Annotated in this window: 102 protein-coding genes and 1 pseudogene (2 of these 103 running past the window's edge); 49 read left to right on the plus strand and 54 right to left on the minus strand. The window is 72.5% G+C overall.

Annotated elements, in window-relative coordinates:
- On the minus strand, positions 1-391 hold the 5' portion of the coding sequence (locus ACVHNB_RS23895) for a glycoside hydrolase family 75 protein (protein ID WP_456225830.1). Its footprint begins 326 nt before the window's first position; only the first 391 of its 717 coding nucleotides appear in the window; it begins with the start codon at positions 389-391; the stop codon falls past the left edge of the window.
- 203 nt (positions 392-594) lie between these two features.
- Here ACVHNB_RS23895 and ACVHNB_RS23900 point away from each other — a divergent pair, with 203 nt between their 5' ends.
- From ACVHNB_RS23900 to ACVHNB_RS23910, 3 genes are all read left to right on the plus strand, one after another.
- A complete protein-coding gene (locus ACVHNB_RS23900; protein ID WP_456225831.1) occupies positions 595-1,590 on the plus strand; it encodes a fibronectin type III domain-containing protein in 996 nt (331 codons plus the stop codon).
- A 161-nt stretch (positions 1,591-1,751) separates the two neighbouring features.
- Positions 1,752-2,249 (plus strand): hypothetical protein, encoded by a 498-nt coding sequence (locus ACVHNB_RS23905; RefSeq protein WP_428956641.1) that lies wholly within the window; start codon positions 1,752-1,754, stop codon positions 2,247-2,249.
- Between the two features lie 144 nt (positions 2,250-2,393).
- Positions 2,394-3,494, plus strand: coding sequence for a Gfo/Idh/MocA family protein (locus tag ACVHNB_RS23910; RefSeq protein WP_456225832.1), 1,101 nt, complete (start codon positions 2,394-2,396; stop codon positions 3,492-3,494).
- A gap of 13 nt (positions 3,495-3,507) precedes the next feature.
- On the opposite strand, the gene ACVHNB_RS23915 is transcribed toward ACVHNB_RS23910, so the two are convergent.
- The 3 genes from ACVHNB_RS23915 to ACVHNB_RS23925 form a co-directional block, all read right to left on the minus strand.
- Positions 3,508-4,053, minus strand: a complete 546-nt coding sequence (locus ACVHNB_RS23915; RefSeq protein ID WP_456225833.1) for a PadR family transcriptional regulator — start codon at positions 4,051-4,053, stop codon at positions 3,508-3,510.
- Between the two features lie 62 nt (positions 4,054-4,115).
- Positions 4,116-6,131, minus strand: coding sequence for an oxidoreductase (locus tag ACVHNB_RS23920; RefSeq protein ID WP_456225834.1), 2,016 nt, complete (start codon positions 6,129-6,131; stop codon positions 4,116-4,118).
- Between the two features lie 113 nt (positions 6,132-6,244).
- Positions 6,245-6,514 carry a hypothetical protein gene (locus ACVHNB_RS23925; protein WP_428956635.1) on the minus strand — a complete coding sequence of 90 codons (270 nt, stop codon included), beginning with the start codon at positions 6,512-6,514 and terminating at the stop codon, positions 6,245-6,247.
- 92 nt (positions 6,515-6,606) lie between these two features.
- On the opposite strand from ACVHNB_RS23925, the gene ACVHNB_RS23930 reads away from it, so the two are divergent.
- Positions 6,607-7,056, plus strand: a complete 450-nt coding sequence (locus ACVHNB_RS23930; protein WP_428956634.1) for a MarR family winged helix-turn-helix transcriptional regulator — start codon at positions 6,607-6,609, stop codon at positions 7,054-7,056.
- A 3-nt stretch (positions 7,057-7,059) separates the two neighbouring features.
- Here the strand turns inward: ACVHNB_RS23930 and ACVHNB_RS23935 are convergent, their stop codons facing one another.
- Positions 7,060-7,806 carry a GNAT family N-acetyltransferase gene (locus ACVHNB_RS23935; protein WP_428956633.1) on the minus strand — a complete coding sequence of 249 codons (747 nt, stop codon included), beginning with the start codon at positions 7,804-7,806 and terminating at the stop codon, positions 7,060-7,062.
- Between the two features lie 211 nt (positions 7,807-8,017).
- On the opposite strand from ACVHNB_RS23935, the gene def reads away from it, so the two are divergent.
- Entirely contained in the window at positions 8,018-8,665 is a 648-nt protein-coding gene (def, locus tag ACVHNB_RS23940) for a peptide deformylase (RefSeq protein WP_456225835.1), read from the plus strand.
- 3 nt (positions 8,666-8,668) lie between these two features.
- Here def and ACVHNB_RS23945 read toward each other — a convergent pair whose 3' ends face one another.
- Positions 8,669-9,463: a VOC family protein gene (locus ACVHNB_RS23945; RefSeq protein WP_428956631.1), complete on the minus strand. Its 795-nt coding sequence runs from the start codon at positions 9,461-9,463 to the stop codon at positions 8,669-8,671.
- 205 nt (positions 9,464-9,668) lie between these two features.
- Here ACVHNB_RS23945 and ACVHNB_RS23950 point away from each other — a divergent pair, with 205 nt between their 5' ends.
- From ACVHNB_RS23950 to ACVHNB_RS23975, 6 genes are all read left to right on the plus strand, one after another.
- Positions 9,669-10,769, plus strand: a complete 1,101-nt coding sequence (locus tag ACVHNB_RS23950; RefSeq protein WP_456225836.1) for a LacI family DNA-binding transcriptional regulator — start codon at positions 9,669-9,671, stop codon at positions 10,767-10,769.
- Positions 10,770-10,831: 62 nt separating this feature from the next.
- Positions 10,832-12,430 (plus strand): FAD-dependent oxidoreductase, encoded by a 1,599-nt coding sequence (locus ACVHNB_RS23955; protein WP_456225837.1) that lies wholly within the window; start codon positions 10,832-10,834, stop codon positions 12,428-12,430.
- An 82-nt stretch (positions 12,431-12,512) separates the two neighbouring features.
- On the plus strand, positions 12,513-14,645 hold the full coding sequence (locus tag ACVHNB_RS23960) for a hydantoinase/oxoprolinase family protein (protein ID WP_456225838.1): 2,133 nt from the start codon (positions 12,513-12,515) through the stop codon (positions 14,643-14,645).
- Positions 14,642-15,193 carry a hypothetical protein gene (locus tag ACVHNB_RS23965; RefSeq protein WP_456225839.1) on the plus strand — a complete coding sequence of 184 codons (552 nt, stop codon included), beginning with the start codon at positions 14,642-14,644 and terminating at the stop codon, positions 15,191-15,193. Before ACVHNB_RS23960 ends, ACVHNB_RS23965 begins: the two co-directional genes overlap by 4 nt.
- A gap of 2 nt (positions 15,194-15,195) precedes the next feature.
- The gene (locus ACVHNB_RS23970) at positions 15,196-16,482 is read left to right on the plus strand and encodes a TRAP transporter large permease (RefSeq protein ID WP_428956627.1); all 1,287 of its coding nucleotides are present in this window, start codon (positions 15,196-15,198) and stop codon (positions 16,480-16,482) included.
- Between the two features lie 36 nt (positions 16,483-16,518).
- Complete coding sequence (locus ACVHNB_RS23975) at positions 16,519-17,523, plus strand: twin-arginine translocation signal domain-containing protein (protein ID WP_428956626.1); 1,005 nt, start codon at positions 16,519-16,521, stop codon at positions 17,521-17,523.
- Here the strand turns inward: ACVHNB_RS23975 and ACVHNB_RS23980 are convergent, their stop codons facing one another.
- Positions 17,524-18,138, minus strand: a complete 615-nt coding sequence (locus ACVHNB_RS23980; RefSeq protein WP_456225840.1) for a TetR family transcriptional regulator — start codon at positions 18,136-18,138, stop codon at positions 17,524-17,526. It abuts the gene before it with no gap.
- A gap of 81 nt (positions 18,139-18,219) precedes the next feature.
- Here ACVHNB_RS23980 and ACVHNB_RS23985 point away from each other — a divergent pair, with 81 nt between their 5' ends.
- Complete coding sequence (locus ACVHNB_RS23985; protein ID WP_428956624.1) at positions 18,220-19,161, plus strand: oxidoreductase; 942 nt, start codon at positions 18,220-18,222, stop codon at positions 19,159-19,161.
- A gap of 36 nt (positions 19,162-19,197) precedes the next feature.
- Here the strand turns inward: ACVHNB_RS23985 and ACVHNB_RS23990 are convergent, their stop codons facing one another.
- A complete protein-coding gene (locus ACVHNB_RS23990) occupies positions 19,198-20,940 on the minus strand; it encodes a phosphatidylglycerol lysyltransferase domain-containing protein (protein ID WP_428956623.1) in 1,743 nt (580 codons plus the stop codon).
- 160 nt (positions 20,941-21,100) lie between these two features.
- On the opposite strand from ACVHNB_RS23990, the gene ACVHNB_RS23995 reads away from it, so the two are divergent.
- Complete coding sequence (locus ACVHNB_RS23995) at positions 21,101-22,330, plus strand: alpha/beta hydrolase (RefSeq protein WP_456225841.1); 1,230 nt, start codon at positions 21,101-21,103, stop codon at positions 22,328-22,330.
- Positions 22,331-22,340: 10 nt separating this feature from the next.
- On the opposite strand, the gene ACVHNB_RS24000 is transcribed toward ACVHNB_RS23995, so the two are convergent.
- Positions 22,341-23,054 carry a class I SAM-dependent methyltransferase gene (locus tag ACVHNB_RS24000; protein ID WP_428956621.1) on the minus strand — a complete coding sequence of 238 codons (714 nt, stop codon included), beginning with the start codon at positions 23,052-23,054 and terminating at the stop codon, positions 22,341-22,343.
- A gap of 356 nt (positions 23,055-23,410) precedes the next feature.
- On the opposite strand from ACVHNB_RS24000, the gene rho reads away from it, so the two are divergent.
- The 7 genes from rho to ACVHNB_RS24035 all read left to right on the plus strand — a co-directional run bounded on the left by rho (position 23,411) and on the right by ACVHNB_RS24035 (position 31,150).
- Positions 23,411-24,577 carry a transcription termination factor Rho gene (gene rho, locus ACVHNB_RS24005; RefSeq protein WP_456225842.1) on the plus strand — a complete coding sequence of 389 codons (1,167 nt, stop codon included), beginning with the start codon at positions 23,411-23,413 and terminating at the stop codon, positions 24,575-24,577.
- A 30-nt stretch (positions 24,578-24,607) separates the two neighbouring features.
- Positions 24,608-25,099, plus strand: a complete 492-nt coding sequence (locus ACVHNB_RS24010; RefSeq protein WP_428956619.1) for a GNAT family N-acetyltransferase — start codon at positions 24,608-24,610, stop codon at positions 25,097-25,099.
- 153 nt (positions 25,100-25,252) lie between these two features.
- Positions 25,253-25,705 carry an inorganic diphosphatase gene (locus tag ACVHNB_RS24015; RefSeq protein WP_456228938.1) on the plus strand — a complete coding sequence of 151 codons (453 nt, stop codon included), beginning with the start codon at positions 25,253-25,255 and terminating at the stop codon, positions 25,703-25,705.
- Between the two features lie 89 nt (positions 25,706-25,794).
- Entirely contained in the window at positions 25,795-26,985 is a 1,191-nt protein-coding gene (locus ACVHNB_RS24020) for a CaiB/BaiF CoA transferase family protein (RefSeq protein WP_456225843.1), read from the plus strand.
- Between the two features lie 630 nt (positions 26,986-27,615).
- Positions 27,616-28,593 (plus strand): hypothetical protein, encoded by a 978-nt coding sequence (locus tag ACVHNB_RS24025; protein ID WP_456228939.1) that lies wholly within the window; start codon positions 27,616-27,618, stop codon positions 28,591-28,593.
- Between the two features lie 209 nt (positions 28,594-28,802).
- Positions 28,803-30,302 (plus strand): MFS transporter, encoded by a 1,500-nt coding sequence (locus tag ACVHNB_RS24030; RefSeq protein WP_456225844.1) that lies wholly within the window; start codon positions 28,803-28,805, stop codon positions 30,300-30,302.
- 122 nt (positions 30,303-30,424) lie between these two features.
- A complete protein-coding gene (locus tag ACVHNB_RS24035; RefSeq protein WP_456225845.1) occupies positions 30,425-31,150 on the plus strand; it encodes a dienelactone hydrolase family protein in 726 nt (241 codons plus the stop codon).
- Positions 31,151-31,214: 64 nt separating this feature from the next.
- On the opposite strand, the gene ACVHNB_RS24040 is transcribed toward ACVHNB_RS24035, so the two are convergent.
- The 12 genes from ACVHNB_RS24040 to ACVHNB_RS24095 all read right to left on the minus strand — a co-directional run bounded on the left by ACVHNB_RS24040 (position 31,215) and on the right by ACVHNB_RS24095 (position 46,902).
- A complete protein-coding gene (locus ACVHNB_RS24040; protein ID WP_428956613.1) occupies positions 31,215-33,179 on the minus strand; it encodes a M13 family metallopeptidase in 1,965 nt (654 codons plus the stop codon).
- A gap of 108 nt (positions 33,180-33,287) precedes the next feature.
- On the minus strand, positions 33,288-35,510 hold the full coding sequence (locus ACVHNB_RS24045) for an NADP-dependent isocitrate dehydrogenase (protein WP_456225846.1): 2,223 nt from the start codon (positions 35,508-35,510) through the stop codon (positions 33,288-33,290).
- Positions 35,511-35,651: 141 nt separating this feature from the next.
- Entirely contained in the window at positions 35,652-37,196 is a 1,545-nt protein-coding gene (locus ACVHNB_RS24050; protein WP_456225847.1) for an ABC transporter ATP-binding protein, read from the minus strand.
- Positions 37,193-38,005 carry an ABC transporter permease subunit gene (locus ACVHNB_RS24055; protein ID WP_456225848.1) on the minus strand — a complete coding sequence of 271 codons (813 nt, stop codon included), beginning with the start codon at positions 38,003-38,005 and terminating at the stop codon, positions 37,193-37,195. The genes ACVHNB_RS24050 and ACVHNB_RS24055 overlap by 4 nt, the downstream gene beginning before the upstream one ends.
- On the minus strand, positions 38,002-38,955 hold the full coding sequence (locus ACVHNB_RS24060) for an ABC transporter permease (protein WP_428956609.1): 954 nt from the start codon (positions 38,953-38,955) through the stop codon (positions 38,002-38,004). Before ACVHNB_RS24060 ends, ACVHNB_RS24055 begins: the two co-directional genes overlap by 4 nt.
- Complete coding sequence (locus ACVHNB_RS24065; RefSeq protein ID WP_456225849.1) at positions 38,952-40,526, minus strand: ABC transporter substrate-binding protein; 1,575 nt, start codon at positions 40,524-40,526, stop codon at positions 38,952-38,954. Before ACVHNB_RS24065 ends, ACVHNB_RS24060 begins: the two co-directional genes overlap by 4 nt.
- A 37-nt stretch (positions 40,527-40,563) precedes the next feature.
- Positions 40,564-41,373, minus strand: a complete 810-nt coding sequence (locus tag ACVHNB_RS24070; RefSeq protein WP_456225850.1) for a class I SAM-dependent methyltransferase — start codon at positions 41,371-41,373, stop codon at positions 40,564-40,566.
- A gap of 17 nt (positions 41,374-41,390) precedes the next feature.
- The gene (locus ACVHNB_RS24075; RefSeq protein WP_428956606.1) at positions 41,391-42,626 is read right to left on the minus strand and encodes an MFS transporter; all 1,236 of its coding nucleotides are present in this window, start codon (positions 42,624-42,626) and stop codon (positions 41,391-41,393) included.
- Complete coding sequence (locus ACVHNB_RS24080; RefSeq protein ID WP_428956605.1) at positions 42,610-43,689, minus strand: dipeptide epimerase; 1,080 nt, start codon at positions 43,687-43,689, stop codon at positions 42,610-42,612. The genes ACVHNB_RS24075 and ACVHNB_RS24080 overlap by 17 nt, the downstream gene beginning before the upstream one ends.
- A complete protein-coding gene (locus ACVHNB_RS24085) occupies positions 43,686-44,780 on the minus strand; it encodes a PLP-dependent cysteine synthase family protein (protein ID WP_428956604.1) in 1,095 nt (364 codons plus the stop codon). Before ACVHNB_RS24085 ends, ACVHNB_RS24080 begins: the two co-directional genes overlap by 4 nt.
- A complete protein-coding gene (locus ACVHNB_RS24090; RefSeq protein ID WP_456225851.1) occupies positions 44,777-45,634 on the minus strand; it encodes a Rossmann-like domain-containing protein in 858 nt (285 codons plus the stop codon). Before ACVHNB_RS24090 ends, ACVHNB_RS24085 begins: the two co-directional genes overlap by 4 nt.
- Complete coding sequence (locus ACVHNB_RS24095; RefSeq protein WP_456225852.1) at positions 45,631-46,902, minus strand: ATP-grasp domain-containing protein; 1,272 nt, start codon at positions 46,900-46,902, stop codon at positions 45,631-45,633. Before ACVHNB_RS24095 ends, ACVHNB_RS24090 begins: the two co-directional genes overlap by 4 nt.
- A 216-nt stretch (positions 46,903-47,118) precedes the next feature.
- Here ACVHNB_RS24095 and ACVHNB_RS24100 point away from each other — a divergent pair, with 216 nt between their 5' ends.
- Entirely contained in the window at positions 47,119-48,636 is a 1,518-nt protein-coding gene (locus tag ACVHNB_RS24100) for an alpha/beta fold hydrolase (protein ID WP_456225853.1), read from the plus strand.
- Positions 48,637-48,740: 104 nt separating this feature from the next.
- On the opposite strand, the gene ACVHNB_RS24105 is transcribed toward ACVHNB_RS24100, so the two are convergent.
- From ACVHNB_RS24105 to ACVHNB_RS24135, 7 genes are all read right to left on the minus strand, one after another.
- Positions 48,741-49,514: an enoyl-CoA hydratase/isomerase family protein gene (locus ACVHNB_RS24105; RefSeq protein ID WP_428956600.1), complete on the minus strand. Its 774-nt coding sequence runs from the start codon at positions 49,512-49,514 to the stop codon at positions 48,741-48,743.
- Positions 49,511-50,758 carry a cytochrome P450 gene (locus ACVHNB_RS24110; RefSeq protein ID WP_456225854.1) on the minus strand — a complete coding sequence of 416 codons (1,248 nt, stop codon included), beginning with the start codon at positions 50,756-50,758 and terminating at the stop codon, positions 49,511-49,513. The genes ACVHNB_RS24105 and ACVHNB_RS24110 overlap by 4 nt, the downstream gene beginning before the upstream one ends.
- 93 nt (positions 50,759-50,851) lie before the next feature.
- Positions 50,852-52,240, minus strand: coding sequence for a cytochrome P450 family protein (locus ACVHNB_RS24115; protein ID WP_428956598.1), 1,389 nt, complete (start codon positions 52,238-52,240; stop codon positions 50,852-50,854).
- Between the two features lie 254 nt (positions 52,241-52,494).
- Positions 52,495-53,055 (minus strand): GTP-binding protein, encoded by a 561-nt coding sequence (locus ACVHNB_RS24120; protein WP_428956597.1) that lies wholly within the window; start codon positions 53,053-53,055, stop codon positions 52,495-52,497.
- Positions 53,056-53,058: 3 nt separating this feature from the next.
- A complete protein-coding gene (locus ACVHNB_RS24125; RefSeq protein WP_428956596.1) occupies positions 53,059-53,442 on the minus strand; it encodes a DUF742 domain-containing protein in 384 nt (127 codons plus the stop codon).
- Positions 53,435-54,280 carry a roadblock/LC7 domain-containing protein gene (locus ACVHNB_RS24130; protein ID WP_428956595.1) on the minus strand — a complete coding sequence of 282 codons (846 nt, stop codon included), beginning with the start codon at positions 54,278-54,280 and terminating at the stop codon, positions 53,435-53,437. Before ACVHNB_RS24130 ends, ACVHNB_RS24125 begins: the two co-directional genes overlap by 8 nt.
- Entirely contained in the window at positions 54,277-55,419 is a 1,143-nt protein-coding gene (locus tag ACVHNB_RS24135) for an ATP-binding protein (protein ID WP_428956594.1), read from the minus strand. Before ACVHNB_RS24135 ends, ACVHNB_RS24130 begins: the two co-directional genes overlap by 4 nt.
- Before the next feature lie 746 nt (positions 55,420-56,165).
- On the opposite strand from ACVHNB_RS24135, the gene ACVHNB_RS24140 reads away from it, so the two are divergent.
- Complete coding sequence (locus ACVHNB_RS24140) at positions 56,166-57,554, plus strand: MFS transporter (protein ID WP_428956593.1); 1,389 nt, start codon at positions 56,166-56,168, stop codon at positions 57,552-57,554.
- A gap of 42 nt (positions 57,555-57,596) precedes the next feature.
- On the opposite strand, the gene ACVHNB_RS24145 is transcribed toward ACVHNB_RS24140, so the two are convergent.
- From ACVHNB_RS24145 to lnt, 4 genes are all read right to left on the minus strand, one after another.
- Entirely contained in the window at positions 57,597-59,534 is a 1,938-nt protein-coding gene (locus tag ACVHNB_RS24145; RefSeq protein ID WP_456225855.1) for a helix-turn-helix domain-containing protein, read from the minus strand.
- Between the two features lie 136 nt (positions 59,535-59,670).
- Positions 59,671-60,459 carry a 3-hydroxybutyrate dehydrogenase gene (locus tag ACVHNB_RS24150; RefSeq protein WP_456225856.1) on the minus strand — a complete coding sequence of 263 codons (789 nt, stop codon included), beginning with the start codon at positions 60,457-60,459 and terminating at the stop codon, positions 59,671-59,673.
- Between the two features lie 55 nt (positions 60,460-60,514).
- Positions 60,515-60,994, minus strand: a complete 480-nt coding sequence (locus tag ACVHNB_RS24155; protein ID WP_428956590.1) for an NUDIX hydrolase — start codon at positions 60,992-60,994, stop codon at positions 60,515-60,517.
- 35 nt (positions 60,995-61,029) lie between these two features.
- Complete coding sequence (gene lnt, locus ACVHNB_RS24160; RefSeq protein ID WP_428956589.1) at positions 61,030-62,634, minus strand: apolipoprotein N-acyltransferase; 1,605 nt, start codon at positions 62,632-62,634, stop codon at positions 61,030-61,032.
- Between the two features lie 233 nt (positions 62,635-62,867).
- Between lnt and ACVHNB_RS24165 the strand changes: the two genes are divergently transcribed.
- A complete protein-coding gene (locus ACVHNB_RS24165) occupies positions 62,868-63,944 on the plus strand; it encodes an O-antigen ligase family protein (RefSeq protein WP_428956588.1) in 1,077 nt (358 codons plus the stop codon).
- A 12-nt stretch (positions 63,945-63,956) separates the two neighbouring features.
- On the opposite strand, the gene ACVHNB_RS24170 is transcribed toward ACVHNB_RS24165, so the two are convergent.
- The gene (locus ACVHNB_RS24170; RefSeq protein ID WP_428956587.1) at positions 63,957-64,520 is read right to left on the minus strand and encodes a hypothetical protein; all 564 of its coding nucleotides are present in this window, start codon (positions 64,518-64,520) and stop codon (positions 63,957-63,959) included.
- Between the two features lie 76 nt (positions 64,521-64,596).
- The gene (locus tag ACVHNB_RS24175) at positions 64,597-65,382 is read right to left on the minus strand and encodes a glutamate racemase (protein ID WP_456225857.1); all 786 of its coding nucleotides are present in this window, start codon (positions 65,380-65,382) and stop codon (positions 64,597-64,599) included.
- Positions 65,383-65,440: 58 nt separating this feature from the next.
- On the opposite strand from ACVHNB_RS24175, the gene ACVHNB_RS24180 reads away from it, so the two are divergent.
- Positions 65,441-66,616, plus strand: coding sequence for a glycosyltransferase (locus ACVHNB_RS24180; protein ID WP_456225858.1), 1,176 nt, complete (start codon positions 65,441-65,443; stop codon positions 66,614-66,616).
- Positions 66,617-66,634: 18 nt separating this feature from the next.
- Here the strand turns inward: ACVHNB_RS24180 and ACVHNB_RS24185 are convergent, their stop codons facing one another.
- Positions 66,635-67,897, minus strand: coding sequence for a TerD family protein (locus ACVHNB_RS24185; RefSeq protein ID WP_456228940.1), 1,263 nt, complete (start codon positions 67,895-67,897; stop codon positions 66,635-66,637).
- 267 nt (positions 67,898-68,164) lie between these two features.
- On the opposite strand from ACVHNB_RS24185, the gene ACVHNB_RS24190 reads away from it, so the two are divergent.
- The 4 genes from ACVHNB_RS24190 (at position 68,165) to ACVHNB_RS24205 (ending at position 72,786) form a co-directional block, all read left to right on the plus strand.
- Positions 68,165-68,587, plus strand: a complete 423-nt coding sequence (locus ACVHNB_RS24190) for a DUF6643 family protein (protein WP_428956584.1) — start codon at positions 68,165-68,167, stop codon at positions 68,585-68,587.
- 61 nt (positions 68,588-68,648) lie between these two features.
- Complete coding sequence (locus ACVHNB_RS24195) at positions 68,649-69,473, plus strand: MOSC domain-containing protein (protein ID WP_456225859.1); 825 nt, start codon at positions 68,649-68,651, stop codon at positions 69,471-69,473.
- 172 nt (positions 69,474-69,645) lie between these two features.
- Positions 69,646-70,251 carry an Rv1733c family protein gene (locus ACVHNB_RS24200; RefSeq protein WP_456225860.1) on the plus strand — a complete coding sequence of 202 codons (606 nt, stop codon included), beginning with the start codon at positions 69,646-69,648 and terminating at the stop codon, positions 70,249-70,251.
- A 126-nt stretch (positions 70,252-70,377) separates the two neighbouring features.
- A complete protein-coding gene (locus tag ACVHNB_RS24205; protein WP_456225861.1) occupies positions 70,378-72,786 on the plus strand; it encodes a right-handed parallel beta-helix repeat-containing protein in 2,409 nt (802 codons plus the stop codon).
- On the opposite strand, the gene ACVHNB_RS24210 is transcribed toward ACVHNB_RS24205, so the two are convergent.
- Positions 72,756-75,200 carry a hypothetical protein gene (locus tag ACVHNB_RS24210; protein ID WP_456225862.1) on the minus strand — a complete coding sequence of 815 codons (2,445 nt, stop codon included), beginning with the start codon at positions 75,198-75,200 and terminating at the stop codon, positions 72,756-72,758. The genes ACVHNB_RS24205 and ACVHNB_RS24210 overlap by 31 nt on opposite strands.
- A gap of 210 nt (positions 75,201-75,410) precedes the next feature.
- Here ACVHNB_RS24210 and ACVHNB_RS24215 point away from each other — a divergent pair, with 210 nt between their 5' ends.
- Positions 75,411-76,238 carry a DeoR/GlpR family DNA-binding transcription regulator gene (locus tag ACVHNB_RS24215; protein ID WP_428956579.1) on the plus strand — a complete coding sequence of 276 codons (828 nt, stop codon included), beginning with the start codon at positions 75,411-75,413 and terminating at the stop codon, positions 76,236-76,238.
- 86 nt (positions 76,239-76,324) lie between these two features.
- The gene (locus ACVHNB_RS24220; RefSeq protein ID WP_428956578.1) at positions 76,325-76,819 is read left to right on the plus strand and encodes an SRPBCC family protein; all 495 of its coding nucleotides are present in this window, start codon (positions 76,325-76,327) and stop codon (positions 76,817-76,819) included.
- Positions 76,820-76,886: 67 nt separating this feature from the next.
- Here the strand turns inward: ACVHNB_RS24220 and cds1 are convergent, their stop codons facing one another.
- Entirely contained in the window at positions 76,887-78,029 is a 1,143-nt protein-coding gene (gene cds1 / locus ACVHNB_RS24225) for an L-cysteine desulfhydrase Cds1 (protein ID WP_428957746.1), read from the minus strand.
- Between the two features lie 327 nt (positions 78,030-78,356).
- Here cds1 and ACVHNB_RS24230 point away from each other — a divergent pair, with 327 nt between their 5' ends.
- Positions 78,357-78,671 (plus strand): hypothetical protein, encoded by a 315-nt coding sequence (locus ACVHNB_RS24230; RefSeq protein ID WP_428956577.1) that lies wholly within the window; start codon positions 78,357-78,359, stop codon positions 78,669-78,671.
- Between the two features lie 203 nt (positions 78,672-78,874).
- Positions 78,875-79,387: an ATP-binding protein gene (locus tag ACVHNB_RS24235; protein WP_428956576.1), complete on the plus strand. Its 513-nt coding sequence runs from the start codon at positions 78,875-78,877 to the stop codon at positions 79,385-79,387.
- A 27-nt stretch (positions 79,388-79,414) separates the two neighbouring features.
- On the opposite strand, the gene ACVHNB_RS24240 is transcribed toward ACVHNB_RS24235, so the two are convergent.
- From ACVHNB_RS24240 to ACVHNB_RS24250, 3 genes are read right to left on the minus strand one after another with little or no spacing between them, the layout of a single operon-like run.
- Positions 79,415-81,976, minus strand: coding sequence for an ABC transporter permease (locus ACVHNB_RS24240; RefSeq protein WP_456225863.1), 2,562 nt, complete (start codon positions 81,974-81,976; stop codon positions 79,415-79,417).
- On the minus strand, positions 81,973-82,743 hold the full coding sequence (locus tag ACVHNB_RS24245; RefSeq protein ID WP_428956574.1) for an ABC transporter ATP-binding protein: 771 nt from the start codon (positions 82,741-82,743) through the stop codon (positions 81,973-81,975). The genes ACVHNB_RS24240 and ACVHNB_RS24245 overlap by 4 nt, the downstream gene beginning before the upstream one ends.
- Positions 82,740-83,045: an SHOCT domain-containing protein gene (locus ACVHNB_RS24250; RefSeq protein ID WP_428957745.1), complete on the minus strand. Its 306-nt coding sequence runs from the start codon at positions 83,043-83,045 to the stop codon at positions 82,740-82,742. Before ACVHNB_RS24250 ends, ACVHNB_RS24245 begins: the two co-directional genes overlap by 4 nt.
- Positions 83,046-83,225: 180 nt before the next feature.
- Here ACVHNB_RS24250 and ACVHNB_RS24255 point away from each other — a divergent pair, with 180 nt between their 5' ends.
- The 5 genes and pseudogenes from ACVHNB_RS24255 (at position 83,226) to ACVHNB_RS24275 (ending at position 86,212) form a co-directional block, all read left to right on the plus strand.
- On the plus strand, positions 83,226-83,855 hold the full coding sequence (locus ACVHNB_RS24255) for a TetR/AcrR family transcriptional regulator (RefSeq protein ID WP_456225864.1): 630 nt from the start codon (positions 83,226-83,228) through the stop codon (positions 83,853-83,855).
- Between the two features lie 10 nt (positions 83,856-83,865).
- A complete protein-coding gene (locus tag ACVHNB_RS24260; protein WP_428956572.1) occupies positions 83,866-84,267 on the plus strand; it encodes a (R)-mandelonitrile lyase in 402 nt (133 codons plus the stop codon).
- A 14-nt stretch (positions 84,268-84,281) separates the two neighbouring features.
- A pseudogene (locus ACVHNB_RS24265) lies at positions 84,282-84,865 on the plus strand (DUF4865 family protein).
- Entirely contained in the window at positions 84,859-85,773 is a 915-nt protein-coding gene (locus ACVHNB_RS24270) for a phosphotriesterase family protein (protein ID WP_456225865.1), read from the plus strand. Before ACVHNB_RS24265 ends, ACVHNB_RS24270 begins: the two are co-directional and overlap by 7 nt.
- Positions 85,774-85,921: 148 nt before the next feature.
- Positions 85,922-86,212, plus strand: coding sequence for a hypothetical protein (locus ACVHNB_RS24275; protein ID WP_456225866.1), 291 nt, complete (start codon positions 85,922-85,924; stop codon positions 86,210-86,212).
- A 4-nt stretch (positions 86,213-86,216) separates the two neighbouring features.
- On the opposite strand, the gene ACVHNB_RS24280 is transcribed toward ACVHNB_RS24275, so the two are convergent.
- A complete protein-coding gene (locus ACVHNB_RS24280; protein ID WP_428956568.1) occupies positions 86,217-87,326 on the minus strand; it encodes an acetamidase/formamidase family protein in 1,110 nt (369 codons plus the stop codon).
- A gap of 146 nt (positions 87,327-87,472) precedes the next feature.
- Between ACVHNB_RS24280 and ACVHNB_RS24285 the strand changes: the two genes are divergently transcribed.
- From ACVHNB_RS24285 to ACVHNB_RS24300, 4 genes are all read left to right on the plus strand, one after another.
- Entirely contained in the window at positions 87,473-88,723 is a 1,251-nt protein-coding gene (locus ACVHNB_RS24285; RefSeq protein ID WP_456225867.1) for an amidohydrolase family protein, read from the plus strand.
- A gap of 50 nt (positions 88,724-88,773) precedes the next feature.
- A complete protein-coding gene (locus ACVHNB_RS24290; protein WP_428956566.1) occupies positions 88,774-89,346 on the plus strand; it encodes a DUF1097 domain-containing protein in 573 nt (190 codons plus the stop codon).
- Positions 89,347-89,373: 27 nt separating this feature from the next.
- The gene (locus ACVHNB_RS24295; RefSeq protein WP_428956565.1) at positions 89,374-89,970 is read left to right on the plus strand and encodes a TetR/AcrR family transcriptional regulator; all 597 of its coding nucleotides are present in this window, start codon (positions 89,374-89,376) and stop codon (positions 89,968-89,970) included.
- Positions 89,971-90,092: 122 nt separating this feature from the next.
- Positions 90,093-91,274: an MFS transporter gene (locus tag ACVHNB_RS24300; protein WP_456225868.1), complete on the plus strand. Its 1,182-nt coding sequence runs from the start codon at positions 90,093-90,095 to the stop codon at positions 91,272-91,274.
- A 7-nt stretch (positions 91,275-91,281) separates the two neighbouring features.
- Here ACVHNB_RS24300 and ACVHNB_RS24305 read toward each other — a convergent pair whose 3' ends face one another.
- The 6 genes from ACVHNB_RS24305 to ACVHNB_RS24330 all read right to left on the minus strand — a co-directional run bounded on the left by ACVHNB_RS24305 (position 91,282) and on the right by ACVHNB_RS24330 (position 98,570).
- Positions 91,282-92,535 carry an ROK family protein gene (locus ACVHNB_RS24305; protein ID WP_456225869.1) on the minus strand — a complete coding sequence of 418 codons (1,254 nt, stop codon included), beginning with the start codon at positions 92,533-92,535 and terminating at the stop codon, positions 91,282-91,284.
- Between the two features lie 80 nt (positions 92,536-92,615).
- The gene (locus ACVHNB_RS24310) at positions 92,616-93,260 is read right to left on the minus strand and encodes an alpha-ketoglutarate-dependent dioxygenase AlkB family protein (protein ID WP_428956562.1); all 645 of its coding nucleotides are present in this window, start codon (positions 93,258-93,260) and stop codon (positions 92,616-92,618) included.
- Positions 93,261-93,283: 23 nt separating this feature from the next.
- Positions 93,284-94,627, minus strand: a complete 1,344-nt coding sequence (locus ACVHNB_RS24315; protein WP_456225870.1) for an MFS transporter — start codon at positions 94,625-94,627, stop codon at positions 93,284-93,286.
- Positions 94,628-94,730: 103 nt separating this feature from the next.
- Positions 94,731-96,494 (minus strand): sulfatase, encoded by a 1,764-nt coding sequence (locus tag ACVHNB_RS24320; RefSeq protein WP_456225871.1) that lies wholly within the window; start codon positions 96,492-96,494, stop codon positions 94,731-94,733.
- Positions 96,491-97,066 (minus strand): helix-turn-helix transcriptional regulator, encoded by a 576-nt coding sequence (locus ACVHNB_RS24325; RefSeq protein WP_428956559.1) that lies wholly within the window; start codon positions 97,064-97,066, stop codon positions 96,491-96,493. The genes ACVHNB_RS24320 and ACVHNB_RS24325 overlap by 4 nt, the downstream gene beginning before the upstream one ends.
- 181 nt (positions 97,067-97,247) lie before the next feature.
- Positions 97,248-98,570, minus strand: coding sequence for a hypothetical protein (locus tag ACVHNB_RS24330; RefSeq protein WP_428956558.1), 1,323 nt, complete (start codon positions 98,568-98,570; stop codon positions 97,248-97,250).
- 606 nt (positions 98,571-99,176) lie between these two features.
- Between ACVHNB_RS24330 and ACVHNB_RS24335 the strand changes: the two genes are divergently transcribed.
- A complete protein-coding gene (locus ACVHNB_RS24335) occupies positions 99,177-99,677 on the plus strand; it encodes a hypothetical protein (RefSeq protein ID WP_456225872.1) in 501 nt (166 codons plus the stop codon).
- 73 nt (positions 99,678-99,750) lie between these two features.
- Positions 99,751-100,440, plus strand: a complete 690-nt coding sequence (locus ACVHNB_RS24340; RefSeq protein WP_428956556.1) for a hypothetical protein — start codon at positions 99,751-99,753, stop codon at positions 100,438-100,440.
- 64 nt (positions 100,441-100,504) lie between these two features.
- Here the strand turns inward: ACVHNB_RS24340 and ACVHNB_RS24345 are convergent, their stop codons facing one another.
- From ACVHNB_RS24345 to ACVHNB_RS24355, 3 genes are all read right to left on the minus strand, one after another.
- On the minus strand, positions 100,505-101,695 hold the full coding sequence (locus ACVHNB_RS24345; RefSeq protein WP_456225873.1) for a cytochrome P450 family protein: 1,191 nt from the start codon (positions 101,693-101,695) through the stop codon (positions 100,505-100,507).
- A 440-nt stretch (positions 101,696-102,135) separates the two neighbouring features.
- Positions 102,136-102,987 (minus strand): class II fructose-bisphosphate aldolase, encoded by an 852-nt coding sequence (locus ACVHNB_RS24350; protein WP_428956554.1) that lies wholly within the window; start codon positions 102,985-102,987, stop codon positions 102,136-102,138.
- Positions 102,988-103,018: 31 nt separating this feature from the next.
- Entirely contained in the window at positions 103,019-103,903 is an 885-nt protein-coding gene (locus tag ACVHNB_RS24355; protein WP_456225874.1) for an SIS domain-containing protein, read from the minus strand.
- Positions 103,904-104,058: 155 nt separating this feature from the next.
- Between ACVHNB_RS24355 and ACVHNB_RS24360 the strand changes: the two genes are divergently transcribed.
- From ACVHNB_RS24360 to ACVHNB_RS24370, 3 genes are all read left to right on the plus strand, one after another.
- Positions 104,059-104,838: a DeoR/GlpR family DNA-binding transcription regulator gene (locus ACVHNB_RS24360; protein ID WP_428956552.1), complete on the plus strand. Its 780-nt coding sequence runs from the start codon at positions 104,059-104,061 to the stop codon at positions 104,836-104,838.
- A 127-nt stretch (positions 104,839-104,965) separates the two neighbouring features.
- Positions 104,966-106,165: an MFS transporter gene (locus tag ACVHNB_RS24365; RefSeq protein ID WP_456225875.1), complete on the plus strand. Its 1,200-nt coding sequence runs from the start codon at positions 104,966-104,968 to the stop codon at positions 106,163-106,165.
- Between the two features lie 50 nt (positions 106,166-106,215).
- The gene (locus ACVHNB_RS24370) at positions 106,216-106,947 is read left to right on the plus strand and encodes a maleylpyruvate isomerase family mycothiol-dependent enzyme (RefSeq protein ID WP_456225876.1); all 732 of its coding nucleotides are present in this window, start codon (positions 106,216-106,218) and stop codon (positions 106,945-106,947) included.
- Between the two features lie 26 nt (positions 106,948-106,973).
- Here ACVHNB_RS24370 and ACVHNB_RS24375 read toward each other — a convergent pair whose 3' ends face one another.
- On the minus strand, positions 106,974-107,384 hold the full coding sequence (locus ACVHNB_RS24375) for a MarR family winged helix-turn-helix transcriptional regulator (RefSeq protein WP_428956549.1): 411 nt from the start codon (positions 107,382-107,384) through the stop codon (positions 106,974-106,976).
- 87 nt (positions 107,385-107,471) lie between these two features.
- Between ACVHNB_RS24375 and ACVHNB_RS24380 the strand changes: the two genes are divergently transcribed.
- Positions 107,472-108,968: an MFS transporter gene (locus ACVHNB_RS24380; protein ID WP_428956548.1), complete on the plus strand. Its 1,497-nt coding sequence runs from the start codon at positions 107,472-107,474 to the stop codon at positions 108,966-108,968.
- A 149-nt stretch (positions 108,969-109,117) separates the two neighbouring features.
- Positions 109,118-109,693, plus strand: a complete 576-nt coding sequence (locus tag ACVHNB_RS24385; protein ID WP_428956547.1) for a hypothetical protein — start codon at positions 109,118-109,120, stop codon at positions 109,691-109,693.
- On the opposite strand, the gene ACVHNB_RS24390 is transcribed toward ACVHNB_RS24385, so the two are convergent.
- The 3 genes from ACVHNB_RS24390 to ACVHNB_RS24400 form a co-directional block, all read right to left on the minus strand.
- Positions 109,654-110,316 (minus strand): response regulator, encoded by a 663-nt coding sequence (locus ACVHNB_RS24390; RefSeq protein WP_428956546.1) that lies wholly within the window; start codon positions 110,314-110,316, stop codon positions 109,654-109,656. The two genes, ACVHNB_RS24385 and ACVHNB_RS24390, sit on opposite strands and share 40 nt — an antisense overlap.
- A complete protein-coding gene (locus ACVHNB_RS24395) occupies positions 110,313-111,617 on the minus strand; it encodes a sensor histidine kinase (RefSeq protein WP_456225877.1) in 1,305 nt (434 codons plus the stop codon). The genes ACVHNB_RS24390 and ACVHNB_RS24395 overlap by 4 nt, the downstream gene beginning before the upstream one ends.
- Positions 111,618-111,732: 115 nt before the next feature.
- On the minus strand, positions 111,733-112,458 hold the full coding sequence (locus ACVHNB_RS24400; protein WP_456225878.1) for a TetR/AcrR family transcriptional regulator: 726 nt from the start codon (positions 112,456-112,458) through the stop codon (positions 111,733-111,735).
- Between the two features lie 150 nt (positions 112,459-112,608).
- On the opposite strand from ACVHNB_RS24400, the gene ACVHNB_RS24405 reads away from it, so the two are divergent.
- Positions 112,609-112,621: the 5' end (the start) of a nitroreductase family deazaflavin-dependent oxidoreductase gene (locus tag ACVHNB_RS24405; protein ID WP_428956543.1), read on the plus strand. It continues 443 nt past the right edge of the window; only the first 13 of its 456 coding nucleotides appear in the window; its start codon is at positions 112,609-112,611; the stop codon falls past the right edge of the window.

Consider the following 112,621-nt stretch of genomic DNA (forward strand, 5'->3'; position numbering starts at 1 on the left):
GTCGCTCGGCGCTCAACTGCCGTCCGTCGGACTGCTGGTAGGCCGTCTTGTTGTAGAAGAGCGGGTCGGTGCGGCGGTTGCAGTGCCGGCCCGCGCGGCCGTCGCAGTCGACGTCGAGGTCGGCCTTCCAGTGGACGGCGCCGTGCTTGCCGCAGACCGGGATGTTCGCGCGGGCACCGTCGTCGCTGCGGTAGCGGCCGTGGGAGATCTGCCGGCAGCCGCGCACGGCGGCGAGCAGGTCGGCGGCGCGGACCCCGCCCTCCCGGGCGGCGGGCGCGCTGCCCGGATCCGCGGGGGCGGCCAGCCGGGCGGCCGTCGCGGGCAGGGTCGCGGGGGCGAGGAGGGCCGCGGCGCCGCAGACGGCGGCGAGCGTCAGGAAGCGAGGGTGCACAGGGAGATGCCTTCGGTCGGGGACATGGACGAGCGGGGACAGCGAACGGACGTGGACCACCAATCTGTGCCCCGCCGACGAGGGCGGCCACCGGTCGGGGGCCGGATGGGCCCGTACGCCCCCTTGTTGAGGACCCGTCACTCGTGCCATACAGGTGCCATACAGGTCTGTACCAATCCGGTCCGAGCGGAAGGCACCCGCCCGTGCGACGCGTCCCCTCACGCACCCTGCTCCCCCGCGCGGCCTGCGCCGCCGCGCTGCTGACGACGCTGACCGGCTGCGGTCTGCTGACGGACACAGACGGCGGGTCCGACGGACCGGCGCTGTCCGAACCGGTCGGCGTCACGGCCCAGGCCGGCAGCGCGACGTCCGTGCACGTCATGTGGAACCGCCCGGTGAGCACCGCGGACATCACCACGTACGAGGTGTACCGGGGTGCGGTGCGGGTCAGGAAGCTGCCCGCCGAGCAGCACATGGTGGACGTCACCGGCCTGCGCGCGAAGTCCCGTTACGTGTTCACGGTCCGGGCCCGCGGCAAGGACGGCACCCTCGGCCCCGCGAGCCGCCGCGTGACCGTCACCACCCCGGCCGCCGTCAGGGCGGACCGGTCCGCGCCGAGCCGGCCGGGCGGACTGCGCGGGGAGGCGGACGGCGCGCGGGCCGTGTCGCTGACCTGGCGGCGGGCGACGGACGACAAGGGCGTCGTCTCGTACGACGTCTACCAGGGCACCACGAAGATCCACAGCGTCGGCGGTACGCAGACGCGGGCGCTGCTGACCGGGCTGCGGCCCGGCACCGCCTACGCGTTCAGCGTGCGGGCACGCGACGCGGCCGACAACGTCTCCCCCGCGAGCGACACCGTGCGGCTGACCACGGCGCAGGGCAAGGACGAGGGACCCGGGACCGCGCCGGACGACTTCCGCGCGACGACACGGCGAGCGGACGGCGCCTACTACATCGATCTGGCGTGGACGCCGCCGGACACCGGGGGCGAGGTCCCGGCGTACCAGGTGTTCCTGGACGGGCGGCAGGCGACGACCGTGATGTGGGGCGAGAGCGCCCCGTCGGACGCGGCGAAGTACAGCTTCTACATCGGCGAGGACGCGGGAGCCCGGCACCGGGTGAAGCTCCGGGCGCAGCTGCCGGACGGGACGTGGGGCGCGTTCTCGCCGGAGCGCACGGTGACGACGGGGCGATAGGTCCCGGTGGGCCGGACGATGGAACGCGTCACCTGCCCGGCTGCGGTCGGCATGCGGGGGCTGCCGTACGCACCTTGAGTGAGCGTCAGGCAGCACGGGCTTTGCCGACTCGGGCGGGGCAATGGACGTACCGCCTCCCGTGCCGCCGGAGGGCAGACATCATGCGCACCACTTCGCTTCTCGCTCGCTGCGGTCTCACGCTCGCGGCCGCGGCCGCCGTGCCATGGGCTGCGGCCCCGGCGCACGCCGCCGGGATCGACGTCAGGTCCAGCGGTTCCACGGTGACCGCCACCACGACCGCGTGCCAGAACGGCGGCAACGCCTCGCTCCTGGCACCCGGTCAGGGCAGCTTCGCCCAGGGCAAGCAGACGCCTCTCAGTTCGGGCACCGCCTCGTGGCAGGGCCTCAGCTCGGGCACGTACCAGGTGGTGATCGCCTGCGCCGACGGCTCCACGGTGGGTCCCGCGTCGGTGACCGTCACGGCGAGCCCGACCATCTCCGCGACGTCCAGCCCCATCGGCGGTGTCCGGGGCGGGCTCGGCGGGGCGGTGCAGGACTACGGGACGCTCACCTTCGCCGCGGGCGGGACGCTGGTCGCCGCCGCGGCCGTGGGCGGCGTCTGGTACCTGCGGCGCCGCGGCACGGGGCAGCGCACCTGACCGCTCCCCCGCGACCGACGACGGCCGCCGCCCGCACTCCGGGTGGCGGCCGTCGCCCGTGCCCGGCCCTCTTGTGGGCGCGGCACGCCCCGGCTTACCGTCCCCGGAGCCGTGTGATCGTCCGCGAACGTCCTTGGGGGCAGCGTGAGTTCAGGTCCGGTGGGGGTCGCCGTCGTCGGGGCGGGCGTGATCAGCGAGCAGTACCTGCGGACGCTGTCCGCGTTCGCCGACGTCACCGTCCTCGCCGTCGCCGATCTCGACACACGCCGCGCGGAGGCCGCCGCGCGCGCCCACGGCGTCCCGGTCGCCGGGGACGTGGACACCGTGCTGGCCGTCCCCGAGGTCGAGCTCGTCGTGAATCTGACGGTGCCGGCGGCCCATGTCGAGGTGGCCGAGGCCGCGGTGCGGGCGGGCAAGCACGTGTACGGCGAGAAGCCGATCGCGCTGCTGCCGGGCGAGGCCGAGAAGCTGCTCGCGGAGGCGGCCGAGCGGCGGCTGCTGGTGGGCAGCGCGCCGGACACCTTCCTCGGGGCGGGGCTGCAGTCCGCGCTGCGGGCCGTCGCGGCGGGGCACATCGGGGCGCCGGTCGCCGCGTCGACGGCGCTGCGCAGCCTGGGTCCCGAGGGGTGGCATCCGGACCCGGCGTTCTTCTACCAGCCGGGCGCGGGGCCGCTGTTCGACCTCGGCCCGTACTACCTGACGGCCCTGGTGGCGCTCTTCGGCGGGGTGGAGCGGGTCGCGGCGTCGACGCGGCGGGCCCGCGCACAGCGGTCGGCCGGGTCGGGCCCGGCGGCCGGGCGGTCGTTCCCGGTGGCCGTCCCCACGCACGTCTCGGCGCTGCTCGACTTCGCCGCGGGGCCGACGGCGACGTCCGTCTTCAGCTGGGACTCGGCGCGCCCGCACATCCACTTCGAGGTCGTCGGCACGGAGGGCACGCTGTCGGTCCCCGACCCCAACACGTTCGGCGGCCCGCTGCGGCTGCGCCCCAACGGCGCGTCCGACTGGACCGAGCTGCCCGTACGGGGCCGCACGGACGGCCGCGGTCTCGGCGTCGTGGACCTGGCGCGGTCGATCCGCACGGGTTCCGCTCCGCGGGCGTCGGGGGCGCTGGCGCTGCATGTGCTGCAGACGATGACGGCGGTGACGGACTCGGCGGAACGCGGGGCGTTCGCGGTGCTCCCTTCGCAGGTGACGCGCCCCGAGCCGCTCCCGGCGGACTGGGACCCGGCCGGGGCGCAGCTGTGAGCACTGCCGCTCCTCAGTCGTCGGCGTGGCCCGTGCGCAGTTCCGCCACGGTCCTCTCCAGCCACTCCACCCAGAAGGTCTCCAGGTCGATCCCGGCCCGCAGCACCGCGTGCTGCAACCGGTCCGCCGTCGTGTCCTTCTCCGGCGGGAAGTCCCGCTTCTCGATGTCCCGGTAGGTCTCCAGCTGCTGCCGGTGCAGGTCCAGATGACGGCTCAGCTCGCTGTCGATGCCGTCCGTGCCGACCACCGCGGCGGAGCGCAGCCGCAGGAACAGCGGGTCGCGCAGCGTCTTGGGGTCCTGGGGGGCGGCTGTCCAGCGAGCGAGTTCGGCGCGGCCCTCGGGCAGCACCTCGTACTCCTTCTTCTGACCGCGCGCGGGGACCGGGGAGGGCAGCGCGCGGATCAGCCCGTCGCGCTCCAGTTTGCCGAGTTCCCGGTAGATCTGCTGGTGCGTGGCCGACCAGAAGTAGCCGATCGACCTGTCGAAGCGGCGGGTCAGTTCGAGCCCCGACGACGGCTTCTCGAGGAGGGCCGTCAGGATCGCGTGCGGCAGTGACATGTCGACAGAGTAGGTGAGGGCGGTCACGTGGCCGGCGGGCCCGGCCGCGTGACCGCCCGGTCTCAGAGGGCCGCCGCGACCTCGGTGCCCTGCTTGATGGCACGCTTGGCGTCCAGTTCGGCCGCGACGTCGGCGCCGCCGATCAGGTGGGGCGTGCGTCCGGCGGCGACCAGGTCGTCGTAGAGCGTGCGGTGCGGTTCCTGGCCCGCGCACAGGACGACCGTGTCGACGGGGATCAGCGCCGGCTCGCCGTCGACGGTGATGTGCAGGCCCGCGTCGTCGATCCGGTCGTACGTGGCGCCCGCGACCATCGTGACGCCGCGGTGGCGCAGCTCGGTGCGGTGGATCCAGCCGGTCGTCTTGCCGAGGCCCGCGCCGACCTTGGACGTCTTGCGCTGGACGAGGTGCACCTGGCGCGGCGGCGCGGGCCGCTCGGCGCGCTTGAGGCCGCCGCGGTCGGCGTAGTCCATGTCGACGCCCCACAGGCGGAAGTACGTCGCCGCGTCCTGGCTCGCCTTCTCGCCGCCGTCGGTGAGGTACTCGGCGACGTCGAAGCCGATGCCGCCCGCGCCGATGACGGCGACGCGGTCGCCGACGGGCGCGCCGTCGCGCAGCACGTCGAGGTAGCTGACGACGCTGGGGTGGTCGACGCCGTCGATGACGGGGGTGCGGGGGGTGACGCCGGTGGCGACGACGACCTCGTCGTACGCGGCGAGCTCGTCGGCGTTCACGTAGGAGTTCAGCTCGACGGTGACGCCGTGGAGTTCGAGCTGCGTACGGAAGTAGCGCAGCGTCTCGTCGAACTCCTCCTTGCCGGGCACCTTGCGGGCGACGTTCAGCTGTCCGCCGATCTGCCCGGCGCCGTCGAAGAGGGTGACGTCGTGGCCGCGTTCGGCGGCGGAGACGGCGCAGGCGAGGCCGGCCGGTCCGGCGCCGACGACGGCGACGCGCTTGCGCGTCCTGGTGGGCGACAGGACGAGCTCGGTCTCGTGGCAGGCGCGCGGGTTGACCAGGCAGGAGGTGATCTTGCCGCTGAAGGTGTGGTCGAGGCAGGCCTGGTTGCAGCCGATGCAGGTGTTGATCGCCTCGGAGCGGTCGGCGGCGGCCTTGTTCACGAAGTCCGGGTCGGCGAGCATCGGCCGTGCGAGGGACACCATGTCGGCGGCGCCGTCGGCGAGCAGTTCCTCGGCGAGTTCCGGGGTGTTGATGCGGTTGGTGGTGACGAGGGGGACGGACACCTCGCCCATGACCTTCTTGGTGACCCAGGTGTACGCGCCGCGCGGCACCGACGTCGCGATGGTCGGGATACGGGCCTCGTGCCAGCCGATGCCGGTGTTGATGAGGGTCGCGCCGGCCGCCTCGATCTCCTTGGCGAGGTGCACGACCTCCTCCAGCGTGGAGCCGCCGGGCACCAGGTCCAGCATGGACAGGCGGTAGATGAGGATGAAGTCGGGGCCGACGCGCTCGCGGACGCGCCGCACGATCTCCACGGGGAAGCGGATGCGGTTCTCGTACGAGCCGCCCCAGCGGTCGGTGCGCCGGTTGGTGTGGGCGACGATGAACTCGTTGATGAGGTAGCCCTCGGAGCCCATGACCTCGACGCCGTCGTAGCCCGCCGACTTGGCGAGTTCGGCGGCGCGGGCGAAGTCCTCGATGGTCTGCTCGACGTCGGCGTCGCTCAGCTCGTTCGGGACGAACGGGCTGATGGGCGCCTGGATCGGGCTCGGCGCGACCAGGTCCTCGTGGTAGGCGTAGCGGCCGAAGTGCAGGATCTGCATGGCGATCTTGCCGCCCGCCGCGTGCACCGCGTCGGTGACCTCGCGGTGCTGCTCGGCCTCCGCCTCGGTGGTCAGCTTGGCGCCGCCGCCCCAGGGGCGCCCGGCCTCGTTCGGGGCGATGCCGCCGGTGACCATGAGGCCGACGCCGCCGCGGGCGCGGGTCGCGTAGAACTCGGCCATCCGCGCGAAGCCGTTCTCCGCCTCCTCCAGGCCCACGTGCATCGAGCCCATCAGGACGCGGTTGGGCAGGGTCGTGAACCCCAGGTCGAGCGGGGCGAGCAGGTGCGGGTAACGGCTCATGGGGCCCTCCGTGCGCGGCGAACGTCGTCACTGTTGTAGACGACCCCGAACCCCTTTTGCAACAAGTTGCAAAAGAGAGCTGCGCCACGCAAGGCAAGCCTTACCGGGCCCTTCTAACCCTCGTCGGCGACCTCGGCCACCCACCCGTACGGCAGCTCCTCGCCGTCGACGGTCAGCGCCTCGACGGTGCGGGTGCGCGGGTCGATGTCGGCCTGCACCCCCTCGCCCTCGTAGCGGGGATAGCCGGACTCCCCCGTGCCGCCGGTGGCGGTCACCGGCACGGACCGCAGGGGGTTGCCGTGATCGGTGCGGCCCTCGGCGTCGGTCAGCCGGGGTTTGAGGACGACGGTGTAGCGGTCGGGCACTTCCGGCGAATGACTCATGCTCCGGAGGCTAGTGCGCGGCGCACGCCCCCGCCCGCCGTACCGCTTCTCGGTTGTAGAGTGCAACGAGCGCTTCGGAAAGGAACCCGCACGTGGCAGACCCCGACCGTCCGGCCGACCGCGAGGCGGCCGTGGAGACCATCCAGCGCGAGCTGACGTCCTTCGCCCGCCGCGCCAGGGCGACGGCGGCCCGGATGCACCCCGAGCTGTCGCTCGTCTCGTTCACCCTGCTCAGCCATCTCGACGAGCAGGGCGGCTGCCGTGCCACCGACCTCGCCGCGCACTACGCCCTGGACAAGTCCACGGTCAGCCGGCAGGTCGGCGCCCTGGAGCGGGCCGGTCTCGTGACGCGGCGCGTCGATCCGGACGACCACCGCGTCCAGGTCCTGCTCCCCACCCCGGCGGGAGCGGAGATTCTCGCGCAGGTGACCGTCAGCCGCCGGCAGATCTTCGGGGAGCGGCTCGCGGACTGGTCCGCACAGGACCTGGCCCGCTTCGCCGCATACCTGGAGCGCTACAACGAGGCGGCGCACGAGGGCTGACTCCTAGGCGTTCAGCAGGAGTTCGGGCGCTCTGGCCGCGCGGAAGCGGGTCGTGCGGCGCAGCCGGAAGCCGAGGGACTCGTACAGCCGGATCGCGTTCGCGTTGCCCGCGCCGGTGTGCAGGAACGGGGTCTCGCCGCGCTCCCGGATCCCGGCCGCGACGGCCCGCACGAGCCGCCCGGCGAGGCCCTGGCCGCGGTGGCCGGCATCGGTGCACACGGCGCTGATCTCGGTCCAGCCCGGCGGGTGCAGCCGCTCCCCCGCCATCGCGACGAGGACGCCCCCGCGCCGGATGCCGAGGTACGTGCCGAGCTCGATGGTGCGCGGCAGGAACGGGCCGGGCCGGGTGCGGGCCACGAGGTCGAGCATCTCCGGCACGTCGGCCGGGGTCAGCAGGGCCGCCTCGGGGTCGTGCGCCGCGGCCACGCTCTCGTCGACCAACTGCACGCCCGCGATGTCCTGCGTCAGCTCCCAGCCGTCCGGCAGGGCGCGGGTCGTGCCCGGCAGCGGCACCTCGGCGCCGGGCCCGGCCAGCGCGGCGAGGTCGGCCCAGTCCTGCGGGCCCGGGTCGTCGGGCAGCGCCAGCCAGGGCGAGACGTCGCGGGGGTAGCGCAGCACCCGGCCGCGCCGCTCGGCGAGGGGGGCGTGCGGTCCGGTCAGCGCGGCGTACGCCGGGTTGTCGAGCGGATGCGCGGTCCCGCCGGGGGCGGGCACCGACGCATGCCCTTCGTACGTCTCCGTCTGCGTCATCCGGACCCTTCTCTCGTGGCTCGGCTCGTGGGCTGCGCTGCCCGGCGCACCATGCCGACCATGGCCGCCACACCATCGAACCCCCAGGTCAGGGCCTCGCATTCCCCAGCACACGGAGTGTTCACGAGGTCGCAACGTGTTCATGCGAACGCAATGCGCCCGTACGGTTCCCGCGTTGCCGAGCGGTGATCGCAGTTGGCATGCTGGCGCGATGCCGTCCACGCCATTGAGTGAACACGTCGAGGCGCTGCTCGCCGACGCGACCGTGCTGCCGATCGTCGCCGCGGGCGATCCCGTCCTGCGCCGGCCCGCCGAGCCGTGGGACGGGCAGCTCTCCGACGCCCTGCTGGCACGGCTCGTCGAGGCGATGCGCGCCACGATGCACGCGGCGCCCGGCGTGGGCCTGGCCGCGCCGCAGATCGGGCTGCCGCTGCGGCTGGCGGTCATCGAGGACCCGGCGACCGTGCCGGAGGAGGTGGCCACCGCGCGCGGCCGCGTCCCGCAGCCGTTCCGGGTGCTGGTCAATCCGTCATACGAGGCCGTGGGCGAGCGCCGCGCGGCCTTCTACGAGGGCTGCCTGAGCGTGCCGGGCTACCAGGCCGTGGTCGCCCGGCACGAGCGGGTGCGCCTGCGCGCCCTCGACGAACGGGGGCGCGCGGTGGACGAGGAGTTCAGCGGCTGGCCCGCGCGGATCGTCCAGCACGAGACGGACCACCTCGACGGCACGCTGTATCTGGACCGCGCCGAACTGCGCTCCCTGGCGTCCACCGGGACGCAGGCGGCGGTGGAGCGCTGGGCCCAGCCCACACCTCGGGCCGCCGCCCGGCAGCTGGGGTTCACGCTCCCCGGATCCGACTGACCGTCAGTCCAGCTGCGGCATCTCGCCCTTGGTCGAGCCGAGGTCGATGACGGAGAACGCGGCGCCCTGCGGGTCACCGACCGCCGCGAACCGGCCGAAGGGGCTGTCCATCGGGCCGAAGTGCAGCTTCCCGCCGAGGCGTTGGACGGTGGCGACAGCCGCGTCGCAGTCCTCGACGGCGAAGTACACGTTCACGTACGACGGCACGTGCTCCGGGAAGTCGTCCGTCATCTGCATGCGGCCCAAGGACGGCTGGCCGCCGAGCTGCCAGACGTTGAAGTCGACGTGCTCGTCCGCCATCTTCTTCACTTCGTACGGGAAGACGGACGTGAAGAAGGCGTCGGTCTTCGCCGCGTCACGGGAGTTGACCTCGGCCCAGCAGAACGCGCCGGGCTCGTTGACCTTCTCGAAGCCCTCGTGCGAGCCGGGCTGCCAGAGGCTGAACCAGCAGCCGGCGGGGTCCTGGGCGGTGACCATCGTGCCGAAGTCGCCGACCTGCATCGGCTCCATCGCCAGGGTGCCGCCCGCGCTCTTGACCTTCTCGGCGGCGGCCGCGATGTCCGACGTGGCGAAGTACAGGTTCCAGGCGGCCGGAATCCCCTCCATGCCCGGCATCTGCGGCGACAGCGCGGCGACGTGCTTGCCGTCCGCGGTCTTCGCCTGCGTGTAGTTGCCGAACTCCTCGGCCCCCGGGTCGTAGGACCAGCCGAACAGTTCGGTGTAGAAGGCCTTCGCGGCCTCCAGGTCCGGGAACATGGCGTCGGCCCAGACGGGCGCGCCTTCGGGCTGTGCGGGCATGACGCGAGACCCTTCCGTCGGGGCCGCCGGGCATGGCGGCACCGGCGGCGGCACTTCCACGCTAGGCCGACGGCGCGCGCCGCGCCATCCGGACGGAAATTCCTGACGCGACCCTTGACGCGGCTCCGGGGCCGCCCCCACAGTGCTCGTTAATGCGCATTAGTAATGCGCATTAACGATGAGTGCGAGCGAGGGAGCGGCAGGCGTGGAGCAACCGAGGAAGCGGGCGAAGCCCGGGCGGACGGCGGCCCCCGCGGGCCGTACGTCGCGGCCGAGGCAGGCCGAGGTGGCCCGGCTCGCCGGGGTGTCCCAGGCGACCGTGTCCCTGGTCCTTTCGGCGCGCGGCGACGGCAAGGGGCCCACGATCTCCGACGAGACCCGGCAGCGGGTCCTCGACGCGGCCCGCAGCCTCGGCTACGTCCCGGACCCGGCCGCCCGGCGGCTGGCCGCCGCCCGCAACAACCTGCTCGGCGTCTTCAGCTTCACCGCGACCTTCCCGACCGACGTGCAGCACTCCTATTACCCGTTCCTGGTGGGCGTGGAGCAGGAGGCAGCCGCGCGCGGCTACGACCTGGTGCTGTTCACCGGATCCAGCAGGGGCGGCGCGGGGGCCGCGGGCCCGGACGCACTGAGCCGCGTGCGGCTCGCCGACGGCTGCCTCTTCCTCGGACGGCACGTGCCGCGCGCCGATCTGAAGCGGCTCGTCGCCGACGGGTTCCCGGTCGTCCACCTGGGCCGCCGCGAGGAGCTGGAGGGGCTCGCCTGGGTCGGCGCCGACTACGTGAGCGCGAGCCGTGAAGTCGTCGCGCATCTGGCCGGCGCGGGGCATCGCCGGATCGTCCTCGTCCGTGAGGACGACGACGCACCCGCGTCGTCGGACCGTCAGCGGGGTTTCCTCGACGGGCTCGCGGCGGCGGGCGTCGCGGGCGGGCCGGGCGCGGTGCTGCGCTGCGCCGATCCGGCGCGCGAGATCACGGCGGAGCGGGTGCGTGCGCTCGTCGCCGACGGGGTGACGGCGTTCGTGGCTGAGGAGACCGACACCGGGGCCGCGTGGCGGGCACTGGGGACGGCCGTCCGGGAGGCCGGGCTCTCCTGCCCGCGGGACGTCTCCCTCGGGCTGCTGGGCAGTCCGCCCGCGGATCTGGCCGGGGAGCCGGTGCCGATGGGCTTCGACATCCCGCGGCACCGCCTCGGCGCCGCGGCCGTGCGGCTGCTCGCCGCGCTGGTGGCCGGTGAGGAGGCCCACGAGCCGCTGGTGGCCTGCGAGTTCCGGGCCGGGCAGACCGCGGGAGCCGCCCGCGCCTGACCCCGCGCATCGCCGACTCATCGCCTACGCAAGCCAGTTCAAGCACGATCACAAGGAGCGCAGTGATACCCCAACCGGACATCCTGATCGTCGGTGGCGGCCTCGGCGGAGTCGCCGCCGCGTTCGCCGCCTGCCGTGCGGGACGGCGTGTGGTGATGACCGAGGAGACCGACTGGATCGGCGGTCAGCTCACGGCGCAGGCCGTGCCGCCGGACGAGCATCCCTGGGTGGAGGAGTTCGGCACGACGGCGACGTACCGGGCGCTGCGCGAGGGCATCCGCTCGTACTACCGGCAGTGGTACCCGATGCGGAGCGAGGCGCTCGGGCTCACGTACCTCAACCCCGGCGCGGGGCGCGTCAGCAAGCTGTGCCACGAGCCGCGCGTCGCCCTCGCCGTGCTGGAGGGCATGCTGGCGCCGCACCGGGCGTCCGGGCTGCTGACGGTCCTGACCGAGCACCGGGCCGTGTCCGCCGAGGCGGACAACGATGTCATCACGGCGGTGACGGTACGCGATCTGCGGACGGGCACGCTGCGGACGTTCGCCGCGCCGTATGTCGTCGACGCCACGGAGACCGGTGAACTCCTCGAGCTCGCGGCCGTGGAACACGCCAACGGCGCCGAGGCGCAGAGCGAGTTCGGGGAGCCGCACGCGCCCGCCGAGGCGCAGCCGGACAACCAGCAGGGCATCACGGTGTGCTTCGCGCTCTCGCACCACGAGGGCGAGGACCACACGGTCGACCGGCCCGAGACGTACGACTTCTGGCGCTCCTACCGGCCCGGCTTCTGGCCCGGTCCGCTGCTGGGGTTCCAGGCGCCGGACCCGCGGACCCTGGAGCCGGTGCCCCGCACGTTCGTGCCGAACCCGGACCTCGACCCGCTCGCGGTCAGCGCCGACCAGAGCGCGGACGCCGGGGACAAGGAACTGTGGGGGTTCCGCCGGATCCTGGCCCGGGGGATGCACCGGCCCGGCGCCTTCGAATCGGACATCACGCTCGTCAACTGGCCTTTGAACGACTACTGGTTGAAGCCGTACATCGGCCAGGAGGCGGAAGCGCTGCGCGAGGCACGGCAGTTGTCGCTGTGCGTTCTGTACTGGCTGCAGACCGAGGCCCCGCGCGCCGACGGCGGCACCGGCTTCCCCGGACTGCGCATCCGGCCCGATGTCACCGGCACCGCGGACGGTCTCGCCAAGTCGGCGTACGTGCGCGAGTCGCGGCGGATCAAGGCGGTGACGACCGTCGTCGAGCAGGACGTCGCCATCGACGTCGTCGGCCCGTACGGCACGAAGCACTACCGCGACTCGGTCGGTGTCGGCGGCTACCGGATCGATCTGCACCCCTCGACCGGGGGCGACACGTACATCGACATCGGTTCGGTGCCGTTCGAGATCCCGCTGGGCGCGCTCGTGCCGCGGCGGGTGCGCAATCTGCTGCCGGCCGGCAAGAACATCGGCACCACCCACATCACCAACGGCTGCTACCGGCTGCACCCCGTCGAGTGGAACATCGGCGAGGTCGCCGGCGCCCTCGCGGCGCACTGTCTCGCCGAGGGCCTGGAGCCGCAGCAGGTGCAGGCCGAGGACAAGCACGTCGAGGAGTTCGGGCGGGTCCTGGACCGGGCGGGCGTGCAGCGGCACTGGCCCGACGTCCGCGGCTACTGACACCGCCCGCTCCCCCTCACTCCCCTCCCCCCCCACGCCTTCAGCAACGTACGCACGTCAACGCACAAGGAGGTGCCCTGACATGACCCCTGACCGTCGCATCCGCGTCGGCATCGACGTGGGCGGCACGTTCACGGACGCCGTGGCGGTGGACGCCACGACGCTCGCCCTGGTGGGCCAGGTGAAAGTACCCACGAGCCATCACCACGAGGACGGTGTCGCGCACGGCATCGTCGCGGCGCTCGAACGGCTCCTGGAGCAGGTCGGCCGGACCCCGGCCGACGTCACGTTCCTGGCGCACGGCACGACCCAGGCCACCAACGCCCTGCTGGAGGGCGACGTGGCCAAGGTCGGGCTGATCGGCGTCGGCGGCGGGGCGGGGGCGGTGTTCACCCGCCGGCTCGCCGCGCTCGGCAGGCTCGAACTCACCCCGGGAAAGCGCCTCCCGCTGGCGTACGAGCATGTGGCCGACCCGTTCGACGCCGACGGCGTGCGGGCCGCCGTCGCCCGCGTCCGGGCGGAGGGGGCTCAAGTCGTCGTCGCCACCGAGCCGTTCGGAGTGGACCGGCCCGAGGGCGAGCAGGCCGTGCTGGACGCGGCGCGGCCCACGGGGCTGCCCCTGGCGGCGGCGCACGAGATCACCTCGCTCTACGGGCTGCACAAGCGGACCCGGACGGCCGTGGTGAACGCGGCGATCCTGCCGCGGATGCTGGCGACGGCCGACCTCGTCGACGCGTCGATCACCAAGGCCGGGGTGACGGCGCCCCTGATGGTGATGCGCTGCGACGGCGGCGTGATGTCGCTGGACGAGATGCGCCGCCGGCCCCTTCTCACGGTCCTCTCCGGTCCGGCGGCGGGGGTCGCCGGGGCGCTGATGCAGGAGCGGATCAGCGAGGGGGTGTTCCTGGAGACGGGCGGCACGTCCACGGACATCAGCGTGGTGCGGCGCGGCAAGGTGGCCGTGCGGCACGCGACGATCCTCGGCAAGGAGTCCTACCTCAACGCCCTGGATGTGCGCACCGTCGGTGTCGGCGGCGGGTCGATGGTGCGGGTCGCCGGGGGCCGGGTGGTCGGTGTCGGGCCGCGCAGCGCGCACATCGCGGGTCTGCCGTACGCCTGTTTCGCCGCGCTCGACGACCTGCGGGACGCGACGGTCGCCACGGTGCGGCCGATGGACGGGGATCCGGACGACTATCTGGTCCTCGACGCCGCGGGCGGCCGGTTCGCGGTGACGATGACCTGTGCGGCCAACGCACTGGGCCGGGTCCCGGAAGGCGACTTCGCGCGCTGCGACCAGGAGGTGGCGCGGGCCGCGCTCGCCCCGGTGGCGGCCGCTCTCGGCTCGGATGTGGCCGGTGCGGCGCGGGCCGTCCTGGACGCGGGGACCGCGCAGGTGAAGACGGTCGTGGACGCGATGATCCGGGACTACCGGCTCGACCGGGACACCGCCGTGCTGGTGGGCGGGGGCGGTGGCGCGGCCTCCGTGACCCCGCACCTGGCGGCGGACGCCGGTCTCGAAGGGCGGATCGCCCGGCACAGCGAGGTGATCAGCCCGGTCGGCGTGGCCCTCGCGCTGGTCCGGGAGCAGGTCGAGCGGATCGTGCCCGGGGCCACCCAGGAGCAGATCCTGGCGGTGCGCGCCGAGGCCGAGCGGGCCGTCGTCGCACAGGGCGCCGCCGCCGACGGGGTCGAGGTGGAGGTGACGGTCGACCCGCAGACCAGCACGGTGCGGGCCGTCGCCACCGGCGCGACGGAACTGCGCACCCAGGACCGGGCGCACCGCGCCGACGACGCGGAGCGGCTGCGGGCGGCCGCCGCGAGCCTGAAGGCGCAGGAGGCGCGGGTGCGGGTGCTGGCCGGCACCGGCGCGTACACCGTGTACGGCACGGAGGTGCGGCGCAGGCTGCGCGCCGACCGGCAGCCGGTCCGGGTCGTGGACGCCGACGGCGTGGTGCGGCTCGGTGTGTCCGACGCGCGGGTCGAGGCGACGACGGTGGGCGCGGCCGGGGAGACGCTCGCGTCGCTGGTGCGGGACGCCACGTCGTACGGCGACGGCGGTGTGCGGGCGCCCGCGGTGCGGCTGCTGGTGGGCGGACGGATCGCGGATCTGTCCGGCGTGCTGGATCCGGAGGCGCTGCTGGCCCTCGCGCGCAGTGAGCTGCGCTCGCGCGGCGGCGACGAGCCGGTGGTCGCGGTCGTGGAGTCCCGCACATGAGCGGCGACCACGACCTGGACCTCGCGGTGCGGCTGCTCGCGGGCACGCCCACGCACGAGGGCCGCGATCTTCTGACGCTACGTCAATGGGCAGTGGCTGCGGCGGAGTTCGGTGCCGTCATGACGCCCGATCCGGTGACCGTGCGGGTCGTCGAGCGGGACGACGGGCTCGCCGTCGGGCTGCTGGCGCGGTACCGGTCGAGGCCGGCGGTCGTCGAGGTGTACGTCGACACGGTCGCCCGCGCCGAACGGCTCGTCGACGAGCGGGGCTGGCGGCACTGGTTCCCCGCGGGGTCGGTGCGGGCGGCGGCGCTCGCGCACGAGCAGGCGCACGCCTGGCTCCATCACGCGCACGTCCGGGCCGATTTCAAACGGGCCCTCGGTCACACGGCGCTGCGTGTCGGGCGGCGCCGCGTGTACGCGCACGTCGCGGGCGCCGACGAACTCGCGGCGCACGCCTACGCCCGCGCCGCCTGCGGCCTGGGCCGCAGTCCCCTGCTGCTCACGGAGGCGCTGGCCGCCGCCGCGTATCCCGAAAGCGAGAAGTGACCATGGGTGTCGTCATTCTGCTCGTCATGGCGGCGGGAGTCGCCGCCATGCTCAGCCGCAAGCTGCCCACCGCGTTCGCGCTGGTGCTGCTGGCCGTGGTCATCGCGTTCGTCTCGGGTGCGCCGCTGACCGGCAAGAACAGTGTGCTGGACACGGTGCTGCAGGAGGGCGCGCCCGCGCTGGCCGCGACGATGATCGCGATCCTGCTCGGGTCGTGGCTCGGCAAGCTCCTGGAGGAGACCGGCATCGCGGGCACGCTGGTCCGCAAGATCGTGGAGTTCGGCGGCGACCGGCCGGTGTTCGTCGCGCTCGGCGTGCTCGCGGTGTCCGCGCTGGTCGGCACGGTGACGGGTTCGGCGCCGGCGGCGATGCTGGCCGGGCTCATCGGCATCCCGGCGATGATCGCGGTGGGTATTCCGAAGGTGACGGCGGCGGGCACGATCCTGATGGGCATCGCGGTGGGCATCCCGTTCGAGCTGCCGGTGTGGCAGTTCTTCTCCACGGCGCTGGAACTGCCGGTGGACACGGTGCGCGGCTTCATGGTCAAGCTGTTCCCGTTCGCGCTGGTCGCCGCGGTCGCGTATGTGCTGGTGGAGTCGCGGCGCCGGGGCGTGGAGCACACGTGGTCGCTCAAGTCGCTCCAGGACAGACCGACTTCGCGCGACCGCCGCCGGCTCCTCGGTGACGCCCCGTGGTACGCGCTGCTGACGCCGGTGGTGCCGCTGGTCCTGGCCCTGGGGTTCGAACTGGCCATCATCCCCTCGCTGTTGGCGGGTGTGCTGTACGCGCTGGTGACGACGACGCGGCCGCGCGACATGAACCGCCGGCTGCTGCGCACGCTGTACGGGGGCTTCGAGGTCGCGGCGCCGCCCATCACGTTGTTCGTGGCGATCGGGATCCTGCTCGCCGCGGTGAAGCTGCCCGGCGCGGTCGACGCGCTGGAGCCGCTCGTCAAGGCGGTCAGTCCGCAGAACGCCGTGCTGTTCGTGCTGGTCTTCACGCTGCTGGTGCCCTTGTGCCTGTACCGCGGGCCGCTGAACGTCTTCGGTCTCGGCGCCGGCATCGCGGGCGTCCTGATCGCCACCGGCATCTACCCGGCCGTCGCCGTCCTCGGCATGGCCACCTCGTACAACCAGGTCTTCGGCGTCGCCGACCCGACCAGCACCCAGACGGTGTGGAGCGCCCAGTACGCGGGTGTCTCACCCCAGCAGGTGATGGTCAGGACGCTGCCCTACGTGTGGGCGGTGGCGCTCGGCGGCCTGTGTGTCACCGCGGCCACCTACCTGTGAACCAGCCCCGAAAACAACCGACTTCAGGAGCCGATCATGCATGAGCCGCAGTCCGGCCCGGACCGTCGTACGTTCCTGCGCACCACCGCCGTCACCGGCGCCGCGCTCGCCCTGGGCGGTCTGTCGACGCGGTCCGCGTCGGCCGCGCCCGGCGGTTTCCCCGACTACACCTACGTCCGCACACTGCTGACCCCGTCCCAGCTCACGTACAACCCGACCGGCGAGATCATCTTCCCGACCGTGCGCGGCGTGTACGACAAGCTGGCCTCCCCACTGGGCCGTTACTACCTCTACTACGCGCCGCACGACGCTCCGGGCGGCATCTGCCTCGCGTACGGCGACTCTCTGGAAGGCCCGTTCACGGAGTATCCGGCGAACCCGATCGTGTCGAACAAGTGGGACCCGCACTACTCGGTCAGCCATGTGTCGTCGCCGCACGTGCTGTGGAACGCGGACGCGAAGGAGTTCTGGCTGTACTTCCACGGCGAGAACACCACGACCCGGCTGGCCCGTTCGAAGGACGGTGTCCACTTCACCTACGACAAGGTCGTCCTGTCGACGTCGATGATGCCGTCGGGCACGACGGAGACGTCGTACGCCCGGGTCTTCCGGCACGATCTGCCGGCCCGCGGCGCGCACTACGTGATGCTGTTCATGCTGAACAACACCACCAACCACCGTGACATCTGCTGGGGCTGGTCGCCCGACGGCCGGACCTGGACCTTCGACCAGACGCCGCTGGTGCGCCACTCCGACGTCGGTGCGGTGAACGTCGGCGGCCCGCATCTGCTCACCCGCGACGGGTCCGCGTACGTGGTCTACAACAAGGACAAGGAGAGCGGCGGCGACCTCATGATCACCGAGGTGGGCGCGGACTTCTCGCTCCGCAAGCACCTGGGCGTCTTCTACGACTCGCGCTCCGGAGCCCCCGAGAACGGCCGGTCGGCGGCGCCGTCCTTCGGTACGCAGGGCGGGGTGCCGTACATGGTGTACGAGGCGGGCGAGCGGCTCGCGGGGGCGATCGCGGTGGCCCGGGGCTAATCAGATCCCTTCTCGGACCTCCAGAGCGCGGGCGACGACGGCGAAGGCCCGGTCGAGCAGGGCGACCGGGTCCTGGGCCGCGTCGCTCGCGCTCCAGCGTTGCAGCACGACATGGAAGGCGGTCAGCGCGGCGCCCGCGGCGATGCGCGGGTAGAGGTCGGCCTCGGCGTCCAGGCCGACGCGGGACGCGAGTTCCTCGGCGAGGTCGTCACGCCACTGGACCTGGCGCTCCAGGAAACGGGCGTGCAGGGCCGGGGTGCGCAGGATCAACTGGACCACGCGCAGCGCCCGTTCGGAATCGGCGGCGCAGGTGGTGACGGGCACCCGGACCGCGTGCAACAGGGCCACGGCCGGCGCCTCGTCGGCCGGGCGGCCCGCGAGAGCGGCGCGCATGTCCGCGCCCATGTCGGCCAGGAACTGGACGACGACGTCCTCCTTGGACGCGAAGTAGCGGAAGAACGTCCGCTTCGAGACTCCGGCGGCCGCGACGATCTCGTCGACGGTCACCGCGTCGAAGCCCTTGAGGGCGAGCAACTGCAGCGCCGCCTCGGTCAGTTCGTCGGAGACGAGCTGCCGCTTGCGCTGGGCCAGGCTCAGGTCGGATCGCGTACTCACACTCCCAGCCTACACGCCATGCCCTCGATGACACTTGGGCGCACCTTGACACCAAGTGCCATTGCGGTCAGCCTGTGCCACATGACACAGCGACAGCCTTGGAATGCCGATCGGATTCCCGACCAGTCGCAGCGCGTGGTCGTCGTGACGGGGGCAGGCAGCGGTCTCGGGCTCGTGACCGCCCGCGCCCTCGCCCGCCGGGGCGCGCACGTCGTCCTGGCCGTGCGTGATCCGGACAAGGGCCGTGCGGCCGCCTCGTCGATCACCGCCGGGCAGCCGGACGCGCGGCTGGAGGTGCGCCGGCTCGACCTCGCCGATCTCGACTCGGTCCACGCCTTCGCCGACGGGCTGCGCGCCGGTCATCCGCGCGTCGACGTACTCGTCAACAACGCAGGAGTGATGGCGCCGCCCCGCACTCTCAGCCCGCAGGGGCACGAGCTGCAGTTCGCGACGAACCATCTCGGGCACTTCGCGCTCACCGGGCTGCTGCTCGACTTGCTGGCGCAGGCGCCGGATCCACGGGTGGTGACGGTCAGCTCGCTCGAACACCGCAAGGGGCGGATCGACTTCGACGACCTGACGGGTGAACGCGGCTACGTGCCGATGGAGTTCTACCGCCGGTCGAAGCTGGCCAATGCCTTGTTCGGCCTGGAGCTGCACCGGCGCCTCACCGCGGCCGGCGCTCCTGTGCGCAGCGTGCTCGCGCATCCCGGCTACAGCGCGACCGGTTTGCAGACGAACGGCACGGTCCGCGTGCCGCGGCTGGTCTTCGGACATCTGGCCAGGCCGCTGGCCCAGTCGGCGGACCGCGGCGCCCTGCCGCAGCTGTACGCGGCGACCGAACCCGGCGTCCGGGGCGGGGAGTTCATCGGTCCCGACGGCCGGGGCGAGATGCGGGGTGCGCCGACCCGGGTGGAGCCGGCGCCTGGGGCCGCCGACGCCGCGGCGGGGCGGCGACTGTGGGAGGTGTCGCAGGCGCTGACCGGGGTGAGCTTCCCGCTGCGGGAGGCCGCCGCATCGTGAGGGGCAAGCGGCCCTTGGAGCCCCGTCCGCGCGGGCTCACGGTCCGGTGAGGTTCACCGGGCGGCCCGCCGGGACGTCGCCGCGGCGGGTCCGCGCCCATTGCCGCAGCCGCTCGGCGGGCCGGGGCAGCACGACGAACGCCTCGGCCTGCAGGCAGGCCCAGCTGATCCGCGGCAGATCGCGGGCCGTCGGGTAGACGACGAAGCGCGGCTGCCAGTCGGGGCGGAACTTGGCGTTGAAGCGGTACAGCGACTCGATCTGGAACCAGCGGGACAGGAAGACGAGCAGAGCCCGCCACACGCGCAGGACCGGGCCCGCGCCGAGGCGCTCTCCGCGCGCCAACGCCGCGCGGAACACGGCGAAGTTGAGGGAGACGCGGGCGATGCCGAGGCCGGGTGCGGCGCGCAGGGCGGCGACGATGAGGAGCTCGTTCAGGCCGGGCTCGGCGGTGCGGTCGCGGCGCATCAGGTCGAGGGAGAGCCCGTCGTCGCCCCACGGTACGAAGTGCAGCAGCGCCCGGACCTGTCGACTGCCGTCGGGGGCCTGCTGGTGGGCGGTGACGACGACGCAGTCCCCGTCGTCGGGGTCGCCGAACCGGCCGAGCGCCATGGAGAACCCGCGCTCGGTGGCGCTCCCCCGCCAGGCTCCCGCGGCCTCGCGCAGCTGCTTCTTCTCGTCGTCGGGCAGCTCGCGTACGCGCCGCACCTGACAGGAGTAGCCGCCGCGCTCGATGCGGTGGACCATCTGGCGTACGTTGCGCATGGTGCGGCCCGAGAGGCTGAAGGCGGTGCAGTCGACGATGGCCTCGTCGCCCAACTCCAGCGCTTTCAGGTTGCCTTCGCGGATCCAGACCTGTCCGCCGAGTTCGCTGCAGCCCATGACGGCCGGGGTCCAGGCGTGCCGGGCGCACCGGTCGAGGAACTCCTTGATGGCGCCCGGCCAGGCCTCCGGGTCGCCGATCGGGTCGCCGCCCACGAGAGCGACGCCGGACACCACGCGATAGGCGACGGCGGCTTTGCCCGTCGGTGAGAACAGGACGGCCTTGTCGCGGCGCAGCGCGAAGTAGCCGAGCGAGTCGCGCCGCCCCTCGCGGTCCAGCAGGGCCCGCAGCCGCGCGCCGCCGTCGACCGGTGCGAGGCGCACCGGCCGCAGCGCCAGGTACGCGGTGGTGGACGCGGTGACCAGGCCGAGGGTGAGCAGCGAGAGCTGGACGATGTCGGCGACGCGGTCGCTGTCGTAGGTGAGCGGGCCCGCCGACCCGACCATCCCGTAGGCCACTTGCCGCAGCCGGTCGGCGAAGGAGATGCCGTGGCCGGCTTCGTGGTCGGCCCGCAGACCGACGATCAGCAGGCCGAGGCCGATGCTGACCGTGCCGAGGACGAGCAGGTTGCCCAGGGCGCGGGTTCTGCCGCGCGGGTCGCTCAGCGCGTGGAACTCGCCCCGGAACCCGACGAGTCCGGCGCACAGCAGCGCCGACACCGCGGCGGCCACGAACGCGTGGTGGCGCAGCCCCTGTACGAGCGCGCTCACCGCGAGCAGGGCCACGGCCGCCTCCCAGGCCCGGCGCTTGCGGCGGCGCAGGCCGCGGGCCAGGAGCGCGAGGAGCAGGCCCGCGGCGAGCGCGGCGGCGCGCGCGAGGTCGTCGGCGAGCCCGGGGACGTAGGGCGCGAGGCCTTCGACGCGGCTGGCGCGCACGTGCGGGGAGACGGCCGTGGCGATGTCGAGGAGTCCGATGAGCAGGCAGGTGTGGCCGGCCACGGCGGCGGGGCGGGGGTTCACGGGCGTGAGCGTATGGGCGCAGGTCAGCGGCGGGGTAAGAGCCGGGGAGGAGAACGGTAAGAACGCGCGGACCGGCAAACCCGCCTGCCGGTCGCGGCCTCTTGTCCGGTGCAGGCTGCCCCTGGGCGGTCGACCGTTGCCGGCGAGAGGTGGAGCGAACATGGGCCTGACGAGTCGGGCGCTGGAATGTGCGACGGCGCTGGCCGCACTGGTGTGCGTGGGGCTGACGGTGTGGGTCTGGCCACGCCTCGCGCGCCGCGGCCCGGGGGCCGTGCTCGGCAGACTGGGTGTCATCGCCGCGACGCAGTGCGCGATCCTGACCGCGTGCGCGGTGGCGGTGAACGCCGACTTCGAGTTCTACGGCTCCTGGGACGAGCTGCTCGGCCGTGTATCGACAGCGCCCGCGCATCTCGCGGACCCCGGCGGTACCGGCGTCTACGCGGCGCGGGGCGGCCTGGTCGAGCCCGCCGGGCCGCAGGGCCTGGACCGGGTGCGGGGCCTGCCCGCCGGGCCGCCCGCGAAGGTGGGACGGGTGGAGTCGGTGCGCATCATCGGGCGGCGCACGCGGGCGATCGACCCGGCGTTCGTGTATCTGCCGCCGCAGTATTTCCAACGGCAGTACCACCGGCAGCGGTTCCCGGTGATCGTGGCGATCAGCGGCTATCCCGGCGGCATCATGAACCTCGCACAGTTCCTCCATGTCCCGCAGACGGCCGACAGGTTGGAGCGCTCCGGCGGGCTCCAGCCGACCGTCGTGGTGATGGTGCGGCCGACGATCGCGCCGCCGCGTGACACCGAGTGCGTGGACGTGCCCGGCGGCCCCCGGGCGGAGACGTTCTTCACCAAGGACCTGCCGGAGGCACTGAAGTCGGCCTACCGGGTGGGGCACGACCCGAGCGCGTGGGGTGCGCTCGGCTACTCGTCGGGGGGCTCCTGCGCGCTCCAACTCGCCCTGCGCGACCCGAAGGTGTACACGTCGGCCGCGTCCCTGTCCGGCGACTACCGCATCGACGACGACCTCACCACGGGCAGCCTGTTCGGCGGCGGCCCGGACGCCGGGCGGCTCCAGGAGCGGCACGACCTGGTGTGGCGGCTCGGTCATCTCCCCGTGCCGCGGGTGTCGGTGCTCGTGGCGAGCAGCCGGCAGGGCGAGAAGGACTACGGGGCGACGCTGCGGTTCCTCAAGGCCGTGCGGCCGCCGATGACGTCGGCGCGGATCATCCTGCCGCGCGGCAGCCACCACTTCACGACGTGGCTGCGGGAGATCGGGCCCGCCATGCGGTGGATGGGCCGCCAGTTGACGTTCCCTCAGGACACCACGCCGCCACCGAAGCCGCGCCGCACCGCGCGGGCGGCCTCCCCCGGTGCCGGCCGCGTCGTCGCACGGTGAGCCGCGACGCCTACGCGCGGCGCGTGGCCACCACGAGTCGGCAGCGCGGGCTGCCGTCGGACCGCTCGCCGAGCTCGGGCAGCGCCCGCAGCGCGACGTCGAAGCCGGCCCGCTCCAGCTCGCGGCGCACATCGCCGAGCCGGAACGGCCGGTAGTACATGACGAACGGCGGGCGCCACAGCGCATTGCGCACCCGCATGACTGCGTCGAAGCCGAGCATCGCCCAGTAGCCGCGCGATCCCGGCCGCGGGGGCGCCGGCAGCGGGAACGCGAACTGCCCGCCGGGGCGCAGCACTTGGCGCACCTGGGCGAACAGCTCCGGGTACTGGCCGGGCAGGAAGTGGCCGAACGCCCCGAAGCTCACCACCAGGTCGAAGACCGGCCCGAAGGGCAGCGCGAGCGCGTCCCCGCGGACGTACGAGGCCGTCGGCTCTCCGCCGCGGGCGACCTGGAGCATCCCCGCGCTGAAGTCGACGCCCACGACCGGCCCCGCGCAGACCTCACCAAGGACGCCGAGGCCCGCCCCCGTGCCGCAGCACAGGTCGAGTCCGGCCCCGAAGGGACCGCGTTCGCGCAGCGCACGGGCGACCGGGTCGAGCACGATGCCGGGGGTGCGGAACGGTGTGTGGTCGAACTTCGGGGCGAGCAGGTCGTAGCCGCGCTCGACCGAGGAAAGGGCCTGCACGGCCAGCTCGCGCAGGGTGGGGCCCTGGGGTGTGAACATGGCGGATCAGCATAGGGCGGCCGGCCCGTCGGCATCCGCTCTTGCCCAGGACCGGGGGTGGCGTGTTACCTTGCGAGTGGCACGTGTGTACGCCCACTCTGCGGCGCCGGTGCCGGTTCCACTTCTTCAGCGCTTCAGCGCATACGTGATCAATTCCGCGTCGTAGCGCGCATCATCCCTGGTCAACAGGTTCTCGGCGGGTTCTTCCCCGCCCCTGCACTGCCAGGTTCTCTCCCGGCCACGGGCTGTCCTGCCCGTTCCACGGGGCGTGATGTTCCCGCCCCGTCCCGGTCGCCGGATCCCCGTCCCTCCCTGCCCGCGTACCCACAGCGTTCGCGAAAGGACCCTGATCGACCATGACCAGCACCACACTCGAAAAGCCCAGCACCACCGCGGAACGGCCCCGTGCCGCGACCGCGCCCAAGGCCCCCGTCCGGGTCGCCGGTGTCCTCGACATCGGCGCGAACGGGCAGGGTTTCCTGCGCGCCGGCGACCTGCTGCCGACGTCCCGCGACGTCCAGGTCCCCGCCTCCCTCATCCGTCAGCTCGGCCTGCGCAAGGGCGACGCCGTGGCGGGCCTGTGCGAGCGGCAGCACACGCTCACCCATGTCGAGACCGTCGGCGGCGCGCCCGGGGTCGCCCGCACCCGCCCCCGCTTCACCGACCTCACCCCGCTGCATCCCGCCGAACGGCTCCGCCTGGAAGGCCCGGCGAGCGGCCTCGGGGGCCGCGTCGTCGACCTGTTCGCCCCGGTCGGCAAGGGCCAGCGCGGCCTGATCGTCGCGCCGCCGAAGACCGGCAAGACCGTCCTGCTGCAACAGCTCGCCGCGTCGGTCGCCACCAACCACCCCGAGGCCCATCTGATGGTGGTGCTCCTCGACGAACGTCCCGAGGAGGTCACCGACATGCGGCGCTCCGTGCGCGGCGAGGTGTACGCCTCGACGTTCGACCGGCCCGCCAAGGCCCACATCGCCCTGGCCGAGCTCGCCGTGGAGCGCGCCAAGCGCCTCGTCGAGCAGGGCCGCGACGTGGTGATCCTGCTCGACTCGCTGACCCGGCTGTGCCGCGCGCACAACAACGCCGCGTCCTCCGGCGGCCGCACCCTGTCCGGCGGTGTCGACGCGGCCGCGCTGCTCGGCCCGAAGCGCCTGTTCGGCGCGGCCCGGAACACGGAGGAGGCCGGCTCCCTGACGATCATCGCCACGGCCCTGGTCGAGACCGGGTCCCGGGCCGACGACTACTTCTTCGAGGAGCTCAAGAGCACCGGCAACATGGAGCTGCGTCTCGACCGCTCCCTCGCCGACCGCCGCGTCCACCCCGCCGTCGACATCACCCCTTCCGGCACCCGCCGCGAGGAACTCCTGCTGCCCGCAAGCGAGTTGGCGGCCGTACGCGGTCTGCGCCGGGTCCTCCAGAACCGGGACGCCCCGTCCTCGTACGAGACGCTGCTCGACAAGCTGCGCCACACCCCGGACAACGCGACCTTCCTGCGCCAGGTGCACCCGACGGTACCCACCGGCTGACCCCGCCCCCACGGATGTAATACTCACTGTATGACTCCGCGCATTACGCGCCCCGGCGGCGATCCGGCCGTCACCGTACGGCGGGCCACCGCGCGCGACGCCAAACGGCTCACCCGGCTCGTGCGCGGCTCGCGCGCCTACGAAGGCCCGTACGCGGCGATGGTCGCGGACTACCGGGTGGGCCCCGACTACATCGAGGCGCACCGGGTGTTCGTCGCGGCCGGCCGGGCCGACGAGCGGGTCCTCGGCTTCTACTCGCTGGTCCTCGCGCCGCCGGAGCTGGACCTGATGTTCGTCGCGGACGACGCGCAGGGCCTGGGTGTCGGGCGCCTGCTCGTCGCGCACATGCGGGACGAGGCCCGGGCCGCCGGGCTCGACCACGTGCGGGTCGTCTCCCATCCGCCGGCGGAGGGCTTCTACCGCACCATGGGGGCCCTGCGCACCGGGACGGCGCCCGCGCGTCCCCCGGTCGTCGCCTGGGACCGCCCCGAACTCGTATTCCCCATCGCCCCCACGGTCTGAGGGGTTCCGCCCTCGCCCCGTACGGCGCACACTCGGTGGCATCGAAGCGGGCGGCAATGGGGCAAGGAGGCCACATTGGGCGGCAGCGAGGCGCACGACGACGCGTTCGACGTGATCGTGGAGATTCCGCAGGGCTCCCGGAACAAGTACGAGATGGACCACGAACTCGGCCGGATCCGGCTCGACCGGATGCTGTTCACCTCGACCCAGTACCCCGCGGACTACGGCTACATCGACGGCACGCTCGGCGGCGACGGCGACCCGCTGGACGCGCTCGTCCTCACCGGCGACGCCACCTTCCCCGGCTGCGCCATCGAGTGCCGGGCCATCGGCATGTTCGTGATGAGCGACGAGAAGGGACCGGACGAGAAGATCCTCTGCGTCCCCGCCCACGACCCGCGCCGCGCGTCGGCCCAGGACATCGAGGACATCCCCGAGTTCGACCGCCTGGAGATCACCCACTTCTTCGAGGTCTACAAGGACCTGGAGCCCGGCAAGTCCGTCGACGGCTCCCACTGGGAGGGCCGGGACAAGGCCTACGAGGAGATCCGCCGGGCCCGGGAACGACGCGCCACGGCACGGACGCCGGCCGCCGGGCGCGAATAGCCCGGTCGCCGGGGCGGACGGGCGCCGCGAGGGCGGGTGAGGCCGTCGCATAGCGTGCGGGCGACACCGTACGAGCACGGAGGATCCCCATGAGCGCCGCCCGCCTGCCCCTCGAGGGCGTCACCGTCGTCAGCCTGGAACAGGCGGTGGCGGCGCCGTTCGCCACGCGCCAGCTCGCCGACCTGGGCGCGCGCGTGATCAAGGTGGAGCGGCCCGGCAGCGGCGACTTCGCGCGCCGCTACGACGAGACGGTGCACGGCCAGTCCAGCCACTTCGTGTGGCTGAACCGCTCGAAGGACTCGGTGACGCTCGACGTCAAGACGCCCGGTGGGCGCGAGGTGCTGGAGCGGCTGCTCGCCGGCGCGGACGTCTTCGTGCAGAATCTGGCGCCCGGCGCGGCGGCCCGACTCGGCCTGTCGGCAGGCGAGTTGGCCGTGCGCCATCCGGACCTGATCGTGTGCGACATCTCCGGGTACGGCAGCGACGGGCCGTGGGCGCACCGCAAGGCGTACGACCTGCTGGTGCAGTGCGAGACCGGTGTCGTGTCGGTGACCGGCACACCGCAGGCCCCGGCGAAGGTGGGCATCGCGATCGCCGACATCGCGGCGGGCATGTACGCGTTCTCGGGCATCCTCACCGCCCTGTACGAGCGGCGGGCCACCGGCACCGCGCGTGCGGTCGAGGTGTCGCTGTTCGAGGCGCTCGCGGAGTGGATGGGCTACCCCGCGTACTACACGGCGTACTCGGGCCGTCAGCCGCAACGGGTCGGGGCGGCGCACGCGACGATCGCCCCGTACGGGCCCTACGACGCGGTGGACGGCGGGACGGTCCTGCTCGCCGTGCAGAACGAGCGGGAGTGGGCCTCCTTCTGCGCGGAGTTCCTCGGCGACGCCTCGCTGGCCGAGGACCCGCGCTTCCACCGCAACTCGGCCCGGGTGGCGCGCCGCGCCGAACTCGACGCGATCGTCACGGCGCGCTTCGCCGAACTCGACACGCAGGAGGCCGTCGCGCTCCTGGAACACGCCAAGGTCGCGAGCGCCCGCCTGAACACGGTCGACGACTTCCTGCGCCACCCGGTGCTGACCGGCCGCGACCGCTGGCGCGACGTCGCCACCCCGGCCGGCCCCGTCCGCGCGCTCGTGCCCCCGGCCTCGTTGAGCGACGTGGAGCCCCGGATGGATCCGGTCCCGGCGGTGGGCGAGCACACGGACCCGATCCTCACCGAGCTCGGTTACGACGCGGCGGGAATCCGGGAACTGCGGGAGCAGGGGGCGCTCTAGGAGCTCGCGAACCCGGGCCGTTCGGCCCACCACAAGGGTCACTCGGCCCGCTTTCAACGATGGCCCCCACTGACATGCTGCTGCGCAGAGCCTCCCGTGCCCTCGCTCTCCCGCCGCGGCGCACGGTCGAGGCCCGGGCCCGCCGGTCACAGAAGGGGGAACTATGACCGGCGGGCCCGGCTACGGGGCCACGCCCGACGCGACAACTCGCGCGCAAAACATCCCAATCGGAGCGATAAAGTGTCGCGTCAACCTTCACGCGCCCGATCACCCAGGAGTACCTACGTGACCGTAGCCATCGACTCGTCCGAGGCAGCCGTCCCGTCCGGCGAGGACGCCGGGGACACGTCCGTCGCGGAGCCCACGCCCGCGACGGACGTGCCGGAGGCGCGCCAGTCCGACGCGGACGGGGAGACGGCCGAGCCGGGGGACACCGCCCACACGTGGACCCCGTCGACCGACACGACCGACGCGACCGACACAGCCGCCCCGTCCGACCATTTCTGGCAGCCCGAGCCGGCCCCGGCCGACGCGGCGGCCGGGAATCTGATCGAGGACGAAGACGAGGAGGACGAGGAGGACGAGGAGGACGGGGAGGGCACTGACGCCTCCGGTGAGGTACCGGAGTCCATCGCCCATGACGCCCACGATTTCGGCGTCTACGCCCGCACCGGCGGCTGGACCTTCGCTCTGAAGGTGGCCCGCAGCGTGCGTCCCGGCGGTCAGCCGGCCGCGCAGACGCCCAAGGTCTCGGCGCGCAGGTTCGCCGCGCTCGCGGGCTGCTCGGCCGACCGCGTCATGCGCTTCTACAAGGCGTGGGACAGGGCGGCGGACGACGGCCTGGTCCCGCAGTTCGAGGCCCTCGCGCCGGGCGTCGACGTCGAACTGCCGGACGCCGACGTCTGGTTGTCGTACTACGTCTCCCGGTCCAGTGCCTCCTCGGTGCGCGGCCAGGCGATCACCGAGGCCGCCGAGGCGGAGGGCATCCGGCCGACCAAGGCCCTGGAGGTCGCCGAGAACCCGACGGCGCTGCGGGCCGCGATCCTCGCCGATCCGGGCACCGCGGAGGCCGCTCGCAAGGCGCTGATGGACCGCCTGGGCGAGGACCCGGTGCTCCGCTCGGGCCTGGCTCGCGACATCGTGCGCGCCGACGACCTGAAGAAGGCCGTCGCCGAGGAGTCGAAGACCGGCGACCGCCTGGAGTACGTGCGGAAGATCGCCGAGGAGGGCCAGGTCAAGACGCCCGCCGGGCAGAAGATCGAGGCCCCGCGGCAGCTGCGCGAGGAGGCCGAGCGGCACCTGTCGCTCATCGACGAGCTCGATGAGGACGAGGAGGCGGGCGAGTGGGCCCGCGAGGCGTACGACACCGTGCGCACGCTCGTCGCGGAGGCCGTCGAGTCGGATCCCGAGCTGCGGGTGCAGGAGCGGCGCGCGAAGTTCTACAGCAGCCTGCAGAAGGCGACGAAGGCCTTCGAGGAGCTGACCTTCGACGACGTCCAGGAGATCGACGACATCTACGAGGACGACATGGTGCGGCGCCTGGAGGAGCTCCAGACGGCGATCTCGGCCTGCATCACGGCCCTGCAGACGGCCCAGCAGAAGGACTGACGCGCCACGCCCGTCCCGCCCCGGTGCCCGGCCTCCCCTCGTGGGAGTGCCGGGCACCGGCGTTTTCCAGGCATGTTGCGCGCGTCACTCTCCCAGCGAAACGTTGCCGTTTCGCTTAGGAGGTCGTACGCTCATCGAGTCGAGAACGAAACCGTTTCGTTCTCTTAGTGCTTCTCTGCTCCCCCGCGACTTCCCTGGAGTGGCCTCACATGTCCCAGACGACAGTGGCCGACGCCACCGGCACCCCGGCCCCGTCCGCCCCGCCGGCATCTGACCGGCGCTGGTGGATCCTCGGCATCATCGGCATCGCGCAGCTCATGGTCGTGCTCGACGCGACGATCGTGAACATCGCGCTCCCCTCGGCCCAGCAGGACCTGGGCTTCACCGACGGCAACCGGCAGTGGATCGTCACGGCCTACGCGCTGGCCTTCGCCTCCCTGCTGCTGCTCGGCGGCCGCATCGCGGACCTCTTCGGCCGCAAGCCCGCCTTCCTGGTCGGTGTCGCGGGCTTCGCCGGCGCCTCCGTGCTGGGCGGCGCGTCCACCAGCTTCGGGATGCTGGTGACGGCCCGCGCGCTGCAGGGCGTCTTCGGCGCACTGCTGGCACCGGCCGCCCTGTCCCTGCTCAACACCACGTTCACCGACGCCAAGGAGCGCGCCAAGGCGTTCAGCGTCTACGGCGCCATCGCCGGCGCAGGCGGTGCGGTCGGACTGCTGCTCGGCGGCCTGCTGACCGACGCGCTGGACTGGCGCTGGACGCTGTACGTGAACCTCGTCTTCGCCGTCGCCGCCTTCATCGGCGGCTGGGTCCTCCTGCACAACCACCGTGACGCCGCCGGATCCAAGCTCGACCTGCCCGGCACGCTCCTCGTCTCCGCCGGTCTGTTCTCGCTGGTCTACGGGTTCTCGAACGCCGAGACGCACGACTGGGGCTCCCCGCAGACCTGGGGCTTCCTGGCCGCGGGTGCTGTGCTGCTGTTCGCCTTCGCCGCGTGGCAGACCCGCGCGAAGCACCCGCTGCTGCCGATGCGCGTGCTCCTCGACCGGGACCGCGCCGCCTCGTTCATCACGGTGCTCATCACCGGCGCGGGCATGTTCGGCGTGTTCCTCTTCCTCACGTACTACCTGCAGCTGAACCTCGGCTTCAGCCCCACGAAGACCGGCGTCGCGTTCCTGCCGATGATGGCCGCGCTGATGGTCATGGCGCAGATCTCCACGACGGTCCTGGTGCCGCGGATCGGCCCGAAGATCGTCATCCCCGCCGGGTTCGCCCTCGCCGCGGTCGGCATGGGCTGGCTGACCGGGATCGGGCTGGACTCCGGGTTCGCCACGCACGTGCTGCCGCAGCTGCTGATCATCGGCGCGGGCCTGGGCGCCGTGATGCCGCCCGCCATGGCGCTGGCCACCAGCGGGATCGCCGCCGAGGACGCGGGCGTGGCCTCCGCGACCGTCAACACCATGCAGCAGGTGGGCGGCTCGATCGGCACCGCGCTGCTGAACACCCTGGCGGCGAGCGCCGCCACCAGCTACCTCGCGGGCCGCAACCCGGCGGACAAGCTGACACAGGCGCAGGCCACGATCGAGAGCTACACGACCGCGTTCTGGTGGTCGGCCGGCTTCTTCGCCGCCGGCGCGGTCATCGCCTTCCTGCTGTACCGGCGCGGGGCCGTGCGGCAGGACCCGGAGGCGGCACCGGTCGTCCACATGTGACAGCCGCCGCTTCCGGCCCCGGGGCCGCCGTCCGCAGGGAGACGGCGGCCCCCACGCGTGCCGCGAGCAGGGGCAGTGGCATCGTGGGACACGATCATCGAGCTCGGCTCAGGAGGCACTTCGTGTCGGACACCCCCAGCACCCCCCGATCCACCGGCCGTCCGGCCCACCAGAACGTGACGTTCGACAGCAACGGCACGCCCGCCCACGGCTATCTGGCGCTGCCGCCCGACGGCAGCGGCCCCGGCGTCATCGTCATCCAGGAGTGGTGGGGTCTGACGGACCACATCGCCGATGTGACCGACCGCCTCGCCGCCGAGGGGTTCGTGGCCCTCGCGCCCGACCTGTACGGCGGCAATGTGGCACACGACTCCGCCGAGGCGTTCCGCATGATGCAGGAGCTGCCCGTGGACCGCGGCGTCGAGCTGCTGTCCGGCGCGGTCGACCATCTGCTGTCGCTGCCGGAGGTCACCTCCGCCACCGTCGGCGCCGTCGGCTTCTGCATGGGCGGCGGCTTCGTCCTCTACCTGGCGGCCAAGGACCCGCGGGTCAGCGCGGCCGTCCCGTTCTACGGCGTCATCCAGGGCGAGGTCCCCGACTTCTCGCACCTGAAGGCGGAGATCCTCGGCCACTACGGCGCCCGGGACGAGGGCATCCCGGTGGCGACCCTCGACGGACTGCGCGCCACGATCAAGAAGCAGTCGGGCGTCGACGCGGACTTCCGCGTCTACCCGGCGGACCACGCCTTCTTCAACGACGGCCGCCCCGAGGTCCACGACCCGGAGGCGTCACGCGTGGCATGGGCCGCGACGGTCGAGTTCCTCAAGGCGCGCCTCTCCGGCGCGTAAGGAGCGGCGCCCCTGGACCGCGGGGCCGGGAGGCGTCCGCCTCCCGGCCCCGCGCCGCATCACGTCACCAGATCCGCACCCGGTCGGCGGGGTCGAGCCACAGCCCGTCCCCCGCCTTCGTGGCGAACGCCTCATGGAACTCGTCGAGGTTGCGCACGATGTTCGCCCGGAACTCCGGCGGCGAGTGCGGGTCGATCGTCAGGTACTGCTGCTCCTGCTCCTTGCGCCGCTTGGTGCGCCAGCAGAACGCCCAGTTGAGGAACAGCCGCTGGGAGCCGCTCGCGCCGTCCGCGTCGACCGGCACGTCCGCGCCCGCGAGCGCGATCAGGTACGCGGTGTGGCCGATGGTCAGGCCGCCGAGGTCGCCGATGTTCTCGCCGACCGTGAGCGAGCCGTTGACGAACTCGCCGGGCAGGTTGCGCGGCGAGAAGCCGTCGTACTGCTTGACGAGCGCCTTCGACTTGGACTCGAAGGCGGCCTTGTCGTCCGCGGTCCACCAGTCGTTGAGATTGCCCTGGCCGTCGTACTGGGCGCCCTGGTCGTCGAAGCCGTGCCCGATCTCGTGGCCGATGACGGCGCCGATGCCGCCGTAGTTCTCCGCGGCGTCCGCGTCCGGCGAGAAGAACGGCTTCTGCAGGATGCCGGCCGGGAAGCAGATCTCGTTCGTGCCCGGGTTGTAGTAGGCGTTCACGGTCTGCGGCAGCATGAACCACTCGTCGCGGTCGACCGGCGCGCCGAGCTTCGCCATCTGCCGGTCGTGCTCGAAGGCGTCGGCGGCGTGCGCGTTGGCCAGCAGGTCGTCGGCGGTCACGGTCAGCGCCGAGTAGTCGCGGAACCGGTCCGGGTAGCCGATCTTCGGGCGGAACGTGGCGAGCTTCTCGTACGCCCGCTCCTTCGTCTCGTCGGTCATCCAGTCGAGGGCGCCGATGGACTGCCGGTAGGCCTCCAGCAGATTGGCGACCAGCTCGTCCATGAGCGCCTTGGACGTGGGCGGGAAGTGCCGGGCCACGTACTCCTTGCCGACGGCCTCGCCCATGGCGCCCTCGACGAACGCGACGGCGCGCTTCCAGCGGGCGCGCAGCTCCGGGGTGCCGTTGAGGGTGCGCCCGTAGAACTCGAAGTTGACGCGCACGAACGGGGACGACAGGTACGACGCGTTGGCCCGCAGCACCCTGGCGAGGAGCCAGTCGCGCCACTGCTCGACGGGCGTCTCGGCCAGGACCGTGGACAGGTGCGCCAGGTAGGACGGCTGGCGCACGCAGGACTGGGCGAGCGTGTCGTCGTTGCCGCCGAGTCCGGTGACATAGCCGCGCCAGTCGAAGGCGGGGGCCAGCGTGGTCAGTTCGTCAAAGGTCGTGAGGTTGTACGTCTTCTGCACGTCGCGCGTCTCGGCGCGCTCCCAGTGGCCCTCGGCGAGCCGGGTCTCCAGGGCGAGGACGGTGCGGGCCGCGGCGGCCGGGTCGGCGTGCTCGGCGAGCGTGAACAGCTCGGTGAGGTACGCCTCGTACTTCTCCCGGGTCTCGGCGAACTTCTCGTCGCGGTAGTAGGACTCGTCGGGCAGGCCGAGGCCGCCCTGGAGGATGTTGAAGAGGTAACGGTCGGAGTCGCGGTCGTCGGAGTCGATGTACGCGCCGAACAGGCCGGAGCCGCCGGTGCGCTCGAAGCGGCCGAGGAACGCGGCGAGCTGCTGTACGTCGCCGAGCCCGGCCACCTCCTCCAGGAGCGGCCGCACCGGGTCCAGGCCGCGGGCCTCGACGGCGTCCTCGTCCATGAACGACGCGTACAGGTCGGCGATCTTGCGGGCCTCGTCCGCGTCGAGGCCGGTGGGCCCGCCCGCGGCGATCTCCTGAATGATCTCCTTGACCTGCTGCTCGGCGACGTCGACAAGCTGCACGAAGGGGCCCCAGCTGGAGCGGTCGTCGGGGATGGGCTCGGTCGCCAGCCACTGCCCGTTCACATGGCCGAAGAGGTCGTCCTGCGGTCGGATCGCCGGGTCCATGCCCGGGCGCGCGTCATCCAGAGTGCTCATCGCCGCAGCCTACCCAGGTCAGAGGCGGGAAAGCGCACCGAATACGGCACCGCCCCGGGCGGCGGGGAGCCGTCCGGGGCGGTGAGGCCGATCCAGGGGATCAGATGCTCATCGGGCGAGCGTGGCCAGGGCGTCGTTCAGCGTCTGCGACGGGCGCATGACGGAGGCGGCCTTGGCCGGGTCGGGCTGGAAGTAGCCGCCGATGTCGGCCGGCTCGCCCTGCACGCCGTTCAGCTCGTCGACGATCTTCTGCTCGTTCGCGGAGAGCGTCTCGGCGAGCGCGGCGAAGGCCTTGGCCAGCTCCGCGTCGTCGGTCTGCTGCGCCAGCTCCTGGGCCCAGTACAGGGCCAGGTAGAAGTGGCTGCCGCGGTTGTCGATGCCGCCGACGCGGCGGGTCGGCGACTTGTCCTCGTTGAGGAAGGTGCCGGTGGCGCGGTCCAGGGTCTCGCCGAGGACCTTCGCGTGCGCGTTGCCCGTGGTGGTGGCGAGGTGCTCGAAGGAGACGGCCAGGGCGAGGAACTCACCGAGCGAGTCCCAGCGCAGGTAGTTCTCCTTGACCAGCTGCTGGACGTGCTTCGGGGCGGAGCCGCCGGCGCCGGTCTCGAAGAGGCCGCCGCCGTTCATCAGCGGGACGACCGACAGCATCTTGGCGCTGGTGCCCAGCTCCAGGATCGGGAAGAGGTCGGTCAGGTAGTCGCGCAGCACGTTGCCGGTGACCGAGATGGTGTTCAGGCCCTCGCGGATGCGCTCGACGGAGAGCTTGGTGGCCTCGACCGGGTTGAGGATCCGGATGTCCAGGCCCTCGGTGTCGAACTCCGGCAGGTACTGCTCGACCTTCTTGATCAGCTGGGCGTCGTGGGCGCGCTCGGCGTCCAGCCAGAACACGGCCGGGTCGCCGGTGGCGCGGGCGCGCGTGGCGGCGAGCTTGACCCAGTCCTTGATCGGGGCGTCCTTGGTCTGGCAGGCGCGGAAGATGTCGCCCTCGGAGACCGTCTGCTCCAGGACGACGTCGCCGGCCTGGTTGACCAGGCGGACGGTGCCGGTGGTGGGGATCTCGAAGGTCTTGTCGTGGGAGCCGTACTCCTCGGCCTTCTGCGCCATGAGGCCGACGTTCGGGACGGAGCCCATGGTCGACGGGTCGTAGGCGCCGTGGGCGCGGCAGTCCTCGATGACGGCCTGGTACACACCGGCGTAGGAGGAGTCCGGGATCACCGCGAGGGTGTCCGCCTCGGCGCCGTCCTTGTCCCACATGTGGCCGGAGGTGCGGATCATGGCCGGCATGGAGGCGTCGATGATGACGTCGGACGGCACGTGCAGGTTGGTGATGCCGCGGTCCGAGTCGACCATGGCGAGCTCCGGGCCCGCGGCCAGCTCGGCCTCGAAGGACGCCTTGATCTCGGCGCCGTTCGCCAGCGACTCCAGGCCCTTGTAGATGCCGCCCAGACCGTCGTTCGGGGTCAGGCCGGCGGCGGCGAGGTCCGCGCCGAAGCGGGCGAAGGTCTCCGGGAAGAAGGCGCGCACGACGTGGCCGAAGACGATGGGGTCGGAGACCTTCATCATGGTGGCCTTCAGGTGCGCGGAGAACAGCACACCCTCTTCCTTGGCGCGGGCGACCTGAGCGGTCAGGAACTCGCGCAGCGCGGCGACGCGCATGACGGAGGCGTCGACGACCTCACCGGCGAGGACCGGTACGGACTCGCGCAGGACCGTGGTGGTGCCGTTGTCGGCAACGAGCTCGATGCGCAGGGCGTCGTCGGCGGCGATGGTGGCGGACTTCTCGGTGGAGCGGAAGTCGTTGGCGCCCATCGTGGCGACGTTGGTCTTCGAGTCGGCGGTCCACGCACCCATGCGGTGCGGGTGGGCCTTGGCGTAGTTCTTCACCGAGGCGGGGGCGCGACGGTCGGAGTTGCCCTCGCGCAGGACCGGGTTGACCGCGGAGCCCTTGACCTTGTCGTAGCGGGCGCGGATCTCGCGCTCCTCGTCGGTCTTCGGCTCGTCCGGGTACGCGGGGAGCGCGTAGCCCTGCTCCTGGAGCTCGGCCACGGCGGCCTTGAGCTGCGGGATGGACGCCGAGATGTTCGGCAGCTTGATGATGTTGGCCTGCGGCGTCTTGGCCAGCTCGCCCAGCTCGGCGAGGGCGTCCGGGATGCGCTGGTCCTCGGTCAGGTACTCCGAGAACACGGCGATGATGCGCCCGGCCAGGGAGATGTCCCGCGTCTCCACGCGCACACCGGCGGTCGAGGCGTAGGCCTCGATGACCGGCAGGAAAGAATACGTCGCGAGGGCCGGGGCCTCGTCTGTGTGCGTGTAAATGATGGTCGAGTCAGTCACCGGGTGCTCCGCTCCACGTCTTCCGTGTCGTCTGCAGTGTTGCTCATAATTGCTCGACATCAAGATATCTCGTACCCGGCCCTTCTCCGAAAGGGCCCTGCCCCTCAAGATCGTGCGGCCGGTCGCCCGGGCCTTCGCTCCTCACGTGGCGTGACCGTTCCTGTCCCGGAAGGGACCGGCCTCCAGGACAGCCGGGGCCGGACCCTGGTCGACGAGTGCGCCCTTCTCCAGGACGACGACCCGGTCGGCGAGGGCCGCGGTGTCGAGGTCGTGCGTGATGAGGACGAGCGACAGGTCGTCCCTTTCGCGCAGCAGTCCCGCCAGCACGTCGAGGAGGCCGCGCCGGGTGACGGAGTCCAGGCCCGAGGTCACCTCGTCGCAGACCAGGACGCGGGGCCGGGCCAGCAGCGCGCGGGCCAGGGCGGCGCGCTGGAGCTCGCCGCCCGAGAGCTGTCCGGGCCGGCGCCGCACGAGACCGGCTTCGAGCCCGAGCCCCGCGAGGACGCCGAGGGCTTCCTCGCGGGCGGCGGCGGGGGTGGCGTCGCGCAGGGTGACGGCGGTGCGGGCCACCTGGTCGAGGACGTCGCGGAACGCGTCGAACGATCCGCGGGCGTCCTGGAACACGTACTGCACGGAGGCGAGCTGGGCCCGGTCACGGCGGCGCACGCTGCGCGGCAGGGCGGCGCCGTCGAGGAGGAGCTGACCGTCGTGGTCGCGGTGGAGTCCGGCGAGGCAGCGGGCGAGGGTGGTCTTGCCGCTGCCGGAGCGGCCGAGCACGGCGAGGCACTCGCCGCCGCGCACGTCGAGCGCGGGCAGCCGCAGGACGTCGACGGCCGGGCGGGAGCCGTCGCGGTGCCGGGCGACGAGGTCCCGCACGCGCAGCACGGGCGCGTGCCCCGGGCGGGCCTGTCGGGTCCGCTCCGGTGGCGGCGCGAGGAGTTCGCGGGTCCATGGGTGGCGGGGCGCGGTCCACAGCCGTTCGGGCGGCCCGGACTCGACGACGCGGCCGCCGCGCAGGACCAGCACGTGGTCGGCGAGACCGCGTACGACGTCGAGGTCGTGACTGAGCAGGACGACGGCCACGCCCTGCGCGGCGAGGGCGGCGAGGCGCTCGACGACGCGGCTCTTGGTCACCGGGTCGAGCCCCGTGGTCGGTTCGTCCGCGACGACGACGCGGGCCCCGAGCAGCAGCGCCTGGGCCAGCACGACGCGCTGTTGCTGCCCGCCGGAGAGCTGATGGGGGTATCGCCTCAACAGACGTGCCGGCTCCGGCAGTTGAGCGGCCTCGGCGGCCTGCCGTATCCGCCGCGACGTCTCGGCCCGGCGCGCCCGGAACGGCAGGTGGCGCACCTGGGCGCGGGCGATGTCGCGCAGCAGGGCGTCGGCGCTGCGGGCCGGGTTGAGGACGGCGGCCGGATCCTGCGGCACGTATCCCACGGGCCCGTCTCCGGCGACGCACACGTCCCCTGAGACCTCGGCCCCGTCCGGGAACTCGCCGAGCAGCGCGAGCCCGGTGGTGGTCTTGCCGCTGCCGGAGGTGCCGACGAGGGCGACCGTCTCGCCCGGGCGGACGGCCAGGTCGATGCCGTCGACGAGCGCGGTGCCGCCGATCCGGACGCGCAGCCCCCGGATCTCGGCGACGTGGTCGGCGGGGAGCGTGGTGGCGAGGGCGGTGTCCGGGGTCACCGGCGGAGTCCTTTCGGTGGGCGGCGGCGGGCCGGGCGTCCGCCCTCCAGCGCCGCGTCGAACAGCAGGTTGGTCCCGGTCGTCAGGGCCACGATCAGTACCGCCGGGACGATCACCGCCCAGGGCTGGACGGACAGGCCCGGGCGGTTGCGGTCGACCATGACCGCCCAGTCCGCCGCGTCGGGCGTGACGCCCACGCCGAGGAACGCGGCCGTCGCCACGAGGTACAGGGCTCCGGTGAGGCGGATGCCCGCGTCGGCCGCGAGGGTGCGCAGGCAGGTCCGGCCGACGTGGCCGACGGCCGTGCGCCACCAGGTCTCCCCCTGCATGCGCAACGCCTCCACGGACGGCGCGGCCGCGGGACCGGCCGCGGCGGCACGGACGATCCGGGCCGCGTCCGGGATGTTGACCAGGGCGATGAGCAGCGCGAGTCCGGACGCGCCGGGCGAGAACACCGCGGCGACGAGCAGGATCAGCAGCAGGGACGGCACGGCGAGCAGGACGTCCAGGGGCCGCATCAGCAGGTCCTCGATGCGGCGGTGGTCCGTCAGCGCCGCGGCGAGGCCGAGCGGCAGCGCCACCGCGTAGGCGAGAACCGTGGCGGCCAGGGCCACGACGACGACGGTCCGGCCGCCGTGCAGCACCTGCGCCACCACGTCGCGCCCCATGAAGTCGGTGCCGAGCGGGTGCCCGGCGCCAGAGGTGTACGACACTCCGCGCGGCCCCGGCTCGCCGGTGAACAGCGGCCCCAGCAGGGCGAGGGCGAGCGGGACGCCGACGAGGGCCGCCCCGGGCAGGAAACGTCTCATGCCGCCGCCCCCGCCCGCGGCGCGAGCCGGCGCGCGACCAGGTCCGCGCCGAGGTTGAGCAGCACGGTGAGGACGCCGAAGACGACGGCGAGGCCCTGCACCACGGGCACGTCACGTTCGGCGACGGCGGTCATGAGGACGGTGCCGAGTCCGGGGATCACGTACAGGGCCTCCACGACGATGACACCGCACAGCAACCAGTCGGCGGTGCGGGCGAGTTGCTGCGCCGCCGGGGCGAACGCCGTCGGCAGGGCGTGGGTGTAGCGGACCCGCGCGCCGGGGACGCCGTAGCGGCGGGCCTGCGCCGAGTAGGGCGCGGCGAGCGCGTCGATCATCCCGGCGCGCACGATCCTGGCCAGGGAGCACACCGGCCGGGACAGCAGGACGAGGACCGGCAGGACGAGGGCCGCCGGGTGGGCGAGCAGGTCCGTGCCGTAGCCGACGGCGGTCGGCGGCAGCCAGCCCAGGCGCAGCGCGAACACGGTGACGAGGAGCACGCCGAGTGCGAACTCGGGCACCGCGTACACGCCGAGGGTGACCGTACTGACGATCCGGTCCGCGAGCCGTCCGGCGTGCCGCGCGGCGAACACGCCGAGGCCTACGCCGAGCGGGACCAGCAGGACGAGTGTCACGGCGGCCAGCAGCAGGGTGGGGCCGAATCCGCCGACGAGGTACGAGAGGACCGGGCGGCCCGAGGTGAGCGAGGTGCCGAAGTCGCCGTGCAGCAGGTCCCACGCCCATGCGGCGAGGCGTTCGTGGGCGGGCCGGTCGAGTTCCATGGCGTCGCGGATGGCGGCGATCCGGCGGGGGTCGGGCTGGTCCCCGGCGAGCGCCACGGCGGCGTCGCCCGGCAGCGCCTCGGTCAGGACGAAGACCAGCAGCACGACGGCCACGGTCTGGGCGGCGCCGAGGAGCAGCCGGCGGGCGAGCCAGGAGCGCGGTCCGCTCACGCGAGCCACACCTTGTCGAAGCGCGCCCAGTCGAGGGTGTTGGCGGGTGCCGCGCGCTCGACGCCCCGGACGTTGCGGGCGGTGCCGATGATCCAGTCGGCGAACCCCCAGACGAGGAAGCCGCCCTCGGCGTACAGGCGGCGCTGCATGCGCCGGTACACCTCGGCCCGTGCATCCTTGTCGCGCGTCGACTGGGCCTGCTGGTAGAGCGCGTCGAAATCCCGGTGCTGCCACTTGGTGGCGTTGGTGGTGGAGTCGGTGAGCAGGCGCTGCGAGATGTGGGACTCGATGGGCAGGGCGCCGGAGCGGTAGGAGCACAGGGTGCCGGAGTCGAGGATGTCGCTCCAGTAGGAGTCCTTGCTGCCGGTCCGCACGGTGATCGTGACGCCCGCCTCGGCCGCCTGGTCGCGGAAGATGCCGGCCGCCTCGGTGAATCCGGCGGCGACGTCGGACGTGTCGAGGGTGACCCGGAGTTTGTCGGCGCCGGCCTTTCTGAGGAGCGAGCGGGCCCGGTCGAGGTCCTGTGTGCGCTGCGGCAGGCCGTCGGCGTAGTACTCGTAGCCCTTGCCGAACAGGTCGTTGCCGATCTGGCCGGCGCCGGAGAGCGCGCCGTCGACGAGTTCCCGCCGGTCGGCGATGAGGAAGAACGCCTCGCGGACCCTTCTGTCGTCGAACGGCGGGCGGTCGGTCTTCATCGCGAACGCCTGCATGGCGCTGCCGCGCAGGCGCACGATCTCGATGCGGCCCTGGTTCTCGTGGGCCCGGGCGGTGGCGGGGTCCAGTTCGTGCGCGTACTCGACCTGCCCGCCGAGCAGGGCGTTGGTGCGCGCCGACTCCTCGTTGGCGACGACGAGTTCGAGCTCGCCGAGGTGCGGGGCGCCGTCCCAGTAGGCGTCGTTGCGGCGGTACACGGCGGTGCGTCCCGGCGCGAACGACACGAGGCGGAAGGGGCCGGAGCCGACGGGCTTGCGGTCGAAGTCGGAGGCGCCGTCGGGCACGATGTACGCGCCGAACGCGGCCAGCACGTTGGGGAATTCGGCTGTCGGCCTCTTCAGCACGAAGGTGATCGTGCGCTCGCCCGTCGCCCGGCTGGCCTTCAGGTCGATGGGTTCCAGCGACGCCTTGGCGCGGAACGCCCCGGCGGGGTCGGCTATGCGCCGGTAGCTGTAGAGCACGTCGCGGGCGGTGACCGGGCGGCCGTCGTGGAACGTCGCCTTGCGCAGGGTGACCTGCCAGCGGTCGAGGGTCCGATTGGCCTGCCACTTCTCGGCGAGCCGTGGCCGCGCGGCCAGGTCCGCGCCGTAGTCGGCGAGTTTGTCGTAGAGGGCCTTGGCCCGGGCGACGTCGGCGAACAGGTTCGCCAGGTGCGGATCGAGTGTCTCGCCGGCGCCGCCGCCCGCGAAGGCGGCGCGCAGCCGTCCGCCGCGCCGGGGCGTGGAGCCGCCCGTGCCGGCGCCGTCGGTTCCGGTGGCGGTGCCCGAACAGCCGGTCAGGGCCAGGGCGGCGGCCCCGGACGCGGCGGCGAGGAAGCCGCGTCGGCGCAGGCCGGGGAAGGGGGTGGTGTCGTGCATGGCGTAGTACGTCCTTGTGGTGTGGGCGGGAGGTGCGTCAGACGAGGCGGGCGACGAGATGCAGCCGGTCGCCGTCGGCGCGAGCGGGATCGGCGGGCAACTGACCTTGCTGCCACGGGGGTTCGGTGCGCGGACCGGGAGTGTCGTAGAGCGCGAGGACCTCGAATCCGTGCGCGGTCAGGGCGCGTCGGATCTCCTGAGGGAACAGCAGCCGCCAGGCGGAGCGCTGTCGCAGGTCCGGGGTGTCGTCGTCGGCCGTCCATATTCGGGTGCGGCGCAGGAGTTGGGCGTCGCGGTCGAGGTGGAGCGTGGTGGTGGAGCGGTAGGTGACGCCGTGCCAGGCGACGGTGTCGACGGTCGGTGTGTCGAGGAGGTCGGTCCGGCCGAGGAAGTAGGCGCCGTTGCGCATCTCGGCGAGGAGCAGCCCGCCGGGCGTCAGGGCCCGGCGACAGGAGTCCAGGAACGTGTCGAGCTGCGCGTTCGTGTGGCAGTACAGCAGGGCGCTGTCCAGGCAGACGACGGCGTCGAACTCCCGCTCCCCCAGGTCGAACCGGCGCAGGTCGGCGTGGACGTACTCGGGCCCGGGGTGGTGGGCGCGGGCGTGGGCGAGCATCGGCTCGGAGAGGTCGGCCCCGACGACGGCGCGTCCCGCGCGGCTCAGGTACGCGGCGTCGCGACCGGTGCCGCAGCCGAGGTCGAGGACCCTGGTTCCGGCGTCGTACCGTCGCAGACAGTCCTCGGCCCACCGCCCGGCGCGCCGCTCGGGGTCGGGGAAGCGCGCTTCGTAGAGGGCCGGGTTGTCGGTCAGCAGGTTGCTGTGGAGCGGGGGGTGCGGTGTCGTGTCCATGGGGCGGGGGTCGTGGTTCACAGCGCGGCCGCCAGCGCGCGTTCGCGGCCGGGCAGGGCGCCCAGGCGGTGCAGCCAGGCCACGCCCGCCGCGGAGACGAGGCCGAACAGGAGGCAGCAGGCCCAGGGCAGCCAGGCGGTGCCGCGGGAGCCGACGTCCATGGCCCGGCCGACGACGGTGTTGCCGACGGCCGCGGCGATGCCGGAGACCACGTAGAAGATCCCGAAGTACGTGCCGGTGAGCTCGGGGCGGCCGAACCCGGGGATCAGCTCCATGACGAACGGCTGCGCGATCATGACGCCGACGTACAGCAGCAGTGCTCCGGCGAGCACCGCGGCGGCCGCCGCCGCCCCGGCCCCACGGCCCGCGGCGGCCATCGGGGGCGCGAACGCGAGCGCCATGACGCCCAGCCCCACGGCGATCCAGCGCGCCCGGTCGCCACGGGAGGTGAGCGCCGCGGTGACGCGCATCTGGAGGGTGAGGTTCGCGACGGTGCCGACGAGGAAGACGATCCCGGCTGCGCCGTCCCAGCCGGTGGCCTGGCGGGCGCCTTCGGGCAGCAGCAGGTACAGCTGGTTCTCCAGGGTGAACATGCCGACCATGGCGAGCGCGAACGCCAAGAAGGCCCGGTTGCCGACGACTTCGCGCCAGTCGGCGAGGAGGCCGCCCTCGGCCGGTGCGACGGAGCGCGCGGGCAGCACGAGGGCCTGGGCGGCCGTGAGCACCGCGAAGATCCCGGCGGCGGTCAGCGCGGAGGCGCGGAAGTCGACCAGCAGCAGGGCGCTGCCGAGGAGCGGCCCGACCAGGGCGCCGGTCGTCGCGAACACGTTGAACAGGGCGAACGCCTCTGCCTTCCGCTCCCCCGCTTCCTGCGCGAGATACGCCCGCACCGCCGGGTTGAAGAGGGCGCCGGCGAGTCCGCTCAGCACGGACGCGGCGAGCAGCACGGGCAGTCCGTCGCCGAGCGCGAACAGGGCGAAGCCAACGGTGCGCAGTGCGCATCCGGCGATGATGACGCCGCGTGCGCCCAGCCGGTCGGCGGCGGAACCGCCGATGAGGAACAGGCCCTGCTGGCTGAGGTTGCGCACACCGAGGACGATGCCGACGACCGCCGCCGACAGTCCGAGGTCCTCGCTCAAGTGCGTGGCCAGGTAGGGGATGAGGAGGTAGAAGCCGGTGTTGACGCCGAGCTGGTTGACGAGGAGGAGGCGGATCGCGAGGGGGAAGCGGCGCATCTCATGCCACGTCTTCATGGCGCCCTCCGTCCGTCGTGACGTCGCGTCGCTCCTCGACTCCCAGGCCGGGCAGTCCGGTTGTCCGCACGGTGCCGTCCGTTCCGCCGATTCCGGTCCACGGGTCGTGGGCGAGGAGCAGGTGGCCGTCGAGGTCGGCCCAGCGGGCGCGGGCGGCGAGGTGGACGGCGGGGGCGAGGCCGAGGGTGCTGGCGGCGAGGCAGCCGAGCATCAGGTCGGTGCCGCTGCCGTCGGTGAGTTCGGCGATGCGCAGGGCCGCGTGGACCCCGCCGCACTTGGCGAGCTTCACGTTGATGCCGTGGACGCGTCCGGCGAGGCGGCGTGCGTCGGCGAGGTCGACGGCGTCCTCGTCGGCGATCAGCGGCAGCGGGGACCGCTCGGCGAGCGCGCCGAACGAGTCGGGGTCTCCGGGGGCGACCGGCTGCTCGACGGCCTCCACGCCCAGATCGGCGTATCGGGCGAGGAGTTCGGGGGCTCGGCGCAGGGTCCAGGCGCCGTTCGGGTCGAGGAGGATCCTGGCGTGCGGCGCGGCGTCCCGGACGACTCGGACGCGTTCGATGTCGTCCTCGGGGTCGGCGCTGCCGACCTTCAGCTTGATGAGCCGGAACCCGTTCGCGGCGAGGCGACGGGCCTCCCGGGCGGCGTGCAGCGGTGACGTGATGCCGAGGGTGCGGGCGGTGGCGACGCGGGGCGCGGGCAGGCCCACCAGCCGGTGCACGGGGCTTTCGGTCCGCTTGCCGACGAGGTCCAGGAGGGCGGACTCGACGGCGGCGGTCACGGCGGGCGGGATCGCCTGCCTCGTCAACTCGCCCTCTTTCAGGGCCTCCAGAGCATTCTCGGGACTGGTGAAACGGATCAGTTCCTCACGCGCGACCCGGTCGAGGTGGCGGTGGAGCGTGTCGATGTCGAGGCCGTAGTAGACGCTGCTGACGGCCTCGCCGTGGCCTCTTTGCCCGTCGTGTTCGAGGGTGAGCCACGCGGCGTCGCGCGCGGTGGTGGTGGAACGGGAGATCCGCAGGGGCTCGGCCAGGTGGAGGCGGGCGGTGCGGTGGGTTGCCTTCACGGGTTCTCTTTCGGGGCGGGGAGGTCGGGACGGAGGGGGTCGGTCACCGTGCGGCAGCGGGTCCAGCCGGTGGCCTCGGCGGCGCGGGGGTGCGCAATCTCCGCGGGATCGGCCGCGGCGGCGGTGGGCCGCAGGCCGTGACGTGCCGTGAAGTCGTCGTCGTAGACGCTGCCGAGATAACGGTGCGGCCCGTCGGGGAACACCGTGGCGACGCAGGCGCCGGGGTGGGTGCGCGCGGCCCATGCCGCGACGCGCGCGACGGCGCCGGTGCTCCAGCCGCCGGTGACGAAGCTGGACCGGGCGAGCCGGCGGCAGCTGTCCACGGCTTCGGCGGGGCCGATCCAGTGGACCTCGTCGAACAGGCCGTAGGCCACGTTGCGCGGGTGGATGCTGCTGCCCAGGCCGCGCATGAGGCGGGTCCTGGCGGGCTGGCCGAAGATCGTGGAGCCGGTGGCGTCGACGCCGATGAGTCGCATCGCGGGGAAGCGCTCGCGCAGCGGTCCGGCGATCCCGGCGCTGTGTCCGCCGGTGCCGACGCTGCACACCAGGATGTCCAACGTGTCGAGGCGCTCGGTGAGTTCGGTCGCGAGCGAGGCGTATCCGGCGATGTTGTCGGGGTTGTTGTACTGGTCGGGCCAGTAGGCGCCGGGCAGCTCGGAGAGCAGGTCGCGCAGCCGGGCGAGGCGGGCCGCCTGCCAGCCGCCCTGCGCCGCGGGCCGTCGCACCAGCTCGAGACGTACGCCGTGCGCGCGCAGCAACTGCCTTACGGAGGGCTCCAGTTCGGCGTCGCCGACGAGGACGACGGGGTGCCCGAGCGCCTGCCCCGCGAAGGCGAGGCCAATGCCGAGCGTGCCGGACGTCGACTCGACGACGGGCGCTCCGGGCAGCAGCTCGCCGCGGCGCCGGGCGCCTCGCAGCATGGAGACGGCGGCGCGGGCCTTCATGCCGCCGGCGGCGAGCCCTTCCAGCTTCGCCCAGAATCCGGGGTGCGGCCCGGGCAGGTCCGCGGTGATCCGCGCGAGCGGGGTCCGGCCCAGCAGACCGAGCAGTTCGGGCCGTGCGACGGCCCCGGGTCGGACGGCCGTCGTCATCGTCGCCGCACCCCCTCGGGAGCCGCGGCGCGGTAGCGGTGGAGGACGCCGGGCCCGCCGTCGAGCCAGAAGAACGGGTACGGCTCCGCGCACACGGCGCTCACCCCGTTCCCGAGGAAGCGCGGCAGCACGGCGCTTCCGGTCTGCGCGAACATCACCAGCTGCTTCTCCTCGCGCACCGCGTGCTCGCGCAGGGCGTCGAAGGAGCCGTTGCCGAGGGTCATTCCGGAGGCCATCACGGCGTCGCTGTGATCGAGCGCGGCGGCCGCGTCGGTGACGATCGGCTCACCCCATTCGGTCGTACCTCCCTTGAGGTCACAGGGGATGCAGCGCAGCCCTCGGGAACGCAGCTCCTCCAGAAGGGAGTTGACGACGCCGACGACCAGCACGGTCGCGCCCGGCGAGAGCCTTCCCTGGTCGAGCAGGTCGACGACGGCCGCGGCCCGCGCCCGCGACTTCTCCAGGGACGTGCCGGGCGCGAGCGCCACCGTCCGCGCGCCATGGGCCGCGGTGTGGGGTCGCAGGTGCATCAGGTACGCGTCGAGCGCCGCGACCCGCACCGGCGCCAGCGGATGCGCGAGCAAGGTGGCCACGTCGGCGCCCACACAGTCGTCGATCGCCGCGTCGGGCAGGGCGCCGGGCTCGACGGCACAGGACCCGACGGCCTCGGCGAGGCGCAGGCTGAGCACCTCGTTGCGATAGCCGGCGCCCCGGCCCTCGTGCCGGACCGCCTGACGCGTGCCGAAGGCGACCGAGATGCGCAGGGTGGCCGGATCGGGCCCCCAGGCGCCCGCGCGCACCTCGTCGACGAGTTGGTCGTACGTGGCCGGTGCCGTCCGTGTCGTGGTGGTCACCGGATCACCATCCGGTCCCGTACGTCTGCCAGCAGTGCTTCGACCCGCTCGCGCGCCCCGGGGCCTGTCGGATCGCCGGCCATGACGTGTCCGAGGTACTCGTTGTTGCTGCCCGCTGCGCTGACCGCGCGCCCGGGTTCGGGGAGCAGCACTTCCAACACGTCATCCTCCTGCAGGAGTTGGTTGTCGTCACCGACGGCGGTGAGCGTGCCGTCGGCCTCGGGCACGAGGAAGCCGATGGCGGCGCTGCGCAGTCCGGTGTCACGTACGGCGAGGTCGGGTTCGCGGCCGAGCGCCACGTCCACGGCGGCCGCGGCGAGGTCGACGCCGGTGACGTGCCGGACGAGTTCCGTGATGCGGTTCCCGGCGGGGCGCGGGTTGACCTCGACGACGCGGGGCCCCACGGAGGTCAGCTTGATCTCGGTGTGCGCGACGACGCCGTCCGTGAGTTCCAGCGCCTTGAGCGCGGCAACTGTCGTCTCCTGGACGGCCGTTCGCTCGGTGGGGGTGAGCGGCGCGGGGAACATGTGACCTGTCTCGATGAACGCGGGCGCCCCGGCGACACTTTTGTCGGTCACCCCGACGACGCTGATGCGCCCGCGCGACGACACGGTCTCGACGCTGACCTCGGGCCCGTCGAGCAACTCCTCCAGGAGGACGAGGCGCGGGCGGTGCTGCCCGCGCGCGTTGACGGGGAAGTCGGCCAACGCCCGGCACGCCGCGACGAGTTCGGCCTCGTCGTCCACGCGTCGTACGTACATGCCGGCGCACAGGTCGACCGGCTTGACCACGAGCGGGAATCCCAGGCCGCGAGCCGCCCGGACCTCCGCCGCGCCGGGTTCGTCGTCGGACTCCACGACCGCGAACCGCGGCCCGGGCAGTCCGGCGTCCTCGAGGATCCGCCGGGTGAGGTCCTTGCGGCAGGCGTGCGCGACCGCGTCGGCGCCCGGCCCGGGCAGACCGAGCCGCGCCGCGACGGCGGCCACGGTCGGCAGGTAGTAGTCGCACGAGCTGATCACGCCGTCGAAGGCGAGGGCCGCATGCAGCCGCTCGACGACCGGCAGCAGCGTGTCGATGTCGTTCGTATCGGCCGTGATCACGTTGCGGGCCCCGAGCAGGGGATGCCGGACGCCCTCGGGCGCCGCCCTCAGGTAGTGACTCAGGTCGCGTGTGAGGAACGTGAACTCGTGTCCCCCTTCGCGCAGCGCCTTGGGCAGCAGCCTGCTCATCGACCCGACCCAGCTCTCGACCACCAGCAGATGTCCCACAACTCCCCTTTCATGGCGCGCGGTTGACGTCACACGCGCGGCGGCACGGCAGCACGGCGCACCCCCGGTGGCGGGGGTCGCCGACTTGACCGGAGACACGTTATCGACAATCGTTTTCATTGTCATCTGACGGTTCATCGTCAGGCCCACGTCGCACCGGGCCGCCCCGACCGCACAGCCGTCGGCCGCCCGCGTACGCCGCCTCCCGACCACCGAATGCGAGCCCTGAACGCCGTGACGCCCCTCGCCCGCCGCACAACCCGATCACTGTCCGTCCTGCCGCTCCTGGCCGCGGCGCTCCTGGGGCCCGCGCCGTCCGCGGCCCAGGCCGAGCCCGCCGCCGCCCTGGAGTTCGGCGCCTGCCCGGACTCCGTGCCGGCCCCCGCTGCCCCGGCCCGCGTCGAGTGCGCCACTCTCGACGTCCCGCTCGACCGGCACCGCCCCGACGGCCCCCGCCTCTCCGTCGCCGTCTCCCGCGTCCCGGCCACCGGCACACCGGCGGAGCGCCGTGGGATTCTTCTGGTCAATCCGGGCGGTCCGGGCGGCTCCGGACTCTCCTATGCGGTCACGAAGCGGGCCAAACTGCCCGAGTCGGTGCGCCGTTCGCACGACGTCATCGGCTTCGATCCGCGCGGCGTCGGGCTCAGCTCGCCTGTCTCGTGCGGACGGATGGGCGGACTGTTCGACAGCCCGGGGGACGATCCGGTCCCCCGCGGCACGGCGGCCGAACAACGCCATCTGGGCAGCCTGCGGACGCTCGCCGACGACTGCGCGGCCGACGCGTCCGACGCCCTGCCGTACTTCTCGACCGAGCAGACGGCGCGCGACATGGATGCGATACGCGCGGCGCTCGGGGAACGCCGCCTGAGCTTTCTCGGTGTCTCCTACGGGAGTTACCTCGGTGCCGCGTACACGGCGCTGTTCCCGCAGCGGGTACGGCACATGGTGCTCGACAGTGTGGTCGGCCCCGAGGACTGGTATGCCTTCGACCTGCGGCAGAGCCGCGCTCTGCTCACCCAGCGCGACACCTTCTTCGCCTGGGCAGCCGCCCACGCGGACCGCTTCGCGCTCGGCACCGACGCCCGGGCCGTCCGCGCCTCGTACCTACGGGTGCGCCGGGGCGTCGAGGCCGATCCGGTGAGCGGCTTCGGGCCCGCAGAGTTCGACCGCGCCGTGTACCGCGCCCTGGGCCGCACGGAACGCTGGGCACCCCTCGCCGAAGCGCTGCACGCCTATTTGGAAGGGGGCGGCGTCGACAGCCTGCGCCCGGCAGCACCCTTCGACGGCCCCGACTCCCGCAACTACGAGGCCGCCAACCGCATCGTCAAGTGCGCGGACGGGCCCGGCCCCGCACCCCGGGAGGTCCTCGCCGGCCTGCGCGCGCTCCGCACCCTGGACTCTCAGCCCGTCCTGACCGGTGTGGAGGCGTCGGCCTGCGCGTACTGGCACCACCGCCCCGCCCACCGGACGGCGCTCGGCTCCCCGGACGCACCGCCGGTCCTGCTGGTCAACTCCGCGCACGATCCGGTCACGCCCCTCGCCGGCGCCCGCGCGCTGGCCCGCACCCTTCCCGGCTCGCGGTTGATCACGCTCGACGCCGACTACTCCCACGGCGTGTTCGCCAGTCGCGGCAATGCCTGCGTGGACCGTGCGGTGGCCGCCTACCTCGACGACGGGACGCTCCCCGCGACGCCGGACCTGCACTGCACCGGCCCCGGGCTGCCCGCCGCCTGACCGCTCACCCGGCATGAGGCGGACCGGTCCGCCTCACGCCGCCGCGCAGCACCCCGGTACGACCCGGGGTGCTGCGCGGCGGTGCGTCGGATGGGGAATCGGGGTCAGCGGGCGCGGACCACCTGTGCGGCGAGAAGGTGGGAGTCGAGCAGCGTGATGTCGGCGGTGCGATCGGCCCGGGAGTACCCGGCCAGCATGCGCTTGGTCATGACCAGGGCTTCGGGCGAGCGTCTGCCGAGCGGTCTGGTCCACGCGGCGACGGCGCGCTCCAGTTCGTCGGGAGGGGTCACCTTGTGCAGGAGCGAGATCCGGTGCGCGGTGGTGGCGTCGAAGGTGTCGCAGGTGAGCATGAGTTCGCGGATCCTGGCGGCTCCGGCCTCGGAGATCAGTCGGCCCATGGCGCCGCCCCAGGCCGGGGGCAGGCCGACGCCCACCTCCGGCATGCGGAACCGGCAGGTGTCCGCGCCGGCGCGCAGATCGCAGTACGAGGCCAGCGCGAGGCCGGCTCCGATGACCCTGCCGTGGAGTTGGGCGATGGTGATGACGTGGGTGTTCTCGATCGCCTGGCACAGGCGGTGGGCCTTGTCCACGATGCGGCGCAGGGCGGCGCCGGTCGGGTCCTGCTCCATGGCCGCCTGGAACTCGGTGCGGTCGGCCCCCAGGCAGAAGTCCTCGCCCATCGAGGACAGCACGAGGATGCGGATGTCGGGCCGTTCGTGGAGATCGTCCAGTACCGCGATGAGGTCGTCGAGGACGGCGACGCTCAATGTGTCGTCCTGCCCCGTGGGGTTGAGGCGGAGGTGGAGCACCGGGCCGTCCTGCTCGACGAGTATCGCCTTGCGGGACGGCACGGTGAGGAAACGATCCTGCTCAGTCATGCGAAGGTAACGTCCAAGTTCATGGGGTGCCGGAACGCCACGCGGGGCGCCCAGGCCGGCGGGCGGACCAGGGTGAGACGGGGAAGGCGCTGGGTCAGGCGGCGGAGAAGTGTCTGGGCCTCCAGCCGGGCCAGCGGGGCGCCGAGGCAGTAGTGGATGCCTCCGCTGAAGGCCAGGTGGGCGGGTTTGCGCAGGGGGTCGAAGCGGTCGGGGTCGCTGTGCCTGGCCGGATCGCGGTGCGCCGCCGCCACCATGAGGTGCACCATCTCGTCCCGCCGGATCTCGACCCCGCCCAGGATCGTGTCCCGGGAGGCGACCCGGCTGATCACATGGGTGGGCGGGTCGTGGCGCAGCGACTCCTCGACGAATGCGGGCACGAGATCGGGGCAGGTGGTGATGAGGTTCCACCGCTCCCGGTGCTCGACGAGCCGGAGTGCCATCGTTGTCAACAGGGTCGAGGTGGTCTCCAGAGCCGCCAGCACGACGAACAGGGCCAGCAGATAGACCTGCTCGTCGGCCTCGGCACGGTCCGGCTCGATGGCGTCCCAGGCCTGTATCCATCGGGAGACGGGGTCGTCGCCAGGGCGGGCGCGCCGGTTGCGGACCAGATCGACGAAGTAGGAGCGCAGTTCGGCGGTGGCGGCGTCCGATCTGGCCAGCTGGGTGGCGGAGGGCAGTAATTCCTGGGTGAAGACCTGCTCGTGGGTCAGGGTGCGCAGGCGCGGCCAGTCCGCGGCGGGCAGTCCGAGCCAGTGCCCGACGGTCGCGACGGGCAGTTCCTCGCTGACCAGGGCGGCGAAGTCGGCTTCGCCCTCCCGTAGTTGCTCGACCAACCCGTCGAGCAGCCGGTCGGTCACCTGCTCGACCGTCCGGCCGAGGTCCTGGATGGTGGTGCGGTCGAAGCCGCCGGCGGCCCGGCGTACCCGCGTGTGGTCCGGGGGGTTGAGCGCGGGCAGGGTGTTGCCCATCTCCCGTGAGGAAGGCGCGTTCCAGCGCGTGCCCGCCCCCTGCCGTTCTCGCCAGCGCGCGTCGGGTTCGAGCCACTCGCGACTTCGCAGGACCTGGTCACAGGTGTCGAAGCCGGTGACGAGGGAGCCGCCCCAAGGGGCGGGACTGACCTCGCCCCTTGCTGCGAGTTCGGCGTAGACGGGGAAGGGGTCGGCCTGCCCCTTGGCGGTTCGCAGTCGAGAGAACAGGGATACGGCGGCACGACGGTCGTAGGGCTGGGTGGAGACAGCTCCCATGGCGACGGCTCCTTTCTGAGCATCAGCCGCCATGGATACCCACAAGATCGTTGAAGCATCCAATAACCCACTGTCCTCACAGAGTTACTTAGATCACTCGCCTCTCGTCCATGCCAGGAATCGGCTGAACAGGCCCCCTTTGCGCTGCCTCGAAGCAGCGGAACCGGCCTCGACCTGGGCATTTCTCGCCAGCAGGGCGTCCGCGGGAACGGCCGCCGGCTGAGAAGCGGAACCTGTCTGCGGCTGACTGAAGTCGGTTGCGGCAAAGGGAATCGTTCGCGAAGTGAAACGGACGGGGAGCGTCACCAACGAGCGGCTCCACGGCGAGGGCACCCACGCGAGGGCCGCGAACGGCCGGCTCAGCTCGACGTCCGGGAGACGCTTGAGCAGAGACTCGACGGCAGTGACCGCGATCATGAACGCCGGGTCCTTGGCGGGGCAGCCGTGCGGCCCCGCTCCGAAGCCCAGGTGCGCCTTCGCGCTGAGCTGCTCACGGTGGACGCTCAGCTTGGGGTCGGTGTTGGCCGCGGCGAAGGAGATCAGCACCGGATCGTTGGCCCGGATGACCCGGCCGCCCAGTTCGACGTCGTGAGTCGGGTAGTGAGCCGCGTAGTTGGCGATCGGCGCGTAGTTCCACAGAGTCTGGGAGACGGCGCCCTCCACCGGCAGGCCGGCCTGCCACTGCTCGTCCAGGTACAGCGCGCTGCTCGTGCCGATGGTGGCCGCGAGGGGTGCCGTTCCGCCGGACAGCAGGGTCACGAGCTGGTGCAGCACCTCCTCGTCGCTCAGCCCGGCCGGGTGCTGCATCAGACGGGTCGTCAGGTCCGGGCCCGGACGGCGGTGCTTGAGGGCGATCAGCTCGGCGAGCGCGGCACCCAGGACCTCGTCGGCGCCGGGTGTGCCCTCGAAGATCCCGCTGATCCCGGCGATCACGCGGTCGCCGATCTCGGGCGGGCAGCCGAACAGATGGCTGAAGATCAGCAGCGGCAGCGGCTGGGCGTAGGCCGACATCAGGTCCGCCTGGCCGCCGGGCTCGGAACTGAAGCTGCTGATCAGGTAGTCGGCGGACTGCTGCGTCAGGCGGACGAGCTGGCGTTCGTCGACCGTGGCGAGGCTGTCGGTCACGACCTGGCGCAGCCGGGCGTGGGCCGCGCCGTCGCTGAAGAGCGCGTTCGGGCGGTAGCCCATCATCGGCAGGGCCGGGCTGTCGGCCGGGACGCGCCCCTCGTTCAGCGCGTTCCAGCGCCGGGAGTCGCGCACGAAGGACGCGGGGTTGTGCAGGATGTGCAGGGCCGCGTCGTAGCTGGTGACCAGCTCGACCTGGACGTCGGGGGCGATGTCCACGGGCGCGCTGGGGCCGGCGGCACGCAGGTGCGCGTAGTGACCGTCGGGGTCGGCGCCGAACGAGGGACCGTAGAGGGCGAGGTTCTCGTGGGCGGGGCAGCCCGGCGGTATGTGCGAGGTCTGTGACGGCTGGTGCATTCCTGGGCTCCTAGGGCCTGTCCGGCGGATCAGGCCGCGTGTGGGTGGCGGTCACTTGTCGGTGCTGGTGAGCGGGGTCTGGCGCGCCGCGTTCGCTTCGCTCTCTCCGCCTCGGCTCTTCCGAGTTCTTCGGATGCCGAGCGCGGCTGCACGGCGGACGACCGAGGCGTCGCGGAGCGAGGGTGACCGAGGACGACGCAGCGGATGCGGCGCGTGCCGGACCCCGCGCCCGCGACCGGATCCGCCGGACAGGCCTAGGCGAGCAGGGACATGAGGTGCTTCACGAGGGTGATGAGCGCCTGCGCCGCGGACTGCTCGTCGCGTACGTCGCATCGGATGACCGGGGTCTCCGGCGAGAGGTTCAGCGCCTCGTGGATCTCGTCGAGCGGGTAGTCGACGGTGCCGTCGAAGTGATTGACACCGATCGCGTACGTCAGGCCGAACCGTTCCACGAGGTCCAGCACGGGGAACGACTCGTCCAGGCGCTCGGGGTCGACGAGGACCAGTGCGCCCAGCGCGCCGCGCGACAGCTCTTCCCACATCTCCTTGAAGCGCTCCTGGCCGGGCGTGCCGAACAGGTAGAGAACGAGGGTGTCACTGAGGCTGAGGCGGCCGAAGTCCATGGCCACGGTCGTGGTCGTCTTGTCCGGCGTGCCGGAGAGGTCGTCGAAGCCGACGCTGGCCTCGGTGATCTCCTCCTCGGTCCGCAGCGGCTCGATCTCGGAGAGACTGCCGATGCAGGTGGTCTTCCCGACCCCGAAGTGCCCCACTATGAGGATCTTCACCGCATGGGAGACGTCTGGATCCAGGTACAAGAGTCACGCTCCGAATCGGTTCTTCAGGCCGTCGAGCACGGCGCTGACCAGTTCCCTGTCGACCCGTTCGGCGCGCGGGATGGGTTTTCTGACAAGGATCAGGCCGCTCTCCTCCAACTGCGCCAGCAGGATGCGCACGATGCCCAGCGGCAGGTGGGTGTGCCCGGCCACTTCGGCCACGGACAGGAATCCGTCGGCGACCAGGTCGACGACCGTGCGCGCTTCCGGTGACAGGGCGCGCACGGCTGCCTCGGCGTCGCGGGCGGCCGTCACCAGGGCGGTGTGTTCGTACTGGTGGTCCGGGGGCAGGGCACGCCCGTTCGTGATCACGAAGAGCGGCACTAACGGGGAGGTCAGCTCCAGCCCCTCATCCGGGTCTTCAGACATCGCCGGCTCCCCCTCCGCGCGGGGACCGCGCGGCAAGTTCGGGCACCACCTCGTGCAGCCGGGTGGTGAACTCCTCGATGTCGCAGTCGTGTTCGGCGGCCGCGGCCAGGAAAGCCCCGTCGCCGGCGGCGATCAGGAAGATCCAGCCGTGCGAGAACTCGATGACCGTCTGCCGCCACGAGGCGTCCTCGACGGCACCCGCGAACTGTGCCGTCACCCTGCTGTAGGCGTGGATGCCGGTCATCGCGGCGGAGATGGTGTCCGCCAGGTCCCGGGTCATCCCCGCGGTCGCCCCGCGCGGCAGTCCGTCACCGCCCAGGAGCACGGCGTGCCGGGCGCCTCGCACGCCGGCGATCACCCGGTCCAGGTCGGGCAGCACGAAACCGGATCCGCCCGTGGCCTCGTGGCGGGCCGCCTCGGCGGTGCCTCCCGCCGCGGCCTCGTCCGCCTGGACCCTGGGCGCCGACGTGAGGTTGTTGCCCAGCCGGGCCACCAGCCGGTGCATACGGAAGGAGATCTGCTGCATGTCCACGTCGGGCTCGGCGGCCGCGGCGAGGTAGGCGCCCTGACCGGCCCCGATCAGGAAGATCCAGCCGTGCGAGAACTCGATGACCGTCTGGCTCCACTGCCCGTCCTTCGCCGTACCGGCGAAGTGGGCGGTGGCCCGGCTGAGGGACTGCATGCCGGCCATGGCGGCGGAGATGGTGCCCACGTCCTTCGGGTCCAGCCCCTCCGTGGAGCCGCGGGGAAGGCCGTCGGCGGACAGCAGGACGGCGTGCCGTGCCCGGGGGACGTTCTGCACGATGTCCTCGAGCATCCAGGACAGGTCTGCGGTCATTCGTCTTCGGACCCTTCGGCCGACGCTGTGTCGAGGTTGCGGCCCGACATCGTTCCCCGCTGGAAGGCACCCAGGCTGCGGCCCGAGGTGCGCGGCACGTCCTCGGCGGCCGGGGAGGCGGGCCGGGGGGCCACGGCGTCGGGCACGCTCGCGACCGGCGACTGGCGCGCTCCCCGCTTCGGCAGCCCGTGCACCGTGCGCTTCGGGGCGGCGGTCCGCGCCTCGGGCTGGCGGAGGGGGCTGACGGGCGCCTCCTTGGCCGGCGACGGAGCGTTCTCGGCCTGCGGCGGCGTCTCCTCCATGGTCCACAGCTCCTCGGGCAGCAGGACGACGGCGCGGACACCGCCGTACCGGGAGACTCCGGTGACGTCCACCTTGAAGCCGTACTGACGGGCGATCAGACCGATGACGGGGAAACCGAACTTGGGCTGGTTGCCGAGCTGCGACAGGCGGGGGACGTCGTCGCCGGAGAGCAGCGCGGTCGCCCGCTGCCGGTCCTCGTCGCTCATGCTGACGCCGGCGTCGTCGATGACGATGCACAGGTTGTTCTGGATCCGCTGGAACGTCACCTCGATCGGTGCGTCCTGCTGGGAGAAGCTGGCAGCGTTGTCAAGGAGTTCGGCCACGGCGAGGGCGACGGGCGCGACCGCGGACGCCTTCAGCGCGAGGCCGGTCTGCTGCATGATGGCGACCCGGTTGAAGTTGCGGATCTGGCCCTGGGCGCTGCGCACCACGTCGTAGACGCTGGCCGGCCTGTTGCGCCGGCCGAGGGGCGCGCCGCACATCACGGCGATGCCCTGGGCCTTGCGCGCCATCTGGGCGTTGGCGTGGTTCACGTCCAGGAGGTCGCTGAGGACGGCGTGGCCTCCGTACCGCCGCTGAATGCCGTCCAGCAGCGTGGTCTGCTCGGCCGCCAGGCTCTGCAGGAAGCTGGCGGCGCCCTTGAGGACCGCCTTGGTGTTCTCCTCGGCGGCTTCCTTCGCCTCCAGGATGGCTCCGTCGCGCTCGTCCCAGATTCTCTGCAACTCGACGCGAGAGACGTGAAGCTGACTGTTCAGAGTGCTCAACTGCTGGCGCAGCTCGGCTTCTGCCTGCTGTTTCTTCGCCGCGAGGGCTCTGCTGCGGGCGGTGAGTGCCACAACGGCGGCGACGGATATTGCCGCTATTGCAACCAGGCACCACACAAGTGCATCTCGTGTCATGGAAACCTTTCTCGGCGCATGGCCAGCAGGAAGCGACAGATGCAGTTCGTCAGGGCCCGCGACACGGCCCGGGGCAGCGCCCGGCAGGCGCTGCACAAAGAGGGGTCACGTCGCAAGGAGGCGCGCGGGACGAGTGGATCAAGATCGCGGATGCCGGGATGCTATCACCGTGATCACCCCTCAAATCCCGCACCGAGACGCCCCCTTGTCCGGCCCGGAACCCGGGGGAAAGCCCGCGGCGCAGCGCTTGCGGGGCCCCGGCGACGGCCCTGCGGCACACCCTCGCCACCAGGCACTATGTCCGGATCTTGACGGGCCGCCGGCGGATGCCGCCCCTGTCCGGCCCATAGATGAAAACCTGGCGAACCGCCAGAGGGCACGAGATGTCGACGCCGCCGCGCACGCCTGACCGGCGGACGATTTCCGGTCAGCCGGACGTCAGAAGTTGGCTAAAATCTACAGTCATGTAGATGCACCCTGCGGCCGTGCGGCGTTCCGGAACTCCGCGCGTCACCGCTCGCGCGCACCACCCGGGCCGCGGACGCCCCTGTCCTGATGCGGAGCGCGGCGCAACCACACCCGGGCGCCAAAGTATGGTGCCCCACCACATGTGCCACTGACCTGCGTGTTCCTACCTTGTGCCAGCACGTAGACGTCCCCCTCCCCGCCTGGAAGTGGTGCACATGGCCTCCGCAGCAACCGCTCCGCCAACGCCCGGACACCTCAAGCGCATTGTCGCGGCGAGCCTCATCGGCACCACCATCGAGTGGTACGACTTCTTTCTGTACGGCTCCGCCGCCGCGCTGGTGTTCAACAAGCTGTTCTTCCCCGAGTCCGACCCGCTCGTCGGCACCCTGCTCTCCTTCCTGACCTACGCCGTCGGGTTCGCCGCCCGACCGCTGGGCGCGCTCGTCTTCGGGCACTACGGCGACCGCCTCGGACGCAAGAAGCTCCTAGTGCTCAGCCTCCTCATGATGGGCGGCGCCACCTTCGCGATCGGCCTGCTGCCCACCTACGCCACGGTCGGCGCGGCCGCCCCGGTGCTGCTGACCGTGCTGCGCCTGGTCCAGGGCTTCGCTCTCGGCGGCGAGTGGGGCGGCGCGGTGCTGCTGGTCTCCGAACACGGGGACGCCGAGCGCCGAGGCTTCTGGGCGTCGTGGCCGCAGACCGGCGCACCCGCGGGGCAGCTGCTCGCCACCGGTGTGCTCTCGGCCCTCACGGCCCTGATCTCGGACGCGCAGTTCACCTCATGGGGCTGGCGCATACCGTTCCTCCTCTCCGGCGTGCTCGTCATGGTCGGTCTGTGGATTCGTCTCTCTGTCGACGAATCGCCGGTCTTCAAGGAGGCGCTCGCCCAGGCCGAGGCCCGCAAGGCCGAGGCGGCCGACACGGTCGAGAAGATGCCGCTCGTCGCCGTCCTGCGACACCACTGGCGCGACGTCCTCGTGGCGATCGGCGCCCGCATGGCCGAGAACATCAGCTACTACGTCATCACCGCCTTCATCCTCGTGTACGCCACGACCTCGGCCGGGGTCTCCAAGCAGACCGCACTGAACGCCGTGCTCATCGCCTCCGCCGTGCACTTCGCCACCATCCCGGCCTGGGGCGCCCTGTCGGACCGGATCGGGCGCCGCCCGGTGTATCTGCTGGGCGCGGCGGGCGTCGGCCTGTGGATGTTCCCGTTCTTCTCCCTCATCGACACCGCGAGCTTCGGGAACCTGATCCTCGCCGTGACCGTGGGCCTGGTCCTGCACGGCGCCATGTACGCCCCGCAGGCCGCCTTCTTCTCCGAGATGTTCGCCACGCGGATGCGCTACTCCGGCGCCTCCATCGGCGCCCAGTTCGCCTCCGTGGCGGCGGGCGCGCCGGCGCCGCTCATCGCGACGGCCCTGCTCGCGGACTTCGACAGCTCCACGCCGATCTCCCTGTACGTGATCGCCGCGGCGCTGCTGACCCTGATCGCCGTCGGTGTCGCGAAGGAGACCCGCCACCGCGACCTCGCCGACATCGAGACGAAGGACACCACGAGCGAGGCGCCGGCCGACCGCCGCGCCGATGCCCACAGCGTCTGACCGTCCCGGTACACCGACCCCGTACGCCTCGCGCGTACGGGGTCAGCGTATGTCCGGGCCGGACAACCGGTGGAGCCTCAGGGCGAGTTGTATCTCCAGCGAGCGCGCCGGTGACTGCCAGTCCGGACCGAGCAGCCGGCCGATCCGCTCCAGGCGCTGGGCCACGGTGTTCACATGGACGTGCAGTGCGTCCTTCGTGCGGGCCGGGCTCGAACCGGACCCGAAGTAGGCGTCGAGCGTGCGCACGAGGTCGGTGCCTCTGCGCTCGTCGTACGTGACGACCTCTCCTATGGTGCGGCCGACGAACCCGCTGATGTCCCGGCTGTCGGCGAGCAACAGGCCGAGGAACCCGAAGTCCTCGGCGGCCGCGCCCTCACCGGCCCGGCCGAGCAGGCGCAGCGCGTCGAGACAGCGCTGTGCCTCGGCGTACGCGAGGGCCGCGGTGTCGGTGCGGGCGGCCAGGTTCGGGACGGGGGCGGAGGCGCCCACCGTGACCGTCTCGTGGATCGCCGCGGACAGCCGCTTGGCCACGTGCGCCGCGACACCGGACGCCGTGCCGCCGGAGCGCAGCGGCAGGAGCAGGACGGTGCCGCCGTCGCGGGCCGCGGCCAGGCCCTGCCGGGTCGCCGCCAGGTGGTTGGCCGCCGACCACAGGCGGCGGCGCGCGGCGGCCTCCTGTTCGGCGTCGGCGCCGGCCGTCTCCAGGCGGGCCGCGAGCACGACGTGCGTGGCGCCCAGGTCGGCGTGCAGCCGCGCGGCCCGCTCCTGCAGCAGCCGCGGGTCGCGGTCGCGGGCGTCGAGCAGGTCGTCCAGCAACTCGCCACGGACGCGCTGTTCGGCCTCGGAGGCGGAGCGCCGGGCGAGCAGCAGCAGCGACGTGACCATGGCGGCGCGCTCCAGCGTGCGCTGGTCGACCGGGTCCAGGCCGGGGTGGCCGCGCAGCACCAGGGCGCCCAGGAGCTCACCGCCGGCGGCGACCGCCGCGACCCAGTCGTCGCCGCGGCGCACCGCGTGCCCCTCGGTGCGGGACGCCTCGACGGCCTCGCCCGGGGCGGTGTCCGCGTCGGTGAACTCCACGGTCCCGTCGAGCACTTGGGAGACCGCGGCCGCGACGTCGTGCACGCCGCCGCCGCGCAGCACCAGTTCGGCGAGGCGGTCGTGCACGTCGGAGGCGCGCTCGATGACGCCGCTGCGGTCCCGGATGATCTCGTTGGCCCGCTCCAGTTCGCCGAGTGCCTCGCGGGTCTCGGTGAGGAGGTTCGCGGTGTCGATGGCGGCCGCGGCGAGCGCCGCGAACGAGCCGAGGAGCGCGATCTGTTCCCGCTCGAAGACCCGCGCGCGCCGGTCCGCGGCGAACAGCACGCCGATCACGTGCGGCCCCAGCATCAGCGGCACCCCGAGGATGGCCACGAGGCCCTCGTCGTGGACTCCCGCGTCGATGGTGCGGGTGTGCTGGAAGCGCACGTCCTGCCCGTAGTTCGCGGTGACGTACGGCCGTGCGGTCTGCGCGACGAGTCCGCCGAGCCCCTCCCCCATGCCGAGGCGCAACTGCTGGAAGCGGGCCGCGACGGAGCCCTCGGTCACCCGCATGTAGGTGTCGCCGCGGGCCGGGTCGTTCAGCGTCAGATACGCCACGTCGGTGCCGAGCAGCGATCTGGCCCGCTGGACGATGGCCTGCAGCACCGCGTCGAGGTCGCGCAGGCCGGCCAGGTCGTGCGCGGTCTCGAACAGGGCGGACAGCTCGGCCTCACGGCGCCGCCTGCCCTCCATCTCCTCCCGCACCCCGAGCGCGAGCCGCTTGGCGTCCTCGAGGGCCGCTATCCGCGCGGGTGCCGCGCCCTCGGCGCGAGCGACCAGCACCGGCTGTTCGTACGCGTCGGCGGAGGCGCCCCTGGCGAGCAGTTCCAGGAACGGGGCCTGCGCGTCCCCGGTGGTCACCGGGGCGGAGGCGGCGGCTGAGTGCGGTGGGTGCTGCGACATGCTCAACAGGATTACCCGCCGTGGGGCGGGCCCGGCCAGCCCTGTGGACAACTCAGGATTTCCGGGAAGTGCGGCCACCCGTCCGAGCGACGATATTCCCTGCATTTCAGACGAAAAGGGATCATTGGCGTGCGGATCAGTGCGCGGTCCAGCCGCCGTCGAGCGACAGCGACGTACCGGTCATGAACGAGGCCTGCGGTGTGCACAGGTACGCCACCGCCTCGGCGACCTCGTCCGGCTCGATGAGCCGCTTGAGCGCACTGTCCTGCAGCAGCACCTCGCTCACGACCCGCTCCTCGGGGATCCCGTGCGCGGCGGACTGGTCGGCGATCTGCTTCTCGACGAGCGGCGTGCGCACGTAGGCCGGGTTGACGCAGTTCGAGGTGACGCCGTGCGGGGCGCCCTCCAGCGCCGCCGTCTTCGAGAGCCCTTCGAGGCCGTGTTTCGCGGCGACGTACGCGGACTTGAAGGCGGAGGCCCGCAGCCCGTGCACCGACGACACATTGACGATGCGCCCCCAGCCCTGGCCGTACATGTGCGGCAGCGCTCCCCGGATCAGCCGGAACGGGGCCTCCAGCATGACCGTCAGGACGGTGTGGAACACCTCGGGCGGGAACTCCTCGATGGGGCGCACCAGTTGGAGCCCCGCATTGTTCACGAGGACGTCGGTGCCCGCCGCCGCGGCCTCGGCGGCGGCGAGGTCGGTCAGGTCGAGGACGTAGGGCTCGATGCCGTCGGTCCGTTCGGCCAGTGCGCCGAGGCCCTCCCGGTCCCGGTCCACCGCTCTCACCTTGGCGCCCGCGGCGGCGAGCCGCAGCGCGCAGGCCCGGCCGATGCCACTGGCGGCGCCGGTGACGAGTGCGGTGCGGCCGCCGAGGTCGAGCGGCACGGCATGGGGTGCGGGGAGTGGCGTGCTCGGGGTCATGCTCCGCACCCTAGGCAGCCGATCAGCGCCGCCCGATGTGGTCGGCACCCATACTTCAGCGCTCGGTCATGGTCTCGAACCATGTCGGTCCTTCGGACTGTGCCTGCTTGATGCGGAACACCGCGTGCTCGCTGAGCTGCGGCAGCGCGTCCAGCGCGAACCATCCGACCTCGAGGGACTCGTCGTCGTTGACCCGCGCCTCGCCGCCGGTGGCGCGGCAGCGGAAGGTGATGTCCATGAACTGGCACTGGTCACCATTGGGGTAGGTGATCGGCTTCAGCGCCTGCACGAGGACGACGCGTTCGGCCACGCACTCGACGCCCGTCTCCTCCTCCACCTCGCGCGTCGCGACGTCGGCGGGCTGCTCCCCCGGCTCGGCGATCCCCGCGGGCACCGCCCAATGGCCCGTGTCGCTGCGGCGGCCCAGGAGCACCCGCCCCTCGTCGTCGAAGACGACGGCGCTGACGCCCGGCAGATAGAGCAGTTGGTGGCCGGCGGTGGCCCGGATGTCACGGATGAAGTCTGGAGTCGCCATGCCCTCGACCCTATCCGTACGGCCGAACCAGCACGTCAGCCGTCCGTACGCCGTCCCCGGCGAGACCGCACAAGGGCCCAGGCGAGGCCGCCGACGCCGATCGCGACCAGGAGTGCCTCGGGCGCGACGCCCGCGCGCGTGGCCAGGGTCCGGGAGGTCCGCTTGGGGACGTCGGCGAGCAGGGTGTCGGGCTCGAACATGCCGGTGTGCTGGGCGACGGATCCGTCGGGCCGGATGACGGCGCTGACCCCGCTCGTGACCGGGACCATCACGGCCCGCCCGTGCTCGACGGCGCGCACCCGGTCCATCGCGAGCTGCTGGTAGGTCATCTGGCTGCGCTCGAACGTCGCGTTGTTGCTCGGCACGGACAGGATCTGCGCGCCTTCGCGGACCTGGTCGCGGACGACGTCGTCGAACGCGGCCTCGTAGCAGGTCACGTTGCCGATCTTGGTGCCCGCCATGTCGAAGACGACGGCCTTCTTGCCGGGCACGAAGTCCCCGGCGCGATCGACGTCCTTGCTGAAGATCCGGAAGAAGCTGCGGTACGGCATGTACTCGCCGAACGGCTGCAGATGCCGCTTGTCGTAGGTGGCGCCGGGACCCTTCTTCGGGTCCCACAGGATGAGCCGGTTGTGCGTCGCGCCGTCCCTCGTGGTGACGACGGCGCCCACCGAGATCGGCGCGCCGACCGCCTCGGCGGCCCGCTGGATCTCGTCGTACGCGTCCTGGTTGACGTACGGGTCGATGTCGGAGGAGTTCTCCGGCCACAGCACGAGCTCGGGCCGCTTCACCTCGCCCGACTTGATCCGGGCGGCGAGCTTCATGGTCTCGCGGACGTGGTAGTCGAGGACGGCTCGCCGCTGGGCGTTGAAGTCGAGGCCCATCCGCGGCACGTTGCCCTGGATGAGCGCCACGCGCGCGGTGCCGGCCTGCGCCGCGTTCGACACGAACGGCATGACCGCGGCTCCGGCGATCACCGGTGCGACGGTGCACACCGCCGCGACGGCGACGGTACGGTCGCGCAGCACGCCCGCGTCACCCGAGCGTCGGAGGTCGAGGACGCGCAGGACGAGGGCGGCCAGCCCGAAGCCGCACAGCACCACGGCGAAGCCCAGCAGCGGGGTGCCGCCCAGGGAGGCGAGCGGCAGGAACACACCGCTGGGCTGTCCGAACGCGACCTTCCCCCACGGGAAGCCGCCGAACGGGAAGCGGGCGCGCAGCGCCTCGTCCGCGATCCAGACCCCGCTCGCCCAGAGCGGCCACAGCGGAAGCCGTGTCACGTACGCGATACCCAGACCGGCGAGCGACAGGACCAGCGCCTCGGCGACGGCGAGCGCGAGCCAGGGCAGCGGTCCGACGTCGACGCCGGTCCACGACAGCAGCGGCACCAGGTAGGCGAGACCGAAGACGAGCCCGAGTCCGAAACCCGCCCTCAGCCGCCGCCCGTGGAGGGCGAGCCCGAGGAGGGCGAAGGAGAGCGGCGCCAGCCACGGCAGTTCGCGCGGCGGGAAGCTTGCGTACAGCAGCAGGCCGGCGAGCACCGCCAGGCCGACGGGCACGAGCCGTCGCAGGTAGGAGGGACGAGCGGGCTGCGCGGCGGGCTCGTCCGACGGGGCGACGGGAGGTGCGGTGGCGGTCACCCGGGGAGTGTACGGCGCGTCACTGTCAGGGGGACATGGCGGTCGGCCCGCCGGGCCCTCGGGAGCACGCCTCTCCCAGGAGCCACGGCGTGTGCGGGCCACCGCGCCTCCGAAACGTTCCTGCGCAACTCCCGCGCACAGCGGCACACCAGCCGTTACCGTGTGCCCGAGTCCCCGACGTACCGCCGGATCCGGCCACCATGTCGGGGGCCGTCACGGTCGGGGGGCGGTGGGTGGGAACCACGGGGTGGTCTGCGGGCACCGGCGCGGGTGCGGCCCGGCACCGTGCGCTGACCGACGCGGCGGGCCTCGGCGTCCTCGGCGGCTGCGCCGTGTGGGCACTCGTCACGTCGACCGCGCGGGCAGGCCGGCCCGAGGGGATGCTCCTCGCCGTGCTCGCCGTCGCCGCGGGCTATGCGTGCGGCCGGATCGGCGGGGCTCTCCTTCCGGCAACCGCGTCCGCCGCGGCCGGGGCCGGCGGCCTGTTTCTGGCGGTGCTGTCCCCGCACACCGTTCCCGCCCCGGACACCATGGCCCCGCTCGGGCGCGCCGGTGCCACGGCCGCGCTGCTCGCCCTGTCGGCGGGCGCGCTGTGCTGCGCCGCGTGGTCGGCGCGGCACCGCGGGCTGCGGATCGCTCTGCACGTCCTGGCGGCCGGGACGGTCGTGGTCGCCGCCGTCCTCGGGTCCTGGGCCGGGATCGCCGCCTGCGCGGTCGTCGTCCTGTCCTCGCTCGCGGCGGCCGGAACACGCCACAGGGCGTTCGGTCTCGCGGGCCTCGGCGTGGCGACGGCCATGGTGGCGGGCCTCTGCGCGGCCCTGGCCCGGAACGTGCTGCCGGCCGGCCTGACCGCCTCGCTGGAGGGCCGGCTCACCGCGCACCGTGTCCTGCTGTGGCGCGACGCCCTGGACCTGGCCGCGTCCGATCCGGGGCTGGGCGTCGGCCCCGGCCGCTTCGAGGAGCTCAGCCCGACGCTCGCGCAGTCGCCGCTGCCCGACGGCAGACCGCACTCGGCCGTCCTCCAGGTGGCCGCCGAGCAGGGGGTCGTCGGTGTGGTCCTGCTCGCGGCCGCTTACTGCTGGCTGCTGTGCGCGCTGTGGCGCTCGACCCGCTCGACGCAGGTGGTCCTGGCCGCGGGCGCGGCGCTGACGATGGTGGCCGCGCTGGCGTCCCTCGGCAACGCCCTCAGTTTCACGACGGTGACGGCGGGCGTGGGCCTGCTCGCGGGCATCGCCACCGCGGAGCCGTTCCCGAACGACCCACCGCACGACGAGGCCGCCCCGGTGGATGTCCGGAGCGGCCACGGGTGAGCGGGCGAGGGGTCAGACGGCGGGGCCTGCCGCCTTCGGCTTGAGGCGGTCGCGGATGTGCCGCACGGCGTCCTCCGCGTCGTCCACGGTCACCGTGAACTTGCGGCCGTCACCGAGGCTGAGGACCACGCCCTCGCCGCGCCGCACCACGACGGCCGTACCGATCTCGGGACGCCACCGATAACCCCAGCCGCCCCACTGCCGGGGCGTGACGCGGGGCGCGAAGTCCGCGTCGACCACATGGGCCAGGGGGATGCGGCGCCGCGGCAGTCCGACATGGCCGCAGCGCACCTCGAGGTGGTCCTTGTCGACCTTCACGGCGACGTGGAGGAACGCGAGGGTGCCGAACAGGACGAGCAGCCCGACGGCGATGAGCCCGACGACGGACATGGCCAGGGCCGCGATGCCCGTGGCCCACGAGTTGTCCACGGCCAGCTCGATGCCGAGGGCCAGGCAGGCGAAGCCGCCCATGGCCAGCAGCCACTGCACACGGTTGTGTGCGCGACCGGTCCAGATGTCGCTCGCGTGGGCGGAAGTGCGTCGCCCGGGGTGTTCGTCGGCGGCGTGTTCCCTCATGGACACGAGCCTACTCATGTTCCGGTGTCGAGGCACCGGCTTGCGGAGCGTGACTGCTCCGTATCGGGGTTCTCGCTCAGCCCGCGTGGCTGACTGCCTGCAGGGAGCGGCCTTCCGCGTAGGTGAGAGCGGCCTGCGGGAGCGGCTCCGTACGCCCGCTGAGGATCACCGTGAGGCCGCCGTGCGTGCCCGGAGCGGCCGGGGGTCGCTCGCCGATGCGGCGCAGGGCCTGCGCGGCGACGGCCCCGGCGCTGCCGTGCAGCGTGAGGGGCGCGGCGCCGGGCTGCTGCACCGCGGCGCGGATGCGCTCCGCCACCAGTTCGTAGTGCGTGCACCCCAGGACGAGGGCCTGGACGTCACGCGGTGTGAGCGCCGCCGCGGCCGCGATGGCCCGGTCGATGCCCTCCTCGTCGGCCCACTGCACCGCGTCGGCGAGCCCGGGGCACGGCACCTCGGTGACCTCGACCCCGGCGGCGAAGTCGCGGATCAGTCCGCGCTGGTACGGGCTGCCGGTGGTGGCGGGCGTGGCCCAGATGGCGAGGGGGCCGCCGCCCGAGGCGGCCGGCTTGATCGCGGGGACGGTGCCGATGACGGGGATCGCCGGTTCGAGCCGGGCGCGCACGGCCGGCAGGGCGTGCACGGAGGCCGTGTTGCAGGCGATGATCAGCGCGTCCGGCCGGTGCGCCGCGGCGGCCTCGCAGGCGGCGAGCGCACGCTGCGTGACGTCCTCCGGGGTGCGCGGACCCCACGGCATGCTGTCGGGGTCGGAGGAGAGCACGAGATCGGCGTCGGGCCGCAGGCTCCGTACCGTGGCGGCGGCCGCGAGCAGTCCGATTCCCGAGTCCATGAGCGCGATCTTCACCCGGAAACCATAGACGATGGCTCCGACGGAGCCGGGCCGGTGCGGCAGACTGCGGCGGATGGACGTCGTTGCGTGGATCACCGCGGCCTCGCTGGCCGCATGGCTGTGGCTGCTGCTCTGCCAGGGCTTCTTCTGGCGCACGGATCTGCGGCTCCCGCCGCGCACGGAGCCCGCGAACTGGCCGGACGTGTGCGTCGTGGTGCCGGCCCGGGACGAGGCGGCGGTCCTGCCGGACAGCCTCCCGTCGCTGCTCGCCCAGGACTATCCGGGCCGGGCGGAGATCTTCCTTGTCGACGACGGCAGTTCGGACGGTACGGGCGAGGTGGCGCGGGCCCTCGCGGAGCGGCACGGCGGACTGCCGCTGACGGTCGACTCCCCCGGCGAGCCGCCCGCGGGCTGGACGGGGAAGCTGTGGGCGCTGCGGCACGGCATCGGTCTGGCACGCGCGCGTGGACCCGAGTTTCTGCTGCTCACCGACGCGGACATCGCCCATGAGCCCGACAGCCTGCGCACCTTGGTGGCCGCGGCCGACGCGGGCGGCTTCGACCTGGTCTCGCAGATGGCGCGGCTGCGGGTGGCGAGCGTCTGGGAGCGGCTCGTCGTGCCGGCGTTCGTGTACTTCTTCGCGCAGCTCTATCCGTTCCGGTGGATCGCCCGGCGGGAGTCGCGCACGGCCGCCGCGGCGGGCGGCTGCGTCCTGTTGCGGACGGCTGCGGCGGAGCGGGCGCGGATCCCGGACGCCATCCGGCAGGCGGTGATCGACGACGTCTCGCTCGCGCTGGCCGTGAAGCGCTCGGGAGGCCACATCTGGCTCGGCCTGGCCGAGCACGTCGACAGTGTGCGGCCGTATCCGCGCCTGGCCGATCTGTGGCGCATGGTGTCGCGCAGCGCGTACGCGCAGTTGCGCCACAACCCGTTGGTGCTGCTGGGCACGGTGCTCGGCCTCGCGCTCGTCTATCTGGTGCCGCCGGCCGCCGTGTGCGTCGGCCTGGCCGCGGGGAGCGCGCCGACCGCGTTGCTGGGCGCGCTCGCCTGGGCCGTGATGACGGGTACGTACCTCCCGATGCTGCGCTACTACCGGCAGCCCCTCTGGCTGGCTCCGCTTCTGCCGTTCACCGCGTTCCTCTATCTCCTCATGACGGTCGATTCCGCGGTGCAGCACTACAGAGGTCGAGGCGCGGCGTGGAAGGGGCGTACCTACGCCCGTCCCGACGCCGCGCCCGAACAGCGGTGAACCCGGCGCTACGGAGAGCTACTTGCGGCCCGGCGTCCAGTTCATGCCCCACCCGTAGGCCTGGTCCACGGTGCGCTGGGGGCTGACGCCCCGGGCGGGGACGAGATAGCGGGCCTCGCGCTGGACGGTCAGGTCGCCGCCGTTGTTGGTGATGAGGGCGAGCGCGCACACCGTGGAGGGCACCGTGCACTCGTCCAGGGAGAAGTCGATGGGCGCCCCGTGCAACGGCTGCAGCGTCACCGTCGCGTGCAGGTCGGCGAAGCTGCGGGCGCCTTCGTAGATCGTCACGAAGATGAGAATGCGGCGGAACGCGTCCTTGTGGTCGAGGTTGATGCTGAGGTTCTCACCGGTCGCGACGGTTCCGCTGCGGTCGTCGCCGTCGAGGTGGATGTACGGGGGCTGGTGCAGCGCCCCGAAAGCGTTGCCCAGGGCCTGCACGACGCCCTTGCGTCCGTCGGCGAGTTCGAACAGGGCGCACAGGTCGAGATCGAGATCGCGGTGCATCGCGGTCGCCCGGCCGCGCTTGCTCCCCCAGCCGCTGAACTGTTTGCGCATCTCCCAGTTGAGATTGACGCGCATCGCACCGGATGTGCCGCCCTGTTTCGCCAGAGACACGGTGGGAGCCGTCTTGGTGAGCGTGACCTTGGTCAGAGGCGCGGGGGCGGGCGACGGTGCCGTGGGCGGCGGGTTCATCGGGGCGGCCGGAATCCGCGGTGCGGACGTCGGCGCCGGTGCGGGTGTCGGGGCCGGCGTGGCATGTTGCGGCTCGTCGACCGTGATCCCGTAGTCGGTGGCGAGCCCTTCGAGGCCGCTGCCGTAGCCCTGACCGACCGCACGGAACTTCCAGGCGCCCTGGCGCCGGTACAGCTCGCCCAGCACGAACGCGGTCTCGACCGTCGCGTCGGCGCTGTCGAAGCGGGCGATCTCGGTACCGGCGGCCGCGTCGACGACCCGGATGTAGAGGCCCGGTACCTGGGCGAACGTTCCGCCGTCCGCGGACGCGGCGAGGACCACCCGCTCGATGGCCGGCTCCACGCGCGCGAGGTCGACGAGCAGGGTGTCCCTGACGGCGCCTTCCGCGGCGCTCTTGCCCTCGTGCCGCACCGCGCCGGACGCGTGCGCGGGCTGGTTGTAGAACACGAAGTCCGCGTCGGAGCGCACCTTCCCGGAGGCGAGGAGGAGCGCCGACGCATCGGTGTCGGGCACACCCGGGCCGGAACGCCATCCCAATTCGACCCGCACCGCCGGAGCCGGCACCGCGACATTCGATCCTTTGGCCATTGTCATGTCTGCCCCCAACGCTCATCTCCGGGTTCCCCCGTCAACCTATTCCCCGGCACGTAAAGGACCCCAGAGGCGCGTATGAAGATCGCTGGCCAACCCCTGGTAACCCTTCAGGAACTCGGCCTTTACACGATCACAACGCCGAACGGCGACCGATTTTCCCAAGTTCGCTCGCATTGGGGACACGCAGTCACGGCCGACGCGCAAAAGAACCCTCTTATCGGTCTACCCCAACGGCCACATCGTGGGCTTAACTTATGTGCCATGACCTCCCCCCGCTCCACCTATGGCGGCGGTTACTACTCCGCGCCGTCCTTCCCGGACACTCCGATCTACGACTCCCTCGTCGCAGAGCGGGGCACGCCCCAGATCGCCCCGATCCGGGTTCCCTCCGCGTACGACACCGGCAGTCATCTGCCCGCCCTGCCGGCGGCTCTTCCCGCACTCCCGTCCGCGCCCTCGCCGCAGTACGGCTACGGCGCCCAGCAGCCCGCTCCGATGCAGGCGGCCCCGACCGCGTACATCCCGCAGCAGGCCGCCGCGCCGCGTGGCTACCCGGGCCCGCAGGCCCAGCCGCAGCGACCGGCGCCCGGTACCGGCTACGAAGCGATGCGTCCGGCCGCGCCCCGGCCCGCCCCGGCACCGTACGAGGATCCGTACAGCCGCCAGCAGTACCGCGGTTACTGAGCCACGACGATTCGCTCCGCCCGCACCCGGGGCTGTCGGTGCCTGCTGGCAGGATGGCCCCATGTCGCAACCTGTACTCAGTTCGATCCACGTCCACCCGCTGAAGGCGGTCCGGGGGTTCGCCCCGCGTGAGGCGGTCGTGGAGCCGTGGGGACTCGCGGGGGACCGCCGCTGGGTGCTGGTCGACGCCGCGAACAAGATCGTGACGCAACGCCCGCACCCGAGGCTGGCGTTGGCCGCCGCCGAGGCGCTGCCCGGCGGCGGCGTTCGCCTGTCCGCCCCCGGTAGGGACCCGCTGACGGTCGAGGTCCCCGAGCCCGGCGCCACGACCACGATCGAGGTCTGGAAGGACAAGGTCGAGGCGGTGCTCGCCGCCCCTGCGGCGCACGCCTGGTGGAGCGCGTACCTGGAGAGGGACATACGTCTGCTGCATCTGGACGACCCGGCGACCAGACGCCCGATCGACCCGGCGTACGCCCGCCCCGGCGAGACCGTCAGCTTCGCCGACGGGTATCCGCTGCTGGTGACCACCCTCTCCTCGCTCGACGCCCTCAACTCCCTCATCGCGCAGGGTGACCACGCGGACGAGGGGCCGCTGCCGATGAACCGTTTCCGGCCGAATGTGGTCGTCTCCGGGACCTCGCCCTGGGTCGAGGACGACTGGTCGCGCATCGCGATCGGCGAGGTGACCTTCCGCATCACCAAGAAGTGCGGCCGCTGCGTCGTCACGACCACGGACCAGGAGACCGCGGAGCGTGGCAAGGAACCGCTGCGCACGCTCGCCCGCCACCGCCGCTTCGGCGACCAGTTGTGCTTCGGGACGAACCTGGTGCCCGAGTCGGCCGGCTCCGTGCGCGTGGGGGATCCGGTCACCGTTCTCGAATAACCGTCACCCGGTCGGGGAACCCGACGGCCCGACACGCTCGTTGAGGGACAATGGCAGCGTCGGAACCATCGGCGTTCAGCGTCGCACGGAGTTGAGGTGGCTCTACCGGGCCCCAGCCGCGCGTGGACGCCGCCGTCCGGGGTCAGGACGGGAGCGGAAGGGGGTGCAGGCTGTGCGAGCGATCACCGGGCTCTGGCGTTGGCGCCGCAATCCGTTGCGCCGCAGGACCGACCTGGCGGAGGCGTGGGTCGCACTGGTCGCGCTGATGCTCATCGTCGTCGCCGCACCGGTCGTCGGCGTCGTCGCGGGATCCCTGTCGCGTGACGCGCTGTACCGCTCGGTCCAGGAACAGCGGAGCTTGCGGCACCAGGTCACGGCGACGGTGGTGCAGAAGGTGGCACAGCCGCCGCTCGACTCCGATCCGGAGACCTCGACCGCGCGGGACGCGCACAGCCGGGTCATCGCGACCTGGAAGGCGCCGGACGGCACAGCCCACCGGGACCGGGTCATCGCCGCGCTCAACACTCCGCACACGGGCGACACGTTCCCGCTGTGGATCGACGGGCGGGGCCAGGTCGTGGGCCGCCCGCTCGACCGCACGACAGCGACCACGCACGCGGTGCTGGCCGGATTCGGCGCCGCCGTCGCCGTCACCGGTCTCGTCGAGGGCACCAGGCGCCTGGTCGTGTGGCGCATGGTCCGTCGCCGGTACGCGCGTTGGGACCAGGCCTGGGACATCGCCGGTCCCGACTGGGGCAGGACGGGCACGGGCAGCTGACAGGGTGCGACTCCGGTCAACTACCGTGCTCCGCGCACGCTACGGTGGACCCACCTTTCGCAGGAACAGCGCCGGGCAGGGCGTGAACACGACCCGCGTACGACGAGGTGGGGGCAGATCAGCGCCATGGCACAGGGCACGGTCCAGGTGACGCACACCGGCACATCGCGGTGGCGGCGCCGCACGGGTGAGTACGCGTCACTGGCCGCCGCCCTGGAAGCAGCAGGTGATGGAGACGTCCTGACCATCGCCGCGGGCACGTACAGAGAGAATCTGGTCGTTCAGCGGGCGGTGACCCTGCGCGGCCCCGAGGGCTCCCCCGGTTCGGTGCGCATCGCGCCCGTCGACGGGGTGCCGCTGACCGTGCGGGCCTCGGCGACCGTGCAGGACCTGCACATCGAGGGGCAGGACGCGGCGGCGCCCGCGCTGCTCGTCGAGGAGGGCGCCCCGGAGCTGGTCGACATACGGGTCGTCACCCGGTCCGCCTCCGGGATCGAGGTGCGCGGGGGCGCGCGCCCGACCGTGCGGCGCTGCGTAGTCGACAATCCCGCGGGCATCGGCATCGCCGTCCTGGACGGCGGGGGCGGCGTCTTCGAAGAGTGCGAGGTCGTGGCCGCAGGTCAGGCCGGGGTCGCCGTACGCGGCGGCGCGCACCCGCGCCTGGAGCGCTGCCGGGTGCACCACACCTCGGGTTCAGGGCTGTCCGCGACCGGCGAGCACAGCGGCCTGGAGGCCGTGGGCTGCGAGGTGTACGAGGTCAAGGGCTCGGGCGTGCAGATCACCGGCCGCGCCACGGCCCACCTCACCGACTGCGACGTGCACCGCACGACGGCCGACGGCGTCACGCTCGACACGGACGCGGTGCTCACGCTCGCGGACTGCCGCATCCACGACATTCCGGAGAACGCGATCGATCTGCGGTCTCGGTCCGTGCTCACGCTGACGCGGTCCACGGTGCGCATGTTCGGGCGCAACGGCCTGTCGGTCTGGGACCCGGGCACACGCGTGGACGCCAATCAGTGCGAGATCCACGACAGCACCGGCGACTACCCGGCGGTGTGGGTGAGCGACGGCGCGACCGCCGTGCTCGACGCGTGCCGGGTGCACGACGTGCCGGACGCGCTGTTCGTGCTGGACCGCGGCTCGCGCGTCGACGTCGTCGACAGCGACCTGTCCCAGGTGCGCAACACCGCGGTGTCGGTGAGCGACGGGGCGACCGCGCAGCTGGACGACTGCCGCATCCGTGAGGCCGCGACCGGCGCCTGGTTCCGCGACCACGGCAGCGGCGGCACGCTCGCCAACTGCACGGTGGACACGATCCAGACCGGCGTCATCGTCACCAAGGGCGCCGACCCGACGATCGAGCGCTGCACGGTCACGGCTCCCGCGGAAGCGGGTTTCTACGTGTCCGCCGGCGGCCGGGGCAGTTTCACCGGCTGCCGCGTGACGGGCAGCGGCGGCTACGGATTCCACGTGATCGACGGCTGCCGTACGACCCTGAAGAAGTGCCGTACGGAGCGGTGCGCGCGCGGTGGCTACGAGTTCGCCGAGGACGGTCCGCTCGTGGAGGAGTGCACGAGTGACGAGAGCGGCGGCGTCCGCCCGGGCGGCGTGCCGGCCGCCCCGGAACCGGCCGTGCAGACCGCCACCCAGTCGGTCGGGCTGCTCAGCGCCCTGCCCGACCAGCGGCCCGCGGCGGCCGCGGAGTCTGCGCCGAAGGCGTCCCGTCCGTCCCAGGACGTGCTGGGTGAGCTCGACGCCCTGGTGGGCCTGGAGAGCGTCAAGCGCGAGGTCCGGGCGCTCACCGACATGATCGAGGTGGGCCGCAGACGCCAGGAGGCGGGCCTCAAGGCGGCGTCCGTGCGACGTCACCTGGTGTTCACGGGCTCCCCCGGTACCGGCAAGACGACGGTGGCGCGTCTGTACGGCGAGATCCTGGCCGGGCTCGGCGTCCTGGAGCAGGGGCATCTCGTCGAGGTGTCCCGGGTCGACCTGGTCGGCGAGCACATCGGGTCGACGGCGATCCGCACCCAGGAGGCCTTTCAACGGGCCCAGGGCGGCGTGCTGTTCATCGACGAGGCGTACGCCCTGTCCCCCGAGGACTCCGGGCGCGACTTCGGCCGTGAGGCGATCGACACGCTCGTGAAGCTGATGGAGGACCAGCGGGACGCCGTGGTCGTCATCGTCGCCGGCTACACCGCGGAGATGGAGCGGTTCCTGTCGGTCAACCCCGGTGTGGCGTCCCGCTTCTCACGGACCATCACCTTCTCCGACTACGTTCCCGAGGAGCTGCTGCACATCGTGGAGCAGCAGGCCGACGAGCACGAGTACCGGCTCGCCGCCGGGACGCCCGAAGCGCTGCTGAAGTACTTCACGGCGATCCCGAAGGGCCCGGCGTTCGGCAACGGCCGCACGGCGCGCCAGACGTTCGAGTCGATGGTGGAGCGGCACGCGGGGCGCGTCGCCCAGGTCGACGAGCCCAGTACCGACGACCTGACGCTCCTCTACCCGGACGACCTCCCCGAGCTGCCCTGAGGCTCGCCCTCGGGCCGCGGCTGCGGGAGGCCCGGCTTCAGGCGGGCCAGCAGCCGTCCCCGTTCCTCGGCGAAGACCGGGTCGGCCTGGTAGTCGCTGTGTCCCAGGATCGGTGCGGGCAGCGGGTGCTGCTCGGTGCGGCCGTAGGCGAGCGGGTCGAGCAGGGCCGGGTGGTCGACCTGCGGACCGCAGTCGCCGGACAGCCGGATCGGGCCGCCGATGGGGTCGGTCCTGCGGTGCAGGTTGCGCCAGCAGTCGACCTGGCGGTGCAGGGATGTCAGGGCGGCGGGTCCGAAGTGCGCCGGGAACCACCGCCCGTACAGGCGCTCCAGCGGTGATCCGTAGGTGAGCAGTCCGACGCGTTTGCGCACCGAGGGGTGGAGCTGCCAGGCGGCCGCCGCGGCGAGGACGCTGCCCTGCGAGTGGCCCGACAGGACCAGACGGCCGCCGGTGGTGCGCGTCCATGTGTCCATGCGCCAGGTCAGGTCGGGGACGGCGCGCTCCGCGTAGCAGGGGGGCGCGAAGGGGTGCGCGGCACGCGGCCAGAAGGTGCCCACGTCCCAGAGGATGCCGATGGTGCGGCGCGCGGAGGGGTCCTTGTAGGCGCGGCGTCCCCAGGTGACGAACAGTATGAAGCCGACGCCGATCAGCCAGGAGCCGAGCGCCTGCGCGGTGTCGGCGGCGCCCTCGACGACGGAGTACGTGCCCTCGGCCGCGGCCCCCGGGACGTCGCCGGTCGACCAGGCGCCGGCCACGGCGAGGGCGCCGAGCAGCAGCGTCACGGACGAGATGACGCCGATCATCAGCGGGGCCCGGTCGGTGAGGGCGGCACGCGCGCGCGTGCCCGCGATGCGATCGGTACGGGCCTCGTCGGAGGGTTCGCCGCTCGCGCCGGGCCGGCCGTCGAGGTGGTAGTCGATCCGGACCTGGGCGGTCTCGCGCTTCTTGACGCGCGCGGTGCGGACGGCGAGGGCGGCGCACAAGGCGGCGATGACGACCAGCAGCGGCGGGATCACCGACGCCTGCCAGGAGAGCAGGACCGGCGGGCCCTTGATGAGGCCGCTGGTGCCGTCGAGCCAGTCGGCGACGCGCTGCGCGACGCCGCCGGTCATCACGCCGCCGAGGGCGCAGGCGAGCATCGCGGTGGCGGGACCGCCGAGGCCGCGCAGGGCGGTTCGGCGGTCGGGGGCCCTGCCGTAGATCACCTTGGCGACGACGGCGAGGGCCACCACCAGGGAGCCCTGGACGAGGGCGATGCCGCCGAAGGTCACGTCGCCGGGCAGCCGTCCGGACGAGCTCCATCCGGGACGGGACCAGCCCGCGTACAGCATGCTCAGCGCGAGCAGGGCGAGCGCCCCGTACGGCAGGACGCGGACGAGGACGCGGTCCAGGCCGACGTCCAGCGTGTTCTCGCTGCGGCCGCGGTGGGCGACGACGCCGATGACGACGACCGCCCCCACGAGCAGGGCGCCGACGAGGATGCGGCCCAGAATGTCGAGGAGCACGGGGCCGCCGGGCGCCCGGTCGTGGCGGGCCGCCGCGGTGCCGACGGCGGCGGCGACGGTGAGCAGGCCGGCCGCGGAGTGCGCGGCGCGCAGCCGTGCGACCAGGCGGCGCCCGTACCAGAAGCCGGGTTTGCCGAGGGCGGTGCTGGTGTCGCCGTCGTCGGGTTCGGGCTGGTGGGACGGCGGGAGGTGGGACTCGTAGGCGCTCCATGTGCGGTGCGAGAGGCACCAGAGCAGGGCCGTGAGGGCGGTGGGCACGAGCGCGGCGAGAGCGAGGCGGCGGCCGGGCTGGCTCCACCAGCCGCCGTCGCCGTGCGCGTCGACGGCGAGGAAACCGAGCCACGTCCGCTGTTCGCCGCACGCCGCGGTGCCCGCGCACTGCCATGCCGTCAGATCGAGGGCGACCTCGCACGCGGCGGCGACGAAGAGGACCGTGAGGGTCAGTCCGGCGAGGCGGACGAGCAGCCCGTAGAAGCGTACGGCGCCGGACTTGCGGAGGGCGTTGGGCCGCATCCAGTGGGCGAGGTTGACGATCATGAAGGGCAGCAGCACCAGCCACAGGGCCCGTGAGCCGTTGCCCGAGGTGAGGTTGCACCAGACGTACGCCTCGGGAACGGGCTTGCCCCGGTAGTCCTCGGGTCTGCTCTCCGCGTCGACGTCGTCGACGCGTCGGAAGACCGCCGCCGTCTCGTCGCCCGACACCCGCACGGTGCGCGGGTCGTCGAGCATCTCCTGGGGTGTGGTGCCGCCGACTCCGTGGACGAGCAGTTCCAGAGCGGTCTCGTCCGCTGCCCGTGCCTCGTGGGCCTGGTGGTTCTCGTGGGATGTGTGGTTCTGAAGATCCTTGTGCTTCTGAAGGTCCGCGTGACTCTCAAGGTCTTCGCGGTTCTGAAGGTTCTCGCGCGCCATGTCGTGGTGTCCCCCGTTCTGAACTCCACCAGGATCCCGGCTCAGCGCTCCCGTCCGCACCCCTCGTCACGGAATCTCCCCGATCGTTGTGTCGGGGAGGTGCAGGTCGCACGCGCGGGCGGTGGTACGCGTGTCGGTGGCGCGTGCGAGGATGACAGACCAGAGCAGGCCGTGTGGCAGGCGTGACCAGGCGAAGGGACCCGACGGGACGTGAGCGAGAATCAGAACCTCCTCGCAGAGCAGCGCCGCGCCCTGATCCTCGAGGAGGTCCGCCGCCGCGGCGGCGTCCGGGTCAACGAACTGACCAGGAAGCTCGGCGTGTCCGACATGACGGTCCGCCGTGACCTGGACGCGCTGGCCCGGCAGGGCGTCCTGGAGAAGGTGCACGGCGGCGCCGTCCCGGTGGTCGAGGCCAGCACGCACGAGCCGGGCTTCGAGGCGAAGTCCGGCCTGGAGCTGACCGCCAAGGAGGACATCGCGCGCGCCGCGGCGGCCCTGGCCGCGCCCGGTACGGCGATCGCGCTGTCCGGTGGCACGACGACGTACGCGCTGGCGCAGCACCTGCTCGACGTGCCGGACCTGACGGTGGTCACCAACTCGGTGCGGGTGGCCGATGTGTTCCACGCGGCGCAGCGCAGCTCGGGCAGCCGGCCGGGCGCGGCGACGGTGGTGCTGACCGGTGGCGTGCGCACGCCGTCCGACTCGCTGGTGGGACCGGTCGCCGACCAGGCCATCGCGGCGCTCCACTTCGACGTGCTGTTCCTCGGGGTGCACGGCATAAGCCCGGAGGCCGGCCTGTCCACGCCGAACCTCGCGGAGGCGGAGACGAACCGGCGGCTCGTGCAGTCCGCGCGGCGCGTGGTGGTCGTGGCCGACCACACCAAGTGGGGCACCGTGGGCCTGAGTTCGTTCGCGGCCCTCGATCAGGTGGACACGCTGGTGACGGACGCGGGGCTGCCGGTGGAGGCGCGCGCGGAGGTCTCCGAGCACGTGCGGCTCGTCGTCGCCGGTGAGCCGGAGTCCGGTACAGACATCTGACGGACTGCCAGCTATGGTGTCCGTACCCGGTCAACCAGTCTGTTCCGCTTGCCCGTTGGGGCGTCCAGTAGGGGGGCTGAACCTTCATGGCACGCCGTCTTCTGCCTGTCGGCCTCGATTTCGTCGAGACCGCCCCGGTCCGGCTCGTGTTCGCCCGCGAGGTGTCGGCCTCGCCCGGGGCGGTGTACCGGGCGCTCGCCGAGGACGTCGCCGGGTGGCCCCAGTGGTTCTCGGCGGTGACGCTGGCCCGGCCGCTCGACGAGGGGGCCCGGCGGGAGGTCCGCCTCAAGGGCGGGACGCGGTTCCTGGAGACGATCGTGGCCGCCGAACCCGAGCCGGACGCGGTCTACGCGTACCGGGTCGACGAGACGAACGCACCGGGGATCCGGGCCCTGTTGGAGGAGTGGCGGATCGTCGAGGTGCCCGGTGGCGCGCGGGTTCAGTGGACCTTCGCGGCGGACGGGGCCGCGCCGTTCCGCATCGGGCTGAAGGTGGGGCGGGCCGGGCTAGGGCGGGCGTTCCGGGACGCGGTGGGGGCGCTTGAGCGGCGGCTGGCTTCGGCACCCCGCGCCGAGAGTTGAGGTCACGGGGCGTCGCCCCGGACCTCGTTCCGCACGCGGCGCGGGGCCGTGATCGGCCGGAGGGGACCTATCGGGGCCACTCCCCCGTCTCCAGCAGCAGCCGGATCGCCTCCGCGTACGGCCCGATGTCCAGCCCCTGCTGCGCCAGCCACTCGTCCGAGTAGTACTTGTCCAGGTACCGGTCGCCCGGGTCGCACAGCAGCGTGACCACACTGCCCTTGCGGCCCTCGGCCACCATCTCCGCGACGATCTTGAGCGCGCTCCACAGGCCGGTGCCCGTCGAGCCGCCCGCCTTGCGGCCGATGGCCTGCTCCAGGGCGCGGACCGCCGCGACGCTCGCCGCGTCGGGGACCTTCATCATGCGGTCGATGGCGCCGGGCACGAAGCTCGGCTCCATGCGGGGGCGGCCGATGCCCTCGATGCGGGAGCCGCAGTCGCTGGTGGCGTCGGGATTGCCGGTCGTCCAGCCCTCGAAGAAGCACGAGTTCTCGGGGTCGGCGACACAGACGCGGGTGTCGTGCTGGTTGTAGTGCACGTAGCGGGCCAGCGTGGCCGAGGTGCCGCCGGTGCCGGCCGTCGCCACGATCCAGGTCGGGCAGGGGTAGCGCTCCAGCTCCATCTGCCGGTAGATCGACTCGGCGATGTTGTTGTTGCCGCGCCAGTCCGTGGCCCGCTCCGCGTACGTGAACTGGTCCATGTAGTGGCCGCCGGTGCGGGCGGCGAGGGCCGCCGACTCCTCGTACATCGTTCTGGAGTCGTCGACGAAGTGGCACTGGCCGCCGTGGAATTCGATCAGTCGACATTTCTCGGCGCTCGTCGTACGCGGCATCACTGCGATGAAGGGGACGCCGATCAGCTTCGCGAAGTACGCCTCCGAGACGGCCGTCGAGCCGCTGGACGCCTCGATGACCGGGCGGCCCGGCCGGATCCAGCCGTTGCACAGCCCGTAGAGGAAGAGCGAGCGCGCGAGGCGGTGCTTGAGGCTGCCGGTGGGGTGTGTCGACTCGTCCTTCAGATAAAGGTCGATGCCCCAGTGCTCGGGGAGCGGGAAGCGCAACAGGTGGGTGTCCGCCGAGCGGTTGTTGTCGGCCTGGACCTTTCGGACAGCCTCTTTCAGCCACGTCCGGTATGCGGAGTCCGTGTGGTCGACATCGAGCGTCGTCATCGGCTCCCCCGCCGTACCGTCGCCCGCGGGGCGACCCTGCTGCATCATGCTCACCGCGCGGCTCCTTCGCGTCGTTCCGAGCGTCGGCCCGGGCGAGACCTCACAGAAGGGGGTGCCGTGCGAGCCGGTGCGGGTCCGGCCGAAGTGACCGGACGCCTCGATCATAGACACCTTCCACACGCTTCTCACCTGCATAAACACGCCTTTGAGCACCTCAAAGGCACGCCTGGCGCAGCTGGGGAACGCTCGGGCGAGGGGGCGCATATTCCGTTTGCGCCTACCGCTTCACACCGCGTCCACATGCACACTGGTGCTCCTGGCCCGGTGCGTGCAGACTGCACCGCACGAAGGCACTCAAGGGGGCGAAACAGCATGGCGGAGCCGGAGTTCACGGCGACGGGCGTGCGGATCGGGCGGCGGCTGCGCTCGCTGACCCGGGCCGGACAGATCCGGATCGCGGGTGGCAGGCTGGAACTGCTGACGAGTTACGGCAGCGAGATCGACAGCGCGCCGCTGCGTGAAGTCCGTGCGGGCAAGCCCTGGTTCGGCTCCGAGGACCGCGCCACGGCGGAGGTCGACGGCCGGCGCTATCTGCTGCGTCTCGGCGGCCAGAGCGGAGAGGCCGGGCCGCCCGCCGCCCGCCGGTTCATCGAGGCCGTCCGCAGCGCCGCGGCGCGCGCCACCTGACCCGGAGCAGCACCGGGAACAGCCGCCGAAGTTGCACGCCCGCATCCCCTGGGTCACGCTGGTCACACATCACTACTCAGGGTGCACCGGCGATGACGCTGCGAACCAGCCCGCCGGACACGTAGCGGGCGGTCCTGTCACAGCGTGGTCGCTCCGCTCGATGCGTTCTCGTCTTCCGGACCTCACTTCGGGGAGTCGCAGCCGTGATCAGCCAGCCGAGCAGGCATTGCGCGGTGGAGCTCCAAGCCCTGCCGTCGCGGATCGGACAGGTCCGCAGAATCGTATCGGCGCAGTTGCGTTACTGGCATCTCGATCCGTTGATCGACCTTGCCGCGCTCGGTGTCACCGAGCTGCTGACCAACGTCCACCGGCACGCCGAGCCGGACAAGATGTGCACCGTGGAGATCGAGCTGCTCCGTGAGCGGCTCACGGTCTCGGTCCTCGACCACGATCCACGCCTTCCCGTGGTGCGCGACGCGGAGCCGCTGTCGACCTGCGGCCGCGGTCTCGCCATGGTGGCCGCGGTCAGCGAGAGCTGGGGAGTGCGGCCGCACGGCGACGGCGGCAAGGTCGTCTGGTTCACGCTGCCCGCCCCGTCGCCCGCGGTGGCTCTGCCCCCGTATCCGGTGTACGGGTCCGCGGCCGCACTGTGTGCCGACGCTCCCGAGCGGCACGTATCGGGGCATGCTCCCGCCCGGTCGGCCGTCGCAGGCTGACCGGGCGGTGACGACCGCTCCCGTACGTCACTCGGTGGCGATGGCGCGCAGTACGTCCAGGCGTGCCGCCCTGCGGGCCGGTCGCAGTCCGGCCAGCGCGCCGGCCGCGAGCCCGACCAGGGCCACCACGACGAGCTGCGCCGGCGGCAGCGTGAACGCGAAGGCGCTGTCGCTCGCGCCGTCGGACGCCTCGACCAGGACCCAGCCGAGGAACCCGCCGAGGACGAGACCGCCGGCCGTGCCGAACGCGGCGACGAGGACGGACTCCCAGCGGACCATGGCGCGCAGTTGGCCGCGGGTCTGGCCGACGGCCCTGAGCAGGCCCAGTTCACGGGTACGTTCGTGCACCGCGAGCGTGAGCGTGTTGGCGATGCCGAGCAGCGCGATGAGGACGGCCAGGGCGAGCAGCGCGTAGACGAGGGTCAGCATCATGTCGATGCCGCCCGCCGCGGACTGCGCGTACTCGTCGCGGGTCTGCACCTCCGGATTGCCGTACGCCGCGGCGACCTTCTCGACCGCGGCGGTGCCGTCGGCCTGGGTGACGCCGTCCTTGAACGTGACGGAGACCAGCGTGTCCGCGTCCTGGGTGCGGTGCGGCGCCCAGGCCTCGCGGGTGATGACGTAGTCGCCGGCGAGTTCCGAGCGGCCGTAGACGGCGCGGACCGTGAAGGGTTCCTTCGTCCCGTCGGTGAAGGCGAGCCGGACCGTGTCCCCGACCGTGAGGTGCTGCCGGTCGGCTTCGGTGCGGGTGAGGGCGATGCCGTCGGCGCCCAGGCCCTTCATGGAGCCCTGCACCGTACCGAGGTCGAAGGCCCGCTCCAGTGCGGCCGGGTCCGTGACGGTGAGGGCGCGGCCCTTGCCGTCGACGTCCGCGACGCCCCGGCCGAGCCCGACGGCCGTGGCGACTTCCGGCCGCTCGGCGACGGCGGGCGCGAGTCTCGGGCTGAGGCCGCTGCCGCCCGCGCCGAACGACGGGGTGGACACGGCGACGTCGCCCGCGAAGGACCGGTCGACCGTCTGGTTCATGGTCGTCTTCAGGGAGGCGCCGAAGACCGTGAACAGGCAGACCACGGCGACACCTATCATCAGGGCACTGGCGGTCGCCGCCGTCCGCTTCGGGCTGCGCAGGGCGTTGCGGCGGGCGAGGCCTCCGGTGACACCGCGCAGCCCGGCCACCGGGCTGCCGAGGACGCGTACGGCGGCGGTCGAGGCGACCGGGCCGAGCACGACGAACGAGACGAGGAGCAGGACGGCGCCGGTGCCGGCCGACGCGAGGGACGGTGAAGCCAGGACGCCGACCAGCGTGACGGCGACGGCGGCGAGACCGAGCGTGCCACCGAGGACGGTGCGGCGGCGGGAAGCACCCGAGGCGTCGACGGCGGTCTCCCGCAGAGCGGCGAGCGGTGCGGTGCGTCCCGCGCGCAGGGCGGGGAGCAGGGCCGAGCCCAGGCAGACGACGACGCCCACGGCCAACGGCAGCAGCATCGACAGGTCGCTGATCACCAGGTCGCCGTCGGGGAAGGGGAATCCGATGGCCGGGAACAGCGCCTGGAGTCCGGCCGCGATACCGATGCCGCCCGCGAGACCCGCGGCCGAGGCGAGGACGGCCACGGCGCCCGCCTCGACGAGCGTCGCCGCGGTGACCTGACGGCGGGCTGCGCCCAGGGCCCTCAACAGGGCGTTCTCGCGGGTGCGTTGGGCCACGACGATGGCGAAGGTGTTGTGGATCGAGAACGTCGCGACGAGCAGCGCGACGCCGGAGAAGACGAGCAGGAACGTGGTGAACAGGCTCAGGAACTGGCCGGAGATCATGTCGGTGTTCTCCTGCGCCGACTCCGCGCCGGTGAGGGCCTCGACTCCCCCGGGAAGACGAGCCGCCAGGGTGTCGACGAGCTGCCGCTGGCTCACGCCGGGAGCCGCGCGGACCTGGATCGTCGCGGCCTCCCCCGGCTTCGCCGTGAGGTACTTCTCGGCGTCGGCTTGGGTCAGGCCGGTGAAGGTGACCTGGGCCATGCCGTCCTCGCCGCCGAACGTGGCCAGGCCGACGATGGTCACCTGCACCGGCTCCGGGGTGCGCAGCGTCGTCGTGTCGCCGATCTTCAGGTGCCCCTGCTGCGCGGCGCCGCGGTTGACGACGGCCTCTCCGGACCTCTGCGGGGTGCGGCCTTCGGCGAGCCGGTACGCGTTGAGCTCCGGGTCGTCGATCCAGTTGCCGGCGAGGGTGGGCGGGCCCTGGCCGCCGATGGGTGAGCCGTCGGCCGCCAGGAGCTGGCCCGCGCCCTGGATGTTCGGTGCCGCGGCGGCGACCGCGGGCTCCTCGGCGAGGTCGTCCGCGAGTGAGGCGTCGACGGGGCGGCGGGTGCCCTGGCTCTCGCCGGGCGTGGTGATGACGCTCGTACTGCGTACGACGGCGTCGGTACCGCTGCTGGCGCCCGCGAACATGGAGTCGAAGCTCGCGCGGAGCGTGTCGCCCATGACGAGGGTGCCCGCGAGGAACGCGACGCCGAGCAGCACGGCGGTGAACGTACCGGCGAAGCGCCGTTTGTGGGCGGTCAGGGACTTCAGGCTGAGACGCACGGCTGCGTTCATGACGGACCTGCCGCTCGGGACGCGGTGCTGTCGAAGGCCTTCATGCGGTCGAGGACCTTCTCGGCGGTGGGGTGCTCCATGCGGTCGACGAGGCGGCCGTCGGCGAGGAAGACGACTTCGTCGGCGTGGGCGGCGGCGACCGGGTCGTGAGTGACCATGACGACGGTGCGGGCCGTCTGCCGCACGGTGCGGCCGAGCAGCCCGAGGACCTCCTCGCCGGAGCGGGAGTCGAGGTTGCCGGTGGGTTCGTCGGCGAAGACGACATCGGGCCGGCCCGCGAACGCCCGTGCCACGGCGACGCGTTGCTGCTGCCCGCCGGAGAGTTCGGCGGGCCGGTGGTGCAGGCGGTCGCGCAGGCCGACGGCGTCGATGAGCGTGTCGAGCCAGTCGGCGTCGGGGCGGGCACCGGCGAGGTCCGTCGGCAGCGTGATGTTCTCCGCGACGGTCAGCGTCGGCACGAGGTTGAAGGCCTGGAAGACGAAGCCGACGCGGTCGCGGCGCAGCAGGGTCAGTCGCCGGTCGTCCAGCGCGCTCAGGTCGGTGTCCCCGATGTGGGCGGAGCCCTCGGTGAGGGTGTCGAGCCCGGCCGCGCAGTGCATCAGCGTGGACTTGCCGGAGCCGGAGGGGCCCATGATGGCGGTGAACCGTCCGGCGCGGAAACCGACGCTCACGCCGTCGAGGGCACGGACGGCGGTGTCGCCGCGGCCGTACACCTTGACGGCGTGCTCGACGCGCGCCGCGGTGCGGGTGAGCGTCGCGGTGGTCATGCCACACCGCCCTTGGCGGGCCTGCCGCCGGTGGCGTAGTGCCCGAACTCCTCGTTCAGGACGGTCAGCCGGCGCCAGTACTCGTCCTCGTCGATCTCACCGGCGGCGAAGCGGCGGCCGAGCACGGCGATCGGCGAGTGCTCGTCGACGCGCGGCCCGGGCCGCCAGGGTCCGCGCCCGCCGCGCCGGACGGTGCGCCGCAGCAGCGTGACGCCGCCGACCACGACGGCCGCCCAGATCAGCGGGAAGAGAAGGATCCACGGGCCGGGGCCGTCGCCGCCGAAGTGCGCGAGGGTCTGCATCTTACTCATCTCCCAGGTCTGCCGGAGGGGGTTCCACCTGTTGTGGGTGATGAGTCGAGCGTCGCGCCGGCCGGGGGTCGACGTCGTCGTACGGCCAGCGGCACCCCGCGTACCACCGCGGGAGTACGAGGAGGGGTGCGGCCCTGCTCCCGGCCCCTCTTGCCTTCTGTAACTACTAGTATGTACGGTGAGCTCATGAGCACTCAGGAGCGACTGATCGAGACGACCCGCGAGCTCCTGTGGGAGCGCGGTTACGTCGGCACCAGCCCGAAGGCGATCCTGCAGCGCGCGGGCGTCGGCCAGGGCAGCATGTACCACCACTTCACCGGCAAGCAGGATCTGGCACTGGCCGCGATCCGGCGCACCGGCGAGGAGATGCGGGCCGTGGTCGACCGGCTGCTCGGCACCGGCGGGTCGGCGTACGAGCGGGTCGAGGCGTATCTGCTGCGCGAGCGTGACGTCATGCGGGGCTGCCCGGTCGGCCGTCTGACGATGGACCCGGACGTGATCGCCAGCGAGGAGCTGCGCGCGCCCGTCGACGAGACCATCGCCCACGTCAGGACCCGGCTCGCCGAGGTGGTCCAAGAGGGCGTCGACAGCGGCGAGTTCGCCCCGCACCTCGTGCCGCACGACATCGCGTCGGCGATCGTGGCGACCGTGCAGGGCGGTTACGTCCTGGCCCGCGCCTCGGGCGACACGGGCACCTTCGACGCCGGCGCGCGCGGCCTGCTCGCGCTCCTCGCCCCCTCCCCCTCCCCCTCCTCCTCCCTCTCCTCCCCCTCTTCCGCCTCCGCCCCTTCGACCGACTGAGGACACGAACGTGCAGATCACGCGCACCCGCCCCGACACCCGGCAGGGCCCGGCCGAGAACTTCACCGGCGCGGTCTGGCTCGACGAGGTCGCGGCGCCCGAACTCCCCTCCCGGCTGCGGATGTTCAACGTCCACTTCGCCCCGGGCGCGCACACGGCGTGGCACACCCATCCGCACGGCCAGGTCCTGCACGTCCTGGAGGGCGAGGGCCGGGTGCAGCGCGAGGGCGGCGACGTCGAGGTGATCCGGGCCGGCGACACCGTCTGGATCGAGCCGGACGAGTGGCACTGGCACGGCGCGGGACCACGGACCTTCATGACGCACCTGGCGGCCGTCGAGGCGGCGCCGGACGGGACCACCACCTGCTGGGGCGAACACGTCGGCGACGACGAGGCCTACCCGGCGCGCTGAGGAAAGGCACGACGATGCACGCGATGCAGTACGAAGTGACGTTCCCGGCCGACTACGACATGGGGATCATCCGGGAGCGGGTGGCGACGCGGCACGCCTTCACGGACACGTTCGCGGGGCTCGGCGTCAAGGCGTACCTGATGCGCGAGAAGGGCGTCGACAGCTCTCCGGTGAACGCGTACGCGCCGCTGTACCTGTGGCGCACACCGGAGGGAAGAACACGTTCCTGTGGGGCCCCGCCTTCCAGGGCCTGGTGGCCGACTTCGGCCGGCCCGTGGTCCAGCACTGGGCGGGCGTCGCGTACGAGGAGGGTGCCACGGCCGCGGGGGCCGCACGGACCGCGGTGCGACGGCGCATGCCGGTGGAGGCGGGTGCCGAACTCCCCGAGCTGACGGCGGAGTCCGTACAGGACGTGGCTCGACTCGCCTCGACGGACGGGGTGTTGTTCGCTGCGGCCGCTGTCGACCCGCGCACCTGGGAGCTGTTGACCTTCTCCGTCTGGGACGACACCCCACCCAAGACGCCCGGGGACATCTATCAGGTACTGCACGTGTCGCAGCCCGAACGGGAGCAACTGCAACGAGGGAGGCAGTGGTGAACGAGGTCGTCCGCACGGTCCAAGGCGACATACGTCCACGTGAGTTGGGCGTCGTGGACGCTCATGACCACCTCTTCTTCCACAGCCCGCTGCTGCCGGGCCAGGAGCTGGACGACGTCGGCCTCGCCCAGCGGGAACTGGAGGCGTTCGCGGCCGTCGGCGGCGGCACCGTCGTGCAGTGGACGCCGTACGGGCTCGGGCGGCGGGCCGCGGAGCTGCCCGCCCTCGCGGCGGCGACCGGGGTACGGATCGTGGCCGCGACCGGCATGCATCAAGCGGCGCACTACGCACCGCAGTTGCTGGCGGATCGCGCCGAGGATCTCGCCGAGGTGTTCGTGCGCGACCTCACCGAAGGCATCGCGGGCAGCGGTGTCCGAGCGGGTCTGATCAAGGTCGCCGGCGGGTTCCACGCGCTGGACGCGCATGCGCGATGGACGATGCGGGCCGCCGCCGAGGCGCACCACGCGACCGGGGCGCCGATCGCCGTGCACCATGAGCTGGGCACGGGCGCGCTCGATGTACTGGACCTGTTGTGCGGGGAGTTGGAGGTGCCGGCGCGCCGGGTGATCCTCGGGCATCTGAACCGCTCGCCCGACTTCGTGACGCAGCGGGAGGCCGCACGCTCGGGGGCGTACCTCGCCTTCGACGGGCCCTCCCGGGCGAACCACGTGACGGACTGGCGGATGCCGGACGCGATGGCCGCGCTCGCCGGGGCCGGGTTCACGGACCGGCTGCTGCTCGGCGGCGACACGACGACGGCCGGGGCGCGGTCGGTGAGCGGCGGGCCCGGTATGCCGTATCTGCTGCGCCGGGTGCGGCCACGGCTGGAGGAGGCCCTGGGCAAGGAGGCGGTGACGCGGGTGTTCGTGGACAATCCCGCCGAGGCGTTCGCGGTGGAGTGGGCCTGACGGCATCCTGGTGGATGAAGGTCCGGGCGAGCGTCCGGGCGGGTGCCCGGGCGGGCGAGAAGGGTACGGCGTGCTCTCAGGTGTGCTGGTCGCTGAAAGCCTGCGTAAAGAAACCGAGTTGAGTGGTATACCACTGACTCTCGTCCGGGTGCGTCGGGTGACCGGCGTCGGCGCCGGTCACGGGCAGCCCGCCGACTGGACGCTGCTCGATTTCGAGGCCGAGGAGCGGCACGGCCCGGCGCTGGCCGGCGCCCTCTCGGAGTGCCTGTCGCCGGACGGCGGCTGGTACGCGGACTTCCACAGCGACACCGAGGTGTACGTCGTCCTGGCCGGCCAGGTGTGCCGCTACCGGCGCGGCGACACGGCCGGACGCGAGCGGGCCCGCGCCCAGGCCCGCCGCTCGGGTGTCCCGGAAGCGCAACTCGACTGGTCCGAGTAGGGGTTCAGCCGATCCGGCGGATCCGGAGCGGCTCCAGGTCCGCCTTGCGCAGCCGCCCGTGGACGCCCTTGACGATGTCGACGACCTGCGACACGTGGAAGTCGCCCGCCGCGCTGAGATAGGCCAGGGCCACCGGGCCCGGGATGCCGCAGTGGTGGTCGAGGAAGGCGAGGGCGTCACGGACCGCGTGCCGCATGGCCTCGTCGAGGTCGCGGTCGAGGCCGATGACGAGGTGCTCGTCGGCGGTCTCGGCGTACGGGGCGCGCAGTGCGGCCGACAGTGCGCGGGACGCCGGGTCGCGGTGCAGGGTCAGGCGGAGCGTCGCGCGCAGCGGCGCCTCGAACGCGGTGAGCGCGACCTCGCCGTCGCCCTGGCCGAAGTGCGGGTCGCCCGCGTAGAAGAGCGCGTCGGGCACCTGCACCGGCAGGTACAGGCGGGCACCCGTGCCCAGCAGCCGGATGTCGAGATTGCCTCCGTGGCGGCCGGGCGGCACCGAGTGCACCGGCTCCGTGGTGTCCGGCGCGACGCCCATGATGCCGAGGAACGGGCGGAGCGGGAAGGCGAGTTCGCGGCCGTCGCCGACCGGCAGGCGGCCGGTTCCGTCGGCGCCGACGGTCGCGACGAGGCTGACCGGCGGGACCGGCGCTCCGTCCGGATGGCCTGCCGGGGGCTGCGGGTACTCCCCCGGCAGGGCGCCCTTGGCGTGCCGGTTGCTGATGACGCCGTAGGGCGCGCGGCGGCGCAGGGTGAGGACCTCGACCTCCAGGACGTCGCCGGGGCGGGCCCCGCGGACGGCGATCGGGCCGGTGACGACGTGCGGGCCGTGGACCTGGGGGTCGTGCGGGCGGGAGCCCGCCGCCAGGTCGACGGCGTCGCGGAGCAGCGCGTCACCAGGGATGCCGGACGCGGCGAAGAACGTCGCCGGGTCCCGGCCCTGGTCGCCGAGGATGCCTTCGTGGCTGATCGTGTCGAGGGTGACGCGTGCTCCCGGGTCCACGGTGAGCCGGGGCTTGCTCGCCGCGTTCGGCAAGAGCCCCCAGTGCACGGCGTCGGCCTCGGCGGGCAGATAGTGGTCGCCGTCCACGGGGCCCTGTCCCGGCTGCAGAGTGATCATGGCAGCCGACGGTCGCACAGCCGGGTTTCCCGCTCGTTACATCCGGTGGATCGCGCCGCGCCGTACGGGACTTCGGCCGAAACATGTCGTCCGTATACAGGATTCTGTCCACGCGCCGCGACGCTCCGAGAGGACCGAAGCCACCGATGACAGACCTCATGCTGCGCAACGCCCGCCCCGAGCGGTCGCCCGACCCGGTGGACATCGCCGTCACCGACGGGATCGTCACCGGCCTGGCCGCGCACCTGCCCGGCACCGCCCGCGAGGAGATCGACTGCGCGGGCCGGGTGGTGCTGCCCGGGCTCATCGAATCCCATCTCCACCTGGACAAGGCCCTGCTGGACGATCTGCGGCCGAATCCGGACGGCAGTCTGGACGGGGCGATCTCCGTCACCGGCGAACTGAAGAAGGGCTTCACGTACGCCGATGTGCGCGACCGCTCGAGCCGGGTGATCGAGTGGGCCGTCACGCACGGCACGACCCTGATCCGCGCCCACCCCGACGTCGACCCGATCGTGGGCCTGCTCGGCGTCGACGTACTGCTCGAACTGCGGGAGAAGTACCGGGCGTTGGTCGATCTGCAGATCGTCGCGTTCCCGCAGGAGGGCATTCTGCGGGCGCCCGGCACCCTCGATCTGCTGCGTGAGGCGATGCGGCGGGGCGCCGACGTGGTCGGGGGCTGCGCCTACAACGAGGACGACGCGGACGACTGCCGACGCCATGTGGACCAGGTGTTCGACCTCGCCGCCGAGTTCGACGCCCCCGTCGACATCCACGCCGACTTCGCCGACGACGCGAGCGACCCGCGCCAGGCCATGGCCGCGTACATCGCCCGGGCGACGGTGCGCGCCGGCTGGTCGGGCCGCGTGACGCTCGGCCACATGACGGCCCTGGGCGGGCTCCCGAAGGACGAACGGGAGCTCCTGATGAAGGAGTTGGCCGCCTCGGGGGTCGCCGTCGTACCGCTTCCCGCGACGGACCTGCACCTGGGCGGACGGCGCGACGAGTACGCGGTGCGCCGGGGCGTGGCGCCGGTCCGCGAGCTGTGGGAGCAGGGCGTCACCACGGCGTACTCGTCGAACAACATCCGCAACGCGTTCACCCCCTACGGCACCGCGGACCTCCTGGAGGTCGGCCTGCTGCTCGCCCAGACCGGGCACCTGTCGGGCTCCGACGATCTGGCGCGGGTGGTCCACATGGCGACGCACGGCGCGGCCCGCGTGGTGGGGATCGCCGACCGGTACGGCCTGCGGCCCGGCGCCGCCGCCGACCTCGTCGTGCTCGACACCGAACGGTTCGACGACGTCCTCCTGGAGCGCCCGGCCCGCGCGTACGTGGTGAAGGCCGGCCGCGTGGTCGCCCGCACCCGGACCACCACCGAGCTGCTGCCCGCCTGATCGCCCCGCCCCCCCTCCTCACCGCCGCCTGCCACAGGAGTTGATCCGTCATGTCCGCGCAGCCCGAACTCCGCGAACGGATTCCGCACGAGATCGTCGCGTCCGTCCTCGCCGCGACCACCGCCTTCATCGGCGGCACCGCGCTCCATCTGCCGCCCTGGGCGATCTTCATCGGCTGGGCCGCGACCTTCCTGCTGGGCGGCCCGAGCACGGCGAACGCGAAGCGGCTGTGGTGCGCGATGCCCGCCGGGTCGACGTTCGCCCTGGCCATCGTGCTGGTGGAACAGCACGCCGGGGACACCTTCGGCACCGGCCAGTTCGCCCGCAACGCCTTCCAGGCACTGGTCATCCTCGTCATCAACTCGGCCCTCATGTACGCGGGGCGACTGAATCTCCTCTCCCTGATCCCGGGCATGTTCCTCGGCTTCGCCTCGTACTTCGCGACGTTCTTCGGCGGCTTCGGCTTCGACGCGGGCAACGCGTGGGCGGCCTGGGTGTGCGTGGTCGCGATGAACGCGCTGGGCCCGGTGTACGCCTGGCTGTCGACGAAGCTGACGTTTCCGGCGCGGCGGGCGGCGGTCCGGGAGGCTCCGGCCGCGGAGCCGGCCGAGGTATTGCACTGAGCGTTCCAAAACCGGTACGGTTCCCCCATGGCCCGACCGAGGACGTTCGACGAGGAGCGGGCCCTGGACGCCGCGATGCACGCCTTCTGGGAGCACGGCTACGAGGCCACCTCCACGCAGGAGCTGTGCGCCGCCACCGGCCTGGGCCGCAGCAGCATCTACAACACGTTCGCCAGTAAGCACGAGCTCTTCACGCGCTCACTGACCCGCTACATGGAGAACATGACCGCGGTCCAGGTGGCCGTCCTGGAGAACGTGGAGCGGGCGCCGCTCGACCGCATCCACGACCTGTTCGCGCTGATCGTCGACACCGAGATCGAAAACCGCAGGGACGGGCGCAGCCCCGGCTGCCTCACGGTGAACACGACCGTGGAGCTCGCCGGACGCGACCCGGACACGGACCGGCTCCTGGAGCGGGACCTGGCCGTCCGGCTCGCCACCATGGAGGGGGCGATCGCGGCCGGGCAGCGGGACGGCACCATCACGTCCCGGCGCTCCTCCGGCGAGCTCGCCCACTTCCTCAACGCCGTGATCGGCGGGATGCGCGTCTCCGGTCAGGGCGGCGCCGACCGCGCCGCCCTGGAGTCCACGGCGCGGATCGCCCTGGACGCCCTCACGCACTGACCCCCACACAGCCCCCGCACACCACCGGCCACCGGGCGTCGCCACATGACGCCCTGCCCGAATCAGCCATGCCCACATTTTGTACTGACCTATCCAAAACTAGGTTCTCCGGAGGAGCACCCATGCCCCGTGCCGTCTATGCCCTGGCATTCGGCATCTTCGCGATGGTGACCAGTGAGTTCGTCGTCGCGGGCCTGATGCCGCAGATGGCGGACGGTCTCGACGCGACCATCCCGCAGATCGGCTATCTCATCACCGCGTTCGCCGCGGCGATGGCCTTCGGCGGCCCGTTCCTCACCGTGGCCCTGCTCAAAGTCCCGCAGAAGCGGGCCCTGCTGATCCTGTTCACCGTCTTCCTCGCCGGCAATGTACTGGCCGCGACCGCGACGACCTACCCCGTGATGCTGGCCGCGCGCGTCGTGACCGGTGTCGCCTCGCAGGCCTTCTTCGGAGTGGCCCTCGCCCTGTGCGCGCAGCTGACCCGCCCCGAGGTCCGGGGCCGCGCCGTGTCCGTGGCGCTCAACGGGCTGATGCTGGGCACGCTGCTCGGGCTGCCCCTGGCCACGTACGTCGGCGAACGGCTCGGCTGGCGGGCCGCGTTCTGGGGCGTCTCGGCGCTGGCGCTGCTCGCCGCGGCGGCGACGCTGATCGGCGTGCCCGACCTGCCGGGCGCCGACGGTTCGGGACAACTCCGCGCCGAGTTCGGGGTGTTCAGATCGGCGCGGCTGTGGCTGACGCTGTCCACCAGCACCTTGGTGATCGGCGCGACGTTCGCCGCGTTCAGCTACCTCAACCCGATCCTCACCGGCATCTCCGGGTTCGGCGCGGGTACCGTGCCGCTGCTGCTCGTGGCGTACGGGGCGGCGACCGTGGTCGGCAACATGGTCGTCGGGCGGTTCGCGGACCGGCACACGCTGACCGTGCTGCTCGTCGGTCTTGCCCTCAACTCTCTTTTCCTGCTGGCCTTCGCGCTGTTCGCCCAGCTGAGTGCCGCGGCTGTGCTGTGCATGCTGGGCATCGGGCTGGTGGGCGTCACCATGAATCCGGCGATGGTGGTGCGGGTGCAGCGCAGGGCCAACGCGGGCGCCCTGGTGAACTCCGTGCACGCCTCGTTCATCACGCTCGGCATCGTCGTGGCGACCTCGGTCGGCGGTGTGGCCATCGACGCGTACGGGCTGCGGGCGCCGCTCTGGCTCGGCCTGGCGCTCGCCCTCGTCGGGATCGCCTCCCTGGTCCCGGATCTGACGGAGCGGAAGAAGCGCGCCGTCACCGTCCCGCAGGAGCCGGTCACCGCGCGCGTCTGATCGCGGGTCACCGGGCGAGCGCGCCCAAGGGGTCGTCGAGCACCGGCTGCCAGGCCAGCTCGGCGGCCCCGACCAGGCTGTTGTGGTCGAGCGTGCACGCCAGGATGGGGACGCCGCCGCTACGTCCCCACAGACTGCGGTCGGCCACCACCGCGCGCAGCCGCTCCGGGTCGGCGTCCAGCAGGGTGCGGTGCAGTCCACCGAGGATGATGCGGTCGGGGTTGAGGATGTTGACCAGGCCCGCGAGGCCGAGCCCGAGCCGGTCGACGAGCGTCTCGACGGCCGTACGGACACCGAGGTCGTCCGGGGCGTCGCGCACCAGCCCGCGGGCCTGCTCCAGGAGCGAGCCGTCCGGGTCCGGGGTGCGGCCCGCCGCGGTGAGGAAGGCCAGCGGGTCGGCCTCCACGTCCAGGCAGCCGCGGCTGCCGCAGTGACAGGGCCGGCCCTCGGGATTCACCGTGAGGTGCCCGACCTCCAGGGCGAGCCCCGAACTGCCCGTGTGCAGACGGCCGTCGAGAACCAGGGCGCCGCCGACGCCGCGATGCCCGGTGGCCACGCACAGCAGGTCGCGGGCGCCGCGCCCCGCGCCGTGCCGGTGCTCGGCGAGCGCGGCGAGGTTCACGTCGTTCGCGGCGAACGCCGGGGTTCCCAGGGCCGCCTCGCGCACACAGTCGGCGAAGATCTCGCGCACCCGGGATCCGGCGGGCCAGGCCAGGTGCAGCGGGTTGAGGGCGGTGCCCTCGGGCTCCGCCACGGCGGACGGCACGGCGAGCCCGGCGCCGACACAGCGCCGCCCGGTGGTCTCCAGCAGCCGGACGCCCGCCTCCACGACGGAGCGCAGCACGTCCGCCGGGTCGGGGTCGATGATCTCGCACCCGGGGGTGGTGGCGACGATCCGGCCGCCGAGTCCGACGAGGGCCGCGCGGTAGCCGTCGGCGTGCACCTGCGCGGCCAGGGCCACCGGTCCGTCCTCGGCGACGGACAGGCGGTGCGAGGGCCGGCCCTGCGAACCGGCCGCCGCGCTCGGCCGGGCGTCGATCCGGATCAGCCCGAGCGCCTCGAGCTCGGCCGCGACGGCGCCGGCCGTGGCCCGGGTCACGCCGAGTTCGGCGGTGAGGACGGCGCGGGTCGGCGCCCGCCCGGTGTGGACGAGTTCGAGCGCCGGACCGAGCGCGCTGCGGCCCCGCTCCAGGCGCGGTGGCCGCGCGGCACCGTCGCCCGCCGTGTGGCTCCCGTTCCCGGAGGCCGCCCTGCCGCCCATCAGCAACTCCTCGCCGTGATCACGGTCAGGAATGGTATCCGGTGAACGCCGCGCGCCCGGCCGGTGAGCGCCGCCACCGGTCACAGACCGCTGACCCGCAGGGTGATGTTGAGCCGTCCCTCGAGGCCCAGGTCCGGCGGGGCGGTCCCGCGCAGGGTTCGCGGCACCCCGTGGAACGCGAACCGGGACGGCCCGCCGAACACGAAGAGGTCCCCGCTGTGCAGCTCGACGTCCGTGTAGGGCTTGGTCCGGGTCTCGGTGTTCCCGAACCGGAAGACGCAGGTGTCGCCGAGGCTGAGCGACACCACGGGCGCCGCCGATCGCTCGTCCCGGTCCTTGTGCAGGCCCATGTGGGCGCCGGCGTCGTAGTAGTTGATCAGCGCGATGTCGTACGTGTCCTGCGGCGCCCCGTCCCCGTACGCGGCGCTCACCGCCTGCCGGCCGAGCGCGGCCAGTTCCGGCGGCATCCCCTTCACCGGCTGTCCGTCCCCGTCGACGGCGGTCCGCGCGTACCCGTACGGGAACCAGTGCCAGCCGAGTCCGAACTGCCGCACCGTCATGTGCCCGCCCCCGGGCAGCCGCACCTCGCGCAGCCCCGCGGGCGGCCGCGCCCAGGTCCGGCACGACGCGACCAGCGCGCGCTGGCGGGCGGGGTCGAGCCAGTCCGGGACGTGGACGGCACCGGGGGCGACCTCCGCCCGCTCACGTGGGAACAGTCCGCTCATGCCCCCATCCTGCGCCCTGCGCGTCAGCCGTGCACCGCGCCCTCGCGCCGCAGGTCCAACGCGCGTTGGACGCGGCCGACATCCTTGGCGTACGTGCGGTACAGCGCGGTCAGGAGGAGGCCGTTGGCCGTCATGAGGACGACGAGGACCCACAGGAACACCGGCTGCAGTCCGAAGCGGTCACCGAGGAACCCGGCGCCGAGGCCGAACGCCGCCCATGCGATCGCCTCGAAGACGTTGATGTAGATCGCGAAGGCGGCCGCGCGGAGTTCCGGCAGCACGACGGCCATCACCATGGGCCGGTTCACCGGCGGGTTCACGCCCTGCGCGAGGCCCATCAGACCGAAGAACAGGGCGTACGGGCCGATCGATCCGTAGTCGAGCTGCGTGCCGAGGAACGCGAAGAGCGCGAAGGCGAACTGGGCGCCTTGCAGGACCGCGGTCAGTCCGCGGCGGGGGCTGCGGCGCACCGCGCGGTCGGCCGCCCAGCCGCCGAGGACGGTGCCCGCGAAATAGCCGATGCCCTGGGGCAGCAGGACCACGGCCGCCGTCTGGGTGCGGAACCCGTACACGTCGACGAGGTACACGATGCCGAACGTGGTGATCAGCAGGTGCCCGGACATCAGACGGGAGACGAGCAGCAGGGCGAAGCTGGGAATCCGCAGCAGAGCCGCGGCACGCCTCCAGGTGAGCCGCGGGTGGGCGCGTGCGTCGGCGTCGAGGCCGGCGAGCTGGGTCTCGGCCGCGCCGTGTGCCGGTTCGCGCAGCCATCGCCACAGGGCGAGACCGAGCAGCACGTTGAAGGCACCGATGCCCCACAGGCCCCAGCGCCAGCCGTCGTCGACGCGGGCGAGCTGCCCGGTGAGCGGGGCGATCACCGCCGCGGCCAGGGCCACGGCCCCGTACACGAAGCCGACGGCGCGCCCGCGCGTGGCACCGCCGAACAGGTCGCCGATGATCTCGTTGATGAGCGGATGGGCGGCGGCGTACCCGGCGGCGAGGATCGTGTACAGGACGAGGAGCTGGCCGAAGTTCTGCGCGAAGCCCGCGGCGATGCCCCAGACACCCCACAGTCCGGTGGCGACGACGAGCACGGACTTGCGGGAGTACCGCTGTGCCGCCATCACCCACAACGGTCCGGCGACCACGCCGACGACCTTGCTCGCGGCGGTGAGGGTGCCCAGTGCGCCCAGCGAGACGCCGAGCGACTGGCGGATCAGCGGGAACAGACCGCTGACCAGGCTGGCCTCGGTGCTGTCGACGAGCAGGGTGCCGCCGAGCAGCGACAGCTGCCGCCGGCGCCCGGGCGCTTCTGCTCCCGGGGACTCCTTCGTCGTGCGGGCGGGACCCTCGATAAGCTCGGGCATCGCGCCACCTCTTTTCTGCGTGTGAGACGTCGGGGACGGGGACGGTGCTTGCGCCGGTGACGGGGTGGCCGCCCCGTCACCGGCTTTCTTCCTCAGGGGCCGCTCAGAGCTCGGCGAGCTCCTCGGCGACCCGGCGGAGGTCGGGCGGCGGGACGAGCCCGCCGGACATGGCCGCGACGTCGAGCAGGGGCGTCGGGCCGAGGATCTGGAGCAGTTCGGAGTCGACGACGCCGGGCAGGTGGCGGCGGAGGATCTCGACGGCGACGGGGTCGGAGACGAGCACCGCCATCGGGGTGCGCAGCGAGTAGCGGCCCTCGGGGTAGTCCTCGGCGCGGGGCAGCGGCTGCGCGGTGCGCGCGGCCTGTTCACGCTGGGCGCCGACGAGCAGATGCTCCTCGGTGACGGGGCCCTCGGCGGGCAGCCCGAGCCGCTCGTACTGGCTCGGCGGCGCCTCGTTCGCCCGCATCAGCTCGACCAGCAGGCCCGCCATGCGCAGCTCGACGGCGTCGTCGGTGAGCGGGCTGCGCTGCTCGGGGTCGGCGCTCAGGTCGAAGAGCAGGGTGCCGTGCGCGTATGGGTTGAAGAAGGAGCGGCCCGGCATGCGCAGGGTGCGGACGCCCTTGGTGAAGCCGAACGGTTCCGCGAGTTCGAGGTCCGCGAGTTCGGCGGGGGTGAACCGGCCGCGCATGTGGGTGGGCATCAACGTGTGTTCTTCGAGCGGGGAGTTGGCGGCGTCGGCGGGGGCGCGCATGTACACGTACCGCCCGTCGGTGACGTTGACGTGCCCGCCGTGGATGCCGAACAGGGCCGCCTCGCGCGCGGGCGTGTCGTCGGCGACCGGCAGGGGCGCGCCCTGCGTGTCCGGCGGGGTGTCGACCGCGAAGTAGTCGAGCAGCGTCGGCGCGATGTCGATGGTCTGCACGAGGGACGAGCGGCGCTCCCCGGCGGTGCCGTGCCGGGGGTCCCAGACGAACAGCGGGAGATGGACCAGTTCGTTGAACCAGGGCTGGACGCTCTTGCCCCACCAGCCCTTCTCGCCGAGCAGGAGCCCGTGGTCGGTGTTGACGATGAGCAGGGTGTCGTCCCACAGGCCGAGTTCGTCCATCGTGTCGAGGACCCGGCCGAGCGAGTGGTCGCACATGGACAGCAGCGCCCCGTACTCGTAGCGGGCGTGCGCGACTTGACCGTCCGTCTCGACGACCCGCTTGTAGTCGGGCCAGTCGAAGTGCGGCCCGTCGTAGGCGTGCGGGTAGAGGTCCTTGTACCTCTGGTGGCTGAAGAACGGCTCGTGCGGGTCGAACGTCTCGATCTGGACGAACCACTGGTCGGCGTCGGCGTTCGTGCGCACGAACTCCAGGCCCGCGTCGAAGGTGAGGGTCTGCGGGTGCCGGTCCTCGGTCGCCATGTACGGCCGGTTCACCCAGTCCTGCCGGTAGGCCCCGAAGCGCACCTTCTTGAGGTCCTCGGGTATCTCGGGGTCGGCGACCTGCCCCTTCCACGGGTCGCCCTCCTGCCCGCGGAAGAACTCCCAGGTGTTGTAGCGGCCGTGGTAGGTGGCGCCGCCGTCCTCCCAGTAGTGCGGGTGGTCGCTGACGAGGTGGGTGTGGACGCCGTGCTGCTTGAGGAGTTCGGGCATGGAGTCGTCGAACGGTTCGAGCGGCCCCCAGCTGCGGTGCAGGAAGTTGTGGCGCCCGGTGTGCAGTTCGCGCCGCGCGGGCATGCAGGGCATCGATCCGGCGTACGCGTTGTCGTAGGTGACGGTGCGCTCGGCGAGGCGGGCGAAGTTCGGGGCGTGGGTCCAGTCGCTTCCGTACGGCGGCAGCATGCGCCGGTTGAGGCTGTCGAACATGACCATGATGGCCTTCATGCGGAGGTCCCTTTCCGGCGGTCTTCGAGGAGGCGCAGCATCCGCTCCAGCCACTCCACCCAGCGGTCCACGGACGCGGTGCCGTAGGTGTGCATCTCGTCGCTGACGCGCTGGGCGAACTCCTGGTCCAGTTCGGGCAGCGCGTCCTCGAAGCGCATCGTGCGGTCGCGGTGGCGGTTCTGGGCGATCTGGGCCCGGCGGTAGGCGAGTTCGGTCTCCACGAGACGGATCGCGGCCGCGGTGTCGAGGGACGCGGCGAACTGGAACCGGGCCATGAAGTCGACGTCCTGGAAGCGGCTGGGCGGGTCGTACGGGGAGTGCACCCACTCCAGGAGCACGTCGCGGCCCTGCGGGGTGAGCCGGTAGACCTTCGCGTCGGGCCGTCCCTCGCGCGGGTCCACCTCGTACGTCACCCATCCGTCGGCGACCATCCGCGCGAGCAGCCGGTAGATCTGGCTGTGATGGGCCCGCGAACGGACGAACTGGCCCTCCGTCTCGACCCATTTGCGCAGGTCGTAGCCGCTGCGCGGGCGGTACGACAGCAGCGCGAGCAGCACGTGCTCAAACCTCATGACGCCACAACTCTCTATGTGCACCTTCACCTATGTGCAGAGATTCATATAGGGAGGAGGCGCGGGGCGTCAACGGTTCCGGCAGTGGTGTGACACGGCGTTGTCGCGGCGTACACGAACGCACGATGTGCAGGTCCGCCCTGGCAGCAGCGGGGTCACGCGTGAGTGGCGCGAGGAGAGTTCAGGCCCACTGCTGGGCCTCGGGCTGCGGAAGCAGGGCCATCAGTTCGGAGTCGTGGACGGACAAGGCCACGGAATCCGGTGGGAGCGATGCGTCCCCCTGGACCGTGCGAGCTTCGTGCATCGCCTCGGCCAGCCGGTTCATGGCGTAGATACGGCTTCCGCCCAGCGATGCCTGCGGACCGAGGGCACGGACGAGGCGGGTCAGTTCGGCCGCGACCATGCTGCTGGGGTCCTGGCCGGCGGGGATCGGCTGCACGATCAGGATGCGCTGCCCGCCCTGGGGGTCCCGCACGATGAGGGCGTGCTTGCCGACGGCTGTGTCGCAGCGTCGGGCCGCGACGTCTTGACGCCCGGGCCGGGTCTTGATGACGTACGCGCGCGCCTTGTCGGCATGCAGGAGGCCGGGCGCCAGGTTGGCCATGACCCGCCTCGCCTTGGCGACCTCCCCTTCCAGGAGGAGTTCGAGGGCGGCGGTCCGCGCGGCGCAAGCGGCGTCGGACGCAGCGCGGTACTCGCGGGTGGCTTGGTCGACCAGACCGAGGAGCTTCGCAGCGTGGTGCAGCAGGCGCACGTCCACCCCGTCGAAGGCCGTCTCGCGCAGGACGGCGAGCTCGGTGTCGGTGGGGGTGCTCGGCCCGAAGGGAACCCTGTGCAGGTGCGGGCCGTCCGTCGACTGCGCGGTCGTACCGTCGACGCGCCCACGCAGGCCGGCTCGGGCGAATTCCTCCGCTGCGGTGTCCGGTGCGGCGGCAAGGACCCGATCGGGCTCCCTCACGAGCACCTGGGCGTTCAGGGTACGAGCCAGCCAGTCCGTGATGCGCTGGGTCGCGCGGGGGTCGGCGAGACGGGAAGGCAACTCCTGTACGAGAGAGCCGAGTTGTGCGGCCCTGCGTTCCGCCGTCAGTAACCGTGTGCGCTGAATGTCCTCGTGGACGCCCTGCCAGGTCTCGGCCGGGGCGGAGGTGACCAGCAGGGCGATGCCGTATCTGACGGCGTCGTTGACGGTGTCCCGAGGGAAGGGCTGGCGGGCCCCCGGCGCGAACACCGTCAGGGCAACGCTCCCCTTTGCGCTCATGTGCTTCAGCAGCCGGCCGAGCAAGGAGATGATGCGTCCGCGCAGTTGGAACGACGCGGTGCTGGTGATGAGGATCAGGGAGCCGTCCGGCAGTTGTGCGGGAACGCCGTTTTCCAGCAGTTCTTCGGGCGTGAGCGTCACGACACCGGTGATCTCCGCGGAGGGCGCCACGGTGGCACCCTTCGACGCGAAGGTGATTCTGAGTTCTGGTTTGTCGGTGGGCAGCGAGCCCAGTGTCGTCGGCATGGGGGGCACTCCTGGAGTGAGCCGGGCGAACGCATGAGCGTGGTGGCGCCTTGAGGCGCGGCCGCCGCGTCAGAACCTCATGCGTGGGCTTCCGCATCGCTGCCTCACCGCACGGGGGTTCCGCCGGCCGAGGCCGCTCGGGCGGGAGCGGTCAGAAACAGTGAGGGGCCGCTCGGGCCGGCCCGGGTTGAGGTTGAGGTTGAGCTTCCCTGCCACCGCCATCACGTCTCCTCCTCCCCCGTCTCTTCGCCACGGTTACGCGCAGGGCGCGGACGGGTCGAAAATCCTGGTCGTGCAGTTCCTCCGCCTTGCCCTCAAAACGTAAGGTTGCCGCGCACGGCCGCCGCGCGATCTTCACCTGGCGGCCCCGCAAGCAGGCCTTACAGCCTGTGCACGGCCATGAGCACAAGGTCTCGATCGCAGTCGTGATCCTGCCTTGCGCACACGGGGGTGTCAACTAAAGTACACAGGGCGCGAGTCGGGCGGAGCGAAAGACGGGGTTGTGAGCAGACATCGGGTGGACGAGCTCCGGGATCTTCCCGGCCGCCGTGGCCTGCGGTGAGTCGCGGAGGCCGTCCGTCACTGGCGGAGAAGCTCAAGAGCCTCATGGCTTCCGGGCGGGACGCAAAGGGCCGGCCCTACTCGGTCCGCACGCTGTCGGCGGCAGTCGAGGACCTTCCCGGCGACCACGTCTCCGTCTCGCACGCGTCGATCAACAAGCTGTCCAACGGGTCGCAGGACAATCCCACGATCGCCACCGTCCTCGCTCTGGCCGAGGCTCTGGGGGACGTTCCGCCCGCGCATCTGCTCCCGCACGGGCCCTACAGCGACGTGACCGCACTGCGGGCTTTCGAGGATCCGCGTGCGCGCCACGTCCTCGCTCTCCTCAGCGGTCTGCCCGAGGAATCGATGAACGAGCTCGTCGCCCAACTGGAGCGCAAGCGCGCCGAGTTGGGACTCGATCCGGTGCAGCCGTTCCAGGAGCCCGTCGAGGAACTCCCGCCCCGTCAGCACAAACCGAAGGATCCGCCCAAGCGTGGGCGCGGCCGTCGGCGCAGCGAGGAAGAAATCGCACAGTACGGTGCGGACAGTCTGGAAGGGTTCTGACGTGGACGGCATAGTCTTCGGAACGTGCGCCGTGGTCGGCTTGCTGGTCACGGCACTCTGCGCACGGAGAGCCGTGGGCACTCCACGAGTCTCCACCTGGTCCATAGCCTTCGCGTTCGGGGTCTGCACCCTCGGGGTGCTGTTCGCCGTGCCGACCGTCGCGCAGTGGGCCGAGCGCACCTCGGGGATCGAGAACATCGCGAAGTTGGTCGCGCACATCTGCGCCATCCTGTGGTGCGCGTTCCTGCAGGTGACCATGGTCGACCTGGCGTACCGGCCGGAGTACCTGAAGTGGGCGATCCTTCAGCGAGGGTTCGCCGCCCTCGCCTGGCTGGGGATCATGGTGCCCCTCTTCATGGCGACCAATGACCCCGGTGTCGCCTTCACCACTGCTCACGCGGACAACCCCCAGGTCACCGCGTACTTGCTGATCTACCTCGCCTATGTCCTGATCACATGCGGCGAGTTGGCGTTCATGTGCGGCCGCACCTCGTACCGCAACTGGGGCATCCGTCCTTGGTCCGGCGCGGGATTCGGGCTCTCCGCCGCCGCGGCCGTGCTCGGCGTCGCCTACGCCGTTTCCAAGGGCAGCTACCTCCTGTGCTACGCCTTGGACGTTCCGTGGTCGCTGCGGGTGGAGGAGGCGTTGAGCCCGGCGCTGGCCGGACTGGCGATCCTGTGTCTGTTCTCCGGGCTGACCCTCCCCATGATCGGTGTGCTGCGTGAGCGTCTTCGAGACAAGAAGGTGCTCGCCGCCGGCTGACGTCGCCCTCACATGACTGTGGCCCCGTTCGGTTGCCGAGCGGGGCCACAGTCATGCGGTGCGGTCAGACGCTCGGTCCCGACCGGAAGCTCACGCGCAGGCTCGTCAGTCCGCGGGCCCGCTGGGACCGGCGCCAGGCGGCGGGCCGGTCGCCGTCGAGGGCCAGGTGGGGGTAGCGGTCGAGCAGTGCCGTCAGGGCGATCTCCGTCTCGGCCCGTGCCAGTGGTGCGCCCAGGCAGTAGTGGATGCCGTGCCCCAGGGCGAGGTGTCCGGTGGCGTCGCGTTCGATGTCCGGTCGGTCCGGGGCCGCGAACCGGTCGGGATCACGATTCGCGGCGGACAGCGAGAGCAGCACCGTCTCCCCCGCGGGCACCGTGACGCCGCCCAGCGTGATGTCCTCGGTGGGGAACCGCCGGATGGCGAGCAGGGCGGGCCCCTCGACACGGGCCAACTCCTCCACTGCCGCGGGCGTCTTGGACGGATCCGCGCGGAGGACGGCGAGCTGCTCGGGATGCTGCAGCAGTGTCCAGATCGCGTTGCCGATGAGCTGGATGGTGTTCTCGAATCCGGCGTTGAGGATGAGGAACACCAGGCTCATGAGCTCGTCCTCGCTCAGCCGGCCGTCCTGCGCGTCGTGCGCGGCGATCATGTCGGACAGGAGGTCGTCGGCCGGCTCGTGCCGCTTGTGCGCGATGAGCTCGGCGAAGAAGCGCATCATGGCGCCCATGGCTTCCTTGCCGGCCTGCGGCCGGCCGGGATCCGGGGCGATCAGCGTCTGCACCCAGCCACGGAAGTCTCCGCGCCGCTCGCCGGGCACTCCCAGCAACTCGCAGATCACCGCGATGGGCAGCGGCGCCGCGTACGCGGTGATCAGGTCGGCGGTTCCCTCCGTGCCGAGCGCGTCCAGCAGCTTGTCGGCGATCGCGCGGATCGGGGCGCGCAGCTGCTCCACGCGGCTCGTGGTGAAGGCGCGGCCGACCAGGCGCCGGATGCGGGTGTGGTCCGGCGGATCCATGTTCAGGAGGTTCGCGTCGAGCGCCGACGGCAACTGCAGGCCTTGGTAGTTGCCGGGGAGTGCGTTGGTCTTGTCCAGGGAAAGGCGAGGGTCGGCGAGTCCGGCCCGCACGTCCGCGTAGCGGGTCACGAGCCAGGCCGGTTGCCCGTCCGTTCCCTTGATCCGGTGCACTGGCGACGTGGTCCGCAGCCGGTCGTAGACGCCGTACGGGTCAGAGATCAGATCGTCAGCGAGGTCCATGCCGGTAGCCTAGGCGCCGGTGTTACCAGCGGGTTCGGCGCCCCGCACCGGTGAACAGCCCGGCCTCTGCCCGCTCCGTCGAGTCCACCGTCTCAATTTCCTTCTCTTTCCGATGGGTTCACGGCCGTCCGCGGCAGGACCGAAGGCGAAGCCGGCACCATCAGGTCAGGCCGGGGCGTCGGTGTCCTGCGTGGGGGCCGCGGACACGTCGGGGCCCTGCTCCACCGCCCGCGGGCCCCTCCACATGACCTGCCGGCCATGGCCGTCGAGGTCGAAGACTGCGTGCGTACATGAAGCCGCAGGCCTCGGCGCCGTCCGCCTCAAAAGCCGCCCGGCGCGAGCGCAGCGGCGCTGCGTTCGAGGTCCATTAGGCATACGCACACACGTGTGTGCCCGGCAGTCCCACTGCCGGGCACACAGGGAGAGGGTGCGATCGGGGTTCAGCCCCGCAGCACCCCGATCAGCTCGCTGACGGTACGGATCATGGCCTCGCGGCCGACCGTCAGGTACTTGCGGGAGTCGACCGCGTCGGGGTGCGCAGCGAGGAACTCCCGGATGGCGGCGGTCATCGCGATGTTCAGCGCCGTGCCGACGTTCACCTTGGCGATGCCGCCCCGGACGGCGGCCGTCAGCTCGGCGTCGGGCACGCCGGAGGAGCCGTGCAGGACGAGCGGTACGTCGAGGCCCTCGGCGAGCTGCTTGAGGAGGTCGTGGTCGAGGGCGGCGGTGCGGGTGGTCATGGCGTGCGAGGAGCCGACCGCGACGGCGAGGGCGTCGACGCCCGCGTCCGTCACGAAGGCGCGGGCCTCCCCCGGGTCGGTCCGAGCGCCGGGGGCATGCGCGTCCAGCGGCGCGGCCCCGTCCTTGCCGCCGACCTCGCCGAGCTCGGCCTCCACCCACAGGCCGTGGGCGTGGCCCCAGTCGGCCGCGGCGCGGGTGGCGGCGAGGTTCTCGTCGTAGGACAGGCGCGCGGCGTCGTACATCACCGAGCTGAATCCGGCGTCGACGGCCTGTCGCAGCAGATCGTCGCTCTGTACGTGGTCGAGGTGGAGGGCGACGTCCACGCCGGCCTGTTCGGCGACGGCGGCCGCGGCGCGGGCCAGCGGCAGGAGCCGGCCGTAGCGGTAGCGGACCGCGTTCTCGGAGATCTGGAGGATGACGGGCGCGTCCGCGGTCTCGGCGCCGGCGACGACGGCCTCGACGTGTTCGAGGGTGATGACGTTGAACGCGGCGACGGCGCCGCGCCGGGCCGCGGCCGCGCCGACGAGCGTCCCTGTGGCTGCGAGGGGCACTGCCCCTCCTTTCCGGTGGGCGTGGGAGGGGTCAGTTGGCGTCGAGGATCACCGAGCGGGTGAGGTGGCGCGGCTGGTCCGGGTCGAGGTCCTGGCGTGCGGCGACCGCGACGGCCAGGCGCTGGGCGCGGACGAGCTCGGCCAACGGGTCGAGCCGGCCCTCGACCCAGAGCGCGCCGGTCGCGGCGACCTGCTCGGCCAGGCCCTCGGGCGCCTCGCCGAGCATCCAGGTGGCGGTGCCGGCGGTGGTGACGCTGATCGGGCCGTGGCGGTACTCCATCGCCGGGTACGCCTCGGTCCACGACAGGGAGGCCTCGCGCATCTTGAGCGCGGCCTCGTTGGCCAGGCCGACCGTCCAGCCGCGGCCCAGGAAGGTGAACTGGCCGCATTCCACGAGCCCTTCGGGCAGCGGCTCGGCGAGCGCCGTGCGGGCGTCGGCGACGGCCTGCTCGGTGTGCAGGCCGAGGTGGGCGCGGAGCAGGGTGAGCGCGGTGGTGGCGAAGCGGGTCTGCACGACGGACTTCTCGTCGGCGAAGTCGAGGACGACCAGGTCGTCGGCGGCCGCCTTGATGGGCGTCTCCGGGTCGCCGGTGATCGCGGTGGTGCGGACCGTGCCCTTGAGCGCGGCGAGCAGGTCGAGGACCTCGGTGGTGGTGCCGGACCGGGTCAGCGCCACGACCCGGTCGTACGCGCGTCCGGCCGGGAACTCCGAGGCCGCGAACGCGTCGGTCTCGCCCTGTCCGGCCTGCTCGCGCAGCGCGGCCGCGGCCTGCGCCATGAACCACGAGGTGCCGCAGCCGACGATCGCGACGCGCTCCCCCGCGGCGGGCAGCGCCGCCTCGTGCTGCGCTGCCAGGCCGGCGGCCCGCGTCCAGCACTCCGGCTGGCTGTTCAGCTCGTTCTCGACATGACTCATGCCGTGCCCCACTCCCCGATGTCGCGTGCGCGCCGCGCCAGAACGCGCGATGCTTGTTCCTGCAAGATATAGCGAGCTTTCAAGCAGTATCAAGCATTCCTGCGCAAACGGCTAAGGTCTGTCCGACCGAGCCGATCGACGATTGGAGGCCGCGGATGTCCCGCGACGCCCGCTGGAAGTCCCTCCTGGAGCTGCTCGTCGAGCGCGGCCGCCTCGACGTGGAGGAGGCGGCGGGCGAACTGGGCGTCTCCGCGGCGACGATCCGGCGCGACTTCGACCAGCTCGCGGAGCAGCAGATGCTGGTGCGCACGCGCGGCGGCGCCGTCGTGCACGGCGTCAGCTACGAACTCCCGCTGCGCTACAAGACGGCGCTCGGCGCGGCCGAGAAGGGCCGCATCGCCAAGGCCGTCGCCGAACTCCTCGGCCCGGGCGAGGCGGTGGGCCTGACCGGCGGCACGACGACGACGGAGGTGGCCAGGGCGCTCGCCGTCAGACCGGACCTCGCCTCCGGCACTCCCGCGCTCACCATCGTCACGAACGCCCTGAACATCGCCAACGAGTTGGCCGTACGGCCCCAGTTCAAGATCGTGCTGACCGGTGGCGTCGCGCGCCCGCAGTCGTACGAGCTGATCGGCCCGCTCGCCGACGGGGTGCTCGGCCAGATCACGCTGGACACGGCGGTGCTCGGCGTCGTCGGCCTCGACGTCACCCACGGCGCCTCCGCACACGACGAGGCGGAGGCCGCGATCAACCGGCTGCTGTGCGAGCGGGCGGAGCGGGTGGTCGTCGCGGCGGACTCCAGCAAGCTGGGGCACCGGGCGTTCGCGCGGATCTGCGACGTGGCGCAGGTGGACATCCTGGTCACGGACACCGCGGCGGACAAGGCGCAGCTCGGCCGGTTCGAGGAGGCGGGGGTCCGGGTCGTCGCGGTCTGATCCGACACGGCTCCGGCACGGCGCGCGAAAGGCGCGCGGGGCACCCGCCCCGCGCGCCTTTCGCATGCTCGGGCCCCACCACGGATCCCTCTTGTCCCGAGCGGAAGCAGACCTCTACTCTGACTTTGTGCCGCTACTGAACAAACTCGGGACCGTCAGCGCCGACGGCCCGCGCACCCCGTCCCTGGGCCGACTGCGCCTCGCCCTCACCGTCTTCTTCGCCCTCGACGGCTTCATCTTCGCGGGCTGGGTGGTGCGCATCCCCGCGATCAAGGAGCAGACGGGGGCGTCGGCGAGCACGCTCGGACTCGCCCTGCTCGGGGTGTCGGCGGGCGCCGTCGTCACGATGATGCTGACGGGCGGGCTGTGCCGCCGGTTCGGCAGCCATGCGGTGACGGTGGCCTGCGGCGCACTGCTCCCGCTCACGGTCGCCCTGCCCCCGCTGACGCACTCGCCGCTCACGCTCGGCCTCGTCCTGCTGGTCTTCGGAGCGGCGTACGGCGGGATCAACGTGGCGATGAACAGCGCGGCCGTCGATCTGGTCGCCGCGCTCGGCCGCCCGGTCATGCCGAGCTTCCATGCCGCGTTCAGCCTCGGCGGCATGGTGGGGTCGGGCCTCGGCGGACTGGTGGCGGGGCATCTCTCGCCCACCCGGCATCTGCTGGCGATCACCGTGACAGGGCTCGTCGTCACGGCGGCGGCCGCACCGGCCCTGCTGCGCCACCCCGCGCCGCGCCCGCCGGAACAACTGCGCCAGGACGCGCCGCGCCGCGTCGACCGCAGGACCCGCGGCCTGGTCCTCGTCTTCGGGCTCATCGCCCTGTGCACGGCGTACGGCGAGGGGGCCCTGGCCGACTGGAGCGCGCTGCACCTGACACAGGACCTGCACGCCCACCCGGGTGTCGCGGCCGCCAGCTACTCCTGCTTCGCGTTCGCCATGACGATCGGCCGGCTCTCCGGCACGGCGCTGCTCGAACGGCTCGGCAGGACACGGACGCTGGTGTACGGCGGGGCGATCGGCGCGGCCGGGATGCTGCTCGGCTCGCTCGCGCCCTCGGTGTGGCTGACGCTCGTCGGCTTCGCGGTCACCGGGCTGGGCCTCGCGAACATCTTCCCCGTCGCGGTCGAGCGGGCCGGGGCGCTCGCCGGCCCCACCGGCGTCGCGGCCGCCTCCACCCTCGGCTACGGCGGCATGCTGCTCGGGCCGCCCGCGATCGGCTTCATGGCGGACTGGTTCTCTCTGCCCACGGCCCTGACGAGCGTGGCGCTGCTCGCGGCGGTGGCGGCGTCGATCGGCTTCGCGACCCGTCGCGCGGCGACCACCTGAATCCCGCAAATCCCTGCCGCGGGCCGCGCTCCACCCGGCACACTCGCCTCATGGAGATTGCCGAACACCTTCACGTCCTGGACACGGAGGGCCGACGGCTCGCGGTGGCCGCCGAGCAGGCGGGCGTCGACGCCAAGGTGCCGACCTGCCCCGGCTGGCAGATCCGCGATCTGGTGCGGCACACGGGGATGGTGCACCGCTGGGCGGCGGCGTTCGTCGCCGAGGGCCACACGGCGTACCACCCCGACGGGGGCCTGCCCGACCTCGACGGCGATCCGCTGCTCGACTGGTTCCGGCAGGGGCACGCCCATCTCGTCGACACGCTGACGCAGGCGCCGCCCGACGTGACGTGCTGGGCGTTCCTGCCGGCGCCGTCCCCGCTCGCGTTCTGGGCACGGCGCCAGGCCCATGAGACGACGGTGCACCGGGTGGACGCGCAGTCGGCGCTGACCACGGCGCCGGACCCGATCTCCGAGGACGTCGCGGTCGACGGGATCGAGGAACTGCTGCGCGGATTCCACGCCCGCGGCAGGAGTCGGGTGCGGTCCGACGAACCCAGGGTGCTGCGGGTGCACGCGACGGACGCCGACGCGACGTGGACGGTCCGCATCTCCGCCGATCCGCCGGTGGCCGAGCGGGGCGCGACGGGCGACGCCGACTGCGAACTGGCGGGCCCCGCGGCGCGCCTCTACCTTTCGCTGTGGAACCGGCTGCCCTTCCCGTCCCTGACGGGCGACGCCTCGGTGGCCGCGCTGTGGCGGGAGCACTCGGCGATCACCTAGAGAGCTGACCGGCCCGCCGCGGGCCGTCAGGCGTCGGGCTCCAGCATCCGGCTCAGGACGGCCCGCTGCAGCGGCCGCACCTCGCCGTGCAGGTCGCGGCCCTTCGGGGTGAGGCAGACCCGCACCCCGCGCCGGTCCTCGCTGCACATGCCGCGCTCCACCAGACCGTCCTTCTCCAGACGCCCGATGAGGCGGGACAGGGCGCTCTGGCTCAGATGGACCTGCGTGGCGATCTCCTGCACCCGGAAGCCGGACGTGCCGTCCTCCGCGGTGCCCTCGGCGAGCACGTCGAGGACTTCGAAGTCGCTGGCGCCCAGGCCGTGCTGATGCAGCTCACGGTCGAGCTCGCACATCGTGCGCGCGTGTACCGCGAGGATGTCCCGCCACTGCTCCACGAGGCCCGATGCGGCCCTCGCTTCCGACTTCTGTCCCGCCATGACCGCACCGTAGCAGAAAAGACGCCGTTTGTTGCATTGGAATTAAATGCACTTGCAGTCAATGCATGTGCATGTACTCTGCTCGGCATGACTTCTCCGCTCACCACCGCTCCGTCCTCCCCGGAGGCGTCCCCGGAGCGCTGGTCCCCCCGCCTCTGGGGGACCCTGCTCGTGCTCTGCGCCGCGATGTTCCTCGACGCGCTCGACGTGTCGATGGTCGGCGTCGCGCTGCCCTCGATCGGCTCGGAACTGGACCTGTCGACCGCGACGCTGCAATGGGTCGTCAGCGGCTACATCCTGGGCTACGGCGGCCTGTTGCTCCTCGGCGGCCGCGCGGCCGACCTGCTCGGGCGGCGCCGCGTCTTCCTGATCGCGCTCGCCGTCTTCGCGCTCGCCTCGCTGCTCGGCGGGCTCGTCGACTCCGGCCCGCTGCTCATCGCGAGCCGCTTCATCAAGGGCCTGAGCGCCGCGTTCACCGCACCCGCCGGCCTGTCCATCATCACGACCACGTTCGCCGAGGGACCGGTCCGCAACCGCGCCCTGTCCATCTACACCACCTGCGCCGCCACCGGCTTCTCCATGGGCCTCGTCCTGTCCGGCCTGCTGACGGAGGCGAGCTGGCGCCTGACGATGCTGCTGCCCGCGCCGATCGCCGTCATCGCGCTCCTGCTCGGCCTCAAGCTCATCCCGCACAGCGCCAAGGAGGAGAACCACCGCGGCTACGACATCCCCGGCGCCGTCACCGGGACCGCCTCGATGCTGCTGCTCGTCTTCACCGTCGTCCAGGCGCCGGAGGCCGGCTGGGGTTCGGCCCGCACCCTGCTGTCCTTCCTCGCGGTGGCCGTACTGCTCACCGTCTTCGTCCGCATCGAGCGGCGCTCGCCGGGACCGCTGATCCGGCTCGGCGTGCTCCGCTCCGGCTCACAGATCCGCGCCCAGATCGGCGCCATGACCTTCTTCGGCTCGTACGTCAGCTTCCAGTTCCTCGCGACGCTGTATCTGCAGTCGCTGCTCGGCTGGTCGGCGCTGAGCATGGCCCTCGCGTTCCTCCCGGCCGGCGCCCTGGTGGCCCTGTCGTCGACGAAGGTCGGCGCGATCGTGGACCGCTTCGGCACGCCCCGGGTGATCGCGGTGGGCTTCGCGCTCATGGTGCTCGGCTACGCCCTGTTCCTGCGCATCAGCCTCGACCCGGTCTACGCGGCCGTCATCCTGCCGACGATGCTGCTGATCGGCGCCGCCTGCGCCCTGGTCTTCCCGTCGCTCAACATCCAGGCCACGAACGGCGTCCACGACGACGAGCAGGGCATGGTCTCCGGTCTGCTCAACACGTCCGTCCAGGTCGGCGGCGCGATCTTCCTCGCCGTGGTGACGGCCGTGATCACGGCGAACGCTCCCGAGGGCGCCTCGCCGCAGGCGGTCCTGAACAGCTTCCGTCCCGGCCTCGTGGTCGTCACGGCCGTCGCCCTGGTGGGCCTGCTGGTCACCCTGACCGGCCTGCGCACCCGGCGCACCCAGGACACGGTCGTGATCGTCAAGTCCGTGCAGCAGGAGGCCGACGAGGAGCGCCTGGCGCTGCGCGACTGACTCCACTGCCGAGTTCGGGGGACGGGGCCCACGGGTGACATCTCACCTGCGGGCCCCGCGTGCGGTGCGGGAGGGCGCCACCGGTGGGCCGGACTTCACGGGGTAACCGGGAGGGAAACGTGTCCGGTGGAACCGAGGAGGTACATCCCGTGCACACCTTCAAACGGTGGCTCGACCACAGCCTGGCCGCCCAGGGCGCGCTGATCTTCCTGGTGGGTCTGGGTATCTCCGCCCTGCTCAGGCCGTCGGAGCATCCCGCGTTATGGGTGCTCAAGAGCGTGCTCTACACCGGGATCGCTCTCACCTTCGTGGCCGTGCAGCGGCGCAGGGCCGGCCGGGCGGCCGGCACCGACCAGCGGGGTCTGGTCGAACTCGCCCGGAAGATCCGGCACCGCGAGGCGCCGCGCGACCCCGCCGAGCGAACCGCGATGCGACGCCTGGTCGGCGACCAGCTGGAGCGCGTCGAGCGCGGCCGCCGCTGGCTGCCGTACTGGCTGGGCGCCATGGCACTGATCGCCGCGGGCGTGCTCGTCCTCGGCATCGTCTCCGGGGCGTGGATCCTTCCGGCCGTCTGCGCGGTCGGCATCGCCGTCTTCTGCTCCTGGGTCGTCTGGATGCGCCGCCGTTCCCTGGCCCGGCTGCACGCCATGGAGACGGCCCTGCGGGACGAGGGCGGGTACGTGCCTCAGCCCAGCCAGCCTGGCCGCACCAGCCCCGACTCATAGGCGAGGACGACCAGTTGGGCCCGGTCCCGGGCCCCCAGCTTGACCATCGTGCGGCTCACGTGGGTCTTCGCGGTGAGGGGGCTGACCACCAGGCGGCGGGCGATCTCCTCGTTGGACAGGCCGATGCCGACGAGCGCCATCACCTCGCGCTCGCGCTCGGTCAGCCCGGCCAGCGGAGCGGCGGCGGGCTCCTTGGACCGGGCCGCGAACTCCGCGATCAGACGCCGGGTGACACCCGGCGAGAGCAGCGCGTCGCCGTGCACGACGGCCCGTACGGCCCGCAGCAGTTCCTCCGGTTCGGTGTCCTTGACGAGGAACCCGGAGGCTCCGGACCGGATGGCCTCGAAGACGTACTCGTCGAGCTCGAAGGTGGTGAGCATGACCACCTTCACCGCCGCCAGGTCCGCGTCCTCGCCGATCCGCCGGGTCGCGGCGAGCCCGTCGAGGAGCGGCATCCGGATGTCCATGAGGACGACGTCGGGGTGCAGTTCGCGCACCATCCGCACAGCTTCCTCGCCGTCGGCGGCCTCCCCCGCGACCTCGATGTCGCTCTGCGCGTCGAGGAGGGCCTTGAATCCGGCGCGGACGAGCGACTGGTCGTCGGCGAGCAGAACACGGATCACCGGGGTGCCTCCGATGAGGACGAGGGCGGGGACGGCTCCGCGGGCGGGGCCGACGGGACGGATGTGAGCGGCAGTTCGGCGACGACGCGGAAGCCGCCGTCGGGGCGCGGGCCCGCCTGGATCGTGCCACCGAGGGCGGCGGCACGCTCGCGCATTCCGGCGAGTCCGTTGCCGCTGCCGCCCGCCTCGGCGTGACTCGTGGGCCCGTCGTCGTCGACGGTGAGCGTCAACAGGCCCTTTCCGTGATGCAGTCGGACCCGTGCCCGGCGCGACTCGGAGTGCCGTACGACATTGGTGAGCGCCTCCTGCACGATCCGGAACGCGGCGAGGTCGGCGCCCGGGGACAGCGCCGCCCGCTCCCCGTCCGTGCGCACGTCGACGGTGAGTCCGGCGGCTTCGGCCTGCTCGACGAGTTCCGGGAGCCGGTCGAGTCCCGGCGCCGGCGCCCGCGGCGCGTCACCGGGCGCCCGGAGTGTGTCGAGCACCTGCCGGACCTCCCCCAGCGCCTCCTTGCTCGCGGCCTTGATGGTCGTCAGCGCGGTGCGTGCCTGTTCCGGATCAGAGTCGAGGAGGGCGAGCCCGACGCCCGCCTGCACGTTGATCACGGAGATCGAGTGCGCGAGGACGTCGTGCAGTTCCCGGGCGATGCGCAGCCGCTCCTCGTCGGCCCGCCGCCGCGCGGCCCGCTCCCGCTCCGCCCGCGTCTGCTCCCACTGCTCGCGCCGCACCCGGGCCAGCTCGGCGACGGCGACGACAGCCAGCACCCATGCCGCGACGAAGCCCTCCTGCCCCCAGGATCCGGGTCCGTCCCCGGCGGGCGGCAGATACGCGTACAGCCAGTGGCCGATCGCGAGGTGCGCGGCCCAGAACAGCCCCACGGCCAGCCAGGCCGCGCGCCGGTGCCCGGCGACGATCGCCGAGAAGCAACCCAGCGCCACCACGAGGAACACCGGCCCGTACGCGTAGCCGCCTCCCAGGTAGACCGCCGTGCACAGCGCCGTACCGAACGCGACCAGGACCGGGTACCGGTGCCGCCACAGCAGCAGCAGTCCGCCGGCGAGCAGCAGCAGCCGCGCGAGGACGTCCAGGGGGACGCGCTCCGCCTGACCGTGCGCGGCGAAGTTCGAGCCGATGAGGACGAACGCGGTCACCAGCACCGTGGAACGCCAGGGCAGTCGGCCGCCGCCGGTCCGGTTCCACCACGCGGGCCCCCGGTCGCCCCACGGTGGCCCCTGCCGCAGCCACGGCGGTCCGCCCCATGACCGGGGCGGACCGCCGTCGCGCGCTCGCTGCTCGTCCATGCCGCAACGCTAAGGCTCCCGGGCCGCGCGGGGCGTCCGCCGGGCGAGGTGATCACGAGTACTCCCCGGGGAGTACGCCGGAACGGCCCCGGACCCTGGCTACCTCAGACCCGGGCTACCTCAGCAGACCGACCCCGTGGGCGAGTCCCGTGACGGCTTGGGTGAAGAACGCGGCGCGGTCCTCGACGACCCGGTTGAACTGGCCGAACAGCTCGAAGCCGATGAGCCCGAACAGTTGCGCCCACGCGGCGACGAGCGCGGCCGCCACCGCGGGCGGGAGGTCCGGCGCGACATCGGCGGCGATCCGCTCGGCCTCGGCACGCAGCTGGGCCGACAGCGGAGGCAGCGCGAGTCCCTTGCCCTCGTGGGCGTCGCGGACGATCGCGATGAGCAGCAGACCGACCCGGGAGGCCGCCGGGACCGTGGTCATCGGGGCGGTGTATCCGGGCACGGGCGAGCCGTAGATCAGCGCGTACTCGTGCGGATGTTCCAGGGCCCACGCCCGCACGGCCTGGCACACGGTGACCCAGCGACGGATGGCCGTCGGGTCCTCGCCGACCTCGCGGAACGCCTCGTCCGCGGCCTCGGCCGCCGCGCCCAGCGAGTCGTACGCGTCGATGATCAAGGCCGTCAGCAGCTCGTCACGGCTGGGGAAGTAGCGGTACAGGGCCGAGGAGACCATGCCGAGTTCGCGGGCGACGGCGCGCAGCGAGAGCTTGGCGGCGCCGTCGTCGGCGAGCTGTCGGCGCGCCTCGTCCTTGATCGCGACGGTGACCTCCTGCCGCGCGCGGGCGCGGGCTCCCTGCGTGACGCGTGGCGGCGTGCTGCGGCTCTCACTCATGCGGGCCAGTGTCGCACGATGCGGGAGCACTGCCCACACTGCGGAACGTCGCACTAAAAAGAGAGCACTGCTCTTGCCGTGGATCACTGATCCGAGGCAGACTGCTCTCAAGCGAGAGCACCGCTCTCACACATCTCCCTGGGGGAGCCCATGTCCACGTCAG

It is taken from the genome of Streptomyces sp. YJ-C3, from assembly GCF_053891275.1.

What these genes read in the sequence shown, in the direction of transcription:
- ACVHNB_RS24155 (WP_428956590.1), bottom strand. Translation starts at nt 60,994, where the DNA reads ATGGCGACTCCAGACTTCATCCGTGACATCCGGGCCACCGCCGGCCAC.
- ACVHNB_RS24395 (WP_456225877.1), bottom strand. Translation starts at nt 111,617, where the DNA reads ATGGACGAGCAGCGAGCGCGCGACGGCGGTCCGCCCCGGTCATGGGGC.
- ACVHNB_RS24315 (WP_456225870.1), bottom strand. Translation starts at nt 94,627, where the DNA reads ATGCCCGAGCTTATCGAGGGTCCCGCCCGCACGACGAAGGAGTCCCCG.
- rho (WP_456225842.1), top strand. Translation starts at nt 23,411, where the DNA reads ATGACCAGCACCACACTCGAAAAGCCCAGCACCACCGCGGAACGGCCC.
- ACVHNB_RS24205 (WP_456225861.1), top strand. Translation starts at nt 70,378, where the DNA reads ATGGCACAGGGCACGGTCCAGGTGACGCACACCGGCACATCGCGGTGG.
- ACVHNB_RS23920 (WP_456225834.1), bottom strand. Translation starts at nt 6,131, where the DNA reads ATGAGCCGTTACCCGCACCTGCTCGCCCCGCTCGACCTGGGGTTCACG.
- ACVHNB_RS24240 (WP_456225863.1), bottom strand. Translation starts at nt 81,976, where the DNA reads ATGAACGCAGCCGTGCGTCTCAGCCTGAAGTCCCTGACCGCCCACAAA.
- ACVHNB_RS24220 (WP_428956578.1), top strand. Translation starts at nt 76,325, where the DNA reads ATGGCACGCCGTCTTCTGCCTGTCGGCCTCGATTTCGTCGAGACCGCC.
- ACVHNB_RS24255 (WP_456225864.1), top strand. Translation starts at nt 83,226, where the DNA reads ATGTACGGTGAGCTCATGAGCACTCAGGAGCGACTGATCGAGACGACC.
- ACVHNB_RS24125 (WP_428956596.1), bottom strand. Translation starts at nt 53,442, where the DNA reads ATGTCTGAAGACCCGGATGAGGGGCTGGAGCTGACCTCCCCGTTAGTG.
- ACVHNB_RS24300 (WP_456225868.1), top strand. Translation starts at nt 90,093, where the DNA reads ATGCCCCGTGCCGTCTATGCCCTGGCATTCGGCATCTTCGCGATGGTG.
- ACVHNB_RS24345 (WP_456225873.1), bottom strand. Translation starts at nt 101,695, where the DNA reads ATGGACCTCGCTGACGATCTGATCTCTGACCCGTACGGCGTCTACGAC.
- ACVHNB_RS24105 (WP_428956600.1), bottom strand. Translation starts at nt 49,514, where the DNA reads ATGACTGAGCAGGATCGTTTCCTCACCGTGCCGTCCCGCAAGGCGATA.
- ACVHNB_RS24305 (WP_456225869.1), bottom strand. Translation starts at nt 92,535, where the DNA reads ATGGGCGGCAGGGCGGCCTCCGGGAACGGGAGCCACACGGCGGGCGAC.
- ACVHNB_RS24400 (WP_456225878.1), bottom strand. Translation starts at nt 112,458, where the DNA reads ATGAGTGAGAGCCGCAGCACGCCGCCACGCGTCACGCAGGGAGCCCGC.
- ACVHNB_RS24030 (WP_456225844.1), top strand. Translation starts at nt 28,803, where the DNA reads ATGTCCCAGACGACAGTGGCCGACGCCACCGGCACCCCGGCCCCGTCC.
- ACVHNB_RS24115 (WP_428956598.1), bottom strand. Translation starts at nt 52,240, where the DNA reads ATGCACCAGCCGTCACAGACCTCGCACATACCGCCGGGCTGCCCCGCC.
- ACVHNB_RS23915 (WP_456225833.1), bottom strand. Translation starts at nt 4,053, where the DNA reads ATGTCACTGCCGCACGCGATCCTGACGGCCCTCCTCGAGAAGCCGTCG.
- ACVHNB_RS24145 (WP_456225855.1), bottom strand. Translation starts at nt 59,534, where the DNA reads ATGTCGCAGCACCCACCGCACTCAGCCGCCGCCTCCGCCCCGGTGACC.
- ACVHNB_RS24020 (WP_456225843.1), top strand. Translation starts at nt 25,795, where the DNA reads ATGAGCGCCGCCCGCCTGCCCCTCGAGGGCGTCACCGTCGTCAGCCTG.
- ACVHNB_RS23995 (WP_456225841.1), top strand. Translation starts at nt 21,101, where the DNA reads ATGGGCCTGACGAGTCGGGCGCTGGAATGTGCGACGGCGCTGGCCGCA.
- ACVHNB_RS24290 (WP_428956566.1), top strand. Translation starts at nt 88,774, where the DNA reads ATGTCCGCGCAGCCCGAACTCCGCGAACGGATTCCGCACGAGATCGTC.
- ACVHNB_RS23985 (WP_428956624.1), top strand. Translation starts at nt 18,220, where the DNA reads ATGACACAGCGACAGCCTTGGAATGCCGATCGGATTCCCGACCAGTCG.
- ACVHNB_RS23965 (WP_456225839.1), top strand. Translation starts at nt 14,642, where the DNA reads ATGAGCGGCGACCACGACCTGGACCTCGCGGTGCGGCTGCTCGCGGGC.
- ACVHNB_RS24335 (WP_456225872.1), top strand. Translation starts at nt 99,177, where the DNA reads ATGGCTTCCGGGCGGGACGCAAAGGGCCGGCCCTACTCGGTCCGCACG.
- ACVHNB_RS24230 (WP_428956577.1), top strand. Translation starts at nt 78,357, where the DNA reads ATGGCGGAGCCGGAGTTCACGGCGACGGGCGTGCGGATCGGGCGGCGG.
- ACVHNB_RS24285 (WP_456225867.1), top strand. Translation starts at nt 87,473, where the DNA reads ATGACAGACCTCATGCTGCGCAACGCCCGCCCCGAGCGGTCGCCCGAC.
- ACVHNB_RS23945 (WP_428956631.1), bottom strand. Translation starts at nt 9,463, where the DNA reads ATGCCCGCACAGCCCGAAGGCGCGCCCGTCTGGGCCGACGCCATGTTC.
- ACVHNB_RS24075 (WP_428956606.1), bottom strand. Translation starts at nt 42,626, where the DNA reads ATGAAGACGTGGCATGAGATGCGCCGCTTCCCCCTCGCGATCCGCCTC.
- ACVHNB_RS24195 (WP_456225859.1), top strand. Translation starts at nt 68,649, where the DNA reads ATGTCGCAACCTGTACTCAGTTCGATCCACGTCCACCCGCTGAAGGCG.
- ACVHNB_RS24185 (WP_456228940.1), bottom strand. Translation starts at nt 67,897, where the DNA reads ATGGCCAAAGGATCGAATGTCGCGGTGCCGGCTCCGGCGGTGCGGGTC.
- ACVHNB_RS24000 (WP_428956621.1), bottom strand. Translation starts at nt 23,054, where the DNA reads ATGTTCACACCCCAGGGCCCCACCCTGCGCGAGCTGGCCGTGCAGGCC.
- cds1 (WP_428957746.1), bottom strand. Translation starts at nt 78,029, where the DNA reads ATGCAGCAGGGTCGCCCCGCGGGCGACGGTACGGCGGGGGAGCCGATG.
- ACVHNB_RS23905 (WP_428956641.1), top strand. Translation starts at nt 1,752, where the DNA reads ATGCGCACCACTTCGCTTCTCGCTCGCTGCGGTCTCACGCTCGCGGCC.
- ACVHNB_RS23975 (WP_428956626.1), top strand. Translation starts at nt 16,519, where the DNA reads ATGCATGAGCCGCAGTCCGGCCCGGACCGTCGTACGTTCCTGCGCACC.
- ACVHNB_RS24295 (WP_428956565.1), top strand. Translation starts at nt 89,374, where the DNA reads ATGGCCCGACCGAGGACGTTCGACGAGGAGCGGGCCCTGGACGCCGCG.
- ACVHNB_RS24110 (WP_456225854.1), bottom strand. Translation starts at nt 50,758, where the DNA reads ATGGGAGCTGTCTCCACCCAGCCCTACGACCGTCGTGCCGCCGTATCC.
- ACVHNB_RS24245 (WP_428956574.1), bottom strand. Translation starts at nt 82,743, where the DNA reads ATGACCACCGCGACGCTCACCCGCACCGCGGCGCGCGTCGAGCACGCC.
- ACVHNB_RS23960 (WP_456225838.1), top strand. Translation starts at nt 12,513, where the DNA reads ATGACCCCTGACCGTCGCATCCGCGTCGGCATCGACGTGGGCGGCACG.
- ACVHNB_RS24055 (WP_456225848.1), bottom strand. Translation starts at nt 38,005, where the DNA reads ATGAGACGTTTCCTGCCCGGGGCGGCCCTCGTCGGCGTCCCGCTCGCC.
- ACVHNB_RS24040 (WP_428956613.1), bottom strand. Translation starts at nt 33,179, where the DNA reads ATGAGCACTCTGGATGACGCGCGCCCGGGCATGGACCCGGCGATCCGA.
- ACVHNB_RS24190 (WP_428956584.1), top strand. Translation starts at nt 68,165, where the DNA reads ATGACCTCCCCCCGCTCCACCTATGGCGGCGGTTACTACTCCGCGCCG.
- ACVHNB_RS24010 (WP_428956619.1), top strand. Translation starts at nt 24,608, where the DNA reads ATGACTCCGCGCATTACGCGCCCCGGCGGCGATCCGGCCGTCACCGTA.
- ACVHNB_RS24280 (WP_428956568.1), bottom strand. Translation starts at nt 87,326, where the DNA reads ATGATCACTCTGCAGCCGGGACAGGGCCCCGTGGACGGCGACCACTAT.
- ACVHNB_RS24150 (WP_456225856.1), bottom strand. Translation starts at nt 60,459, where the DNA reads ATGACCCCGAGCACGCCACTCCCCGCACCCCATGCCGTGCCGCTCGAC.
- ACVHNB_RS24065 (WP_456225849.1), bottom strand. Translation starts at nt 40,526, where the DNA reads ATGCACGACACCACCCCCTTCCCCGGCCTGCGCCGACGCGGCTTCCTC.
- ACVHNB_RS24170 (WP_428956587.1), bottom strand. Translation starts at nt 64,520, where the DNA reads ATGAGGGAACACGCCGCCGACGAACACCCCGGGCGACGCACTTCCGCC.
- ACVHNB_RS24070 (WP_456225850.1), bottom strand. Translation starts at nt 41,373, where the DNA reads ATGGACACGACACCGCACCCCCCGCTCCACAGCAACCTGCTGACCGAC.
- ACVHNB_RS23935 (WP_428956633.1), bottom strand. Translation starts at nt 7,806, where the DNA reads ATGACGCAGACGGAGACGTACGAAGGGCATGCGTCGGTGCCCGCCCCC.
- ACVHNB_RS24330 (WP_428956558.1), bottom strand. Translation starts at nt 98,570, where the DNA reads ATGCCGACGACACTGGGCTCGCTGCCCACCGACAAACCAGAACTCAGA.
- def (WP_456225835.1), top strand. Translation starts at nt 8,018, where the DNA reads ATGCCGTCCACGCCATTGAGTGAACACGTCGAGGCGCTGCTCGCCGAC.
- ACVHNB_RS24085 (WP_428956604.1), bottom strand. Translation starts at nt 44,780, where the DNA reads ATGACGACGGCCGTCCGACCCGGGGCCGTCGCACGGCCCGAACTGCTC.
- ACVHNB_RS23925 (WP_428956635.1), bottom strand. Translation starts at nt 6,514, where the DNA reads ATGAGTCATTCGCCGGAAGTGCCCGACCGCTACACCGTCGTCCTCAAA.
- ACVHNB_RS23970 (WP_428956627.1), top strand. Translation starts at nt 15,196, where the DNA reads ATGGGTGTCGTCATTCTGCTCGTCATGGCGGCGGGAGTCGCCGCCATG.
- ACVHNB_RS24355 (WP_456225874.1), bottom strand. Translation starts at nt 103,903, where the DNA reads ATGAGTCATGTCGAGAACGAGCTGAACAGCCAGCCGGAGTGCTGGACG.
- ACVHNB_RS24320 (WP_456225871.1), bottom strand. Translation starts at nt 96,494, where the DNA reads ATGAAGGCCATCATGGTCATGTTCGACAGCCTCAACCGGCGCATGCTG.
- ACVHNB_RS24370 (WP_456225876.1), top strand. Translation starts at nt 106,216, where the DNA reads ATGGAGATTGCCGAACACCTTCACGTCCTGGACACGGAGGGCCGACGG.
- ACVHNB_RS24100 (WP_456225853.1), top strand. Translation starts at nt 47,119, where the DNA reads ATGCGAGCCCTGAACGCCGTGACGCCCCTCGCCCGCCGCACAACCCGA.
- ACVHNB_RS24210 (WP_456225862.1), bottom strand. Translation starts at nt 75,200, where the DNA reads ATGGCGCGCGAGAACCTTCAGAACCGCGAAGACCTTGAGAGTCACGCG.
- ACVHNB_RS24250 (WP_428957745.1), bottom strand. Translation starts at nt 83,045, where the DNA reads ATGCAGACCCTCGCGCACTTCGGCGGCGACGGCCCCGGCCCGTGGATC.
- ACVHNB_RS24360 (WP_428956552.1), top strand. Translation starts at nt 104,059, where the DNA reads ATGTCCCGCGACGCCCGCTGGAAGTCCCTCCTGGAGCTGCTCGTCGAG.
- ACVHNB_RS24310 (WP_428956562.1), bottom strand. Translation starts at nt 93,260, where the DNA reads ATGAGCGGACTGTTCCCACGTGAGCGGGCGGAGGTCGCCCCCGGTGCC.
- ACVHNB_RS24140 (WP_428956593.1), top strand. Translation starts at nt 56,166, where the DNA reads ATGGCCTCCGCAGCAACCGCTCCGCCAACGCCCGGACACCTCAAGCGC.
- ACVHNB_RS24325 (WP_428956559.1), bottom strand. Translation starts at nt 97,066, where the DNA reads ATGAGGTTTGAGCACGTGCTGCTCGCGCTGCTGTCGTACCGCCCGCGC.
- ACVHNB_RS24180 (WP_456225858.1), top strand. Translation starts at nt 65,441, where the DNA reads ATGGACGTCGTTGCGTGGATCACCGCGGCCTCGCTGGCCGCATGGCTG.
- ACVHNB_RS24375 (WP_428956549.1), bottom strand. Translation starts at nt 107,384, where the DNA reads ATGGCGGGACAGAAGTCGGAAGCGAGGGCCGCATCGGGCCTCGTGGAG.
- ACVHNB_RS24130 (WP_428956595.1), bottom strand. Translation starts at nt 54,280, where the DNA reads ATGACCGCAGACCTGTCCTGGATGCTCGAGGACATCGTGCAGAACGTC.
- ACVHNB_RS24380 (WP_428956548.1), top strand. Translation starts at nt 107,472, where the DNA reads ATGACTTCTCCGCTCACCACCGCTCCGTCCTCCCCGGAGGCGTCCCCG.
- ACVHNB_RS24015 (WP_456228938.1), top strand. Translation starts at nt 25,253, where the DNA reads ATGGACCACGAACTCGGCCGGATCCGGCTCGACCGGATGCTGTTCACC.